This window comes from Flavivirga rizhaonensis (assembly GCF_004791695.1).
GTDB lineage: Bacteria > Bacteroidota > Bacteroidia > Flavobacteriales > Flavobacteriaceae > Flavivirga > Flavivirga rizhaonensis.
The window spans coordinates 1-115,343 of sequence record NZ_SRSO01000012.1; the positions used below are offsets into that span (position 1 = coordinate 1).

The following is a 115,343-nucleotide window of genomic DNA, read 5'->3' on the forward strand; positions in this document are numbered from 1 at the left end:
GTTGATCGTCACGCTAGCGGTACTACTGTTTGGACAGGTTCCTGCTGTGGTGTAAGTTACGGTATAGGTTCCCGGAGTACTGGTCGATACATCGATAAGTCCTGTTCCTGCTGTAAGTGATAAGCCTAATGTGCTACTAAATGTTCCGCCTGTTAAACCTGTTATGCTTGGCGTTGGATCTGTAGCATCTGCACAATATGCTGCGGCGCTATAGCTAAAGCCCGCATCGTCTAATGCGTTGATTGTTAATAAAACTTCATCTGAAGTCACATTCTTACAAACATTTGTAGTACTAGTAATAACTACTCGATATTCCCTTCCTGAATGACCAATTGGAGGTGCTGTCAACGTTAAAGTTGCAGCATCTATTCCGCTATAAATGCCAGCATTTGACAAGTTTGTCCATGCTCCTGCTCCAATTCTTTCTTGCCACTGATATACTAGATTATCACCAGTATCAACAACTGTGAATGTAGCATTACTACCTTCACAAATTGTACTTGCACTTGGCTGGGTTGTAATACTTCCCAGAGCAGAAGCTGTAGTTACAAATGCATTAGTTCCTTGTGGGCTTCCTGTATTTGTTGGAACCCCATTACTATCTACGCTACCTTCATCATCATCTGCTAAATTATTACTACTAGTTAAATCACCAGCAACAAAACTTCCTGATCCCTCAATAGCATCAGGACAACCATCCTCATCACTATCTACATCTAATAAATCTGGAATTGAATCTCCATCAGATTGTATCAATATTAATGGTATTCCTCCATTAGTTGGATCTGTAATATTAGACCAACCATCTCCATCTGTATCTACTAATGCTCCAGTACCTATGAACCCGTCACCATCTCCATCAACACCACCAGCTTCAATAACATCATATATACCATCATTATCACTATCTAAATCCAGAAAATCTGGAATACCATCACTATCATTATCGTATAAATCGTTTACACCATCACCATTGGTATCTGTAAATGTCGGGAAACCTGGTGTCGTATCACTGCTATCTATATAGTTTTCTATACCGTCTCCGTCATCATCACCACTTGGATCAAATGCAGAGCCTCCGGCCTCTTCTGTATCTAAAATACCATCCCCATCACTATCTAAATCACAAAAATCTTCAACGCCATCACCATCTCTATCTGGAGTTTCTACTATAGTATAATAGGATATAATCCCACCCATGGCACCATCTTGAGCACCATTAGTATTTGTATCTTGTGGTGCCTGATGCACTCCAGCAATACCTCCTTGTAAATCAATAATAATATTTGCTGGTGGTGTTGCTAAATTGTGAAGAAATACACCGCCACCGCCACCGCCACCAGGACCGTGTAATACTGTAGTACCTAAATCCTGACCATCTCCTCCTGAGATATCAACATTTACTGTTCCTGAATATGATTCTATATCAAAAGCAACAGAGCCTCCAGCCCCACCACCGCCTCCACCATCAATACCAGTTCCTGGTGCGGTTGAATCTGCTCCTTGTGCAAAAATAGTTCTGTTATTACCTACTATATGTCTGGCACGTATTACAACAATACCCCCTCCATTGGTAGCTATTGCTGGATTTAAATTAGTGATATATCCTGCTCCTCCTGCTCCTCCTAAAAAAACTCTTCTTTGTGCTAAATAAGTTGCCAAAGATTCACCTCCTAATCCTCCTGCATCTAATCCTCCTGGATGAGTATTACACCATCGTTTACCTCCAATACCTCCGGCACCATAGTTAGAACCGCCGCCACCGCCGGAATCACCAGCAACGCCACCACCACCACCATTAGCTCTATGCCCTCTACCTCTATTGAAGCTCGGGTTATCTACAACAATTCCTTGTCCCTTAGGAGAAGATACTGTATTTGTAGAAGGAAAAACCATTTGTGTAGCTGGATTTACTGTACAATTATCCAAAGAACCATTTGCGGTTACTGCAACCCCATTATATCCCATTTCTCCTGCATCAATATCTGCATTAAGGGTTAAAGTATCTTCTACAAAAATGGCTACGACACCTCCTGTTCCTAAAATAGGATCCCAAGGAATACCCGACACTAAACCATTAACATTTACATTGTTACTAAAATTTGGAACTCGAACTAATTGTAAAAGCCCAGGTACATCATAAGTATTAACTAATGCGCCATTTGGATAAATAACATTACCAATAATATTTGAAATAGTAAAAAATTCATAATTACCAGCATTACCTATACTTGTAATATCTCCAGCTGTAGATGTATTTGTATTATCTATTGTGGCTCCTTTCATTTGAATGATTAATACCTTATCTCCAATTGAAAAGGCAGAAGCATCTCCAACTGTAATAGCATTTAAACATGCCGGAGTAGTGTCACAAGGACCACACCCTGGAAAGGTTATACCAGAAACTGCTTGATAGTCATTTATTACTCCACTAATATTCGTTTGAGATATTGCAGAAATTGAAAATAACAAACTTGTAAATACCAACAAGCATGAATACTTAAACTGTTCTTTTTTTAATTCTAAATTTTTAAAAAACAAAACATGTTTATTTTTGAATAAAAAATGTCTAAGAGTTTTCATCTTTGAGAGTTATAATTAATAAATTTGGTTGTAGTAATTGATGTTATTTTATCTATAATTGGTTGATAATGAGAAAGCAAAAATTGATTTATAAAAAATCTGAAAGTCTAAAAAATCAACTTTCATTTTATCAGAAGGCTTAATAGAAAAATTCATAATGTTGAGAGTTTGTTAGTAGATATTCTTATAATAGCAATTGTTCTTATTTATTAAATTTTACTTTGTATCGATGAAATGCAATTTTAATCGATTAAATGCAAATATATGTTTTTTGTTCTCTTATACAAACAAAACCATTTTTTTTTTTAACATTTGTTAACGATGTAATATAAAGCCTTCAAAAATTATATGTTAATACTCTCAAAAACCCTATAATCACTAGCAAAACGAATAAATTACTTACAAATAATAAAATAGATTAATCTTCTATTTTTAAACAAAAACGGACACGAATAGACTCATAAATAGCTACTTAATAAAAAATCACATGTGTTTTACATATTAATTGAATAACACTATTTTATTGGTTCGTTTCACTTTAAAAAAACTAAAACAAATCTCAAAAAAACACATCAATATAACTTCATCGACAAAGTGTAATTAAATGTATAGTAGAATTAAAACCTTAAAAGCCTAAAGCTAACATATGGGTGAAGTTGCCATATCATAAGAGTAATTAGTAAGGTGTTATCATGATAATTATTTTTTATTAAAAAGCACCTTAATTATTTAAACATTTTATACCTAACATTAACACACATTAATCTATAAAGCATATCTAAAAAGTTATCATAATAATATAAAACAGGTAATTAGTTTATAAAAGCCCTATACAGGGATGTTTTCTGCAAATGATTTCTACAAAAAACAATTATATAAATATTATATTTGCAACCCATTTGTATAAACATTTTATGAGCTTTTTAGAGGAAATACAACGCAGACGAACCTTTGGTATTATTTCGCATCCCGATGCTGGAAAAACGACTTTAACTGAGAAGTTATTACTTTTTGGTGGTGCCATTCAAGAAGCTGGTGCTGTAAAGAGTAATAAAATAAAGAAAGGCGCTACTAGCGATTTTATGGAAATAGAACGCCAACGTGGTATTTCTGTTGCTACTTCTGTTTTAGCTTTTGAATATAATGGCATAAAAATTAATATTCTTGATACACCTGGACATAAAGATTTTGCTGAAGATACTTTTAGAACACTGACAGCGGTTGATAGCGTTATTGTAGTAATCGATGTTGCTAAAGGTGTCGAGGATCAAACTGAAAAATTAGTTGAAGTTTGTAGAATGCGAAACATTCCAATGATTGTTTTCATTAATAAAATGGATAGAGAGGGTAAAGATGCTTTCGATCTTTTAGATGAAATTGAACAAAAGTTAGGATTAAAAGTGACGCCATTGAGTTTCCCAATTGGTATGGGCTACGATTTTAAAGGTATTTACAATATTTGGGAAAAGAATATTAATTTATTTAGCGGAGATAGTAGAAAAGACATAGAAGAAACCATCGAAATTAAAGATTTAACATCTTCGGAATTAGATTCACTAATAGGTGACAAGGCTGCCCAAACGTTAAGAGATGAAATTGAACTCGTAGAAGGTATATATCCTGAATTTAAAAAAGAGGATTACCTTAATGGTGATTTACAACCTGTGTTTTTTGGTTCTGCTTTAAATAATTTTGGAGTTAGAGAGTTATTAGATTGCTTTGTTGAAATTGCTCCTAAACCAAGACCTAAGCAAAGCGAAGAACGTTTAATAGAACCTGATGAAGATAAATTCTCTGGATTTGTTTTTAAGATACATGCTAATATGGATCCTAACCATAGAGATCGTTTAGCCTTCATTAAAATTGTATCTGGTACGTTTAAAAGAAATACACCTTATTTACATGTAAGAAACAAGAAAAAGCTAAAGTTTTCTAGTCCAAATGCCTTTTTTGCTGAGAAGAAAGAAATTGTAGACGTCTCTTATCCAGGAGATATTGTTGGGTTACATGATACTGGTAACTTTAAAATTGGTGACACACTTACTGAAGGTGAAACTATCAATTATAAAGGCGTTCCTAGTTTCTCTCCCGAACATTTTAGGTATATTAATAATGCGGACCCTTTAAAATCTAAACAACTTTTTAAAGGCATAGACCAGTTAATGGACGAAGGTGTTGCGCAGTTATTTACACTGGAACTAAATGGCAGAAAAGTAATAGGAACCGTTGGCGCATTACAATATGAAGTTATTCAATATAGATTAGAGCATGAATATGGAGCAAAATGTTCTTATGAAAACTTAAATGTTCATAAGGCTTGTTGGGTTGATCCAGAAGATTCAAAAAGTGAGGAATACAAAGAATTTATTAGAGTAAAACAACGTTTTCTAGCGAAAGACAAACAAAATCAGTTAGTCTTTTTAGCAGATTCTCCTTTTTCATTACAAATGACACAGCAAAAATACCCTAGTATAACCTTTCATTTCACTTCAGAATTTAACTAATTCCAGTATGTATTTAATCGATACTTTGGTTTTTAAACGATATTTTCATACATTTAGTCGATTATTTGAATATTTAAATAAATTGCTATATACATTTAAAAATAGAATTACGGCCTTAAAATAACCTACTTATGAAAACTAAAGATAATGTTTTCAGTAATTTAGACATTACTGTAACTTTTGACCCCTGTACCTGCATACATTCTGATCATTGTGCAAAAGAACTTTCAAGTGTATTTCAGGATTCTGTTATTCCCTGGATTGATCTTGAAGGAGCGCCTACAAAAAAAATAATACAGCAAGTAAAAAAATGCCCTTCCGGTGCTTTGCAGTTTCATTACAACAAAGAAGGTAAAAAGGTCGCATAAATTTAGTTATAAAAACATAACAAAGTAAAATAAGCTTATTTAAGCTGTTTTGTGCTTGTGCCTTCTGACTATCATATAAAATTTAAAAAGAGAGCTGAAAGCTAATTTATTTAGTCCAAATTTCAAGAGGTATAGTTAAAATTAATGAAACGTTTTTTAAGTATAGTTAATTATTATAAAAATAAAGAGGCTGTCTAAAAAGTGTCATTCTGAATGGAATGAAGAATCTCTTTAAAATATATGACTCTGATTATGAGTGAAATAAGATTCTTCGCGTTGCTCTGAATGACAAGATTAACCACTTTTCAGACAGCCTCTTTATTTTTATGCTTGACCAGTTGGACCAAAATTTAAAGGTATTGGAGGTTGTTCATAATCTTTAATTTCACCGTGAGCATTTTCAAACCTAGCTACATTTTCTCCCAAAGCTTTTAATAAACGTTTAGCATGTTGAGGCGTTAATATTATTCTAGATTTCACTTTACTCTTAGGAATTCCAGGCATAATATTTACAAAATCTACAACAAACTCTGAAACTGAATGATTAATAATAGCTAAATTGGAATATGTTCCTTCAGCTACTTTTTCATCTAGTTCAATGTTAATTTGACCTTGCTTTTGATTATCTTTTTCGTTTGCCATAACATATATGTTTTTTAATTAATAAAAAAATCCTGCTATTGCAGGATTTCTCTCTTTATGAGATTCCCACCTACGTGGGAATAATTTGATTATCCAACTCTCTCTTTAAAAAAAAGAGAGCTGGAATCTCATTAATTATAATTTAATTCTTGTTTTACCTGCATCATTTCATCAAACTCTTCTTTAGAGCCTACAATGATATCTGTATAACTTCGCATACCTGTACCTGCTGGTATTCTATGTCCAACAATTACATTTTCTTTCAATCCTTCTAAATTATCTACTTTACCTGCTACAGCCGCTTCATTAAGAACCTTAGTTGTTTCCTGGAACGATGCTGCAGAAATAAATGATTTAGTTTGAAGTGAAGCCCTTGTTATACCTTGCAATATTGGAGTAGCAGTTGCTGGCTTAGCATCTCTTGCTTCTACAAGTTGCTTATCTTCTCTACGTAAAATTGAATTTTCATCTCTTAGTTCGCGAGGCGAAATAATTTGTCCTGCTTTAAGATTTGTTGAATCTCCAGCATTTTCGATCACTTTCATTCCGAAAATATCGTCATTTTCTTTAATGAAATCTGCTTTATGAGCTAATTGATCTTCTAAGAAGATTGTATCTCCAGAATCAATAATACGTACTTTACGCATCATCTGTCTTACAACAACTTCGAAGTGCTTATCATTAATCTTCACTCCTTGTAAACGATATACTTCTTGTACTTCGTTCACTAAGTATTGTTGTACCGCAGAAGGGCCTTTAATATTTAAGATATCGTTTGGCGTAATAGAACCATCAGAAAGTGGCATACCAGCTTTTACATAATCATTTTCTTGTACAAGAATTTGATTCGATAATTTAACAAGGTATTTCTTGATTTCTCCTAATTTAGATTCTACAATAATCTCACGATTACCTCTTTTTATCTTACCAAAAGAAACAACTCCATCAATCTCACTTACTACAGCTGGGTTTGAAGGATTACGCGCTTCGAATAACTCCGTTACACGAGGTAAACCTCCAGTAATATCGCCCGCTTTAGCAGATTTACGTGGTATTTTAACTAAAACTTTTCCAACCTTAATTTTATCTCCATCGTCAATCATTAAATGCGCTCCAACAGGTAAATTGTAGGAACGTATTGTTTCACCTTTTGCATCTTCAATATGAAGTGTTGGAATAAGTTTCTTATTTCTAGATTCAGAAATTACTTTTTCTTGGAAGCCTGTTTGTTCATCAATTTCAACTTGATAAGTAACACCTTGTTCTATATTTTCATATTTCACTTTACCAGCAAATTCTGAAATAATAACACCATTATATGGATCCCAAGAACAAACTACATCTCCTTTAGTTAAGCTATCTCCATTTTTAACATAAATGGTTGAACCATAAGGGATATTATTTGTACTTAAAACAATTCCTGTTTTCTTATCTGTAAGCTTAAGTTCTGATGTTCTGGAAATAACAATATCAACAATATTTCCTTCTCCATCCTCACCTTTAACTGTTTTTAAGTCTTCAATTTCAGCAAGACCATCAAATTTAACAGCTAATTTATTGTCTTCAGAAATGTTACCTGCAATACCCCCTACGTGGAATGTACGAAGTGTTAACTGTGTTCCTGGTTCTCCAATAGATTGTGCAGCAACAACACCAACAGCTTCTCCTCTTTGTACCATTTTACCTGTCGCTAAATTACGACCATAACATTTAGCACAAATTCCTTGTAACGCTTCACATGTTAACGCAGAACGTACCTCTAAACTTTCAATTGGGGAGGCTTCTATAGCTTTTGCTATATCGTCTTCAATTAATTGACCAGATGCTACTAATAACTCTTCGGTTAAAGGATTGTAAACATCGTTTAATGAAACACGTCCAACAATTCTCTCTTCAAGCTTTTCTACAACTTCATCGTTCTTTTTTAATGGCTCAACTTCTACACCTCTTAACGTACCACAATCTTCTGTATTGATAATAACATCTTGAGATACATCAACCAAACGACGTGTTAAGTAACCCGCATCCGCTGTTTTAAGAGCGGTATCTGCAAGACCTTTACGCGCACCGTGCGTAGAAATAAAGTATTCTAAAATTGAAAGTCCTTCTTTAAAGTTGGAAAGAATTGGATTCTCAATAATCTCGCCACCACCTGCATTAGATTTTTTAGGTTTCGCCATTAATCCACGCATCCCTGTAAGCTGACGAATCTGTTCTTTAGATCCACGGGCTCCAGAATCAAGCATCATAAACACCGAATTAAATCCTTGCTGATCTTCACGAATACGTTTCATTGACAACTCAGTCAATTCAGCATTTGTAGATGTCCAGATATCAATAACCTGGTTATAACGTTCGTTATTTGTTATAAGTCCCATGTTATAGTTACCCATAATACCATCAACTAAACCATTCGCTTTGTCAATCATCCCTTGTTTTTCCGGTGGAATGATAATATCACCTAAACTAAATGATAACCCACCCTGGAATGCAAATTTGAATCCTAAAGTTCTAATAGCATCTAAGAAATCTGCAGTTTCTGGAACTGAAGTAAACTTTAAAATGCTACCGATAATATCTCTTAATGATTTCTTAGTAAGTACTTCATTAATATAACCTGCTGCTTGTGGTACATGTTGGTTGAATAATACACGACCAACAGTGGTTTCTACAATTGTAGGTGCCAATTTACCATCTTCATTAATATCAATGGTTCTTACTTTAATACCAGCATTTAAATCTACTTGTTTCTCATTAAAAGCAATAACAACTTCTTCTGAAGAATAGAATGTTAAGCCTTCTCCTTTAACTTGTAGTTCTGGAGTAGACTTACGCAACTTCGTCATATAATATAGACCAAGTACCATATCTTGTGAAGGTACTGTTACTGGAGATCCATTAGCTGGATTTAAGATATTATGAGATGCCAACATTAATAATTGACATTCTAAAATAGCTTCTGGCCCTAGTGGTAAATGTACCGCCATTTGGTCACCATCAAAATCCGCATTAAATGCCGTACATACTAATGGGTGTAACTGAATTGCTTTTCCTTCAATTAATTTTGGTTGGAAAGCTTGTATACCCAGTCTATGTAAAGTAGGCGCACGGTTTAGCAATACAGGATGTCCTTTAAGAACATTTTCCAAGATATCCCAAACCACTGGCTCTCTTTTATCTATAATTTTCTTTGCTGATTTTACAGTTTTAACTATACCTCTTTCAATTAGTTTTCTAATTACGAAAGGCTTGTAAAGCTCTGCAGCCATATTTTTTGGTAAACCACATTCGAATAATTTCAATTCTGGTCCAACAACAATAACAGAACGAGCAGAATAATCAACACGTTTTCCAAGTAAGTTTTGACGGAAACGTCCTTGCTTACCTTTTAATGAATCTGATAATGATTTTAAAGGTCTGTTAGAATCTGTTTTTACAGCTGATGATTTACGTGTATTATCAAATAATGAATCTACAGACTCCTGAAGCATACGTTTTTCATTACGTAAAATCACTTCTGGTGCTTTAATCTCAACTAATCTTTTAAGACGGTTATTACGGATAATAACACGACGGTATAAATCATTTAAATCAGACGTTGCAAAACGACCTCCATCTAGTGGTACTAATGGACGTAATTCTGGCGGAATGATTGGAATCACTTTCATAATCATCCATTCTGGACGATTCTCTCTATTTAGATTAGATTCTCGTAAAGACTCTACTACTTGTAAACGTTTTAAAGCTTCTGTTTTACGTTGTTTAGACGTTTCAGTATTTGCTTTATGACGCAATTCGTATGATAATGTTTCTAAATCAATTCTTGCTAATAACTCAATAAGACATTCAGCTCCCATTTTAGCTAAGAATTTGTTAGGATCTGTATCGTCTAAATATTGATTGTCTTGAGGAAGTTCTTCAAGTATATTTAAATACTCTTCCTCCGTTAAAAAGTCCATTTTCTGTAATGGTTCCCCTTCTTCATTTTTGGCATTACCAGGTTGAATTACTACATAACGTTCGTAGTAAATAATCATATCTAATTTCTTAGATGGTAACCCTAATAAATAACCTATTTTATTTGGCAACGAACGGAAGTACCAGATATGAGCTACAGGAACTACTAAATTAATGTGTCCTACTCTATCACGACGTACTTTCTTTTCTGTTACTTCTACACCACAACGATCACAAACGATTCCTTTGTAGCGAATTCTTTTATATTTACCACAAGCACACTCATAATCCTTTACAGGACCAAAAATACGCTCACAGAACAAACCATCACGTTCTGGTTTGTGAGTTCGATAATTGATAGTTTCTGGTTTTAAAACCTCACCTCTAGACTCTGCTAAAATAGACTCTGGTGATGCTAAACCAATTGAGATTTTATTAAATCTCTTTACCGTATTCTTATCTTGTTTTCTTGCCATTTCTTTATAGTATTCAGTGTTCAGTGTTCAGTATCCAGTGCCAACTGTACACTGTTTACTGCTCACTAATTTTACTCCTCTAGTCTAATATCTAATCCTAATCCTTTCAATTCATGCATAAGTACGTTGAAAGACTCAGGTAGTCCCGGATCTGGCATTGGCTCTCCTTTAACAATACTTTCGTAAGTTTTAGCTCTACCAATAACATCATCAGATTTTACAGTTAAGATTTCCCGTAAGGTACTTGATGCTCCATAAGCCTCTAGTGCCCATACTTCCATCTCTCCGAAACGTTGACCACCAAACTGTGCTTTACCGCCTAATGGCTGTTGCGTAATTAATGAGTAAGGTCCAATAGAACGTGCGTGCATTTTATCGTCTACCATATGTCCTAGTTTCAGCATGTAAATCACACCAACTGTTGCTGGTTGATCGAAACGCTGACCAGTTCCACCATCGTAGAGGTAAGTATGTCCATATCTTGGAATTCCAGCTTCATCTGTAAATTCGTTAATTTGGTCTATTGTTGCTCCATCAAAAATAGGCGTTGCATATGTACGCCCTAAGTTTTGTCCAGCCCAACCTAATACGGTTTCGTATATCTGACCAATGTTCATACGAGAAGGTACACCAAGTGGATTTAATACAATATCAACAGGTGTTCCATCTTCTAAGAAAGGCATATCTTCTTGACGAACAATTCTTGCAACAATACCTTTGTTACCGTGGCGTCCTGCCATTTTATCACCTACTTTAAGTTTACGTTTTTTAGCAATATAAACTTTTGCAAGTTTGATAATACCTGCTGGTAATTCATCTCCCACAGAAATTGTAAACTTCTCACGTCTTAAAGACCCTTGTAAGTCGTTTTCTTTAATTTTATAGTTATGAATTAAATCGGCAACAAGTTTATTTGTATGTTCATCTGTTGTCCATTTCCCAGACACTAAGTGCGCATAATCATCAACAGCATTTAACATTTTAAGTGTGAATTTCTTTCCTTTAGGAAGTACTTCTTCACCTAAATCATTAAAGATACCTTGTGCAGTTTTACCATTTACAATAGCAAATAATTTTTCAATTAAAGTATCCTTTAATGCATCAAATTTTGAATCATAAATACCTTCTAATTGTAAGATATCATCTTTATCCTGAGCTCTCTTACGTTTATCTTTTACAGCACGTGCAAATAATTTTTTCTCAATTACAACACCATTTAAAGATGGCGAAGCTTTTAAAGAAGCATCTTTTACATCACCTGCTTTATCACCAAAGATAGCACGTAATAGTTTTTCTTCTGGAGTTGGATCAGATTCACCTTTTGGAGTAATCTTACCGATAAGAATATCACCAGGTTTTACTTCTGCTCCTACGCGAATCATTCCGTTTTCATCTAAATCTTTAGTAGCTTCTTCTGAAACATTAGGAATATCGTTAGTTAACTCTTCGTTACCTAATTTTGTATCTCTAACTTCTAAAGAATACTCATCAATATGAATAGATGTAAAGATATCTTCACGTACTACTTTTTCAGAAATTACAATAGCATCCTCAAAGTTATACCCTTTCCAAGGCATAAAGGCTACTTTCATATTTCTACCTAAAGCTAACTCTCCTTTTTGTGTGGCATACCCTTCACATAAAACCTGACCTTTTGTTACAATGTCTCCTTTGATCACAATTGGTTTTAGGTTGATCGATGTTCCTTGGTTTGTTTTTCTGAATTTTACTAATTGATACGTTTTAATATCACTATCAAAACTAACCGCAGCTTCATCCTCTGTACGATCGTATCTAATTTTTATTTCGTTAGCATCAACATATAGTACTTCTCCTCTTCCTTCTGCATTAATTAATACACGAGAATCTGAAGCTACTTGACGCTCTAATCCTGTTCCAACTATTGGTGCTTGTGGCAATAATAATGGTACTGCTTGGCGCATCATGTTAGATCCCATCAAGGCTCTATTCGCATCATCATGCTCTAAGAATGGAATTAAAGATGAAGAAATTGACGATATTTGGTTTGGTGCTACGTCTGTATAATTTACAGAAGTAGGCTCTATTACTGGGAAATCTCCCTCCATACGGGCAATTACCTTATCATGTAATATTTTACCATCATCATCAACCTTAACAGTTGCTTGTGCAATTAATTTCTCTTCTTCTTCCTCTGCACTCAAATATGTTGGTTCATTTTTAATATCAACAACACCATCTGTTACTTTTCTATAAGGTGTTTCAATGAACCCCATAGAATTCACTTTAGCATATACTGAAAGTGAAGAAATTAAACCAATGTTTGGTCCCTCTGGTGTTTCAATAGGACATAAACGCCCATAATGAGTATAGTGTACATCACGAACCTCAAAACCCGCTCTTTCACGAGATAAACCTCCTGGTCCTAGTGCAGATAAACGACGTTTGTGTGTAATTTCAGCCAATGGATTTGTTTGATCCATAAACTGAGATAATTGGTTTGTACCAAAGAATGAATTAATTACAGACGATAATGTCTTAGCATTAATTAAATCTATTGGGGTAAAAACCTCATTATCACGAACATTCATACGCTCACGAATGGTACGTGCCATACGTGCTAAACCAACACCAAACTGTTGAGATAATTGCTCACCTACTGTACGCACACGACGGTTAGATAAGTGATCAATATCATCAATCTCTGCTTTTGAGTTGATAAGTTCGATTAAGTATTTTATGATCGTAATGATATCTTCTTTGGTAAGTACTTGCTTGTCCATTCCGATATCAAGACCTAATTTTTTGTTCATTCTATAACGACCTACTTCTCCTAAAGAGTAACGTTGGTCTGAGAAGAATAATTTATCAATGATACCACGTGCTGTTTCCTCATCTGGCGGCTCAGCATTACGTAATTGTCTGTAGATATGTTCAACAGCCTCTTTTTCTGAGTTTGTTGGATCTTTTTGAAGCGTGTTGTGAATAATGGCGTAATCACCTTGCTCAGCACTTTCTTTATGTAAAAGAATTGTTTTTACCTCTGCTTCAATAATTTCTTCTACATTTTCTTTATCTAATATAGTATCGCGATCAAGCACAATTTCGTTACGCTCAATAGAAACTACCTCTCCTGTATCTTCATCAACAAAATCCTCATGCCATGTGTTTAATACACGTGCTGCTAATTTTCTTCCTAAATATTTTTTTAATCCAGATTTAGATACTTTAACTTCTTCAGCAAGATCAAAAATCTCTAAGATATCTTTATCACGTTCAAAACCAATAGCTCTGAATAACGTCGTAACAGGTAACTTTTTCTTTCTGTCAATGTAAGCATACATTACCTGATTAATATCTGTTGCAAATTCAATCCAAGATCCTTTGAAAGGAATTACTCTAGCTGAATATAATTTTGTTCCATTTGCATGGAAAGATTGACCAAAGAATACTCCTGGTGATCGGTGTAATTGAGACACTACTACACGTTCTGCACCATTAATACAGAATGTACCACTTGGTGTCATGTAAGGTATCGTACCTAAGTACACATCTTGAACAATGGTCTCGAAATCCTCATGTTCAGGGTCTGTACAATATAACTTTAACCTTGCTTTTAGCGGAACGCTGTAAGTAAGCCCTCTTTCAATACACTCATCAATAGCATATCTTGGTGGATCTACGAAGTAATCTAAAAATTCTAAAACAAATTGATTACGAGAATCTGTAATAGGGAAATTTTCCATGAAGGTGTTATAAAGACCTTCATCTCCTCTTTCTTCCGATTTTGTTTCTAATTGGAAAAAATCCTGGAAGGATTTAATCTGAATATCCAAGAAATCTGGGTATTCTGTTCTATTTACAATAGACGAGAAATTTAATCTTTCAGCTTGTGTTGATAACATCAATGGACGGAATTATGATTAAAAAATAATAGTGATAACGTATACGTAATAATTATATACGCAAAATGGTTTAGGCCTTGAAGATTACTCTTCAGACCTAAACCTTTATGTTTTTGAGTTGTTAAGCTTACTTAAGCTCAACCTCAGCTCCAGCTTCTTCTAAAGACGCTTTTAAACCTTCAGCTTCATCTTTAGAAACACCTTCTTTAATAGCGCTTGGTGCTTCATCAACTAAACCTTTAGCTTCTTTTAATCCTAAACCAGTTAATTCTTTAACTAATTTAACAACTGCTAATTTAGATCCACCAGCAGCTTTTAGTATAACATCAAATTCAGTTTTCTCTTCTGTAGCGTCTCCACCAGCAGCAGCTCCACCAGCAGCAACAGCAACAGCTGCAGCAGCAGGTTCGATACCATACTCATCTTTTAATATAGTAGCTAACTCGTTTACTTCTTTTACTGTTAAGTTAACTAATTGTTCTGCGAAATCTTTTAAATCTGCCATTTTTCTATCGTTTTAATAATTTTTTAATAATAATATAATTGTAATAAGTGCGTACTACTTAATACTATCCTTCTTTTTCGGATAGTGTTTTAATAATTCCAGCAATAGTTCCTCCACCTGATTTAAGTGCAGAAATAACATTTTTAGCTGGAGATTGTAATAATGTAATTATTTCTCCAATCAATTCTTCTTTAGACTTGATATCTACTAACATGTCTAATTGATCATCGCCAATGTAAACAGCCTCTTCAATAAAAGCTCCTTTTAATAAAGGCTTTTCTGATTTTTTTCTGAAGGCTTTAATTACTTTAGCTGGAGCATTTCCAGTTTCAGAATACATTACTGAAGTATTACCTTTTAAAACTTCTGGAAGCTCTCCAAATTCTCTATCTGAAGCTTCCATTGCTTTTTCAAGTAATGTGTTTTTAACTACTGCTAACTTAACGCCTGCTTTAAAACAAGCACGACGTAAATCTGAAGTATTACCTGCATTTAATCCTGAAATATCTGCTAAATAGATGTTAGCATTATCGGCTAATTGTACAGTTAATTCTTCGATTACTTGTGATTTTTCTTCTCTTGTCATAATAAAAGTTTTTAACTAATTAACCAATCTTAGTATCAACAGCAACACTAGGACTCATAGTAGAAGACATAAAAATGCTTTTTACATAAACTCCTTTTGCTGTAGTTGGTTTAAGTTTCATTAATGTTTGTAATAATTCATTTGCATTTCCTGCAATTTTATCAGCACTAAATGATGCTTTACCTATCGCAGCGTGTACAATACCTGTTTTATCAACTTTAAAATCGATTTTACCAGCTTTTACTTCTGTTACAGCTTTAGCAACATCCATAGTTACTGTACCTGTTTTTGGGTTAGGCATTAAACCACGAGGACCTAATACACGTCCTAATGGACCTAATTTACCCATAACACTTGGCATTGTGATAATTACATCTACATCTGTCCAACCACTCTTGATTTTATCAAGGTACTCGTCTAAACCAACGTAATCTGCGCCAGCTTCTTTAGCTTCTGCTTCTTTGTCTGGTGTTACTAATGCTAATACTTTCATATCTTTACCAGTACCATGAGGAAGTGATACAACACCTCTCACCATTTGATTTGCTTTTCTAGGATCTACTCCTAAACGCACTGCCAAATCTATTGACGCATCAAATTTTGTATTGGTAATTTCCTTTATTAATGCTGACGCTTCTTCAACAGAATAAATTCTTCCTTTTTCTATTTTTGCTGCAGCCTCTTTTTGCTTTTTTGTTAATCTTGCCATTTTTAATGTCTTTTAAAGATTAATTAGGAAATTTTCCTGTAACGGTTATTCCCATAGATCTTGCTGTACCAGCAACCATTTTCATAGCAGACTCAGTAGTAAATGCATTTAAATCTACCATTTTGTCTTCTGCAATAGTTTTAATCTGATCCCAAGAAACTTTAGCTACTTTCTTTCGGTTTGGTTCTCCTGAACCTTTCTTCACCTTGGCCGCTTCTAATAATTGTACTGCAGCTGGAGGAGTCTTAATTACAAAGTCAAATGATTTGTCTTTGTAAACAGATATAACTACTGGTAATACTTTACCAGGCTTATCTTGTGTTCTAGCATTAAATTGCTTACAGAACTCCATGATGTTAACTCCAGCAGCACCTAAAGCGGGTCCAACCGGTGGCGACGGATTCGCTGCACCTCCCCGAACTTGTAACTTAACTACTTTACCTAATTCTTTTGCCATTTTTAATAATTTAGTTAGATACGATTCTTATAGTTGGAAGCAAAAGAACGTATCTTTTATATAGTGTAACAATTATTATACTTTTTCTACTTGCATATAACTTAATTCTAATGGTGTTTTTCTTCCAAAAATCTTTACCATTACTTCAAGCTTACGCTTTTCTTCATTTATTTTTTCTATAGTTCCATCAAATCCATTGAAAGGACCATCAATAACTTTAACTGTTTCTCCTTTAGTAAAAGGAATGGCTACGTTTACGGTTTCTTCTACAGATAACTCATCAACTTTACCTAACATTCTGTTTACTTCGGATTGTCTAAGTGGCACAGGATCTCCTCCTTTTGTTTCACCTAAAAATCCAATGACGTTAGTAACCGAACGTATTATATGAGGCACTTCTCCTGTTAAATTAGCCTGAACCATTATATACCCTGGGAAAAACACTTTCTCCTTATGGATTTTTTTTCCATTTCTAATTTGGATCACTCGTTCGGTAGGAACCAATACTTGATCAACATAATCTTGAAGACCTAATCGAGCTATTTCATTCTCAATATAAGTTTTAATCTTATTTTCTTGACCACTTACGGCTCTAACAACGTACCATTTTTTTTCGCTTACTTCTGACATAAAATCAACATTAATTATTAATTAATTAATTCAAAGTAATAACTAACAACTTTACTGAATACTGTATCTACTCCCCAAATTGCCAAGGAAAATATAATTGAAAATACAGCAACTAAAACCGTTAGACTTTGTGCTTCAGCCCATGATGGCCAACTCACATTGTTTTTAAGTTCTTCAAATGATTCTTTTACGTAATTTACAATTCCAGCCATTTATTATTTTTTTGAACACTTTACTTCGACTGCCTTAAGTATACAGGCTACGTTCAGTGTAAACTTACCTAGAAACGTTTTGTCTCTTATATTTTCATGGATTAAAAGTTACTTTACTATGCTGAGCATAAAACTTTGACTAACAATCCTTCTCTTTGCACGGGTTGAGAGACTCGAACTCCCGACACCTGGTTTTGGAGACCAGTGCTCTACCAACTGAGCTAAACCCGTAAATATAAGTCAAGGTATTCCGAAAACGGAATACCTTAGCTTATTATTTATTTAAAACTGTATTAGTCTAAAATTTCAGTTACCTGACCTGCACCAACAGTTCTACCACCTTCACGGATCGCAAAACGCAAACCTACGTTCATTGCAATTGGTTGAATTAATTCAACAGTAATAGTTAAGTTATCTCCAGGCATAACCATTTCAACTCCATCAGGAAGCGCAATGTTTCCAGTTACGTCAGTTGTACGAACGTAGAACTGTGGACGGTAGTTATTATGGAATGGTGTGTGACGACCACCTTCTTCTTTTTTAAGGATATAAACTTCTGCTTTAAATTTAGCATGTGGAGTTACAGAACCTGGCTTACAGATTACCATACCTCTAGAGATTTGAGTTTTCTCAATACCTCTTAATAAAATACCAGCATTATCACCAGCTTCACCTCTATCTAATATTTGACGGAACATTTCAATACCTGTAATAGTAGATGTTAATTTCTCAGCACCCATACCAATAATTTCTACAGGATCTCCAGTGTTAGCTATACCTGTTTCGATACGACCTGTTGCTACAGTTCCACGACCAGTAATTGAAAATACATCTTCAATTGGCATTAAGAAATCTTTATCAACTTCTCTTAATGGCTCTTCGATCCAAGAATCACAAGCTGCCATTAATTCCATTACTGTATCAACCCATTTTTGCTCACCGTTAAGTGCACCTAAAGCTGAACCAGCAATTACAGGACCATTATCTCCATCGTACTCATAGAAAGATAATAAGTCTCTGATTTCCATATCTACTAATTCAAGTAATTCTTCATCATCAACCATATCCACTTTATTCATGAATACAACGATACGAGGAATACCTACTTGACGCCCTAATAAGATATGCTCACGAGTTTGTGGCATAGGACCATCTGTCGCTGCAACAACTAATATTGCTCCATCCATTTGAGCAGCACCCGTTACCATGTTCTTTACGTAATCCGCGTGACCTGGACAGTCAACGTGTGCATAGTGACGATTTTCTGTTTGATATTCTACGTGAGATGTATTAATAGTAATACCTCTTTCTTTCTCTTCCGGAGCGTTATCAATTTGATCGAAGTCTCTTGCTTCTGATAAACCTGCATCAGCTAATACTTTAGTAATAGCAGCAGTTAAAGTTGTTTTACCGTGATCTACGTGTCCAATAGTACCAATATTTAAGTGTGGTTTTGAACGATCGAAAGTTGCCTTTGCCATGTTTTTTAAATAATTTAATCTTAGTTATATAATAATATTAGTGTATTCTAATTTTTTCTTAATCTTTAAAATAGAGCCAATGACGGGAATTGAACCCGTGACCTCTTCCTTACCAAGGAAACGCTCTACCCCTGAGCTACACCGGCAGTTCATTTACGATTGCCGATTTTAGATTTACGATTTGCATTCGTACATCGTAACTCGTAAATTTTTGAGCGAGAGACCGGGTTCGAACCGGCGACATTCAGCTTGGAAGGCTGACGCTCTACCAACTGAGCTACTCTCGCAATTTTTAGATTTCTTTTGGAAATCTTTGGTTTTCAATATGTAATGAACTTTATCGAGAGATCACGTCCTAAGCGTGACGACATTCAACTTGGAAGGCTGAAGCACCAACTATCTAAGCGGCTCTCATAATTATTTACATCTCAAAGTTTAAAATTCATTTTTTCGACCACCAAAATTCCTATCGGTTATTCAAAAAAAGTGGGGAGAGCAGGATTCGAACCTGCGAAGACGTAGTCAGCAGATTTACAGTCTGCCCTCGTTGGCCGCTTGAGTATCTCCCCAATTAAACTTATTTCACTTTTTAAAGAACTTTCTCAAAACAATTGTTGTTTCCCATTTTGAGATTCCTAATTTTAATAGAAATTCAAAGACGCCGAAGAGGGACTCCCTTCGACAAACTTTGTTTGCTACTTTCAAAACAAAACATGTTTTGCTTTTCAGAAATGCTCAGGATAAACTTCTCGTCCCAATTAGCTTTTATTTTAAAAATAAAACTTAGGCTAATCACCTAATGCACTTTTCAAAATTTCAAGAGCCGATGGAGGGACTCGAACCCACGACCTGCTGATTACAAATCAGCTGCTCTAGCCAGCTGAGCTACATCGGCTTTTTTATACTTTTTACGCATAAAAAAAGCCCGCTATTTCTAACGGACTGCAAATGTATAGATTTATTTTTTTAATCAAAACATTTTTTAAGAATTTTTACTATAAATGTGATCTTAATTTCTCTTTTCTCTTTTTTAGCTGTCTTTCTAACGATGATACAGCAACATCTGCTCCTTCTTCAAAACTTTTACACTGCTTCTTCACTACAAAACTATCTCCAGGAACACTTACCCTTGCTTCAAAAATTTTATTTTCTTTTTCGCTTGTGTTTTCTACTTTTAAATAAACATCAGATTTAATAACTTTATCATAAAACATATCTAATTTATCCATTCGCTTTTGAATAAAATCTATTAACTTTTGGTCAGCATTAAAATTGACTGATTGGGTGTTTACTTTCATCCTTCTATTTTTTGGTTAATAATCTTTTACTATACTATTTTTTACTTCTAGGATGTGCATCTATGTGCACTTTTTTTAATTCAGCTATACTATTATGTGTGTAAACTTGAGTAGCAGCTAAACTTGAATGTCCTAAAAGCTCTTTAACAGCATTTAAATCAGCACCTTGGTTTAACAAATGTGTAGCAAAAGAATGACGCAAAATATGCGGACTCTTTTTCACCTTTGTTGATGCCTCACTAAAATACTCATTTATTATTCTGTAAACAAGTGTTTCATATATTTTAAATCCCTTTTTCGTTAAAAACAAGCTATCTACATCTGTAACACTCTGTAATTCAGATCTTGAAATCAAATACTTACTCAAAGTTTTAACGACTGAATCTAATAACGGGACAATTCGTTCTTTATTTCTCTTTCCTAGAACCTTTAACGTTTTATTATCAAGATCTATACTTGCCAGGCTCAATTCAACTAATTCTATTCTTCTAATTCCTGTTGAATAGAAAAGTTCTATAATTAATTTGTTGCGAATACTTTCGAAATCGTCATCAAAATTCAAGTCATCTAAAACTGTTGTTATTTCTAATTCTGAAAACGGTACTTGAATTTTTTTACTTGTTTTTAAGGCCCTATGCTTTGATAATGGATTCAAGTTTATATCTTCAGTTTTTAAAAGAAACTTATAGTAGGTATTTAGTGCGGATATTTTTCTATTAATACTTCTATTTGACATTCCTTTTTCTACCATATTAACTATCCAACTTCTTATCTGTGAATAATTCACATCCTTTATTATATCTGAGTCATATTCTTCTTTTATAAATTCTGAAAATGTTTCTAAGTCTTTTTGGTATGCATTGACTGTTAATGCAGAATACTTTTTCTCTAGTAACAAATAGTCAATGAATGGTTTTAACTGCATCTTTAAGATTCCTTATATATAGATAAAAGTACGAAGTTTTTATTGTTATTTAAATTGAGAGCAAAAAAAATCCCGCTTAAAGCGGGATTCTAATATTATATGTAAAAATTATTTCCTAATGTGTGGAAATTACATCTAAAAACAAACTCGATGACATCGAAAATTTCTTTTTAAACTTCTTCTGCATCTCTTAATCCTTGGATGTACTGAGCTTTTTGAATCTGTGCTCTACGTACTACTGAAGGCTTATTAAATTGCTTACGTGTTTGTAATTGACGTTTAGTTCCAGTTTTATCAAACTTTCTCTTAAAACGCTTTAGCGCTCTATCTATATTTTCTCCTTCTTTAATAGGTATTATTAACATAGTGTCTTAACCTCCTCTCTTTTAAATTTTCAGGCTGCAAATATATATACTATTTTGGAATTACAAAATTATGATTTACGATTTTTTTAATACATAATAAAACACATATAATAAATCGTAAATTTAAAATAGTATTTGTCCTAATTTAGGCAGCTAACTTGTTACCGGCTTGTACTCTTTCTTATCTATTACTATTTTGGCGATAATCTTTTATAATTTTCGCCAAAACACTAATAAACTAACTTGTTACTGGCTTGTACTCTTTCTTATCTATTACTATTTTGGCGATAATCTTTTATGATTTTCGCCAAAACACTAATAAACTAAATTGTTACCGGCTTGTACTCTTTCTTGTCTATTACTATTTTGGCGATAATCTCACGAAGGATTTCAGAAGTACCTCCTCCTATTGGGCCTAGTCTACTATCTCGTAAAAGTCTTGCCATTGGGTATTCTTCCATATAACCATAACCTCCTAAAAACTGAAGACATTGATAGATAACATCGTCTGCCATTTTTGTTGACTTTAATTTAGACATCGATGCTTCTTTAACGACATACTCACCCTTATTTAACCTATAAGTAACTGAATAATTAAATTCTTTACATATTTCCATTTCGGTATATAGGTCTGAAATATTATGTCTTAGTGCTTGGAATTCATCAATCGATTTACCAAAGGCTTGACGGTCTGACATATATTGTAATGCATATTCCAGTGCATATTCAGCACGTGCGTGTGCATTAACTCCCATAACCAAACGTTCTAAAGAAAAATGCTGCAGTATATAGGCAAACCCTTTATTTTCCTCTCCCATTAAATTAGTCTCTGGTATTTTAACATTATCAAATGCTATCTCTCCTGTATCTGATGCTCTCCAACCTAACTTATCTAATTTGGTTGCTGATACGCCGTCAGCTTCTCTATCTATTACGAATATACTAACCCCTTTATTACCTAGCTCTGGGTTTGTTTTTGCAGCGACTACTAAATAATCACTATATACGCCATTTGTAATAAATGTTTTAGAGCCATTAATAATATAATGATCGCCTTCTTTAACTGCTGTGGTACGCATTCCTGCCACATCACTACCACCAAAAGGCTCTGTAATACATAGGCATCCTATTTTATCTCCTGTAATACTTGGTACTAAATATTTTTGCTTAATGGCTTCATTACCTTCTGCATTTAAATGCGTCATTGCCAAATAAACATGTGCCCAAATTGCAGCTGCAAAACCACCTGAATTTATTTTTTGAAGTTCTTCAAGAAGTATCACTGTATAGAATAAATCTAAATTCAGCCCTCCATAAGCTTCAGGATAGTTAATACCAAAAAAGCCCATATCTCCAAACTTTTTCCAAATAAATCTATCTATAGTTCCTGTTTTTTCCCATTTTTCAATATTAGGAACCACTTCTTTATTTAGAAAGTCTTGAAGGCTTTTTCTAAAAAGATTATGCTCTTCTGTGAAGTACATACTATTCATCTATTAAATTTTATTATTCTTTATTGGTTAGGTGCAATTTATAATTAACTTTTTCTGTATTGTAGTTGATTTCAAGTTAATACCCATTACATAAACGCTATTTTTTTTAATCGAGGGACAAATATAATTTAATTATATCGATTTTATTTACTGGAAAGTCTTTTACTTTTTTTAATTCATCTAGAGATTTATATCCTTCTATTAATTGACGTTGCTCAATTATATTATGTGCCAAATCATAGTCTATATGCTGAACAGTTACCAAATTATCTAGAGTTGCCGTATTTATATTTAATTTTTTAATTTTCCTTGGCATCTTTACTGTAAAATGGTTTGTTATTCTTTCTATGATTTCTGGGGTTAGTCCATACACATCCTGAAGTTGCACATCATCTATGAAGCCTCCAACAAATTTATTTCTAAACCTTATAATACGTTCTGAAAAAGTGACTCCTATACCATTAACTTTTTGCAGCTGTTGCGCCGTTGCTTTGTTCAAGTCTTGTTTTTGGGCAAAGGTTTTTGGTTTATTGTTAAAGTTGCCACCACGCCATCTGGCCTGTTCGCTAAAATCATCCACTGGATAATTTTTAAACGCTCCGTCCGGGTTAGATACCCATTCTGGAAATTTAAAATATGGTGTGATTTGATTTAAAAGTGAGTCGGATATTTTTGTAACTTCCTGAAATTGCTTCGTTGAATTAATCCAATTATTCTGTTTCCTAAAAGCTAGCAGCCTATCTATTTCTTTATTAGACATTCCTAACGATGCTCCTTTAAAATCTGTTATATAATTAGGGTTGAAAGGATATATCTTAGGTTTACTTTCTTCAAGTTTAACTATTCTAAGTGAATCCATTTCTTTATTAAATTGAACTAGGGTTTCTTTATCAACCGAAATACCTTCAGATGAAAAGTCTACAAAAAAGTAAATACATTGCAACCCAATTATGAGTATTATTAATAAAAAAATCCCATTTCGTTGTTCTTTAGAAAACATGAAATGGGACTTCATAATTTATAGTTTTTATTTAATTACGACCAGGTTTAATAGCTTTTAAATACTTTGAAAGTTCTTCTCTAACTTTAGGAAATAAAATAAAGCACCCTATTATATTCGGCACAGCCATTGCAAAAATCATAGCGTCGGAAAAATCTGTTACAGCACCAAGACTTACCGCAGAACCAATTATAATAAATAAACAAAATAAGATTTTATATGAATAATCTGAAGCTTTAGACCTTCCAAATAAGAACATCCAGGATTGTAACCCATAATAAGACCATGATAACATGGTTGACAATGCAAACAACACAACTGCTAAAGTTAAAACATATGGAAACCAAGGAATAACAGAAGCAAAAGCTTTTGATGTTGCTAACACACCATCTGGTGCTTTTACGCCATACTCCATGATACTTCCATCTCCATTTGTTATAATGATTACCAAAGCCGTCATTGTACAAACCACAACAGTATCAATAAATGGTTCTAATAAAGCGACCAACCCTTCAGATGCAGGATATTTAGTTTTCACTGCAGAGTGAGCTATTGCTGCTGATCCCACACCTGCTTCATTAGAGAAAGCTGCTCTTTGAAAACCTATAATTAAGACACCTAAAACGCCTCCTGTAATTCCTTTTGCATTAAAAGCACCATCAAATATTTGCCCGAATGCAGAACCTATTAAATTAAAATTAGCCGCTAAAATAACTATAGCAGCAATGAAATAAATTCCAACCATGAAAGGCACAATTTTTTCAGTAATGCTTCCTATTCTCTTTATTCCTCCAATAATAACTATGGCAACTATTATAGCCATAACAATTCCAAAAATAACACCTGCTGCAGTTGAGTTAGCTCCAATCATTGTATTAAACTGTTGTGCTGCCTGATTTGCCTGAAACATATTCCCGCCACCAAAAGAACCGCCTATACACATGATTGCAAATAAAACGGCTAATACTTTTCCTAAACCTCCTTTACCAACATCTGCAAGACCTTTTTTAAGGTAATACATCGGACCACCAAAAACAGTACCATCTTCACCTATATCTCTATATTTTACTCCAAGTGTACACTCTACAAATTTTGAAGACATTCCTAATAAACCAGCTAATATCATCCAGAAAGTAGCTCCAGGACCTCCTAAAGAAATTGCAATAGCAACTCCTGCTATATTACCTAAGCCTACTGTTCCTGATAATGCCGCAGTCAGCGCCTGAAAATGTGAAACCTCTCCATCTTTTCCCTCAATAGCAATGGTATCAACTATATCTCCATCAACTACATTTACCATTGATTTTGGTTCAACTTCATGATGATCAATATCATCATATTTACCTCTAACGATATTTATTGAAACTGGAAATAGTCTAATATTTACAACTTTAAATAGTATTGTAAAAAGTAATCCTGCCAATAAAAGCATAATAATTACTATAGGCATACCTACTTCTTCAGTAAATTGAACTGGATAAAAAACAATTGAACCCCATGCATCTGATATTGGTTTAAAAGCTTCATTGAATCTTTCATCAATACCTTTTTCGGCAGTCTCTTGTGCAAATATTATAAATGGTAGTATTAAAGTAAATATTGAAAGAAGATATTTCTTCATAGGATATGGATATGTTGAATTAATTAATTTTATTGAAAAATTCTTATTAAAAGCTAGCAAGATGCTAAAAAAAAATGATTTTTTAAAACAATGGTTGTTAAAATCAAGGATTCACTAATTTATATTGTACTCAGAATTGAGGGCATCTATCTGTTCTGGTCGTCCCAAAACAATAAGTCTTGAATTTAATGCTAATTCCAGTTCTGCCTCTGGGTTCACCAAATATTCACCATTTTCATCTTTATAACCAATAACGGTACAACCTGTTTTTTTACGAAGATCTAAATCTTTTATTGTTCTGGCTTCTTTCGAATTACTATAAAGCTTTTCAACTGCAACTTCTTCTATATTAATATTCGATTTACCAACAATTGACAGGTTATCAATAAACTCCATTAAACCAGGAACTACTACTAAAGATGCCATATGATCGCCTCCTATTTTATCAGGTAAGATAACATTATTAGCTCCTGCCAGTTTTAATTTATCGTATGAAGTCTCTAGAGAAGCTCTGCTTATAATATTAATAGATTTATTTAATTGTCTGGTTGAAAGCACGACAAATAAATTATCGGCATCATTGGGTAAAGCAGATATTAAACAAGACGCTCTATCTATTCCTGCTTGAATAAGCGTTTCATCTTCATTAGCATTACCTATAACATAAGAAACATTATCTATTTGTAAACGTTCTTCCACTTCTTTATCCTTTTCTATAACTACAAATTCTTTTTTATAGGCTAAAAGTTTTCTAGCTGCCTGCTTACCGTTTCTGCCGTAACCGCAAATAACAATATGACCTTTAAAACTATCTATCTTTTTTTGCATCTTCTTATGTATTAATTCTTCTATATCATTTTTGCTTAAAATATACTCGGTAATTATTGAGAGTGCGTATCCTACAATAACGACACTTGCTAATATTAAAAATATAGTAAAAACTTTCGATTGATCGTCTAAAGGAACCACCTCACCAAAACCAACAGTGGTCATGGTAATAACAGTCATATAAAGCGAATCAATCCACGAATAATCGGATATCATTTTATAGCCAGTAATACCTATTAATAAAATAACTACTAATAGAAATACCGCTGTATATATTTTGGTTCTAAAAAATTTTATAAGTGGATTCATAGAAATACCTATCTGATTATAAATCAAAAACCGATGTTCGCTTGGTATAAACCAAATCTTTAATTTTTATCCAAAAAGCTAAGAATAAATATAAGGCAAAACCAAAACCAACAGTTACAAATGTTAAGTACATGAATGTTGTTCTGACTACTTTAGCTCTAATACCAAATCTATCTGCTATACGCTGACAAACATAATAGCCATGCTTTTGAAAAAACAATAATGGTTTATAGATATAGTTCATGCCGCAATTTAAATATAAAATTTAATAAATTATATGTTTTAGATTCCCACTTTTGTAAGAATGACAAATTAATTAAAAACCTTGAAGAAAACTTCAATAAAGTAAGTTATTATTATTTAACGATTAGAGTATTACCAACTGCACATTGCAAACATTTATTTTTATTACAATATTCTGTTTTAAGCTGAATAAGCCCTTGCGAACTTAGTGCCGAATTTGATACTTTTTTTAAGTTATTAAACGCATCAATAATACTGTTTTTTTCTGAAGTAATTGAAGTAGCAACTTTTACGATATCCGAGTTATCGGCTTCTCCTTTTTGTTTTTCATAACAGAATTTAAGTGGTAGAACCGTATTGATTAGTAATAAATCTATAAATGGTTTAGTAAGACTTTTTTTAGATGATTTTGATTCTTTTTGAAAGGTGTAATGTGTTTCCCAAAACTTTGATGTTGACACTTTAAATAACTTATAAAAATTACTCAAATGATTGGTTTCTAAAATCTTTGAAAACAAATTTTGATGTTCATAATATAGACTTGCTAATTGAGATAATCTAATGGTTGGAAAATTTGATGGTCGTAGTCTAAAAAAGTGACAAGGTAATACGTGACTATTTTTTAGTTTAAACTTTTGTTTCAAAAATTTGTACTCTTTAACTAGTCCCAAATGATAACTATCTTCAATATGTTGGTCTAACAAACCAGACTGTCCAAACAATAATGCTTCTATAGTTTGTTGATTTGATTGTGATTTTCTTAGCACTGAAAAATCAATAGATTTTGCCAAACTAAAAAATGAATCTCCATTTACTTTAAGTCCAAAATTTTTAGCTAACATTTTAAACAAAACTGCCTCCCAATCATTTTTTGATTCTTTTAAAAGCTGCTCTATTGTTTTAGATTTTCTTTCTAAACGTTCTAAATACAAACGTTCTAACCAATTGTATAAAACAAAATCATCACTATTTGCAAAATCGCGTTCACAATTAATCCACTTATCTTCTTTATTAAATAGTTCTTCATAATTATTTAAAACATCTTTGCTAACAAAATCTTTTAATTCTAAGGTTGGTATTGCTGTATGATTTTTTCTAAAAATATCTGTGTCGTGTTCCCAAACTACATGTAAAATAACATTGTCATATGCTTTGTCTTGTTCGTGATGATGTAAAAACCAATCGGATGATTTTACATGAATCTCTACATTACCTGCCCAAAGCTGTTCATCAATAGTGAGTTGTGCATTAAAAAAATCCGGTCCAGAATTTAAATTATGTTGTCCTATAGTATTAATTACAACACCTTCTCCAGTTGTTGTTTTGAGTTGATCTATTTGAATTTTTTTATATTTCCAGATGTAATGTAAAAAATCTTCTTGCATGCAACTAAAGTAGAACTGTTGTACGTAAATTCCAAATTATAATAAGAAATTAAATACATATTGATTTAAATTTTTTAATAAAAGGTATTATACAGCAGTAATTAAATGGCTTTTTTATTATAAGACTTACTATATGATTTTAGTAATTTGTACAATTCTTCGGGGTTAAAAGGTTTCCCCATAAACCCATTCATTTTATACTGCTGAGTTTTCTTTTTAACATCAGTTTGTGCGAAAGCAGTTAAAGCTATTATAGGAATGTTTGCTTTACTTTTATCTTCTGATTTTCTAATAATTTTTGCTGCTTGATACCCATTTGTTTTTGGCATTTGCAGGTCCATAAGTATTAAATCGTAATCATGTTTATTAAATAATTCCAATACTTCTTCTCCATTTTCTGCTATGGTAAATGTAACCCCCCATTTATTAAAAAAACGTCTAAGAATCAGCACATTCATTTTATTATCTTCGGCAACTAAAACATTTATATCAATAGGTTCATAGCTAGGTTGCATTTTAATCATATCTGGTTCATAAACACTAAGCCTATTGCTTATTTTATAAGTAATCTCGAACGAAAATGTTGAGCCTTTACCAAGTTCGCTTTCAACCTTTAAATCACTTTCCTGGAGGTTTAATAATTTTTTACTTATTGACAGGCCTAAACCTGTACCTCCATATTTTATAGATGTTTCAGAGTTTGCCTGCATAAAACTTTCAAAAATAGATTCTTGTCTACTTTTTGATATGCCTATTCCTGTATCTGTAACTTTAAAAATAAGTGTTACTTTATTTTCTTTTACACCCAAATTATTAACACTAAGATTAATGCATCCATTTTCGGTAAACTTTAAAGAATTACTTAATAAATTTTTAATTATTTGAGTCAATTTTAATTTGTCTCCTATAATATTATCTGGTACATCATTTTCTTTAATAACATTGAAAATCAAGCCTTTTTTCTCTGTTCTTAACCCGAAATGAGATTTTATACTTTCTAAAAAATAATTTAAACTAAAATCCTTCTCTATAAGTTTTAGTTTACCAGATTTTATTTTGTCAAAATCTAATAAATCATTTATTAATCCTAATAAATGCTCTCCCGAATACTTTAATGCTTTTAGGTTTTCTAATTGATCTGGGAGGTAATCTTCCATAAGTAAAATATTAGTTAATCCAGTAACAGCGTTTAGAGGTGTTCTAATTTCATGAGACATTGTAGATAAAAATTCATCTTTAGATTTACTTGCTCTCTGTAATTCTATTTCTGTCTCTTTTAAGTTTGTCACATCTATAATAGTTCCTATAAAACCAGTTGAGACTCCTTGACGGTCTTTAATGAGTTTTGATTTTACTTCAAACCACATTATTTCACCGTTCCTTTCATTTTTAAATATGAACTTAATATGTTCTTTTTCTATTGAAAACAGATCATCAAATCGTTTAAAACCTTCTATGTTTTCACCATGTAAAAAGGTTCTAAAACTTTTCCCTACAGCATTATCGATAGGAATTCCAGAATATTCTGCCCAAGCGTTATTTAAAAAGGTAAAATTTCCATCAAGATCAGTTTCAAAAAGAACACCGCCTATATTATCTACAATGTGTCCTAATTTTTTATTGATATTATCTCTTTCCTTTGTTAATCTTTGATTAGCCACAAATAATTCTCTAGAGCTTTCTTCAAGAATATTTTCAATATGTTTTACATCCTTGTCAAAACTTTTATAAGCATCATTAACCATATTAAAAAACCGAATAAACTCTGGATTCTTAGATGTGTCTAATCCTGTTTTTTTAAGCTGACGTTTTAATAGTCTATGATAGTTTTTATTTAGCATTCTGAAAGTGTTGTAATAGTCATCGTTTGATTATGCAATTCACAAGGTGAAAACTCTCCAAAAGGAGCAATTTCTCCGTATGAATAAAAACCTGTTATCCTAGGCTTTTTTCCTATTATATCTCTTACTGCTTCAACTTCTTCTTCTACCATTTGTTTTAAAACCAAACGGCGACCTACACAGCTAATAAGAATAGCTAATTCAGATTTTTCTTCTTGTTCTTTATTAGCTCCGATTGCGGAATCTGCGGCTCCATCAATTAATCTATCAATATTTGCTTTCATTAAACGAACATAGGATCCTTCCGGGATGTTTCCTGCAAATGTTAAACTTTGGTCTTCTTCATTTATTGCTAAAATAGTTCTAACTACAGGTGTAGAATCTTCATCTAACCTCATACTTAAAGGGAATAACAACCCAGAACTTGGCAAATTATTAGCTTGTTCTCCTAGAAAAGATTTATATAATTCTAATGCTGGTAAACCATCTAATTCATAAAGAATATTTTTATTTGATTTAGTAACCAATCGTTCTATACCAAAACTATCCCATCCTCCTTTTGAGCTAAAGCCTACTTTTAAATGTTCTCCATAAAAACCTAAAGCTATAATGGTTTTATCGACTATTTTATTATCGTTGATAACAAATGTTTTATTAAAATCAGATCCATCAGCAGCTAAACCTCCAGTTATACTAACATTCGGAATTTCTGATTTTAAGCCAGAAACTAAATCGGCTCCATTAACGTTAAGTCCATCACTTAAAACTAATACATGCTTCAAATCTTTATCATAAAGATCTTTTGCTAAGAATTGTCCTGACTTAAAACTGCAATCCATATCAATAATTTCTATTGATGATTTTTTACAGATAACCTTATCTAGTTTTATTGCTGTAAGAGATATTGTCTCATCTTTAACAGTAATATCCGAGATTTCTCCTGCTGTGGAACATCCTATAATAGTCGCTTCAGGGTACTTATTATTTATGAAATCCAGTACTTGCTTTTTAGAATTAAAATCTGGAGATACAAAAAGTAGAAATATATTAGCTTCAATATTTAAAACTGAAATATCTTCTAGCCAATTATCCTGTTGTAAGGATATTTGTTGAACGTTCATACCTGGTATTTATAGTTAGTAATTTGCGAAAATGCATTTCATCGTTAAATTAATACATTTTATCGAAAATATAACAAAATACGATATAAACAAAATTTTTTAAAGATTTTATTTACAGTTAGTTACATTAAAAACAAAAAATTATAGATGTAAAAACTCACTATTCTGTAAGTATAAAGCTATTTTTAGTATTAATTATAAAGCACTAATAATATCATACTTAGTAATGATTTGATACCCTCCATTATTAAGTTTCACCAATACAGCATTATTATCTCTATGAATTAATTTAGATATAGCTTCTATAGGAGTATTTTCACTTACTATAGGAAAGGGTCTATGCATGACTTCTTTAATCGGTAAATCAGAAATATCTTTGTTTTCAATATATTTACGTAACAAATCTGCTTCATCAACAGCTCCAACAAATCCTGATGAATCTTCAACTGGTATTTGGGAAATTTTATATGTCTTCATACGTTCAATCGCATGAGATACTAATTCTTCTGTTTTTACTGTTACCAGAGGTTTATCTAAATGATTATTAATAATATCTTGCGCACTCGTTAGCTTATCTTCAATAAACCCGCGATCCCGCATCCACTCATCATTAAACATTTTACCGACATAACGGCTTCCATGGTCATGAAACAAAACGACTACCACATCATCTTTCTTGAAATGACTTTTTAACTGAAGGAGCCCTTTTATGGCAGCTCCTGCTGAATTACCAAGAAACATACCTTCTTCTTTTGCTAATTTTTGTGTATAAATTGCTGCGTCTTTATCGGTTACTTTAGTGAAACCATCTATAACACTGAAATCGACATTTTTTGGTAAAATATCTTCTCCTATACCTTCGGTGATATAAGGGTAAATTTCATTTTCATCAAATATGCCCGTTTCATGATATTTTTTAAATACGGAACCATAAGTATCTACTCCCCAAATTTTTATATTAGGATTTTGTTCTTTTAAATAATTACCGACTCCTGATATGGTTCCTCCAGTTCCTACCCCTACGAGGAAATGTGTTACTTTACCTTCTGTTTGTTTCCATATTTCTGGACCTGTACTTTCGTAATGTGCTGCTGTATTACTGGGATTGTCATACTGATTTACATACCATGAATTTGGTGTTTCTTCTGCAAGTCGTTTTGATGTTGAATAATATGATTTTGGATCTTCTGGCTCTACGTTGGTTGGGCATACTACAACTTTGCTTCCTACCGCTCTTAAAATATCCATTTTTTCTTTACTCTGCTTGTCACTAATAACACAGATCATTTTATAACCTTTTACTATGGCTGCTAAGGCTAACCCCATTCCTGTATTACCAGATGTTCCTTCAATAATGGTTCCACCAGGTTTTAATCGTCCGTCTGCCTCAGCATCTTCAATCATTTTTACGGCCATTCTATCTTTAACAGAATTGCCTGGATTGAATGTTTCGTATTTTGCTAACACTAAGCATGGTAATCCTTCTACAAGTTTATTTAATTTTACTAGCGGTGTATTACCAATAGTGCCTAATATATTTTTAGCGTATTCCATAGTATAAATTTACTTTACAAATTTAAGTTAAAAAGTTAACTAACTTACGTACCCCTTTAGATTACCTGATAGAGGCTCATCTGTTTCGGTTTTATCTGAAACGAATCAACTAAATAAAAAATATAGAGAAATGTATTTATAACCTTAATATTATAAAACACTAAATGACTAGTGAAGTAATTCAAAAAAACGTAAACAACTATTGGAATCTAATAGCTTTTACTGGAGATATCTTTGTGATTATATAAGAAGGTATTAAAAGCATTAATAAGCAGAGTACAAGTGTTCCAACATTCAATGCCAAAACATAGCTAAAACTCAGGTAAACCGGTGCTTCGGCGACATAATATGTTTCTTCAGGAAGTGTGATAATTTTAAAATATTTCTGAACAAATAGAAACCCTAAGCCTATTATATTACCCCATAATAGGCCAATAAGAATTAAGTAAGAGGCATTATACAAAAACAATTTTCTAATGCTCCAATTATTACTTCCTATTGCTTTTAAAATCCCAATCATTTGTGAACGTTCTAAGATTAAAACAAGTAAAGCGGTTATCATATTAATACCTGCCACTAGTATCATGATACCAATAATACCATAAATATTTGTATCGAAAATTTGAATCCAATCAAAAATCGAAGCATATTTATGCTTAATGGTTTCAGAATTAAGTATTGAAGGTATATTTTTATATATTTCTATACCTTTTTCATCTATTTTATTGTAGTCGTTAATAAACACTTCAAAATTTCCAATTTGGTCATCTCCCCATCTATTTATTCTTTGTAAATGACGGATATCACCTATAACATAATTAGCGTCAAAATCTTGAAATCCTGAATTATATATTCCAACAATTTGGTAGGTGATTATATTTGTTAATTTTTCTGGATCATCTTTTCGAAACACCATTTGAAATGTTTCGTTAAGCTTTAATTGTAACCTATTAGCTAAATACTGAGATATTAAAACGTCTTCGTTTCTTTTTGTTGAATAATCCGGAAGTTTTCCTTCAATTAAAAAATCTTCAAAATAACTCCAATTATAATCTGCTCCTACACCTTTTAAATAAACACCTTCAAAATCAGTTTCCGTTCTAATAATACCAAACTTAGCTGCGACTCCTTGAATATGACTAACACCTTCTACGGACTTAAACTCAGGATAAAATTCTTGGTTTTTAGATATTGGGATAATACTTTCTTGTGAATTATTACTATCATATTTGGTGATAGTAACATGGCCATTGAACGCTACTACTTTATCTCTAATTTTTTGCTGTAAACCTACCCCAGTAGCTATAGCAATCATCATTACAACAATACCAATGGCAATTGCAGCAATTCCAATTTTTATTATTGGTGCCGATATACTACTTTTATACGCTTTACTACCAATAATGCGTTTAGCTATAAAAAATTCGTAATTCAAATTAATCAATGAGGTTTAATATTTTCAAAAATACAGTTTTATTATTTGTTTTTATAATGATTTCTTGTGCTTCTAAAGCAAAAAGTAAAATATCCCTTAAAAATGAGATTTCTTATACTAAAAAAAACGATAGTGTTATTATAGTTGGTGCTAATCAAACGGACAAATATTTATCGTTTTTAAATGGGAAACGTGTTGGTATTGTTGCAAATCAAACTTCTGTGATTTTTAAGAAAGAAAAAATAAAAGTTATGGATATTGATCCAGAAACTAATGAGCGATCTGTTGAGCATGTGGTCGAAAAAGATACTATGACTCATTTAGTTGATTCTTTAATGTCTTTAAAAATTGATATAAAAAAAGTATTTTCTCCAGAACATGGTTTTCGTGGTCGTGTAGATGCTGGCGAATTAGTTAAGGACGGTATTGATACTAAAACCAATCTACCTATAGTATCACTTTATGGAAAAAACAAAAAGCCTACTAAAGAGCAACTTGAAGGCTTGGATGTTGTTGTTTTTGATATTCAAGATGTTGGCGTTCGATTTTACACATATATTTCTACATTACACTATATTATGGAAGCTTGTTCTGAACAAGGAATTCCTGTTTTAGTATTAGACAGACCAAATCCAAACGGACATTATGTAGATGGTCCTACTTTAGAGATTAAGAATAAAAGTTTTCTAGGAATGCACCCGATTCCTTTGGTGCATGGTATGACAATTGGAGAATATGCACAAATGATTAATGGTGAAAAATGGTTAAAAAATGGGGAGCAATGCGGGTTAACTGTTATTACTATTAAGAATTATACGCATGATACTTTTTACAGCTTGCCTCTAAGGCCTTCTCCAAACTTGCCTAATGATCAAGCTATAAAATTATATCCTAGTCTAGGTCTTTTTGAAGGTACTAATGTGAATGCTGGTCGTGGTACTGAATTTCAATTTCAAAGATTTGGTGCTCCTTTTATAGACAAAACTGCACTTATATTTAGCTACACACCTGTTGCCAACTTTGGTGCTAAATATCCTAAACATAAAGGTGTTGTATGTTACGGTAAAGATTTAAAAAATGAAGAACTTAATGGTTTTATGACACTAAAATGGGTTATTGAAGCGTATCAAAATTCGACAGACAAATCAATGTTTTTCAATACAAATAACTTCACTAAACATGCGGGAACTGATAAATTACAAAAACAGATTGAAGCAGGTTTAAGTGAAACCGAAATTAAAGCAACTTGGCAAGATGCTTTGGAAAGTTTTAGGGAAACACGTAGTAAGTATTTAATATATGATTAGTCTTCAAGAATTTCAATTAATCTATTTGGATAATCTGTTATAATTCCATTTACTTCAAAATCAATCATTTTTTGAAGTTCTTCAACGTCATTTACCGTCCATGGAATGACTTTAAAGTTTTCTGCTTTAAGATTTTTTACTGTCTTTTTATTCAATAGTTTATAATATGGGCTAATAATTTCTGGTAAATAAGTCATGGCTGTTATTTTATTCCAGATATCTTTATCTTCTTCTACTAAAAGCGCTACTTCCATTTTTGGGGCTTGTTTTTTTATTTCTTCCAAAATACGTAAATCGAAACTTTGTAAATTCGTGTCAGCAAAAGCATTATTCTTCTTTATCACTTCCAGAACTAATTGCACAAAATCCCTTGGCCCAGGTGTATAAACGTCATCGTATTCAGGGCTGGACTTAATTTCGATATTAAATCTAATATTGGGGTTTAATAATTTTGATATTTTAATAACCTCATCTAAACTTGGTTTGTAAGTCTTAATTTTTTCTTGCTCAGGGAATCTGGAATAAAACTTTGTCCCACAATCAAACTGTTTGATACTGTCAAACGTCATTTGATATAAATTATATTTTTTATCATCCGATTCTGGTATCTCTTTTCCTTTATGATCTAAACAAATACTTCCATTCATATAAGGTTCATGAGATACCACTACAATATGGTCTTTTGAAACCGCCACATCCAATTCTAAAGTATGCACTCCTAACGCTATAGCCTTTTTAAATGCTGGTATGGTATTCTCTGGCATGAGTCCTCTACAACCTCTATGACCTTGAATATCTATAACTACTGACTCATTACAACTCATAAATAAATGAATAAAAAGTAAAAATATAATACGCCTAAGACAAATTAGCATTTTTAATCTTGTTTATTTTCTGATGCTAATTTAAGTCTATTATAAATGGGTTTAAAATCTATCATATATGTACCAACTGTTTCCCCCCAACTTGAAAAAAATAAATATTTTTTATCCTTGGTAACATAAGGCCCCCAATTCCATTTGGAAATACTATGTACTTCTTTTCCTAAATTAACTGGAGTTGTCCATGTATTATTATTTCTTTTAAAAGATATGAATAGATTCGAATTCCCATGGAAAGTATACGCGCCTCCTTTATTTAGTTCACCAAATAATAGAATCAAAAAGGACTCATCTGGCGAAACATAGAAATCAGACCAGTCTCCCTTAACATTAAATCCTAATCGTTTTATAAGGGTATCTGATTTGGTAGTAACTACATGAAAAACATCCTGAATCTTCTTATTTTCTTTAATTCCAGCTGAATAATAGTGACTATCTTCTTTAGGTGATTGCCAATAATGAGATTTCTCTATCGTTTTTTTAAATACCTTAGGTATTGCCCAACCTGTTCTTGTTTTTTTTGAGTATAACCCTTGTGGGGCTATTGTATCTTCATATTGAAAATATAATATCTTTTCGTTTCTTGATAATGCCGGCGCTCCAGAACTATCGGCAAAAATAGTTTGCGGTTTACTCCATTTACCTTTATTAAATTCAATTTTCATAATATGTGCTAAAGCATCTGGCTTAGACAATGTTGCATAACCATTTCTAACACCATAATATATTGATTTCCCATTCTTTGAAATAGCAATACGCTCTGTTGCCATATACCCTTTTTCTACATCAAAATTGACTAATACAGGTTTACCATTTGGTATGGAGTCTACTAATAAGTGTAAATACTTTGAGTCTTGTGCTAATACATTTTGAACCCCTAAAATAAGGGTTAAAATCAGTATACTATTTTTAATGTGTTTCACCGTAATTTATTTTTATCTATAATATTGGAGGTGTAACACCTTTCATACGCAAATAAGTGATCATTTGTCCACGGTGATGTGCGTTATGATTAAGTACATCAATAATTTTGTTTGTTAATTCTGTGGTTTCCTTAGCATGAGCAACAAAATTTAATAGATTATCAAATTGCTCATTAGCATATACTATTAATTCTTCTTTACTAAAACGATCTTCATTACCAGGTTCCCATTTAATAGGACTTCCTTTCATTAATTCAATATTCCATTCTATAGAGTATATGGCATGTGATGCTAGAGCCGTATATGAACGAACGTTTTCTACTGGCTTATATAAATAATCATTCTCTGGCATGGCTTCAATTACCTCTACTGTAAAAGATTTTGTTTTTTCTAAACGCTCCTTTTAATAATGATAGTGAGACTGCTGTTTATCAATATTTATAAATGCCATAAAAAAGAACATACTTATAAACTAATTACTATCGTTTTTAACTTCATATTTAAATAATTTTTATTCGTAATCAATTTTACGACTAAAAATCAAGTCTTTACATAACAAATGTGTTTTATAATAACACGCTTTAACTAAGAATAATAGTTTTATAATGAAAAATATAACAAAATGCTTTTTTATAGCAATCTCATAAAATTTAGGAGATATTTTACTCTCTTATGGAAGTCGTTGGTTTTATATATTTTTGAAATGGTTGTAATAATAAGTCCTTAATATTGCCATTTTTTGTTTCATCAGGAAACACATCAACCCCATAAATAATTTTGTCGGTATCTAATTTCATATAGGTTCCAAAAAGCCTATCCCAAACTGAAAAAATGTTACCATAATTAGAATCTGTATATGGTAGTTTGTAATGGTGATGAACTTTATGCATATCTGGTGATACTATAATATAGCTTAGTAAATGATCTACTTTTTTAGGCAGTTTTATATTGGCATGATTAAATTGTGTAGCTACAACCGATAGTGACTGATACAAAAAAACAAGTGCAATTGGTGTCCCTATTACAAATATGCCCAAAAGTGTAAAGACATAACGAATAAGGCTTTCTAAAGGATGATGCCTATTAGCCGTAGTGGTATCTACATGATGATCTGAATGGTGTACCAAATGCACCATCCATAATGGTTTTACTTTATGCTCAATTAAATGCGGTAAGTATGCACCAATACAATCAATTAAAAAGATTCCTAGAATGCCATATAACCATATTGGCATGTCTGGAAGCCAGTTTAGAATTCCAAAATTATTAGCAACTACCCAATCTGATGATTTTAAAAATACAAAAGCTAAAGGAAGATTTACAAGAATTGTTGTTAGCGTAAAAAACATGTTCGGTATGGCATGTTTCCATTTTTTGTAGCTTAATCCAAATAAGGGCATAATGCCTTCTATAATCCAAAAGAAGGTTAATCCTCCAACTATGATAATACCTCTATGTAATGGAGGTATGGTTTCAAAGTAATTTAAAATGGTTTCCAAATAGAATATTTTTACTAAATATACTATTTTATTCTTTTTTTCATGTTCTCTACAATGTTAAAAGCAGCAGGACACATAGCTACATTTTTTAAAGTTAGGTTTGATATTTGTTGAAACTTTTTTCTATCTGTATGCGGAAATTCTCTGCATGCCTTTGGTCTTACCTCATAAATAGAGCAATAATTATCTGTTCCCAAAAAAGTACAGGGAACGGTTTGTAATACATAATCATTGTCTTCATCAACTCGTAAATATTGATTTATAAACTGCTGTGGTTTTTGTTTGAAGTGTTTCGAAATCCGTTCAATATCTTTATCTGTGAATAATGGGCCAGTTGTTTTACAACAGTTCGCACATTCTAAACAGTCAGTACGTTCAAACTCGTCATCATGTAATTCTTGCATGATATAATCCAAATTCTTCGGTGGTTTCTTTTTTAACCTGGCAAAGAATTTTTTGTTTTCGTTATGCTTATCTTTGGCGAGCTTTGGAAGGTTTTTAATGATGTCTTGCATGGTGTAAAAATAAACAAACTTGTCTTTCTGAACGAAATGAAAAATCTAATTTATTACGAGATGTTTCGACCGCGCTCAACATGACACAAAACGTAACTTTTGAAAGATCTTTTCGGAAAAGCATTATTAGATTACCAAAACGGAAACTATACGGAGGATATTGTTACTTCTACAAGTATTTCTGACGAAGATAAATTACCCCTTCCTTATTTGTTTCGTGGTTTTAAAGGCATGCCTAGTTTAGAACAAAAAGCTTTAAAGTTAGCTAAAGGTTCTATTTTAGATGTGGGTTGTGGTTCTGGAAGTCATAGCTTGTATTTACAAAAAAAAGGCTTAAAAGTAAAAGCAATTGATATTTCTAAAGGCGCTATTGATGTTGCCAAACAACGAGGTATTATAAATGCTGAAAAAAAGAATGTTTTAGATGAAACCGAAACTTTTGATACTATTCTCCTGTTGATGAATGGTACAGGCATATTTCAAGAGTTATCTCAGGTTTCAAAGTACTTATCACATTTAAAAAGCCTTTTAAAAACTGGCGGACAAGTTTTAATTGATTCTTCCGATATAAAATATATGTACGAAGATGAAGATGGTGGCTTTTGGATGGATACTAATTCAAGCTATCATGGCGAACTTGATTATTTCTTAAGCTATAAGGGTGAAAGAGAATTGCCAATGAAGTGGCTTTATTTGGATTTTAACACATTGCGTTTGGCTTGTGACACTGTGGAGCTAAAATGTGAATTGATTTTAGAAGGTGAGCATTTTGATTATTTGGCGAGGTTAATTCCTGCGAAAGCAGGAATCTTATAATTTAAAAGGATATTATAATACAAACAAATTAATTTTATTAGCACAGATTAAATTTAAAATAGTAAATTTAAGTTTCTAATTAAAAAAAGAGAAAGTGCATAAATTTTTTAATAGACGAAAAACTATACTTGTTTTTTTTATTGCTGCGGTTATTTCAATTATTTATTTTTTATTTAACTACTTCAATAAAAATCTTTTAATGGAATATCTTTCAGATAATTTGTTGATTCAAACCCTCTTTCTATTTTTAGCAATTGCAGGCCTTATTAATATATTCTACCCTTTCACAATAAGAAAAGAATTAAACAAAAAAGATGTTGAACTTGAATTAAATAAATTTGAAGAAAATTTAATTGAAGATTTAGAATTCAAAAAACAGCTTGAAGATCTTTAATGACTAATTTCAACCCTATTAGGATCATTGCTGATCGATTTTTCAGCACCTTGTCTTTTTAAGGTAAATCATCAGTTTGGAACTCTTTTATTGTCAATATTTTTATCTGTAGTCTTTAAACAACCCCAAATTTTCAGATAGAAATTAAAATGAGCTTTCATATCCTTATAAACTTTTTTTGCAGATCGAGCCTCATTTTTCTATACACTCTAATGATCACATCTATACAAACACCTATTACTTGATGCATCTCCATTCGAGTAATCAATTGAGAAATAACTTGGGCGAGGTGACCTTTTTAACTCTAAAACACAATCAGAAAGCGTTAATTCTTGAACTACACTTTGAGCTATACCAAGATTGATAAAAACAAAATGATATTTAAAGTAACTTTTTCATAAATATAATAAAAGGCATTCCCGTTTTACTAAAATGAATTCAGCACAAGCACAAGAAGTCGCAGGAATGACACAAGATCCTGAAAATAAGTTAGAGGTTACATCATGAGATTTCTGCCTTATTGAAACTCGTTAATGATATGTTTCATGAGATCCCCACTTTCGTAAGGATTAGAAATCAAACTTATAAGTAGCCCCAGCTAAAAACTGAATGCTTTGTACTGGAAAACTTTGCCAGCGTTGATAAGCTTGATTATTAATATTATTAGCTTTTGCAAATACAGATAATTGATCGTTAATATGATACCCCAAATGCGCATTAGCATCAAAATAACTATCTAAAACAACAGTTTCAGATAGGGGGTCTGGAAGTAACGAACCTTCTAATACTAATTGATCTTTACGTTCTCCAACATAAAATAAATTAGCGCCTGCAAACCAATGCTCATTTATCTGATAATCTAAAAACAATGAACCTTTAATATCTGGCAAGTTCCAAGCCTCAGCTTCATCTTCTGTTGAATAACTAAAATACTCAGCTTTTAAGCCTAATTTAAAGTTTCTATTTACATCGACATTTATTTCTCCTGCAACTCCAAAAGTATCAACATCATCATATACAATTCCAAACGAGTTTCCGTAATCATAATCATTCTCTGGTATTAGATTTCTTATAATATTCGTTTTATAAAGGGCTTTACTTCTATCGGCTATATAAAGTCCACTAACATTATAACTCATGTTACTAGACAATTTTCCTTTTAAACCTATATAAGCATTGTATAATTGATCAGTAGGTGCTACAACTAAAGTTGGAGATACAAAAGGGTTCTCTGTAGCAAAATCATAATAAGAATTTTGAATTAAGTCACCTTCAATTCCTCCATAAGCAATTAAAATATCATTTACCAACCTATACGTGGCAGTGACATTAGGATAAATATAAATTTTACTTTCTCCAGACTCATTATCATTTAAATAAAACAGAGAGGCTCCAAGGTTTACGGTTAAATCATCTTGTTTCATTTCATAAGCTGATGAAATTCCTACTTGAAAATTCCCGTAATTTAATTCTGTATTCGTTAAATACGCCCTATCAAATGTTCCTCCTAAGTAGTCAAATCTAATATCAGTTGAAATCTCTACATCTCTAATTGGTAAATCAACCTTTGCTTTAGCTGTAAATCTATTTTCTCCAGAACCTTGATTATCCCCAAAACGTCTAAAAAAGAAACTTCCGGAATTAATATAAGTATCTTCAAAAGTAATGTCACCCCCAAAATGAGCACTAAAAAAAGAATGACCAACATCAATACCATCGGTTGTTGCCGCTGCAATCTGAGACTGAGGTACTCCATACCAATTATAACTTTGATGTATAAAACCTCCTTCAACATTCCATGCTAAATCTCTTAAACGAGATGAATAATTCACATTGATTTTAGAGTTAGAAAAATTATCATCAAAAGACAAATCCTCGATACCACCTTGCGATGAATGATGACTTACATAACCTCCTACACTTTCTGTTCTACTAATAGCATGATTTAAATATACTTCTCCTAAAATAGTTGTGTATGTCCCCACACCTAAGGTTGCATAATTATCAAATAGCTTTATTGGTTTTCTTTTTTCTACGATTGCAGCCTTGCCTTTTGCTGGTGTAAATGTAGATGCCACAGGAAATGAAAAAATATTGTATTTGATCGCCTTTTTAGTTTCTGTAGTTTCATCTTCTAAAGAAGGGATTTCTTTTACTTTAAATGCATCAGATATTGTTGGTGCATAAGGTTTCACAACATCAATAACTCCTGTGTTAATAGTATCATTTATTTTATCTTGTGAAAAGGAAACTGCAACACTTAATGTAATTGCTACGGTTAGTATATTTTTTATGTGCTTTCGCATATTTACTTTTTTGATTTATGATTGATGAGATGCCTAGACTATGCTCAGCATAACACTTTAACTTATAACAAAACTAATCTTCTGGTTGAATAGATGAATTGGTCTTAGCTTCTTCTGCTTTAATTTTTCTTAATTCGTCTTTAGCTTCGGAAACTACATCTTCAAACTCTGCAAAATTTTCAATAACACTTTCTAAAATATATGTGGCTTGAAACGCATCTCCCAAAGCATAAAAATTATTTGCCATAAGTACCAAACCTTTAGCGCTATAATACTTATAACCCGAAAAATCTTTAGCTAATCTCTGAACCGATTTATTAGAGGCTTCATGTTCTCCTTCTTTATTTTTGAAATAGGCATTGTAATATAAGGCTTCTGCAGCGGTTTCGCCAGTAGCTACTTTTTCTACCTTAGCATAAGCTGTTTTCGCTTTGTATTCGTCTCCTGTTTTTATAGCAGAACGTGCTATAATAATATGAGCGTCACTTTTTATTTTATTATCGATTTTTGAATTTCCTAATACTTTTTCGGCATAAGAAACTGCTTCATTATAATTTTTTAGTTGGTAATGTGCTTTCATCAAGTTTGATTGAGCAAATACTACGTTTTGCGGAAAATTTGCTTCTTCTTCAAGTCTTAACAATAATGGCATGGCCTTATTCCAACTTTTGGCTTCCAAAAAGTGTTGAGATAATCGAGATAGCGCTTCTTCTGTATATTCATTCTGCGATGTTTCTACTATATATTTATAATGAGGTGCTGCATTACCTGATAAATCCTTTTTATTATACAACTCAGCTATATAAAAATGGGCTTGTAATGCATGTAATCCGTTAGGAAATTCGTTTAAGTACCCATTAAATTGTTTAATAGCTTTATCTGTATTGCCATCTAAGTATTGTTTTTCGGCTGCTTCGTATGTGGCATTATCTAAATCTGTATCTGTAACCTCGACATAATCTAAAGATCGAACCCAAGTTGCATAATCATCAACACGTCCTAAATCTATATAAATTAATTTAGCAGTTGCCACGGATTGAACTGCTTCTGGTGTACCAGGATAGTCTCCTGCTACTTTTTTAAATTTAGTTAATGCGCGTTCGTTTTCACTCCCGTTGTAGTAAACTAATCCTTGGCGCAGTAATGATTTAGGTACAAACGAGCTCATTTTATATTCTGAATTCAAACGGTTGTAAGTCGCCATTGCTTTATCAGTTTCATTAGCTTTAACATATGAGTTACCTAACTCATACATGGCATCGTCTCTCAACTTTGACTTAGGATATTCTGAAACAAACTGTTCAAGTTCTTTTATTTTTTTTGAAGATTGTCCGCTATAACCTGCGCTGATCGCTTTTTGAAAAAATGGATAATCAGATTCTATTTCATTTAACTTAATTGCCTTATTATAAGCATTAATAGCACTTTTGTATTGACTGGAAACAAAATGGCCATCTCCCAATCTTAAATAGGCATCATTTAACCTTACTTTGTCTTCTTTTTTACTAGAAATAAATTGATTGAAATATTTAGTTGATTCACCATAATTTTTCAATTTAAAATAAGCATAAGCCAAATTATAATCTATATTTTCAATTTCTGGTGTTGATGAAGATGCTGGTTGCTGCTGAAAGTCCTTAAACCCCACTAAAGCTTCATCATAATTAGTTAAACTATAATCCACTTCTGCTTTCCAAAATGTCGATCGAGCCGTATATTTTGGGTCTCTTGGTTCTTTTAAAGATTGAGAAAAAAGCGATTCTGCCTCTAAATAATTATTATCATTATAAAGCTCTAACCCTCTATAAAATGCCACTTTTTGATAAGCTACTTTATTTTCAAAACTCTTTTTTCCTTCTAATAATTTAAGAGCCTCTTCATAGTTTTTCGATGTGATATAAGAATCTATTAACAGTGTCTCAATTTCTTCCTTATAATTTGTATCTGGATATTTATCTAAATAGCCAGCTAAAACTTGGGGTGCTGATTGATATGGATTTCCTATTTCGTAACTAATCTTTGCATAATTTAACCAAGCGTCTTCTTGAATTCTTAAATCAAAATCCATTTGGGAAGCATACCTAAAAGCATTTAATGCTTCTTGTTTTTTATCAAGATTAATATAACTTTCTCCTAAATGATAATAGGCATTCTGAGCAATTGAATTATTACCACCTATTATTTTGTTAAACTCCGAAATAGCATTCTCGTAGTTTTTCTGCTTATAATGCGCATACCCTAACTGATAAAAGTCTGTATTATTCCATTTGCCTTTTTTCCCTTTATACGCTGTTAAGTGAGGAATAGCTTCTGCGTATTTTTCTAAATTAAAGTAGCTCTCCCCTATTATTTTTGAAAGTTCTGATACTTCTGTTTCGTCACTCTCATCTAATCTATCCTCAGCAAGTTTTATTGCTTTTTCAAAATTCCCCAATTTAAAGTTTAGATCCGCTTGATAATATGATAGTTTTTCTTTGTAACGCTCTTGGTCGCTTACCTGATCGAAATACTCATTAGCCTTATCATAATCATCTCCTTCATATGCCATAAAACCTATGTAATACTTAGCTTGTGAACCAAATTCCTGAGAATTCTCCACGCGTACTAAATATTTTCTTGCTTCTTTATATTGTTTCGTAGAAAATGCCGAATATCCATTATTGAAATTGAATTTTTCCTTTTCTTTTCTAGCTAAAGCATTCTCATCTACTTTATCATACCACTTTCTTGCATGGGCATATTTAGAGTTTTCAAAATAATAATCTGCTACATCAACAAAAGCAGTGTTTCTTTTTGTGCTTGTTGGGTAGTCTTTTACATAATCTTCTACTAACTGGTCTGCGTTTTGCTGATTTAAACGCACTGCACAATTTGCAATATAATATGCGCAATCAGACTGCAAAATTTCTTCTTTAGCAGTTTTCTTTACATTAGCAAATAAAGATTTTGCTGCAAGATACTGTTGATTGTTGTAAAGGGATAATGCTTTTTGGTAATCAACTAAATTGCTGGTATAAGTAGCTGATTGTTGTGCTATAATATGTAAACTAAAACTAATAGCCACCAAAAGAGAGACAATGCTTTTTTTAGTCATTAACGGTTTGTTTTTAATTTAAAATCAAAGATAAATAAAGAATTCTTTATTTTAGATTTCCAATTTCACCCAGTGAATAAAAGGAAATAGCAAACTTAATAGAAACCCTGATGTTTTACATCAAAAAGCTCCTTTTTATTCGATATAAAGTTAATAACGTAATAATCGTGCCATAATTATAAGACGGCTAATTAAATGTTAAAAAGGTTAAAATATTGAAGGTAAAAATAATAGCACTAAACAGTTATTTAATATATAAAAACTCTGCCATAACAATAAAAATTATGCCTTATGGTTTGTTATGTTAAACATTAAACTTTAAACTTGTAACTTTAAACTCATCCTTTTATGTCAAAACCTATTTTACAATTAAAAGACGCTTCTATTTTTCAAGGTGAAAGTCTAGTACTTTCAAACGTTAATGTTGAAATTAATAAAGGCGATTTTGTGTACTTAATTGGAAAAACAGGAACTGGGAAAAGTAGTTTTATGAAAACGCTTTATGGCGATTTACCGCTAACCGAAGGTGAAGGTCATATTGTAGATTATGATTTAAAACACCTTACAGAAAAAGAAATCCCTTTTTTAAGACGAAAATTAGGTGTTGTTTTTCAAGATTTTAAATTGCTTACAGATAGAACTATTAATGATAATTTATTATTTGTTTTAAAAGCTACTGGCTGGAAAGACAAAACAGAAATGGATACACGTGTTGAAAAAGTTTTGGCAAAGGTTGATATGAAAACAAAAGGTTTTAAATATCCGCATGAGCTATCAGGTGGTGAACAGCAACGTGTTGCTATTGCCAGAGCTTTACTTAATAACCCTGAACTTATTCTTGCCGATGAGCCTACTGGGAATTTAGATCCGCAAACCAGTGTGGAGGTTATGGAGGTGCTACAAGACATTAATAAAAATGGAAATACCATTTTAATGGCGACTCATGATTATGCTTTGCTGCTTAAATATCCTAGCAAGACTCTTAAATGTGATGAGAATGCGGTTTATGAAGTGGTGCAGAGGAAAGGTTAAAACTGCCTGATTACTCAGACAGTTTTTCAAGTTATTCTTTTATGATTTTTCTATCAATAATATATCCCGTTTTGGTTCTGATTTTTATAAAATATATTCCCGAATTAAATTTTGACATATTTATCTGTAATTGATTATAATTTAAATCTTTTACATGGTAAACTGATTTACCTGTAATATCAGAAATAGTAATTTCGTTTAAACCATCTTTATTAATTATATTTAAAGCACCTGTTGTTGGATTAGGAAAAACCAATAATCTATTCTCACTACTTTCCAAAATGTTTCCTTCAATACTATTAATTTTAGTTTTTGTGTTTTTAGAAGAACTGGGCGGAGGCAGGCAGTCTAAAGCTAAGTTACTATCTATACTTAAATCTATATAACCTCCAGTACTTGGGTGATAGTCTCCGCTTAAAACCTCAATATTATTTCTTGCATTAAACTTTAGTTTTGAACCACCAGTAACATCGTTATTGGTCATTTTTATTTCATAGGGTGCAGTTTCTAATTTATAAAACCAAGGACGGTACAGGATTCTATCTTTAACCTCTACTGTTCCAAAGGCATCTGCCATATCTTTTGCCATTTTCACAGCTTCATAAGCATCTAATTTTCCAGCCCCTAATTTTCCATAATACTGTATATTCTGGGGTAAATGGTCTATTTTAACAGCAGTTAATTTTAAAATAGTTTCTACTTCTTTGGGATCGATACAATAATTTACATCAAACATTAGTGCAACAGTTCCAGATACCATAGGAGCAGCAAAAGAGGTACCATAATAATCCTGATTATATTGTCCATAAGGTCCTCCCCATTCTCGATTAGCAACCAATACACCATAAGCAGGAGCCACAATATCAATAGAATCATTATGCTGATAGCTTCCTATTTGTCCATTCTTTAAATATGCATGTGAGTCTACAAAGGTCTCCGTAGACCCAGAAATGTAATTTTTATGTCCTACAGCTGAAACTGAAATGACATCTTTATACGACGCTGGTATATAATAATTAGTGGAATTACTACCTGAGTCTAAACCATTACCTGCCGCCGCCACTACCACAACGCCTCTGTCATTAATACCTTCATAAACAATTGGAGTTATCGATGGAGGGGAAAATGAACTCAATCCCCAACTTGCATTAACTACTTTGACACCTGCCATCTGAGAAAGAGCATCTAAACCATCACTACGTGATTTGGCAGCTGCATAAATTTTAGCATAAAAACCTATAGCAGACATACCAATTCCATTATCTGTATTCGCTGATGCCATTGAAGATACATATGTACCATGATTAGCATTGTTAGTTCCAGTTGCATTAGGATTATTATTTCCATAAACCACCTCTATACGATTCAAAAGATCCTCATGATTAGTATTAAAATCATTATCTGCAATCCCTATAATTACATTATTGGAGCCACCATTCGCAATATCTAAAAGATCCCAAGTTTCAGGAGCTCTTATATAATTTAATTCTTCCTGATCTATACCCGTATACCCTCCTGTTGTACCAAAATCGTTAGGTACATATAAAGTTTGAGCAGAAGCATCCTCAACTCTTGGATAAAATTGTTTAAATCTATCATATAATTGATTCATAAGCTTCAAATCATTACATTCAATCAAATAAATATTTTGCAATGAGCTTTTGTTAGAATTATCAAATACTTTTTTACAATTATATATTTTATAAGAGTTTACAAGTTTATCTAATTCTCTATTCTGGGTTTTAGAATATGTCATTCTTGCGCCACTCGCACTATGCGTCATAACTGGAATTTTATTTACATCGGGTATCTCAACATAAAAAGAAAAATTTTCTTGCCCAAAAGCAATACTACCTATTAAAAAGAATAAGGCTAAAAAAATATTATTATTTGTTTTCATAACTTAAATTTTTTTTGAGCAACTCAACTTCCTTTTTAAGTTCAATAGTGTAAAGGGTCAACTCTTCAATTTTTTGTAGAAGTAACTTATTCATTTGCCCAAGTTCAATACCATTTTCTTCAACATCCTTAGCACTTGGAACATCTTTTAAATGTCCATTTTCATTAATGTAATTTTCGACTTCTTCTAGAGTTGGCAATTCATAATTAGATTCAAATACAAAGTCTGCCCAATTGGTATACACTTTTACTGACTCTGCTCTTACATGACCATTTACAGATAATTTATATTCTTTGTTTCCATCGGAAACGTCTATATAAGTTGTAGTGCCAATACCTATATTTCCTTTAAAATCAACATCATTATTAGCATCAATAGCTATGGCATAGCCATCATCAGAGACTTTCGCATCGTGTTCTATTTTAAACTTAGAACCATCACTATTGTCAATACCTAAGGACCAATCTAGCGTTCCTGCTCCCATAGCCAACCTTATATCACCAGAGCCAGCTTGCCCCATATACATACCTTCCCATGGGACACTTGTGTCTGTGAAAAGATATATATCACTCAGATTAAAAATAGCTGATTTTCCATTGGTATTAAATACAACATTTTTATTATTAGGGTCTGCATCATTCCCACCTATGGATGGATTCCCTATAATAATTTTTCCATTGAGATCAACACCTCCATTTCCATTGGCAAGAACACCATTTTCGTCTGTAACTTGAGAATAAGAAAACATTGTGATTAAAAAACTTAACAAAAATATTTTTTTCATGATAGATTATATTAAAAATTAATAAATCTAAAATTAAGTGATTAGTATTTTATTGTAAGATAAAAATCATTATTTTAAGAACTAATCTTACTTTTTTTCAAATCCTGCTGTGGAAAACCCATAATTTTGTATATTTTAATACTACCTTTCAGTTCAAAAAAGTAACTTACATTGTTATTCAAATAATTCCTTTAGTTTTGGGTAAAATTTTCAGTAAATGAATAATCTATTTTTCTGTATAACTAACCAAACATTAAAATGTGATGAAAATCAGGTTTATGAGGTAGTGCAGCGTAAAAATTAATCATGCTTTCAATATTAATACCAACATATAATTATAATATTACCAATCTTGTTTATACTCTTCATAAACAAGCAACTCAAGCTAAAATTGAGTTTGAGATAATTTGTTTGGATGATAAATCAAATGAAAATATTTTTAAGACCAACATAGTGGTTAATAAACTTCCTAATGTTGTATATAAAGAATCAGAGGCAAATAATGGTATTGCAATAACCAGACAGCATTTATGTGATTTTGCAAAATATGAATGGATTTTACTTATTGATGCTGATATGGAATTAAAGGACGACACATTCATTGTTAATTATTTAAATGCCTTAAATTCAGGATTCAATGTTATTTTTGGAGGTATAAATTATAAAAACAAGAAACCTCATAAAAGCAGCTTACTCAGATGGAAATATGGTAAACAATATGAAGAAGTTACCGCTAAAAGACGTAACACAAAACCCTACAAGATAACTTCTGCAGCGAACATACTGATCAAAAAAAAACTATACAAATATTTTACTCTAGATTCTATCGGAAACTCATATGGGATGGATATTTTTTTTGGACCTCAATTGAAATTAAATAACATTCCCGTATTACACATAAATAATGGCGTTTATCATTTAGGATTAGAAAATAGTATCACATATTTAAATAAAACAGAATTTGCAGTAAATACATTACTAAATCTTGATTCTGAAAACAAAATTGAAATACATGAAAATGATTTACTTGCTAAGTTTACATTGCTAAAAAACACAAAATTAAACTTTTTACTTGCTTTTATTTTTAAGATATTTAAAAAACCTATAAAGAAAAACCTCCAAAGTAACTACCCCATAATAATATTGCTTCAACTTTATAAGATTTCTTATATGTGCTATTCTGATTTAAAGAATAAATAACAGAATTGTTTTTATTTCCAAACTATATTGATTGAAATAATTCATGCCATACCCTCATAATTTCAGTTAATTTGTAGGCTTTCATACTTTCTTTCGCTGCTTTTGAAATTCTTTTCATCTCATTTTTATTTTCAATCAGCATAATTAATTTATTTGCATAGTTTTCAAAATTATCTTTTTGAATTAGAAACCCATTTTCCTTATCATGAATATAACTTTTAGGCCCTAAAGTATTTTCAAAAGCAATCACAGGTAAGCCACACGACATCGCTTCTGTTACGGCTAACCCAAACGGTTCGTATCTAGATGTATTTACTAATATAGAGGCTCCTAAATAAATACTTTTTATATCCTTTACAGGCTTAAAGAATTGTACTTTAGTTGTAATATTTAGCTTTTGGGAAAGCCTTATTAAATCGTCATGAGCCCCTTCCCCGTATATGTTTAAAACCCAATCTGGATGTTTTTTAGAAACTAGACTCCATATTTTAATTAATTTATCGTAACCTTTTTGATAAGAGAATCTTCCAACCGCAATAACCACCTTGTTTTCTAAAGAACTACTCGTATCATTTGTTTTGAAACCTATAGGATTAGGAATAACCTTAAAATTCTTAATGTTTCTATTTTTATTTGTATGTTGGTATACAATTATCCACTTATACCTACTTACTCCTAAAGAAAAAAAGAAAAATGATAGTTTGAGTTTTAAATTTCCTTTTAAGCTAGGTTCTTTTGCATTTTTACTATTATGGTTTTCATAAACTAGCGGTATTCTATTTTTTAAGAAAAAAGGCAATAGAGAACCTTTTAATCCATTATCACAATTAATAATAATATCTGGATTAATAGTTTCTATTTTTTTATTAAGCTTAGTTCTATATCCAAATAAACCTTGTAATCTTTGATCTTTTCTATCTAAATCATGAATTTGAATCTTTTTATGAAAAGGAAAAAATAAATTATTGGAATCGCCATTGGTATTAATCATATGAATTTCATAAGAAAACATTTCTACTAAATAATTTAATTTTACAGAAAGCACTCTTGCTACACCACCCGAAGTATTTAAATTAGTTGCTATATAAAGTAGTCTTAACACGTTTTATCAATATTCATTAATTCTAACCATTGTTTCCCTATTGCTTCTAATGAAAAGCTCTCAACACTAGACAAAGTTTTAGATTTGCACTGTTTATACAATTCTTTATCTTGTATAAATAAATTCATAGCATCTGTTAAACTATTAATATTCTGATCTTCAACTAACAATCCATTTTCTTTATCAATAATAATTTCACTTGGTCCAGTTTTGCAATTAAACGATACTACTGGTGTCTCACATGCCAAAGCTTCTAACATTACCATAGGCATACCTTCATGCAAACTTGATAAGACAAAAAACTTTGCTCTTTTTATATACTTATATGGGTTATTTTTAAAACCTAATAAATGAACTAAGTTGGCAACTCCATTTTGCTGAGCTATATTAATTAAAGCTTTTCTTCTAGAACCGTCTCCAAGAATAACTAAAGCAACATTTTCACTAGGAAGTATCGATTTAGAATAAGCATATATAAGCTTATCAAATTGCTTAACATTTGTGTCATATTGTCCTACACCAATCATATATTCAAACTCTAAAGAAATTTCGGTAGCTGCTTTTTCTCTTACTTCTTGAATATCTATAGGATTGTAAATAGTTATAACATTATTTAAACCATGCTTTTTTTCAATCATTCTTTGCATGTCATGTGTGATAGAGACCATTTTAAAAGAATTCGCATACATCATTTTGGTTAAAAATGTTTGATCTGGCATATAACTATTTAGTTTAGCACTATGCACCGTAAAAATAGTCTTAGCGTTATATACAAATTTAGCAACTAATAATTCTTGAATAGGCTTGATACGAAATCTAAAATCGATTATAAAATCAAATTTATGCTCTTTTAAATATTTTTTTAAAGCTACTAAACGCTTAATTTTATTAAAAACGCCATTAGTTTTATTCTTTAGTTTTCCTAAGTTTACTACAGTTCCAGAATAAGGATACCCAATATCATCAAGTACTATAATATTATGAACATCCAAACCCTTTTCATGAAAAAAAACAGATAAAATAGCGGCAACTCGTTCAGCTCCTCCTCTATTTAATCTATACCCTACTAAAGCTATCTTTTTTTTACTCAATGTACTTTCTTATAAGAATTATCAAAAATAACTGTTTATTTTTATTAACTTAAAATATTGTTTATTAAATATAAAAATTACATTTATGGCCATATAATATAACCCTGTATATGATTCTTTTATCTGTTCATATTTTAACATACAATAGTGAAAAGTATATTGAAAAAACACTACTATCTATAATAAAACAAAAAGTCGATTTTGATTATGAAATCGTTATTGGGGATGATCTTTCTACAGATAAAACCTTAGATGTTATTAATCGGTATAAATCAATTTATCCAGAACTTCTCAATATAAAACGCAATGAATCACAACTTGGCATTTTAAAAAACTTTAAAATGACACTAGATAGATGTAAAGGACAATATGTTTTTGATATTGCGGGGGACGACCTACTAAAGCATGAGTATGCGCTTCAAAAAATGGTCAATGCTTTTAAGAAAGATCCTAATTTAGGGTTTATAGATTGTGGTTTCGACAGATTAAATGATAAGAATAATAACATAAGCCCTTTTAAAAACAAAAAAATAATCAATGCTTCGAAAAAGGCATACACACAAGCTGTTTTATTAGGAAAAATAATACCCGTAGGCATTTGCTACAATAGAGAGCGTCTTAGTCAACACGTTAATTTTAATACTTATATAGACATGAATTTAACAATTGAGGATTACCCAATTCTTGTTGATATGATCATGCATACAAAATTTCATAGAATTAATGAGTCTTTAGTTATTTATCGAGTTCATGACGATTCGTATTCGCACAAAAAGACTTTTGAAAATCATTTTTTTCTAAACAACCAAATGAGGTCTCTATTTAACTATTTCTCAAATAAGTATAGCTTTCCAGAAGATATTATAGAGAAATTCCATACCAATTCTTATAAAGAGCTTCTATTTTTTGCAGCCTATTTTGAAAAAAAAGAACTAGGAAAAGATACATTCAAAAAGCTAAAATCAAAAAGTATAAAAGATTGGATACACTATTGGGCTAGTCAAAGTAAACTTTTTCGAAAGTTAGTCTCAATAGTTTAAAAATTATAATCAAGATATTCTTGAAAGTCCTCAATATAATCGTCAGCCTTATATACATCGGAAGCCACTACTAAACATACTGCTCCAGATGAAAAATTTTCCAACTCACGCCAAATGCCTGGTGTTATTAATAGACCTTTAGATGGATTATTTAGAGTTATTCTACTTTCGTTTTTACCATCTTTAACAATAACATCAAAACTCCCACTTAAGGCTATTAAGAACTGACTAAGTTCTTTATGTGCATGCCCTCCTCTATTTGAGCCACTTGGCACATCAAAGAGGTAATAAACTCTTTCCATCTTAAAGGGAATCACTTCTTTTTCTATAACAGCAAGATTACCTCTAGGGTCAGTAATTTTGGGAATATTTAAAGTCTTTAAATCTTTAATCTGTGCTTTCATCAATACTCTTATGTTTTTTAAAAATTTTTGACACTAATAATAATACAATTATTAAATATATTAAATAACGTAAAAAATGAGCAAAAACAATGCCCTCAACTCCCATTTTTTCAACAAAATATACACCTAATACATACAACAAAATATAAGAAATAACTTCGGTTACTATAAAAAGTTTCCATAATTTCTGAGCAATAAATTGATAGGCTATAACAACTGCTATAATTTTAACAATGTCGCCTAACAATTGCCATTTAAATAAGTCCCCCATCGGTAAGAATTCTTCTGAAAATAAAAGTCTGATTAAATGTTCTCTAAAACAATATAATATAATAAACATAAACCCAAATAATGGGAGTATTAATTTATATATTCTTTTTAATTCTATTAAAAAGACCTTCAAACTGTTCATTTTGGCATACTTCGGCAATATATATAAAGAGTAAACACCTGTCATAAATGACAAGTAATAGTTAGATAAACCCGACATAGAAGTCCAATAACCAGCTTCTTCGACAGATAGGTGATTAATTAAGTAGTTTCTGAGTTGAAGGTCTACAATATTACTAAAAAATACAGCTGCACAAGACATAATAATAAATGCGAAGAGTGCATTCTTATAAAATGCATAAAACCTTATTTTTAAATTGGTAAACAATAACAAACTGTTTCTTGCAAAAAACAATAGGGTTAGCAATTGAGCTATAGGTGTAAAAGTTATCGCCAATAAAACCCCAGAAATCTTATAAAACGACACTGTGAATATTATAACAATTGTAACAATGGTATATGTAGAAAAGGTGACTATGGTAGCCTTTTTATAATTTGATTTCCCGTTTATTATAGCAAGGCATAAATTATAGACCGCCGTAAAAGGCATGGTCAACGCCAGAATTACAAAAAGATAATCGTATTGTTCAGTTTTAAAAAGAAATTGACTCCAATAAGAAGCCCAAAAAAACAATATAAAACAGACAATAATACTTCCTACAATACTATATGCTAAGGAGGTAGCATATAATTTTTTAAGCTCCACATCATCATTTTTAAATTGTGATTGATATTTTAGTACTCCTTGATCAATCCCAACGGTGGAACCAAGACCGAATAATGCCAAGGCATTTCTTAAATTACCAACCAAAGCAAGTCCATTGGGTCCTAAATAAATAGCTATAAGTTTTTGAGACACTAGTCCTAAAAGTGATCTTAACAGGACACCAATAGAATTTACCGAAAAAAGTTTAAGTAAGAATATATTTTTATGTTCTTTAAGCGATCTCAATTAAAAAGAATTAATTAAAGTACTTATCTTAAAAATTTCTTCTTCTTTTAAACCAGAATGTAAGGGGAGGCTCAATATTTCTTTATGAAGCTGTTCTGTGACTGGTAATTTATAATCCATCAATTCTTTATAAGCCGATTGCTTGTGTACGGCTATCGGGTAATGAATTAACGTTTCTACGCCATTTTTGTACAAATAATCCTTAAGCTGATCTCTTTTTTTACTTCTAATAACAAAAATATGAAAAACATGCTGATTCATATTCTCAAAAAATGGCAGCAAAACATTATCCGAATCGATATTGTCAAGATAGTATTTGGCAATTTCTCTTCTTTTATTATTGTCGAAATCTAAATGTTTCAATTTTATTCTTAAAAAAGCAGCCTGTAACTCATCTAACCGACAATTAGATCCTTTTAAATCGTACTTATATGTAGATATTCTTCCATAATTTCTTAATTTAAAAATAACTTCAGCTAATGCTTTATTATTAGTAGTTATAGCTCCTGCATCTCCTAAAGCGCCTAAGTTTTTAGTAGGATAAAAACTAAAAGCTGCTGCATTAGAAAGGTTTCCAGCAAAACGACCATCAGAATACACAGCACCGTGTGCTTGAGCAGCATCTTCAACAAGCAATAAATTATATTTTCTAGAAATACGTTCTAACTCTTTAACATCATACAATTGCCCATACAAGTGCACCCCTAAAACTGCTTTTGTTTTAGTATTTATAGAAGCTTTTATTTTTGACATATCTATATTATATGTTTTAGAACATGGTTCTATCAAAACAGGTTTTAGACCTGTATTATTAATTGCTAAAATAGACGCTATATAAGTATTTGCAGGCACTAGAACCTCATCTCCAATTGATAGTAGTCCCATTTCTTTATATCCTTCAAAAATTAATTGCAATGCATCAAGACCACTACTTACCCCTATACAATATTTTGTACCACAATATGAAGAAAATTCATTTTCAAACTTAGAAACCTGTTCCCCTAAGATATAATGTCCTGAGTTTAAAAAACCTTCAAAAGCCCTTTTCAATTCGACTTCATGATTTTTATTAACTAATTTTAAATCTAAAAATTTGATCATATCAATACCTCCTTTAGCAATGTATAATTAGCTACTTCTATTTCATAAAAATCGTGAACCACAGATGAGGCCCCAAAACTTTGTTTCCATTGTAATAACCCCTCATTAACATTCATACCTTGATTTTCATTAGAAATCCCAAAATCAAAATAAACTTTATTCTTATATACGTTAGAAATCAATTGGTCTATAAGATAATCTAAAGCTCCTTTATTGTTATTTTTTGTTGAAATATATTGAGCATGAGCTACATTTTTAGTCTCAAAAACAGTACACCCAGCAAACAATTCATCTTCAAAATACACATTATATTGCTTAATATGATCTGGAAATCTTTCATGCAACTTTGTAATCTCTAATAATGTATGAACTGGCTCAACATCAAATTTTGATTTTAAATTAGGAGTTAAAATTTCATTCCAAAAAGAAGCTATATCTCCATTTGAAATAAAATTCAAATCAGAACTCTTTGCCAATTTTAATCGCCGTTTACGCAAATTTGAAATCTCTAACTTATTTGCTAATGGTATGGCCATAGAAACATCTTTTCTAAATAGCTTGGCTTTCAAAATGAACAGAAAATAATCCACTTCATCTGAAGGTCTAAGGTTATAAATTTTAGGTAATTGTTTAAAAACAAATGTATCAATATTGTTTTCTGAAAGAAATTTTAAAAGATTACAAACGCATTCTAAAACATTTTGAAAAGAAATCTTATCTGGTAAAATCAAACTTCCATAACTTAATCCTTTATGAGAATACAGGGTTTGCTCTTCTATATTAGCAGGAAGCATAGCAATCAATTTTTCATTATGAAATATCAATAATGAAAAATCTGTGAATCTATCAGAATGATATTCCATGAAGTCTCTATGGAATAAAAAAGTGGCATTTTTTGACTCTGCTACAAACTTGTTCCAAAGACTTTTATATTCTGGATTATATCTCTTTATTGTAAAAATGATATTATAATTTAAAATGATTAATAAGTACTATTATATACAAACTGAAAATTAATCGTGCTTTTTAATATTTGTTTTATCAATAATATATAAAGGTCGATCTTTTATATTATTGTTTATTCGACTAACATATTCACCAATAATACCAATTGAGAACAGTTGAATTCCCCCAATAAACATAAAGCTTACAATTAAGGATGACCATCCTGTAACGGTTTCTTTTAAAACATAATGGGCAAATAATGTGTATATGATAATCATAAAAGAGAGAAATGATATTATAAACCCTAACCTGCTTACTAATGCTAAAGGTTTATCGGAAAAACCAGTGACAGCATCAATGGCTAACCGTAACATTTTACTATATGAATATGCAGATTTACCATTTTTACGACTATCCCGATCAAACAACACATAAGTTTGCTTAAGTCCTATCCAGGCAATCTGCCCTCTCAAAAACTTATTTTGCTCTGGCATTTTATTTAAAACGTTCACTATTTTTCTATCTAAAAGCCTATAATCGCCTGTGTCTAATGGAATTTCAATTTGCGCTATTTTCTTCAAAATCCTATAAAATAACTTTGAGGTTACTTTTTTCAATATTGATTCGCCATCTCTAAATTGTCTTTTGGCGTAAACCACATCAAACCCGTTTTGATATTTTTCATAAAGTTTTGGGATAAGTTCTGGGGGGTCTTGCAAATCTCCATCAATTATTACAACACATTTCCCTTTGCAAAATTCTAATCCAGCCGATACTGCTATTTGATGACCAAAATTTCTACTAAAGTTAATATAGAATACATTTTTATCACTTTCTGAAAGCTTGAGTAATTCGATAAAAGAATTATCTGAACTTCCATCATTAACAAAGATAAATTCGTATTTTTCAGTAAAGTTTGTTACAGATAAAATTAAACGGTTATAAAGTTCAAAAATATTACCTTGCTCATTATAAATAGGAATTACAACAGAAATATCTTTCTTTTCTTCCATTATTAATTTTATTATTTAGTTAGCAAATTTAGTAGCTATACAGTGTATTATTGTTACTTTTTATTAGTTCTATACATATTAAAATAAGAATTGCTCCATATTATTTCGTATTCATTTCTTTCAAGAAATGAGTTCATTACTGTCGTCCTTTTTTTATTATACAAAAAACTTTCTTCTTTAGTTTCATCCATGTAGTCATTCATTGGTCTGGAAAATTCACCAATGGTTTCAAATTTTTGTAGAACTACTATTGGCAATACAGGGATTTCAGTTTCAGCTTTTTTTATCTTTTGCTCAAATGAATAACCATCATAAATCCAAATCCATGGATTATACATATAAGGTTTCGTTTTTGTTAAAAAATGTATCAAGGGTATTTTATCATAAGCTAATAAATAATCATTTGGCTTAACATGTTTTTCAAGATTAATCAATAAGTCATTAATAATTTCCGCCCTTCTTTCTGTTGTAAAAACACCTTTAGCTAATTCACTTTCAATAATGTGTGTTTTTTCTAAACGGCTACCAACATCAAAATAAGCTTGCCTTGAAACATTTAATGCTTTAGCCGAAAAAAATGCGATAGAAATAAACAGAATAAAAATTTTAAAACTTTTTTCTAATAAAATTATATTTTTATCTAAACCATTATACTTCCAATTAATACTCATCTCTTTTAAATTCGAAAAAAAGTGAAAGAAAAACGGCACAGACAACCAAATACACATATAACCACTACTTCTTATAGCTATCCCGCTACCCATCGGTAAAAAAGTTAGCATTAAAACGCCTAAAAAGGCTAAGGTCTTAATCTTTGCACTATGTTTTGTAAAAAGTACAAATAAAGTTCCTACATAAGCCATGGTATATACCGTAAAAACATCCTCTTCTTTAAACCATAAAAAAGCATAAAAGAAACATACAAAAAGGAGTATATTTCTAAGCCATAATATGTTTTTCAGACTATTATAAATAGCGAAAAATGAAATTATAATTATTGAAAACTGACCAACTATACCGATTAGATGCTTATAATTAAGAAGATATGTTTTTAACAATCCACTAATATTATGTGTACTATCTTCCTTCGCACCTAAATCGAACAGGCTTAAAATAGCATTTTGCATTATATTAAACTGATCTAAAATTAATAACAATGAAACTATAATCACAAACCCTATCAGTATACCCAGAGCATATTGTATCATTGGCTTAATAGCTTTTTTAAGTAATCCTTCATTAATAAAATAGTAAAAAGGAATTGCCAAAATAAATATGAACAATGTAATATTTGGTATTCTAGTAAATACGTTTATTCCCAAAATACATCCAGAAATAACTATAGAAAGCCCATGATTTTCAATAAGTCCTTTTAATAAGAAAAAAACACTCAAAACGGCCAGTAAAGCCGTTAAATGATTATGATAATAAATCAAAAAACCAAAATCGTTGACAAAAAGAGCAACAAGTAAACCTAAAACAGCAATTCGTTTAGGTAAAAATTGTTTAAAAATGTGATAGCCTGAAATAAAAATTAAGGTGTTAATAATTACTGTGAAAAATTTAAACCATATAATACCTCCATCAGGGTACAGCTCATACCAAACACCTCCGATTACTCCTGAAAACCAATACACAAAGTTATATTCTACACATGAAGGATTGTTATAAATTTGCTGATAAAAAGTAAGTACAAAACCATCATCACATACATCAACTCCTTGAAAACCTAATATTAATTGTACTAAAATCACAATGAATAAAACTAAGTGAAATTCATTTTTAATGGTTTTATTAAAGTCAATCATATACATTTTGAGTAGATGCTAAAGATATAAAATAAGATTATTTAATAAGTGCAAAATAATGTAATTTTACATTTACAACTTTTATTGTTAAGCAGCATGGCTAAAAAATTTGACCCAAGAACTTTTCTCGAAAAGTCTATTATCTATAATACTTATCAATACATTGTAGGAGGTGTTAGAGCTAGACGTTTATTTATAGAAAATGATGTATCCGTAAAAGCTAATCAAAAAATTTTAGACATAGGCTGCGGTCCTGGATATCTTATAGATTTTCTTCCAGAAGTTGACTATACAGGTATAGATATTGATTCAAATTATATTAAAACCGCTAAGGAAAGATACAAAGACAAAACTTTTTACTGTACATCCATTGAAAAATTTAATCTTGAAGCTCCACATACATTTGATATAGTCATTACTGCTGGAGTAATACATCATTTAGATGATGTGCAAGCTTCAACTTTATTTGAACTTGCTAAAAAGGCTTTAAAACCTAATGGTAGATTAGTGACTCTAGATGGTTGCTTTCTTGACAAGCAAAATCTTATTTCCAAAACTTTATTAAAATATGACAGAGGGAAGTTCGTTAGACATGAAGATGAATATTTCTATTTGGCTTCTAAACACTTTAATAATGTATCTGCGAAAATAGAAGATAAATATTTTCATATACCATATAGCTTAATCATTATGAATTGTAAAAATTAACAACAAAAAGTTGAAAAAAAGTTTCGAAAAACAATACCATTTATTTGAAAAAAACCACTTCTGGTTTAAGGCTAGAAGAAAGTATATATTACAATTATTAAATACTTACTCCAAGAACTCTAGTATTTTAGATATAGGATGTTCCTCTGGAATATTACTTAATGAGTTAATTAATATTGGATTTGATTCTAGCAATTTATTTGGAATTGATATTAGTCCTAAAGCTATTAAGAATTGTAAAAAGAATGGTATTGAAAATGCATACGTTATGGATGCTCAAAACATCTTATTAAACAAAAAATTTGATATTATTATAGCTTCCGATTGTCTTGAACATATTAAAAATGACGAAGAAGCAATAAAAAATTGGTTTAATCTTTTAAAACCCAATGGCTTTTTATATGTTTTTGTTCCAGCCTATAACATGTTATGGAGTAATCATGATGTAGCTAATATGCATTATAGACGATATACAAAAAATGAATTAACAAAAAAATTGTATGGTGCTCCTTTTAAAGTTGTTAAATCGGGTTACTGGAATTTTTTACTCTTTATCCCTGTACTGATAATACGAATTTTTAGTAAAATTAAGATCCTAAAAAGTAAGGAAGTAAATGGCAACTTATACAAACCAGGATTACTTAATAATATTCTATTTAATTTGATTAATTTAGAAAACAAAGTGTTAAAACATATAAGTTTCCCTTTTGGAATTAGCACATATTGTGTTGTACAAAAATCAGCTTCAAAAAAAGATTAATCTTTTAACTCTTTTCACTATTTACCACCCCAAAAAGCGAACTCCCAAATATCAACAAAATAATACCATAATACATAACATAACTTACAAAATGTGCCACTACTGCACCTTTAACGCCATCAAATAAATTTATAAAGTAAATACTTGTTATATATAACATTATTATTAAAAAAGCTTCAGTTAAAATATAATGCCAAAACATTTTTTTTGCTAAAAACTGGTAAGCAATAACAATAGACAAAATCTTAACAAAATCCCCCAACAGTTGCCATAAAAACAAATCTTCAACAGGTTCAAATTCGCTAGAAAAAATTACAGATACAATAATCGGTTTCATTAAATATATAATAAACAAACCAAAGGCTAAAATAGGGATAACAGTTTTGTAAAAACTAAACACCTCTTTTTTAAACTCTTTAGCATCATCAATCTCCGAAAATCTAGGTAATATATATAATGCAATTAATGAACTAACTAACATTAAATAATACTTGGATATTCTTGTCATGGCCTCCCAAAAACCTGCATCTTTGTAACCTATATTTTCTATAATATAAGACCTGATGGCAATAGCAACAAACGGTAGGAAAACTGCTGTAAAAAGAGCCATTAATGAGTAAGAACTCATCTTTCTTAAGAGGCTGAAATCAACACTATTAACACGTATAAGTGATACCAAGCTACGTCTGTTTATAATACCAACTAATGTGATTAAAAATATTAAAGCCTCTGCGATTACTACAGACACTAAAGCACCATCAAGTTTGTTCTGGTAAATTAAAAGTAAAGCAATAGAGACACTTAATATTTGCCCTATTATATTAATTATAATGAGTATTTTATACTTAGAAAAACCATTCATTATAGAAAATGAAAACATATTCAAAGCATAAAAAGGAAGTACTATGGCAAATATTTGAATAACATAGGTATAGTCATTATAAACAGGAAAAATGAGATTGTTTATTAATCCCGCATTAAAATAGCATAAAAATGATACTAATATAGTTGATACGAAAGCCGCATAAAATATTGTAGATATTGTTTTTCCAAGCTCAACGACATTCTCTTTAAATTGAGAAATATACTTAACGGCTCCTTTATAAAAACCAAGTATTGCAACTGTTTGAAAAGAACTTACAAAATTCTGTAAATTTCCAATCAACGCTAATCCTACAGGGCCGATAAAAACGGCTATAGCTTTAGAGGTTAAAATTCCTGCTATTATCCGTGTTAATACTGAAGCTGTTTGTAACGAAGTAACTTTAACTAAAACCTTGCTATTTATATAATCAATAAATTTTTTCAATTAAGTTCGATTTTTTCACTAAATAAAATTACTTTAAATTGAATACATGACTTGTAAACGCTTAAAAAAACATAATATTCTTTTATGTTTTCAAAAAGGATCAAATATACAAAATCATTTAACTTTTCTGTCTTAGCTATCTAAAATTGTAAGAAACAATCTACTACCTCGCATCAAATAAGCTTAAAGTTTTTTCTTTCCCAGCAAATAATACAAATTAATACAAAATATAGCTGTGTTGGTTATTATAATTGGTATTGAAATCGGATTTAACAAAATGCCATAAAACACGAATAGTAAACATCCAAAGGAGTTTACTATTCGTAGTTTACTAACCGATTTCATTAAGAATGAAATTAAGACAGTTGCCATAGCAGCATATCCAACCCATTCAATGCCTGAAATTCCAAAGAATTCCATCTTATATCGTTTTATTTCGTTTGCGTTCTACTTCTGTTAAATAGATTTTACGTAAACGTAAATGATTTGGAGTTACCTCAACGTATTCATCTTTTTGAATATATTCTAAAGCTTCTTCTAAGGAAAACTTAATTGCAGGAACAATTTTAGCTTTATCATCTGCTCCAGAAGAACGTACATTGCTAAGTTTTTTAGTTTTTGTCACATTTACCGTCATATCATCACCTCGAGAGTTTTCTCCAATAACTTGTCCTTCGTAAATATCTTCTCCTGGATCGACAAAAAACTTACCTCTATCTTGTAATTTATCAATTGAATAAGGAATAGCCTGCCCTTTTTCCATAGATACCAGAGATCCATTTTGACGCTCTGGAATACCTCCTTTTAATGGTTGATATTCTTTAAAGCGATGCGCCATAATGGCTTCACCAGCAGTAGCTGTTAATAATTGATTACGTAAGCCTATTATCCCCCTAGATGGCACTATAAATTCGCAAACCATACGGTCTCCTTTTGCTTCCATACTAAGCATCTCCCCTTTTCTTAAGGTAACCATCTCGATAGCTTTACCCGAAACTTCTTCTGGTAAATCAATGGTCATTTCTTCTACAGGTTCACATTTTACGCCATCAATCTCTTTAATGATAACTTGTGGCTGACCAATCTGCAATTCATACCCTTCACGACGCATCGTTTCTATTAAAACAGATAAGTGTAGTACACCACGCCCAAATACCATAAATTTATCGGCACTATCAGTTTCTTCAACTCGTAATGCCAAATTCTTTTCAAGCTCTTTTGTTAAACGTTCTTTTATATGGCGAGAGGTTACAAACTTTCCATCTTTACCAAAGAAAGGAGAATCGTTAATGGTAAATAACATACTCATTGTTGGTTCATCAATTGCAATGGTTTTTAAACCTTCTGGTGTTTCCCAGTCTGCAACTGTATCTCCAATCTCAAAACCTTCTAATCCGACAATAGCACAAATATCGCCAGCTTGTACTTCTTCTACCTTTTTACGTCCTAAACCTTCAAAAACATGTAATTCTTTAATTTTAGATTTAACAATGCTTCTATCACGCTTAACCAAAGATATATTTTGTCCTGCTTTTAATTCTCCACGAGTTAAACGACCTATAGCTATCCTTCCTGTAAAAGAAGAAAAATCTAAAGATGTAATTAACATCTGTGTTGTACCGTCTTGAATTTTTGGCTCAGGAATATGACTTATAACCATATCTAACAATGGTTCTATATTTTCTGTTTCTTTTTGCCAATCATCACTCATCCAATTATTCTTTGCAGAACCATATACTGTAGGAAAATCTAATTGCCATTCTTCTGCACCTAGTTCAAACATTAAATCAAAAACTTTTTCATGTACTTCATCTGGCGTACAGTTTTCTTTATCAACTTTATTGACAACCACACAAGGTTTCAATCCTAAATCAATCGCTTTTTGTAATACAAAACGTGTTTGTGGCATAGGTCCTTCAAAAGCATCTACTAATAGTAAAACACCATCAGCCATATTTAATACACGTTCAACTTCGCCTCCAAAATCGGCGTGACCAGGTGTATCAATAATATTAATCTTTGTGTCTTTATAAATTACAGAAACGTTTTTAGAAGTAATGGTAATACCTCTTTCACGCTCTAAATCATTATTATCAAGAATTAAATCGCCTGTATTTTCGTTTTCACGGAACAACTGACAGTGATACATAATTTTATCAACCAAAGTAGTTTTACCATGATCTACGTGAGCAATAATTGCAATGTTTTTAATCTTAGCCATAATAGTGCCTTATTTTAAGCGTGCAAATGTAACTATAAATAACATATAAATTGTGTAATAATATTTTTTTGGATATTCCTTCTTTGTAAAATACAAAAAAAAGAGCACTATTTATCATATCTTTCTAGTTTTTAATCCGTTAAAACCTAGAAATAACAAAGCCTTAAAAGATAATACAAGTACTTCAAAATGTTTTTAATTCAATTTAAAAGATTCATTTGTTAATTCATCATTAATAGTATATTTGCATCATAATTTTGTTGAAACAAAAGCTTTTATGACGCTTACAGATATTCCAAAAATAAAACATACAAATTCTAACAATTTTTTCTTGCTCTGTGGTCCGTGTGCTATAGAAGGAGAAGATATGGCACTTCGCATTGCCGAAAAAGTAGTTACAATTACTAACAAACTAGAAATCCCTTATGTTTTCAAAGGGAGCTTTAAAAAAGCAAATCGTAGTAGAATTGACAGTTTTACAGGAATTGGTGATGAAAAAGCTTTAAAAATTCTAAAGAAAGTTTCAGATACTTTTGATGTACCTACGGTCACCGATATTCATGAAATTTCTGATGCTAAATTAGCTGCACAGTATGTTGATGTATTACAAATTCCTGCATTTTTAGTTCGTCAAACAGATTTGGTAGTTACCGCTGCAAAAACTGGTAAGGTAGTTAACTTAAAAAAAGGACAGTTTATGAGTCCAGAAGCCATGAAACATGCTGTACAAAAAGTTAAAGATGCTGGTAGTGATAAAGCTTGGATAACTGATAGAGGCACCATGTTTGGCTATCAGGATATGATAGTAGATTTTCGTGGTATTCCAACAATGCGCCAATATGCTCCTACTGTTTTAGATGTCACACATTCTTTACAACAACCTAACCAAACTGCAGGAGTAACAGGAGGTAGACCAGACATGATTGAAACTATAGCTAGGGCTGGTATTGTTAATAATGTAGATGGTATATTTATTGAAACTCATTTCGATCCTGCAAATGCAAAAAGCGATGGCGCCAATATGTTACACTTAGATAATTTAGAAAAGTTACTCACAAATTTAGTTGCTATTAGAAAAACGATCCAGTCTCTCTAGATTTTATACAATCAAAAAAAAATTCAAAACCTTTTAAGGAATAGGTATTTATTTCGTCAAAAGGCTCTTATTTACAATCAAATCAAAAAACATAAATGACTATTACACCAATTAAACTTATAGTAGCTAATATTATAAGTTCTTTCTCTCGGAAAAATTTCACTCAAAAAAATATTATAAAAACTGTTCTACCTCTCTAGTTTTTACAATCAATCAGAAAAAATAAAAAACCTTATTGGAGAATAGATATTTATTCTGCCAAAAGGCTATTTACAATCAATCAAAAAGCATTAATGACTATTAAACCCATTAAGCTTATAGTAATTTTTATTATAAGTACTTTATCTCAGAACAGTTTCGCTCAAAAAAATAATATTGACAACACTCAAAAATATACAGCATCCAATAAAGGCAAATTTTTTATTAGTTGGGGTGGTAATAGAGAGTCTTTTTCAAAATCGGATATCAGATTTAAAGGTGACGATTATGACTTTACCATAAAGGATGTTTCTGCCCAAGATAAACCCAAAGGTTGGCATATAGACTATATTAACCCAACAAGAATTACAATTCCGCAAACCAATGTAAAAGTTGGTTATTTTATCTCTGACAAATACATTGTTTCACTTGGTGTTGACCATATGAAGTATGTTATGAAAAACAATAGAATTAAAACTATTGACGGATATATTAATTTACCGGACTCTGAAGCAGGAAGTCTATACAATGGAAATTATGAAAATGAAGCGTTTTTTGTGTCGGAAGATTTCTTATTGTTTGAGCACACCAATGGTTTAAACTATGTTTATGCAGAGTTTTCGAGATTTGATGATATTTCTTCTATATTCAATATTCAAAATACTGATAAGTTTCAGCTAAACATTACAGAAGGCATTGGAACAGGTGTCTTATATCCAAAAACAAATACAACAATACTTCAAAAAGATAGGTATGATGAATTTCATATATCCGGTTATGGTCTATCACTTAACGCAGGATTAAATTTTACCTTTTTTAAGCACTTTTTCATGGAATTAGATTTAAGAGGTGGCTACATTAACATGCCTGATATTAGAACGACTAGTAATACCGCAGAAAGTGCATCTCAACACTTCTATTATTTACAACGTGTTATTTCTTTTGGTGGCATTTTTAGAATTTAAATACGGTTAAATAAACCAAGCCTTTTTACTTTTGCTTAATGAGTTTGAAGCTTCATGCAGCAACTCAACAAAATTTTCATGATCTAAATCTTCTATGGTTCTTAACTGAATAGATCGCACTTGTTTGCGTTTATTATCGTTCTTTAAAACAGGAAATTGCTTTTCTAATAGAATACCTTGTACAAAAGCAACGTCCACATAATTTTTGCCTTTTAAAATGTTTAAATAGATCATAGGTTTTTTCCCAATATTATAGAACGGTATTCTATAACTATACTTCTCCTCTACTTCTGGAAGTGTATTTAGTATAACGCTTCTAACGTATAACATTATGGATTGATATGGTTCCTTTTGATTAAAAAAATACTCGTCTACAGGTTTCAATATTCTAATAGATTTAAATTACAAATTCAAACTTAACAAAATTTTATGATGCTTGATTGAAAATATTTTATTTACTTTGTATTTCAAAGTACTTTTATATGGAATCAAAAGATTATTTAAAAGACATAAGCGAAATAAAGGATTTAATGAATAAATCTTCTCGTTTTATCTCTCTTAGTGGGTTATCAGGAATATTAGCAGGAATTTATGCTCTTATTGGAGCTGCTGTTGCCTATTGGTTGGTTGTAGAATATAGTGAAGGCATATTAATATTAGATGGCAAAATATTTAAATTAGTGATGTTAGACTTATTCTTAATTGCATTTTTAAGTGTCGTTACTGGAATCATCTTGACCACAAGAAAAGCAAAAAAGAATGGCGCTACAATGTGGGATACTTCATCGCGTCGTTTAGTACTAAATTTTTTAATTCCATTAATAGCTGGTGGTATTTATATATTAATCATACTAAATCAACAAAAATATGGGCAAACTGGTGCTTTAATGCTTTTATTTTATGGGCTAGCTTTAGTAAATGCTTCTAAATATAGTATTGGAGATATTCGCTATTTAGGTTTTATACAAATTATATTAGGCTTAATTTGCGCTTGGTTACCGGGATATGGATTTTGGCTTTGGGTTCTAGGTTTTGGGGTTATGCATATTATTTACGGTACATGGATGCATTTTAAGTATGATAGCAAATGAAACATATTTTAGCAATAGTATCGCCTTTTTACTTTTATATTCTTGTTGTACTGATAATGGTAAATTTTTAATAAAAAATAATAGTGATTTTGATATTGAATCACTTTCAATAATACCAGACTCAAAAACACAATATTTTAAAATAAAAAAAGGCGACCATATTTATATAAACACGTGTATGAATGAAGTTAAATCTGATGGTGGCTATAGTATAACCTATAAAAATATAAGTTCAGGGAAAACAATAAGTAATAGTTTTGGATATTACACAAATGGAAGTCAAATAGAAAAGAGAATTTTAATATTAATAAGTAATGATGGAATAAGCTATGACAGTAAGTTTTATCTTGATTATAAAAATCAATAAAGATTCCTGCCTTCGCAGGAAATAAGATGAGTATAATAACCAACATAAATAAAGTATTTGACCATAGAATTAGATTAGGTATTATGTCTATTCTAATGGTAAATGAATATGCAGATTTTAATATGTTGAAAGAATTGCTCGGTGCTACTGATGGTAATTTAGCTAGCCATACAAAAGCTCTTGAAAAAGCTGAATATATTAAAGTTGAAAAACAATTTATTGGCAGAAAACCTAACACACGCTATAGCACTACTAAATTAGGGCAAGCTGAATTTAAAAAACACATTAATGCACTTGAAAAATTAATTAACAAAAAATAAATATTTTTTTAATCTTTTACTTTGAATTTCAAAGTACTTTAAATAAACATCATCATGGAAAACACAAACAAACAACAGAACAAATTTGGGCATTGGATTAAGACTTCAATCACAGCAAGAATGCTTATGGTAGGTTTTTTAACATTAGTTTTATTAATTCCTCTAGTTTTTATTGAAGACCTAATTAGAGAACGATCATCTAGGCAAACAGAAGTAATTAATGAAATTAATCAGCAATGGGGTAACGAAGTTCTTATTTATGGTCCTATATTAAAAGTACCTTATAAAATCTATAAAGAAAAAACGGTAACTGATAAAAAGACAAAAAAAGTATATACAGAAAATATAGAAGAAATTCGCTATGCTTATTTCTTCCCTGAAAGCCTTAATATCAATTCAAGCGTAAATCCCGAAGAAAAAAAACGAGGTATTTATACTACTGCTGTTTATAATAGTAAAATGTCTATAACTGGATCATTTATTAAACCTAATTTTAGCGATATTGAAATTAATGATAAGGATATTCTTTGGAACAAATCAAAAATTATCATTCAATCTTCTAATGTAAAAGGTGTCAATGAAGCTAATTTAAAATTAAATCAAACTGACTACGAACTCTCTTCTAAATACAACGATAAAAAAAACTACAATTACAATGAAGTGCCGCTACACACTCTTGAAACCAAAAATATTAATAGGGAACAATTACTTTTCCAAAAACCACTAACCTTCAATATAAAATTTAATATAAAAGGTAGTGAACAAATACGGTTTATACCTACTGGAAAGCAAACTGAAGCTCAGATTACTTCAAACTGGAAAACTGCAAACTTTTTTGGAGAGTTTTTACCTTATAATGATGACAAAATTAACGATGAAGGGTTTAATGCAAAATGGAAAATTCTTGACCTAAACAGACCATTTTCTCAAGAACATTTTTATGGTATTCCCGATTTAAAAGAGTTTGTTTTTGGAGTAAACTTTATGATACCTATTGATGAATACCAAAAAAGTGAAAGGTCTGCAAAATATGGATTCCTTGTTATTGGCCTAACATTCCTAATTTTCTTTTTAATTCAAACTTTAAGCAAAATAGATATTCATCCGTTTCAATATTTAATGATTGGGTTAGCACTTACCATGTTTTATACACTCCTAGTTTCTATTTCAGAACATAGCAACTTTTTAAAAGCATATTTAATAGCAGGTATTTCTGTAATAACTCTTATAACCTTGTATTCAAAATCTATATTAAAAACATTAAAATTCCCATTCTTTATAGGACTTTCGTTAACAGCTCTATATACTTTCATTTATGTTATTATACAATTAGAAAACTATGCGCTTCTGGTAGGTAGTATTGGTCTTTTCTTAATATTAGCTATAGTCATGTTTGTATCTAGAAAAATAGATTGGAATAACGGTTAATTTATTAGTTGGTGATGTGTTTAGTGTTTCCTCGTCTATAAAATTATTACAGGCGAGGTCACGCTTTACATTATATCTTTTTCGTGTTGAACTATTTCAGCATCTCAAAAGGATGTCTTTTCAATCACTAACGCAAAAAAGCATTATGAATAATTTAATAACAACCAGTAAATCAATAGCCATTCTAAGCTTTGTTATTGGTACTATACTATTTGCACTTCAATTGTATCTTAACGGTAATAATTTCTACATATTAACTAAAACTTATGACACTGAAATTCAACAAAAAGTATTTAATAATTGCATTAATCATATTCACAATTGAAGTCTTAATAGCTATCTATTTAAAATACGGTTTTATACGCCATACTTTTGGTGATTATTTAGTTGTTATACTACTTTACTGCTTTATTAAAAGTTTCTTCAAAGCCGCACCAATTATAGTCGCTATTCCTGTTTTAATATTCTCATACATAATAGAGCTATTACAGTTAATAAACATTTTAGATATGTTGAATTTAAATAACAACCATTTATTAAAGCTTATTCTTGGTAGCACATTTCATGTTTCTGACTTAGTCGCTTATACTCTAGGAATTATTACGGTTTTAATTATTGAATATAGTATAACCAAATTCAGTCTTAAAAAAACAAATAACCTATGAACACTATAAAAACACTTCTATTCAACCGATTTAAAATCTTTTCTTTATTAAGTATTTCTATAATGTTAAGCATTGTATTACTAATGGTTAGAATGAAATTAACACATTCTTTTTTCTACTTATTTTTAGTCTGGAATCTGTTTTTAGCAGTCATTCCTTTTTCCATCACAACTTATTTAGTAACCGTCTCAAAACGTAATAAAGTGGGTTTTGTTATTTGGTTTAGTATATGGTTAACCTTTTTACCTAACGCTCCTTATATTATTACAGATTTACTGCATTTAAAAATTAGTTCAAATCATTTATTGTGGTTAGATGTACTTGTTGTTAGCTCTTTTGCTTTAAATGGTTTATTACTATTTTCATTGTCTCTGGTGGATATGGAAACACTATTAAATAAATATTTGAAAAAGAAAAAAACAAACCTTTTAATGATACTTATTCTTTTCCTTAGTGGATTTGGTGTTTATTTAGGGCGTTTTTTACGCTATAACTCTTGGGAAATTCTCCAGCACCCTTTAGATTTACTTAGTGATATTTTCAATATCATCGTAAGTCCAAATCAACATTTAGAAGCTTGGCTGTTCACCTTTTTGTTTGGAGTTTTTTTAAGTATTGGCTTTTGGATATTTAAAGTATTACACAAGCCTTAAACAAACAAACTACTCCGCACGATTCTTTTCTTGAATATTCCTAACAATTCTTGTTGCCATATTTCTTGAAATAAAACGTGGTATTGTAGATAGTAACTTATTAAAAGCTCCAGGAATAGCCACTGTTTTTCCTTTTTTCATAGCATTATAACCATACAATGCAACATCAGTCGCACAAGCCATGTTAAAGCTAATTTTGTTTTCAGAACAATCGCTAGAAACAGTTTCTTGAAATAGTGTTTTAGTTGGTCCTGGGCACAATGCCGTAACAGTAACTCCTGTCCCTTTTAACTCGTTAGCTATAGCTTCTGAAAAAGATAAAATATAAGATTTTGATGCATAGTACATAGACATTAATGGCCCTGGTTGAAATGCAGCTAAAGATGAGATGTTTAAAATCTTACCAGATTTTCTAGAAATCATTTCTGGTAAAATCAATTTTGTCAAATGCGTAGTCGTTAAAACATGAAGGTGGAGCATATCAGACTCGCGTTTCCAATCTGTATTTGCAAATGTACCGAACAACCCAAAACCTGCATTATTTACCAATACATCTATTGTTCCCAAATGTTTAACTTCATCATAAATATCTTGGGCAGCTCCTGGCTTACTCAAGTCTTTTACCAATAAATTGACTTCGTTTTTAAACTCTTTATTAAAAAGCTTCTTAACCTCTTTAAGCTTAGACTCGTCAATATCAACTAAAACAAGATCATAGTCATCTTTTATTAGTAATAACGCTAATTCATATCCTAAGCCCGAAGCCGCTCCTGTTACTAATGCTATTTTAGTCATCATATCTTTTTCGAGGTTCAAAATTACTCTTTACCATTTACAAAATCTTGTAAGTATGAGAACCGTTCTGTTAGTTTTCCGTTTTTTGTTATTCTAGCTCGTTCTAAGACACCGTTTACATCATTGTTAAAAAACGCAGGAATAACGTGTTGGAGAAATTGTTCTCCAAAGCCTTCGCTGGCGTCTTTTGGAAGTTCACATGGCAAATTATCGACCGCCATCACTGTTATTGCTCCTTTTGCATTAAAAGCAACTTCACTTTCAGATTGTGGATCATAACCATAAAATGGTTCTGCTATGGTTGATGCTCTTAATGTAGAAGCTACAGGACCATCTACATCACAACTAATGTCTGCTACTAAGTTTATATTAAAGTCTGGGGATTTAGCATCTTCCCTTGTGAATAAATAAGGCGCTCCCGTACCATAAAAATGTCCTGCTATAAAAAAATCGGTTTCTTTTGCATAGGGCATAAAGTTACTTTCATAACCTGTCGCATCTTTATAAAACTCACCCGTATTTCCAACTTTACCATCTTTACGTTTACTATACTCCATAACGTCCACTAAACAGTAAACAGGCTCAGTGAATTTAGATGTTAAATATAAAGCATCACTAACTTGTTTTATTTTCAAATGGTCTAGAATTTCTTTAGCACCTCGCGCCACCTTTCCTGTACCAGAAAGTAATATTTTAATACTGGGTAGTTTAATTTTATCTAACGCTGCTTTAACGGCATTTAAATCTTCAAGACTTTCTACTTTTGGCAAATTAAATAATCCATCTCGTAATCCTAATGCTCGAAAACCATTGTAAGCACCAACTAACCCTGCATAATAGCCAAAACCGATTAAACGAAACCCATTACTACCTATTATAGTTTCGTGATCATACAATTCTATATTTTTCTCCAAAATGGCCTTTAATAGCTTTCTATTATAAGGTTGTTTTTTTATAGTATGAGAAAAGAAAAAGTATTTTTTATTTGGTATTAAATTTTCAATTGGTACTTCTTTTACACCAATCATCACATCACAATCATCTATATGGTTTGTAACTTCAAACCCTTCCTCTTTATATTGTTCATCTGAAAATACACGACCATCACTAGATTCTACTTTAAAAGTTGCCTCCGTAAATTCTTTTTGTGCTTCAGCTAACTTTAATGGCGCAAATACCACACGCCTGTCTGGTGGATTTTTGCGTTCTTTTATAATAGCAAACTGAATGCTCATTGGGTTAATTGGTTTAGTTAGTAAACTGTTCCTTAAGCACTAACAACTATTACCGATAGCAGCTAATTAAATGTATGGAACAATTTTTGCACGAAAATAAGAGGATTTGTATGGTTATACAAACTTTTTGATATCTTTGCTGTACGCGTTAAGGATTGAGGCATTAGTTAAAGCTCTTTTTTATTTTCTTAAAGAAAAGCGACTGCCACAAACCTGACTTACTTTTGCAGTTAAAAGCAAAAGTGATTAAGGCCCACTTTTCGATACTTTTTTCTTTTATCTCGGCTATGCTCAATTTAACAGAAAAATATCTAGAAGTAATACAAATTAATTAAGGGGTCGACTGGTTTTGACAGCGAGATTAATTGAACGGTAAGCACGTCGTGTAATGACATTGAAACACGTTAAAGGCTAGATCAAATTTTAAACGGCGAGAATAACTACGCTTTAGCTGCATAATCCGAATTATAGTAGGATTAGCCTAGGTACACAAGGTGTACAAGCTTTATGTCTCCGGAAAGCCTTTGTTAACGGCGTTCCATTTTGAGGCATCGTAAATGTTAACATAGATTGGGTAGTGCTTTGATGCCCTTTTGAAACTAAAAAAGATAAGTTATAAGTGGGTTGTCTTTAACCAGCTTATAATCGAAAACCCAAGAAAAGAATAAACGTGTAGAAAGCTCTTTGATTACTTGTTTGGACGAGAGTTCGATTCTCTCCGACTCCACTTACTGAGTATCAAAACGCATCAAAAAAAACCCTGTAAATTTATGATTTACAGGGTTTTGATTTTTATATAACATCGTTTGATATCGTATAAAACTATCTCAATCGAGACCAATTAGGTAACCCTTTTAAATTTTAGAAACAGGTATCTCTAAGCATAATATTTTACTGATTATCAATATTTTGTAATATTTAAGCTTTAAATTATTAGTTAACGTGAATCTTGTTTAAGCCGCCCATAAACAAGATTCACGTTAAATTAATATCTTGTAAAAGCATTCCATATACAGGTGATACTTGACATTCTTTTTGGTAATCGTCTTATAACAAACTTGCCATTGCCTAAGTTTTCCAAAATACTACTGGTAAGAATCTTGGCATCTAATGATTTTTCATTTTCCCTCTCACCCTTTCTTAATATTTCATTAAACGTGGCTTTAGAAAAAGAATCATAATCTCTAAAACTTTTTTATACGCCACAATCTGCGAAATCAAAGCATCTCTAGTATGAACTAAAATTCCTGTAAATAAGGCTTATAGAAACAATGCCCTACAAGCCTTATACAAACTAAATTAAACTAACTTCAATTAACGACTCTTAATACCCAGGGTTTTGCTCCAGATTTGGATTTGCCAAAATTTCTTTTTGTGGAATTGGGAAAGTATAAAAATAGTCTTCAAAAGTGGTTATTGCAGGATAATTGTTTCGCATTTTTTGAGTACCATCCCAAAAATTTTCCATTAATCCTTTCAACGTTCCATATCTTTTAGTATCAAAATATACATGACCACCGGCTTCCATAATTAATTCCCTAATTCTATCGTCTAAAATATCTTCCAATGTTAAAGAAGTATCAACGTGTAGCATACCTACACGATCGCGCACTGTATTGATATTCGCAACTGCGGCATCTATATCATTAAGTTGGAATTTAGCCTCCGCAAGCATTAATAATACATCAGAATATCTTAAATAGTGTAGGTTTTTTGGACTGTCATTCCCGCTTACGGCATAATCACTACCAACAATATATTTAACGGCATTATAATTTGTTCTTCTCCAGAAATTATCACCAAAAGGGATATAATATCCTGGTTTCGAGGCTCTGGTTTCAAACTTATCATGCACATATTTTGAACCAATATACATTACCGTATAATCAAATCTTGGATCTCTATTTTCAAATGGCATATTTGAATCAAAACCAGGGTCATCTGAGGTGAAATTATAAATATCGAAAACTGTATTATGTTCTTTACCATTTATTACGGTATTACCAAGATAATCGGTAACCAAATAATTAGTATTGGTACTTTCATACGTGCTTTGTACATCGTAACCATCAAGTGTCTGGAATTTATCAACTAACAATGGCGTTGGTTGGTTCTTGAACCATGCAGAATTTGAGATACCACCGGATCCAATGGGACTAATCGCCTGATTATAAATGCTTCCTAATCCTACACCTGACTGATATTGTATTTCAAAAATAGACTCAATAGAATTATCATGTTCCGGCCAGAAATTATCATTAAAATTGGACAATAAGTCATAGTCGTTAGAGGCAACTACTTTTTCCAGTTCCGTAGCTGCTTCACTCCACTTACCTTGAAATAAATACGCTTTTCCAAGCATTGTTTGAGCAGCTCCTTTAGAAGCTTTTCCTAAAAGGGCAGTACCCCTATAATCTTGAACAGATGGAAGTAAGGCTTGCGCACTTATTAAATCCTCCTCTATTTGAGCATATACAACATCTACAGAAGACTTTGGTGTAAAAGCATCATCAAATTCCTGTGGTTCTAATATAAGTGGCACGCCACCTGTTGCCGTACCATCATAGGGTTTATTACCATATAAATTAATTAGATAAAAATATGAAAAACCTCTTAAAAATAGCGCTTCTCCTTTGACCCTGTCTTTAAAACTTTGCGATAAATCAAGATCAGGATTGTCAATATTTGCCAATATTAAATTTGCCCTTGAGATAATTTGATAATAGAATTTCCAAAAATCTTCTGTTGCGTTCCATAAAGCATCAACATTTAAATTACCAAAATCCCAATGTTCACTACCAACATTATTACCAAAAACAATATAGGGAGTAATGGCATCTAGCAGCATTGGACGGAATTGCAATTTGGGTAGAGGTGCATACATTGCATTTGATAACAATTCAAAATCCTCAGTGGATTTATAGAATGCTAATTCACTTATAGAGTCCTGAGGTTCTTTTTCAAGATAGTCTTCACAACTTATTGAAAGAAAAACCAACAAAATTATATATATTTTTTTCATTTTAATATGTTTTTATTGTTATTATTGTTTAAATTAGAATGAAAGATTCAAACCAACTGCATAAGTTCGACTTTGTGGATAGATAGCTCCTCCGTTAGACGAAAGATTAGCCGTTTCAGGATCAAATCCACGGTAATTAGTAAACGTATATAAATTGGTCGCATTAAAATAAAGACGCAAACTATTTATACCTAATTTATCTGAAAGGTTGCCTGGAAAGGTATATCCAAACTGCAAGTTTTTAATTCTTAAATAACTGGCGTCTTCCAGCCAAAGATCAGCTGCTATATCACTGTTAGTTGTTCCAGCGGCAGGGTATTTTCCGGCCTGGGCTACTGCAGAAAAATCATCATTAAGAATGGTTCTTCCATCCCATAGATCTTTCAAAATATTTTCAAACCCTCTTCCTCTCAAATCATTTGCAAAATTACCTCTCATATACGTCTGTTTATCTGCTTCTCCTTGGAAGAATATATTAAAATCAAATCCTTTCCAATTAAGACTGGCGTTAAAACCATAATAAAATTCAGGAATTGAATTTCCTAATATGGTCATATCTGCTGTAGTTATTTGACCATCCGGAACTCCTTTTATAACATTACCATTTTCGTCCGTACTGTTAATATCTGCAACACGAATATCGCCGGGTTGCACATTGTTTCGAGAAGGGTTATTAGCAATTTCTTCATTAGATTGCCAAATTCCAAGAGTTCTGAATCCAAAATAGGAGTTGATAGCTTCTCCTTGTTCTGTTCTATAAAAGTCAGATGTTATAGGTGGTTGCCCGCCCATGTCAGTTACCTTGTTTTTATTCTGTGATATGTTAAAGCCTAAACCATAAGATAATCCAGAAGCAGTAACGTCATCAAAGTTAACAGCCAATTCCCATCCCTTGTTTTCAACTACTCCAAGGTTAACAAACGGATATTCATTTCCCCGAGAAAATCCAGTTGATAAAGGAACAGGTAAACGCAATAACATATCGGTGGTTTTACGATTATATACATCAAATACAATATCTAATTTATTATCAAATAAGCCCATATCAACACCAATATTAGATGTTGATGTTTTCTCCCATTTTATATTGGTGTTCGAAAATCCTGCTAAATAAGCTATTGGAACAACAGATTGAGAGCTTCCAATAATAGTATTGTCCGTTACATTTAAAGTAGACACCCATTGAAATGGGGGTATTTGAGAATTACCTAATGTTCCATATCCTCCACGGATTTTAAGACTTCTGATCAATTCATTATCCTTAAGGAAATTTTCTTCAGAAAGTTTCCAACCAGCAGAAAAAGATGGGAACCAACCCCAACGGTTTTCCGATGCAAAAACATAAGAGCCATCTCGTCGAACATTGGCCTGAAATAGATATTTATTATCATAACTATAATTAATACGTGCAAACTGAGATGAAATGGCTGTTTCACCAGCTGTACCACCTACTCTCCAGTTTTCTTGAGCTACATTAAGAATTCGCAATTCATCATTGGGGAAATTCTCTCCTGAACCATTAAATCTCTTGGTATTAGTTTCTATAAGCTCAATACCAACTAAAGCATCAATAGAATGCAGTCCTATATTTTTTGAATAATTTAAGATACTGTTAAATTGCAACCTATAAAATGACTCATCATAATTAGCTAAACTTGCATTTGGAACCTGAATATTAGGAGATAATTTATCTACATCATCAACATGATAAAATTGTAATTTCCTTCTATAGTCCTGACGCCAACCATCAGAAATCATTCCGCTAAACGTAGATTTCCATTTAAAATCCTTCAAAAAACCTAATTCTGCAAATAAATCTATCTGAGTCCTGTTTGTAATATTTATATTATCTCGTGCATTTGCTGCAATTGCTGGAGTAAAATCGTTAAGATTTAAAGTATAAGCAGTTCCTGCTGGTTCTCCTGCGGAATTATATATGGGCATTACAGGAGGAATTCGTGATGCTCCAAGAAGTAGGTTTCCATATTCAGATGTTTGATTATTTTGGGATCTTACAAATGAAAAGTTTGCACCAACTTTAAATGAATCAGATATTTTAGAGTCAAGGTTTAATCGTGCATTAATTCTAGAGAAATTATTATCTCCATCCGTTTGCCCCAGGATGCCTTCTTGCTCAAAATACCCTAAAAGTAAAGAAAATGTTGATTTTTCACTTCCTCCCGAAATAGATAAGTCGTAAGATTGAACTGGGGAAGTATTAAATGAATAGTCCAACCAATCTGTGTTTGGAAGATTTTCAGGTGCTAAGTCTCCAACCCAGATAGGATTGGTGCCATTTCGGGCGGCCACAGCATTCTGATAGTCAACCCAGTCAAATTTATCTAAATATTCAACATTATTATTAGTAGCCTGCTGGACACCGTTTTCAACCTTAAGATTAACAACAATTTTTCCGGCTTTACCTCGTTTGGTTTTTATTAAGATAACCCCGTTTGCTGCTCTGTTACCATATATAGCCGCTGCTGATGCATCCTTAAGCACCGTAAGGGATTCTATTTCGTTAGCGTTTATAAGATTCATATTACCCGGAATTCCGTCCACTAATACCAAGGGAGAATTGTTCGAGTTAATAGAGCCAACTCCCCTAATTTTTATTGAGGAAGAGGCTCCTGGAGCTCCAGAAGATTGGGTAATCTGAACACCCGACATACGACCTTGTATCGCCTGACCAATGTTATTTGATGTAGTTTTTGTAATGTCTTCACTTCTTACGGTGGCTACAGACCCCGTCAAATCAGCTTTTTTCATGGTACCATAACCAACTATAACAACTTCATCTAACCCTGCAGCGTCTTCTAAAAGTGATATTGTTAGCTCTGTTCTATTTCCAACAGTAACTTCTTGAGCCTTGAAACCTAAAAAGGATATAACCAGTATTGATTTTTCACTAGCAACTTGTAATGAAAACTCTCCGTCAAAATCGGTTTGGGTACCATTATTAGTATTCTTTTCAATAATATTTGCTCCTGGTAGTGGTTGTCCATTTGAATCGGTTACTATGCCTGTTATATCTATAGAAACCTGTTTGTCTTTTACATCTTCGCTAAGTTTCCCTATGGGTTTTGCTAATTTGTTTCGCTTCAAAACAATTTGTTTCCCTATAATTTTATATTTAATATAGCCATTTGAAAAAAGCCTTTTAAGCACACTATGAATTTTCTCATTTTTTGCGTAAATATCTATTTTTGGACTTGACTCTAGCTCTTCCTTGCTATAAAAGAATTTTAACTCTGTCTTAGATTCAATTTCTTGAATAATATCAAAGACAGATACGTTTTCCATGTCTAAATTGATTTTTATATTTTGTCCATAGCCCGTTTTGGCTTGTAATTGAAACAAGGTTACGATAAAGAACAAAATAAAAAATCTCATTTTTAGTTTAGTTTTTGGACGGATATCACAGCATCCATGCAGTCCATTCATTAATTTTTTCATATATTTGAATTGGTTTTAGTTGACTCATTTAACTTAAATCTTTTAAATATTTCGGGAAGTGTTGACGCACTTTCCGTTTTTTGTTTTCATGTGTTTTTATTTCATAGATTATTGGTTTTTTTGGTTTGTTTTTATTTTGGTGAACTCAATTAATTTCATTGATACATGCAAATTTTAGAACTCAATTTTACTTTTTTCTACTATCGTTAACGTATTACCTTCTGTATAAAAGTCAAAAGGTGTGTGTGCTTGACAAATTTTCAAAATATCATACAAGGATTCTTTTTGAAAAGTTCCTGTATATTTTTTCTTGTTCAATTCCAAAAACTTATTATCTATAATTACATCATAGTGCCTTTCCAATTCCTTTAAAATCAGTTCAAACGGATGGTCTATAAAAAGCAGCTTCCCTTCTATCCAAGCAACGTATTTACTGATATCAACTTGATTAACAGAAATATAGTTATCCTCAAAAACCGCACGTTGCCCAGGCTCTATAATAATAGATTTTTGCTCTTTTTCGTTATTCGATTTATAAACACTTACACTTCCTTCTACCAATACTGCAGAAGTGTTATTTTCATTCTTGTAACTAGATACATTAAACTTGGTACCATAAACTCTAATATTCATATCATCCGTCCTAACCGTAAATAATCTATCTTCATCTTTCTCGACTGAAAAATAAGCCTCACCGTCTAGAAATACATCTCTTGGTTTGCCCTCTAAAAAGGTTACCGGATATCTCAGTTTTGATCCTGAGTTCAAAAAAACATGGGAACCATCTGACAGTACTAATTCAAATTTTTTACCATACGGAACTGATAGCACATTATAAACTAAATCATTTGTGACCGTTTTATTGTCATGGTTATAAAACAATATATTTTGATTCTGTTTGACAATTGATTGCCCTTTAGAGTTGGTTATAACTTCAGAAGAACTATCGTTTAACAACTTTACAGTACCATCCTCTAATTCTAAAGTAACACCTGAATCTAATACAACCGCAGGATTTCCTATAACATCTTTTGTAGCAAATTGGTATACACCAACAGTAATTGTAATACCTAAGACAAAAACCGCAGCTATTTTTGATATGAAAAAGAGTTTTGACTTAGAAAAAATGGAACTATTCTTTGATAGCGTTCTTTTTTGAACAATATTTTGCCACATATCATCAAAATCATTTGAAGACAACTCTTCAGGTGTAGCGTTTAATAGTTTGATTAATTGGAAGGCCTTCTTAATAATTTCTTTCTTATCTGGGTTTGAAGCCATCCAATTTCTCCAGAAATTATCAGTCATTGAATTAGAATCCAAAACCCAGCTTTGAAAATAATCATCTTCAACAAAATCTTCAACTTTGTAATTATTGTATTTCATTATATGTTTTAGGTAGAACTAAATTGTTAATAACAACAATCTAGCTTTTAATAATAAGAGAAGATAATTAATTTTTTACCCCATAAAAACTTCATTATTTTAAATAAACCGCTAAAAACTATTACTTATTAAGACTTTAGAGTGTTTTTTGTGAATGAGAAGATTAAAAAAACAATAAAAATTTTAACTCATATTGCTCCTAAGAAATTCTATAGACCTACCCATTAATTTATAAGCTCCTTTCTTACTTATCGACATTATCTCGGAAATTTCAATATAACTTAGGCGAGCATAATATCTTAAGTGTATAATCTCTTTCTGTTTATCTGTTAATTTTTGTAAAGATTCTTTTAGCTTTTGCTGCTGCAAATCGAAGTTTTGTTTCTCTATCAAACTATGTTCGAATGAAAAAGATTTCAGTGAGTGTTCATTCGGATATTCTGATATTTTGTAATCAATTCTTTGTTTAACTGATGCGGCTATTAATTTTCTCCTAAAAGATTTATGCAAATAGGCCTTAATGTATCTTACATTGCCTAATCTTTGTTTCGAATCCCATATTTCAATAAAAAGATCCTGAATACAATCTTTAATTAAAGCTTTATTATTTACCAATTTGAATCCATAACTATATAATAATGAAACATTGTTTTTGTATATAGTTGCAAAAGCTACTTCACTACCTACTTGAAAATTTTTCCATAGCTCCAAATCATCAACTATTATCCTCTCGCTTGTACTAGCAAGATTATTCACTTCAGCCTTTTTTATGACTGTATTTTGATGATATAACATTTTCAAGCTCAAATATTATTAAATTTACATAAATTAACTATAATTATTGCTACAATGATAGTTTTGTAAACGTACAAAAATTAATTATTTGGGATAAAATATTTTTGGGTAAAATTTGGTCAAACTTTAAACCATTCTAATCGTTCTTGACTATTTTAACCATTTTTGGCGAATTCTCCGACGTTTGCGTCGAAATAAAAAGGGGGTTCTTATTTAATACCTCGTACACTTAGGTCGAGGTCAATGTCATTAAGTTAAGGTTGAAATGCCAGTCTGAGTACTTCAGCTATGCTCAGTATAAACTAAAGTCGAAGACATCATTAAACTATAGTTTTTAATAGCATTCGACTGCGCTCCTTATAAACTAAAGTAGAAAGGCTCATATTTCGCTCTGTTGAAATAACAAACACTTAAAAATCATTTCTTTAATATTATTTTTCTAAAAAATTAAATAGAACTGACGTTAAAGTAAATAATTCATTCACTTAAAATGGAATTAATAAAAACTTTACATTTTATCTTCTATGATATTTTTTAGCGGTTTATTCGAATAACGAGAAGGTGCTTCTCTAAATACTTTTCGAAAACATTTACTAAAATAATTAGGATCCTTAAAACCTACCTTATAACTTATCTGTGCAATTGTCAATTGATTTTCTTGTAACAATTGGGTCGCACGTTTTAATCGTATCAATCTTATAAAGTCATTTGGGGATTGCCCTGTTAATTTTTTTAGTTTTCTAAAAAAGGTTGAACGACTAGTATTCATATCAAAAGCCAATTCGTCTACCCAATACACCTGATTAGACATATTTTTTTCCATAAGACTCATTATTTTTTTTAAAAACGCTTCATCTACAGAACCAAGACTTACTTTCTCAGGAGTAAACTCTTTTTCCGTGAGGAAACTTCTTCTCATTAATTCAACAGATTTAATGAGATTTTCGACCCTAGCTATCAAAAGTTTCATTTTAAAAGGTTTTGGAATATATGCATCTGCACCAGACTTTAAACCTTCTATCCTATGTTCTACAGAATTTAATGCCGTGAGTAAAATAACTGGAATATGACTTGTTCTAATATTATTTTTTATTTCATCACAAAATTCAATACCATCCATTCCAGGCATTAGAACATCACTAATTATTAAGTCTGGTATTTGCTTTAAAGCTATATTTAAAGCTTCTTTTCCATTGTCTGCTTCAAAAATTTGATAATTTTGTTCAAATTTATTTCTTATTAATTCCCTTATATCATTATTATCATCAACAACTAATATTGAATCTTTGGACTTTGAACTATTGATGTTCTCTATGTTTTCATTAAAGTTAAAACCTTCGTCCATTTGGGTCTCTGTTAATAGCTCTGGAGCTGACACTTCCATTAATTCCTCTGGTAATAAATGCTCGTTACCCAATGGAAATTTTAATATAAAACAGCTTCCTTTTCCTATTTCAGATTGAACCTCTATCTCTCCATGATGTAAATCAACTAAATCTTTAGTAATTGCCAACCCAATACCAGAACCTGATTTTTGTGATTCATAGGAACTATTCACTTGATAAAAACGTTGAAAAACATATGGTAATTCGCTTTCTTCAATACCAATACCATTATCTTCAATCTCAATTTTTATATAATCTGATACGATGTTATTCTCCTTAATTCTTATTTTTAATTTATCTTTTGGTTTACTAACTCGTACGATAACATATCCTTCTTTATTACTAAATTTTATGGCATTAAAAATTAAGTTATTTAATATTTTTTCCAACTTGTCCCAATCAAACCAAACATCAGTTGCGTATAATTGGCTTTCAAAGGAAAGGGCGATATTCTTTTCTTTAGCCAAAGCTCTAAAAGAAAATGTTATTTCTCTAACAAAATTTATAATGTTAGTTTTTGTCGCACCTAATTTTGTTTCCCCTACCTCAATTTTCCTAAATTCCATTAATTGATTAACCAAACGCAATAATGAATTCGCATTACGCTCAATAATTTTTAATTTGGGTTTTAATGAGTCATTAATATTTTTAGATTCCAAAATTTCTTCGATAGGATTTAAAATAAGCGTAATGGGTGTTTTAAAATCATGCGAAATGTTTGTGAAAAACTGTAATTTTAATTTATTTACGGCTTCTAATTCTTTCTGCCCTTTAACCGCTATTCTTTCTTTAGATTGTAATTGATAATAAGACTTGATGCTAAATATTATACCTATTAATAACAACCCATAAATTAATAATGCCCAGCCAGATAACCAAAAAGGTGGTGTTATTACAAACTCTATAGTTGACGGTGTTTCATTCCATACACCATCATTATTTGATGCTATGACTTTAAAACTATAACTTCCGTACGAAAGGTTGGTATAATGTGCAAAAGGAAGCCCTTTAGATTCTACCCAACTTTTATCAAATCCTTCCAACTTATATTTAAATCTATTTTTTTCTGGAGATGCAAAATGTAGTGCAGTGAATTCAAAAGTTAAAGTATTTTCATGATACTTTAATTTTAATGGTTTAGTTAAAAACGGCATAGATTTTTCTAATAATATTCTACCATTATAGTCTTGACCTACATTAACGTCTTCATTCTTAATTTTAAAACCTGTAATTTTTGCTGTAGCAGGGAAAGTGTTTTCTTTTAAATTATCTGGATGAAAAATATTTAAGCCCTTTAAACCTCCAAAAAACAAATACCCTTCTTTATTTTTAAAAAAAGCATTTTTCCGAAAGTTATTACTTTGGAGACCATCTTCCTTATTATAGTTTTTAAACGTTTTAGTATTAATATTAAAACAAGAAATACCATTATCTGTGCTCATCCAAAGTTGCCCGTCATCACTTTCCAAAATACCATATACAGCATTGTTGGCTAAACCGTCTTGCTCTGTATAATTAATAAATTCTGGAGTTGCATCTGACGAAGGTGGCAAAATCATTTGATTTAGACCACCTCCAAAAGTGCCTATCCAATAAACTCCATTTTTACCTTCGTGAATTGAGAATACTGAATTATGACTTAAACTGTTTGAGTTTTTAGGGTCGTTTTTAAACGAAATAAATGTGTCTTCTTCTCCTGATTTACCGGGTACAACTAAGTTTATACCACCTTGTAAAGTACCAACCCAAATATTATTTTTTCTGTCTTTATAAAGACAACTTACTAAATTGTCACTGATACTATTTTTATCGTTTATATCTGGCTTATAATACGTAAGATTAGAAAAATCAAATGTTTTACCATCTGGGTTTTTCTTTTTTTTCCACTTAATCAACCCTTGAGCAAAAGAACCAAACCAAATATTACCTAAAGTATCTTCAACTATAGAAAACACTTCAGATAAATTTATATCTGTTGGTTTAAATGTCACTTGTCCATTAATTGGATTAAAGCGCATATGAGTTATTCCATCACCACCTAACCAATAATCATTATCGCTATCTTTAAGTATAGACCTTATTGGTTGTTGAATAACCAATTCTGAAACCTCTTCGTTTCCCTTAAAAAAGTAGTGCTTTATTAATAGTGATTTGTAATCTTCTTCATCAAACTTTATTTGGTTAAAACCATTTTCTGTACCTACCCAAACTAGATTGTTTTCATCTTCTAAAATGGCGTTAATAGAGGCGTTAGTTAGACTATTTTCAATAAGTACATCTTTTGTAAAAAAAAGAATATCCTTTCTTTCTAAATCACATTTATTAAGCCCTCCAACTTTAGTTCCCACCCATAATACATTTGTTTTGTCCAACAAGATGGACATTATCCGACTATTGCTCAGACTCGTATTACTCATATCATTCGGAGCATACAACTTAGAGCTTCCGTTATCTGGATTGAAACAATATAACCCGTAGCCATAAACTCCTATCCATAGTTTGCCACTGGCATCTTCTTTTATTGCATTTACGTTCCCCAAATGTTGATAGTTATTCTCAAAACCAAGCGAAAACTTCTTAATATTCTCAAACTTAAGTGTTCTAATGTTTTTAGGTTGCTCAATATATAATAGCCCAGTACCGCTTTCTCCAATCCAAAGATTTCCTTTCTTATCAATGAGCAATGAATTAACTGCTTTCTTAACGGTTTCTACATTGATAAATCCTTTAGTGGATTCATTAGATTTATAAAGTATATTAAGTCCTTTTCCGGTACCTATCCATAAACTACTATTCCTATCTTCAACAATGGAAAGGATTTCATTATCATTAATAGCATCTAGTTGATTGGGTTGATAGAAATAATGCTCAATTTTTTCATTTGCCGTGTTAGGTTCTATTAAATGATATAATCCCGATTTTCGAGTACCTACCCATATAGTCCCGTTTATATCATTATAAATTGCCGTAATTTCCTTATCGCTTAAACTATTATGAGTATTGGAAAATGTTTGTGTTTTAATATTGAATTTACAAAGCCCCCTTCCTGTACCAATCCATAAGTTATCATGATTATCAAACTTTAGCTTGTTTATTACATTATTAATGACACTATTTGGCTCTTTGGGAATATTTCTGTAAATAGTAAATCGCTTACCATCATACTTATAAAGTCCGTTTGCTGTACCTATCCACACATAACCGTCACTATCTTGTAAAAGATCTAAGATTGTATTCTGAGTTAATCCTTTATCATCTATGAAATGTTCGAATTTAAGATTGTCTACTTGGCTAATACTAAGCCATGGTAGCAACAACCCAAAAATCAGAGTGAGTATAACTTTTTTTATAGTATAGTATAATTGCTTCATTTAAAAAATTCACTTATAAGAACTCTCAATAAAAGTACAAACTAATAATTAAAGAAATGATAATAAAAACGACACACGATAAAATCTTAGGCCATTTTTTTGACTAAAAAACATATAATATGAAGTCTGGATTTGCCTTTTTCATTGATTTAAGTCACACTATCTAGCAAACGGTTTTAAGTTTACTCTTAATAGATAATTTTGAGCTGTAATAAACAGGTATTTACCATCGTCTGTAAACTCACAATTTCCAGTTAATATCCCCAAATTTATAGTTCCTACATGGTTTCCCTTTGGAGTGATAATTAATATTCCGTCTCCAGCTGCTACAAAAATATTCCCATTTTTATCTAACTTTATACCATCAGGATTTTGTTTTGCTGCACTAGATTGAATAACTTCTTTAGCATCAAAAAACATTCTTTTATTTCTTACTTTGCCTGGCTTAATGATATCATAAGCCCATATTATGGGCTTAGGTATATTAGATTCTGCCACATAAAGTATTTTACCATCATTAGAAACTACTAGACCATTAGGATAATCTAATTCATCGTCCAACAGTATCAACTCACTAGATTCACTGTAGAAATAAACTCCATTAAACCCCAAGTCGCTTTTCTCTTTTCCTAAACCATAAGGTGGATCAGTAAAATACATATTACCCTTTTTGTCAAACATCAAATCATTAGGGGAATTGAACCTTTTGCCTTTATAATTTGTTACTAAAGGTTCATATTTTGGTCCTAAAGAGTCCGATAGGCTTATTAGCCTGCTTATGGCTCTATCTCCATGTTGGCACAAAATTAAATCACCATTTCCATCTAAAGCTAAACCGTTAGATCCAACATGCCCTTCTTTAGGTTTTGTGCCTGTATAGCCTGATGGTGTTAAATAAACACTCAATCCATCTAAATCATTCCACTGATACACTTTGTTTTCGGGTACATCAGAAAATAACAATTTTTGTTCTTTAGCTAGCCACACTGGACCTTCGGACCAATTGAAACCTTTGGCAACTAAATCAATTCTAGAATATATTGATAGAATTGAGTCTATTTCAGGATGCAAACGCTCAATACTACCATAAGATGGATACTTATTTAATGAATCAATAACAACTTTAGATTTTTCTTTTAGACGTTTTTCTTCATGCGAATCTGCTTCAATACTTGATTGCTTCTTCTCATCATGGGAAGATTTACAACCATTTAAAATAGTAGTAAATGTAAAAAAAACTAACAGTAATGCTTTGTTAATCGATATATTCATACTCTTTTTTGGTTCAAACTTTATGTTTTGTTTTTACTTTAAATTTACTGATAAAACATAATCATCAACTGTTAAAAAACTACCATATTCTATTTTAGTAGTATTCAATTTATTAAATGAAATATATTTATTTTCTAATTTCAGTTTACATTACCAATTAGTAAGCGATCCATCTTTTCTCCATAATCTAGGGATATCTACTGGCACAAATTCGCGCTCTATTGCTAATGCTTCATTAAACTCAACACCTAGCCCAGGTCCATCTGGCACACGATATCTTGGCCCTTCTAATTTAGGTTGCACAGGATAAAACTCTGGTGCATTTGTTCCCATATACTGCGCTGGTGTATTTACTTCTTCTAACCAACTAAAATTTGGAGTAGCAGCTGCTAAATGTATAGTAGCAGCTGTACAAATTGGACCTAATGGATTATGTGGCATTAAATCTATATAATGCGTTTCTGCCATTGAAGCAACTTTTTTTGATTCCGTAAATCCTCCAACATTACAAACATCAATTCTTGCATATTGCGTTAGATTACTTTCAATAAAAGGCGCAAATTGCCACTTACTTGAAAATTCTTCACCTATAGCGAATGGAGTATCTATCATTCTCCTTAAACTCTTGTATGCTATAGGACTTTCATCTCTAATAGGTTCCTCTATAAAATCTAAGGTTCCTTTTGGCATGCGTTGAATAAAAGCATACGTTTCTGCAGCTGTAAGCCTGGTATGATAGTCTATACCAATAGTAATTTCTTTACCCACTTCTTTTCTAAGTTCTGTAACCCATTCTGCCATAATTGCTATGGAATGTCTAGCATCGAATACACTTTTATTCTCTTGACTTTCAAATTCCGCTGGTGCCAATCGCAACATATTCCAACCTTCTTTAACACAGGTTTTTGAATAGGATAGCAACTCATCCCGAGTCGTAAATCTTATAGAAGCAAAGCACTCTATAAAATCACGTTGCTTACCTCCTAGTAACTCATAAACAGGTACTCCAAGTGCTTTACCCTTAATATCATATAGCGCAATATCTATTGCAGAAATAGCTGCTGTTAATACACGACCACCTTCAAAATATTGACCCCGATACATTTCTTGCCATAATGATTCTATCTGTCTAGCATCCCTACCTATAAGAAATGTTTTAAAATGCTTTATAGCTCCTACTACGGCTAATTCACGACCAGAAAGTCCAGAGGCTCCCCAACCATAAATACCGCCTTCTGTTTCTACTTTTACAACAAGCTGAACACCAGAACCTACATTTATGGGATATGCTTTTATGTCTTCAATCTTCATTATAGTCTTATGTTTTAATTATTTTTCGGAACAATACGTTCTACTTTACCGACTAAAAAAGTATAAGAGAAAAATCCTAAAAATGCTATGGCCGCTATAAATATTAGCGCCGGACTAAAATCTCCATCTTTTACAAGATAACCAATAACGATAGGTATTACAATACCCGATAGGCCTCCTATGAAGTTAAAAGCACCACCAACTAAGCCTAAGTTTTCTTTAGGTGCTATTAAAGACACAAATATCCAGGCGATACTCGCTAGCCCAGTACCAAAAAAGGCAATGGCTAAAAACAAAATAATAAAAAATGTATCATCAGTATAATTTGCACCAATAATACTAATAGATAGTAACATGCCTATAATTATTGGAGCTTTCCTAGAAATTTCGGTTGAAACCCCTCTTTTTATTAAAAAATCAGATGTAAAGCCAGAAAGCAATACCCCAATAAAAGCAGCTAAAAATGGTAAAGAAGCCAGATACCCAGATTTAATAAACTCCAAACCTCTGAATTCCACCAAATAAGTTGGAAACCATGTTAAAAAAAACATTGTAGTTGCTCCTAGACAAAATTGACCTATATATATACCCCAAAGCTTTCGGTAAATAAATGCTTGCTTAAAATCATTCCAAGAAAAAGCTTTTTTTTCTTCATTCTTAAATTTAGAACCTACTAAACCTCCTCCTTTCTCAATATAGTCCAATTCAGATTCACTAACACTTTTATGATCGCGAGGATCTCTATAAAATATATACCAAATTCCGGCCCAAACCAAACCTATAATACCAGAAATAATAAATAATCCGCGCCATCCAAATGCATCTTGAATTAAAGTTAAAATTGGCATTAAAAATGCCAACCCTAAGAATTGGCCTGATGTATAAATTGCTATTGCAGAAGCTCTTTCGCTTTCGGGAAACCATCTGCTTACCACTAAATTATTAATGGGGTAAGATGGGGCCTCAAAAATGCCGATACTAGCTCTTAAACCCAGTAACATAGCAAATGAATTTATTAATCCTTGAAACAATGTTGCAATAGACCAAAATGCTAATATAAATGCATACAGAATTCTTGACTTTATTTTATCTGCAATTATACCTCCTGGAATCTGTAAACATGCATAAAACCACCCAAATGCTGAAAACACATATCCCATCTGTATCGTATCTATCTCTAAATCTTTTCGTAATGCAAAAGCTGCTACTGATATATTCGTTCTATCCAAATAGTTTATTACAACCGTAATAAATATCATAGTAAGAATATTATATCTTTTACGTGTACTAGGACTCTTTTTCATAATTTAAATAGTTGATTGTTTAACAAACATTAATCGAAATCAAGCTATATCAAAAAATGTTACAATCAAATATATAGTTTCCTTTTTGAGAAAATTACACGCTTAGAGACTTTGACTAGATATTACCTTTAAATAATCTAATTTTCCCTTTGTTCTAATTTAGAAATAAACCCTTTAACGTTTTTTATTTATCATAAACATGGCGATAGATGGGTTCAAACACTTATTTAACATATTCGTTATTATATCAAGTCATGTTACTTTAGCTTCTAAAGTATTTCCTAATTCTCAAAATCTATAAGTGTCACTTATAACGTATATGCTTCCAGACAAATTGATCACACCAGAACTTCACTTAAGAAAGATATTAAAAATTGGATTCCAAATTCTACAATTTTAAACGAATCAAAATAATTAAACTTTTTATTTCTATAGAAATAAATAAAAGGGAGGCTGTCTAAAAAGTGTCATTCTGAATGGAATGAAGAATCTCTTTAAAATATACGACTCTGATTATGAGTGAAATAAGATTATTCGCGTTGCTCTGAATGACAAGATTAACCACTTTTTAGACAGTCTCTCTTTTTAGATATGATTGATATTATTTAAAAGGTACTTAAATTGGAATTTCTAACTACTCAGGTATAAAGCTTTTATCTTTAGTCAGTATCCATTTATCAAACTCAAAACCATCTTCACGCATTGAGAATGAAACAACATAATCGCCTACTTTTTCAAAATTAAGGGTTATAGTTTGCGGGGTACCACAATGATTTTCCGGAACACGTTGGGCTGAAGACCAAGTCCATCTGTCTTTACCTTCACACCATTGAATACGAGCTCCACTTTCTGGCCATTCGTCATTAACACCAACGTGTAAACCATTATCTTCTGTCCCTGTAGAATAAGCCAATGCCCAAACATAATATATTCCTGGGTTTGTAATTTTAACTTTATAAGAAACAATCCCTCCTGTACCTGGAACTGGAAAGAAATTTTCTCCAGCTATAAGTGCATCATCATGCGTCACTCTGGTATCCGGTAATGCTTCAATATAGGCACCCTTACTAGCTGTTGTTGAATGATTCTCTATAGTATCTCCAGAAAAAGGAATATCATCATTGTTAGATCTAATATACCATTCACATTTTACCCCATTATTAGTCTTATCGTGGAAATTCTCTGCTTCTACTTGTAAGAACCCATTTTTTTCCAAAAATGGTTTTACTTCTTTAAGCTTATTAACCACTTCTAGACCAGCAGGCGTTAAAATTAAAGAACTCCACCTACCCCTAGACCATGCTGTTTCATCATTTTCTGGTATTTTACCGTTAGTTACTGCTTTAGATAATATTTCTATAACATCATTCTTATGAAGATATAAATCTAACTTATGCTTTACTGTTGAAAAAGAAGATTTTGTAGAAGGATTTACTAATGTGCTTACATTGTTTCCATTTATTTTTATTTTGTAAACAGATTCGCCATCGTTTTCTGCCATCGCAGTTAGAACGCCTTTATAAAGCCCACTTTTACCTTTAAATATAGTTCTTGCTCCTGCAAATTTGTTCCTTAATGATTTGTTAGATGCATCTATTGACAATACGTCATTGCCTTGATCTACATAATAAACTGCTTCGCTAGCTTTGTTGATTTCAAAATTGGATAATGCTTTTAAAGTTATAACACTGTCTTCATCATACTTTGTAGTAGAAGCTATTTTTTTTGTTGCAGTGATTAAAGCTACCCAATCTTTATCTTTACTTGGAGGTAATCCAATAGAAACAACGCCACCTCCTTTTATCGTTTTTACGCTTCCTTTTTGCAAGTTTCCTCCAGTTCTTGGGTTATACCATTTCACATTGAATTTATAATTAAAGCCGTATAAATTGATTTTTGTGTCGGCAACTTTTGGCAAGTAAACAACATAAGTACTTCCATTTTCTGCAAACACATAATCATTAGGATTATCGGTAAGATTATCTGCGGAACGCATTTTCGTAAAAGGCACGTGCCTTTGAAAAAAGTCTAAAGCATGTTTTGTCTGATCCCATAAGAGGTCTCTTGAACGCCAGTCTTCACATTTTAAATCGTTATGGGCATACTTATATCCAAAATACCATTCAACTCCTGCTCCACCAGCCATTAAATTACCCCATAAAACCTGAGCTCTTATCTCGTTATGCTCAGGATCATCTGCATCTGGTTTTGCTCCAGTATCAGCTGGGCCTATTTCATCTTGACAAACAATCCATCGTCTTTCTGCTTTTTTAGAAGCATCTACAAATCTAATAATTCGGTTATGCACCTTTTTTGGATCATGTGTTTGCATGGATGGCCCATCTAAATACTCATAGCCTAATAATGGCTCAAGAAATAAATCTTGCGCATCACTATCAGCATGAGAATGCAAAACAACTATATTTTTATATGGATCGTGAGTTTTTATATACTTTGCCATTGCCTTTCTGTCTTTATCGTCCTGACCTTTAGGTGTCCAGTGCAATGGCCCATTCTCTTCCCCTAAATTCCAAGTTATTCCTAAATGATGAGAAAAGCGTGCAATAAGTTCTCTGTAATAAAGTTTTCGTTGCACTCCTAATTGTCCTATGTCTAATAACAATTCATTTTCTGTTTCCTGAGTTACAATATGAAGCATTAAACCTAGGACATCCATATGGTCGAAAACAATCTCCCATTGATCCAATTTACTACAATCGAACCTATAACGCTCGTTAATATCATTCCATGGCCAAACATCTTTGCCATCTCCCTGAACATTCATAGTAAGGAAGTAAACAGCATTCATCTCTTTTGAACTCAAATAATTCAAGGCTCCTATTATGTTTTTACCTTTTCCATTTTTCCAGGTTGGATCACCAACTTTCCAGTCTCTGGCATGTGGTTCATATTTATGTGATGCTGGCGTTTGATCAAATTCATAATATGCTAAAAAACTTTCGGGGCTATCGGCACCACCTTTAAGGAAATAATCTTTTGTCTCTTGAAATTGAAGATATCCCGTATCGGTATAAACTAAACGGCCTTTACCTCTAAAATCACGACCAGATTTATCTGATTCTTCGATTGAAAAATCGCCGCTTATATTATCAAATTGAACTGCTTTTCCTGCTTTAGGGTCGTCACTTATCGCAATAGCTTTTCCTTTTCTAAAAGACACATGATACGTCCATTTCCCAATGGCATCTGGTGTAAACCTTACTTGCCAGACATTACCTTTGTCTGCACTTGTTTCACCAGCGTTACCATCTGCGGCATAAAACCCAGGAACCACGTAGGTCTTATTCTTATTTTTAAACGTGACATTTAAACGGTAATCTAAAAATGGGTTTTCTGCACCATATTCAGCCAATTCTTTACCTGTAAAATTAAATGTCACTTTATGCCATTTTTTCAATTCGCCTTCAATGGACACCTTTGATTCTTGCGAAAAAACAGGTTTAAAAAATAAAAATGATAAACCTACTAAAACAAATATTCTTTTCATTTTATAATGAATTTAATGTATGCTTGATAGCATTACTTATTATTAAAATTATGCAGGTTTAAACAAATACGGGTTTATTTATTTTAGCCGATTCATACACTGCATCTTGTGCTTTTAATGTTTTTAAATAATCTACACCACTCGTTTCAAAAACACCTGTTGAAAGAAAACTATCTACAAAATCTCTTTGAAAAATATAACAACAATCTCCAGCAAAACCTACATTGTTATGTACGTATGGATGATTTTTCTCTGCTTCTCCTAATTTTTGAATGGTGATTTTTCCATCGGGATATAATCTAACACTACCCTTAGAAGCATCAATTAAATACTCTCCAAAAGTATATCTTGCATTTTTAAAATGACTCTCATTATATCTATTTGCATCCCAAATGGCATGCGCATTATTTTTAAAATTAAGAATCATTAACCCTAAATCTTCTCCTTTTATAACCGGATTCAACCGTTTAAGTATTGTATAAACACTTTCAATCTCTCCAACATGATATCGAAAAGTATCTATATAATGTACTCCTGTTTCATAGATAAGTAATCTCTCATAATCTCTAAAATAAGGTTGTCTTGATAAATAAGCATCTTCTCCCCATCCGTCACCCATACGTGATCTAAAATTTAAGCTGAATAGATCTCCAATCTCACCGTGATCAATGATTTTTTTTATTTCTCTGTGCCATGGTTGGTATCTAAAATTTTCATGAACCACAAAGTGCACTCCCTTTTTTAGTGCATAATTTACTATTTGCTTAGCCTCAGCAAAAGTTGGGGCAAGTGGTTTTTGACAAATAATATGTACCCCATGATCTGCAGCAAACCTACACATTTCAAGATGTGTCTCTGGTGGTGTAATAATGTCTATAAAATCAGGTCTTTCTTTTATGATCATTTCTTTATAATCGGCATAATGTTTTTTAATGCCATAGGCGTTCATAATACCTACTGCTCTTTCTAAATTAGAATTACAAAGTGCCACCATTTCAACCTCAGGAATACGGGTCCAAGCTTCATATTGAAACTTACTAAAATATCCCGCGCCAATGGCAACGCCTTTTAATTTATTTTTCATAACGTATTTCTTTAGCAGAATCCATAAATAACCAACAAACGATAGCTATCACTCCTAAAAATGCAGCGATAAAGAAGAATGGCTCGTTAGAGCCTGTCCAAGCCATTAAATAAGGAAATGCCAATGCTGTAGAAAAAGATCCTAGGTTACCAGCCATATTCATCATTCCAGAAACTTTTCCGGAATTTTCTTTTCCAATGTCCATGCAAAACGACCAAGAGGGGCTCAATGTCATATCAGCTCCAAAAATGGCAACCGATAAACATAAAACGGCACCTAAGGCAGTTTTCATATATAAACTTGTAAGAATTCCTATAACAACTAAAGAAAAACCTATTATAGCTGGTATTTGTCTGGATAATTTCCATTTTCCCTTTTTATAAATAGCATCAACAGTGTAACCAGACACCCAATTACCTACCGCACCAGCGAGTAAAGGTAACATAGCATAAAATCCAGTTGTAACAAGGTTTAGGTTATATTTTGCTTTGATATAAGGAAACAACCAGGTTAGCATAAAAAAGAAAATAAAATTACTTCCTATATATTGAATCATTGCCAGAATCACATTTTTAGAGCCTAGAATACGACTTAATGGGAGTACTTTTTTTGTTGTTTTATTCTCTTGTTGCCGATTTTCTAAGATATATGCTTTCTCTTCATCTGATATTGCTTTATGTTCTTCCGGTTTATTTCTAAATAAAAAATAGAATACTACTGAACATATAATTCCTATAGCTCCGAAAAAATAAAAAATGACTCGCCACCCCCAAGCATCTATCAAATAAGCAACCAAGGGCAGTGCAAAAGCAGCTCCTAATCTTGATCCTGAAAAGTTTATCCCTTGAAAAATACCACGCTCTTTTAATGGCACCCATGAAAATGCTGCTCTTGAAATATTAGGAAATGCACCTGCTTCCCCTGCTCCAAAAATAAATCTAAATGCAAGTATCGATATATAGTTCCAGGCTGCTCCGGTTAACGCTGTAAATATAGACCACAATACCATAATAGATGTCATAACTCTACGCACTCCGTATTTATCTCCTAATGCGCCTCCAGGCACTTGAAACAAAGCATATCCTAGTGCAAAAGCACTTAAAACCCATCCCATTTGGATATCGGTAAGATTTAAATCCCCACTAATAGAATCTTTGGCTGATGAAATACAGACACGATCTATATACAATAACAGGGTAATTAAAAAAGAACCTGCGAAAAATCCATATCTTCTGGATGGTATTGACTTGCTCATATCAAGATAGTTTTTGAGTTATTGTTAAAAGTGATTTCTTGTTACCTACATTACCAGGAAATACGATATATAATAATTTTGGAAATTTTGTTTCTTTGCCCATTTCCCAAACGGGAACCCCTGGTTCTATTTGCCCTAAAACCTTTGAGCGTTTCATTCCTAAACCTTTTAATGCCAAATCATGTGATGTAATACCCCCTTTAGCTAATATATATTTTGGGTATACGCCAATACCTTTAACCAAAGCAACTAAAGCATCAGATACTTTGGATGCAATATCTATGTTGGAATCAGCATTTTTTCCTGTAATTAATTTTCTACTTGTATAAACAATAACATCATTCCCTCTAGCTATACTTTCATCTATTTTTGTAATAATAGATGCTAAATATAAATCTGCATCTTCTTTTAATATGGTTTCAACATTGACTTCAATAATGTCATTTTCATTGTAATAATTTAGAGTATAATTAAGTTGTTCAGAAGATTTAGAAACATAAGATCCCACTATGGTTAAACCTCCTGTTTGACCATCTGAATTAATAATTTTTTCTGAAGTTAATAATGGCTTTGGCTCTAATCCTATATAAGAAGGCACAAACGAACTTGAAGTACGATATACAATTCTTTTATTAGATTTTTCAGCTAATAATAAAGCTTGTGTTATTTTATCTAGATCATAATAATTTAATGCATTTGATATACAAAAGGTTCCAGATTTCAAAGCCTTGATTTGCTCACTAAGCCATGCTGTATTTTTACTTCTAACAGTTTTTATTGGTAATGAAAAAACATCTGAAGCACTTATTTTTCCAGAGGTCTTCTCTTCAATCCATTCTTTTAAGTTTGCTTTAGAGTATGCAAAGGTATGATCTTGGGAAAACGGTGTTTCGTTAACCGGAAGTAGATCATCTCCATCAGAAATGTAATGCACATCATTTACCGTGACACGATTCCCTTCAAACATCACAGGAATAAAAACGGTAATAGCATCATTAAAATTCAAAGTATTTTTTATGACATCAATTTCCGAAAAATGGCCTCTCAATGTAGAATCACTTCTACTAATAATGGTAAACGCCCTATTTATAAGCTTTGATGCTTCTAAAATGTTTCTTGAAATTTCTTGATAAACCTCAGATGATTTTTTTTGCGATAAACTTCTTGAATTAGTTAGTAAAAAGAATACTGGTGTTTCTTTTTTAAATTCATCAATCAAAGTTTCCAAATCCCACGATGTTAAAAGTGGTATATCATATACTGTTTGATTTCCTGTTGGGTCATCATCAATAACAATACATGTTCTGTTCAATTCTTTAAAAAGAACTTTATTTAAACGTCTGTAATTAGAAGTATCTTCTAATGGTAGTTGTTTTAATATGTGCGATAATGAAAAGCTCATAAATATTTCTCAATGGCTATCACTCGCGCTGGTGCGCCATCCCCATCTCCTATTTTTAAAGGTAAGGCTATCAACTCAACACAATTGGTTTGTAAGGCATCTATATTTGTAAGCCCTTCTATAATGACTACTCCCTGTAATAAGATTTGATGAATTTTAGTAACCTCATCTAAATTATTCACATCTGCTACCGAAGGCGGCTCCACACCAATCATTTTCACCTTTTTACTAACACACCACAGGGCAAGATCTTTACTTATTCTAGGCAACTCGTCTCTATATTTCGGAGTATTTGCATATTGAGACCAATCTGTCCAAAAAATAAGGCTATCACCAGCCACAAATTCATCTTTTATTTTCTGAGGAATATGTTCTGGATTTATTAAGCCTTTAGAACCTATATGTCTTACATCTACAACCCAAGCTCTTCCAACAAAGTCTGTTACCGGAATGTGGTCTATAGTTTGTTTACTTACATTAAAATGAATGGGAGCATCCATATGAGTACCGCAATGTGAATAAAATGTAAGTGTACTGGCATTCCATCCATCTGCATCAATAGTTTTACTTATTTCTTTTGAAAACCCGATAAAATCATTGGTGTACGTTAATGTAAGATCAACAATAGGACGCATTATTTTATAAATTTTTAATTACGGCATCTGCTACATTCGTAGTACTTGCTTCTCCTCCCAAGTCTTTAGTAAGGACTCCTTCTGAAGTACTTTTATCTATGGCTTGCATGATATTATTGGCTGCTTCGACTTCTCCTAAATGCTCTAACATAATTGCTGCAGACCATATTTGTCCATATGGGTTTGCTATATTCTGACCAGCAATATCAGGTGCCGAGCCATGAATAGGTTCAAACATAGACGGAAAGTCTTTTTCTGGATTAATATTACCACTACCACCAAGGCCTAAACTCCCCATAACGGCTCCACCCAAATCACTTAAGATATCTCCAAAAAGGTTGGTAGTTAATACCACATCAAATATTTCTGGTTTTAAAACAAAACTTGCCGTAGAATTATCAATATACATCTGGTCATGTTCCACATCTGGATATTGAGTTGCAACCTCTTTTATAACACGGTCCCAATATGACAAACTATTAATTAGTGTATTGGATTTTGTTATGTGAGTTACTTTATTTCTCCGCTTTCTGGCCAATTTAAACGCATAATGTGCTATACGCTCAATACCTTTTCTTGTAAAAATACTGGTGTCTATTCCCATACCATTTTCAGAATCCGGAAGGTATTGACTACCTACCTGTACAAATTCACCTTCTGTATTTTCCCTAACGATTACAAAATCTATATGCTTATCTGTTCTTAATGGGCGTTGTACACCAGTATATGTTCTTACTGGCCTGTAATTTACATACTGGTCAAAATGTGTACGTACTTTAAATGTATAATCTTTAGCAGGAAGGGTATCATCAACCTCTGGTAAACCAACAGATCCAAAATAAACAGCATCAAACGCTTTAAGCGTATTTAAACCGTCTTCTGGCAAAAATGTTCCATGTTTTAAATAATAACCTGCTCCCCAATCAAATATTTCCGAAGTAATATTAAAATTATGTTTCTTAGCTACTGCCTCCAAAACTCTATACCCTTCCGGTACTATTTCATTTCCTATACCATCTCCTGGCACTACTGCAATATTGTAATTTTTCACTTTTTTAATTTTTATTGATCAAATAATAGTTCTCTAGATTTTTTAATATGTTCTCTGGCAAATTGTTCAGCCGCATCAGCATCACCTTTTTCTATAGCTTTAATAATTTTAAAGTGTTCATTCAATGTTTCTTCAGGTGGCCTTATTAACCCATGACCAATCACTTTTTCATGGATATTTCCAAAAAAATATATTTTATCTAATGGCGCGTTTCCAGTAAGCTTAATTAGTAATGAATGAAATACTTCATCTGCTTCTGTATAAGCATCAAGGTTAATCTCTTTACTATTTAAAAAAGGACTAAAACAATCCCTAAGTTGTTTTATAATGTTCTCATCCTTTGATTGGGCTAGTAAACGTGCAGCCATCCCCTCAATTGCTTCCCTGCATATATAAATATCGATAATCTCTTTTTTATCCCATGAGCGTATGTACATACCTCTTCTTGGTATGCTCTCTACTAGGTATTCATTCTCTAATGCTAATAAAGCCTTCATTAACGGTGTTCTACTCACACCAAGCATGTCTGCTATTTTTTCTTGTACTATTTTTTCGCCTTGTTTGAGCTCTCCGTTAAGAATCATCTCCTTAAGTCTTAAGTATATTGGCTCACTGATATTCGCATGTTGAATCATAACATTGTATTTTGTATACAAAATACAATGTTACAATATTAATTAATAAAAACAAACTTCTTTATCATATTTAAGCGTATTTTTAAGAATAGTGCTTTCTAGTTACGTGGGAAGAAGGAAATAGAAATCGCCTCTTTATTTGGCAACGCAATTGATGTTTCGACCTGCTAGATGGTGCACAACCTAATACAAATCCTAAGCAGATTAAAAAATGAACGCCTTTTTATTGAAAATTAGGAAAACTTCAACCTTTGGTGGAAATCCTCCCTTTTGGTTTTACCGATTTTTATAACTTTGGTTTATGCCAAAATACAGGAAATTAACACATTGCCTTTATAGTTGTACCTACCATATAGTTTGGATCCCTAAGTATAGGTTTCGTATTTTAGAGGGAAAAATTAGGGAAATATAGTTGAATCAAGAATAGAACAGGTATGCAGCTGGTATGATGTAGTGATCGAAGAAATATCAGTTCAACCGGATCACATCCGCTTAGTTTGTTCAATACCTCCTAAGTATTCAGTTTCTAAGATCGTAAGTATTGTTAAAGGAAATACAGCAGTTCAAATATTTTCAAAGCAGAATTATTTAAAAGAGAAGCCATAGAAGACGATAGTCAAAACTATAAACTCTTTTGGAGTTTAATCAAGAAGCTGTCTAAAAAGTGTCATTCTGAATGGAATGAAGAATCTCTTTAAAATATATGACTCTGATTATGAGTGAAATAAGATTCTTCGCGTTGCTCTGAATGACAAGATTAACCACTTTTCAGACAGCCTCATTTACTTTTAAATGTGTCCCGTCCTGAAGAAGACATTGTTTTTTAATGCTACTTCTAAACTATAGGCATTATTCCTTCTTTGTTAGAGTATGACCTTAAAAATAAAAATTCAAGCTTCAAACTCTTTTTTTTTAGCTAACAGAATATGGTCGCAAACTAAAACTAACTCATCTCGTTGATTAAATATTTCAACATGCTCGTTGACATGTCCCAATTCAGGGCGTTTAGATTTTTTCTTTTCACTAATAGTCACTACCACTCGAATGGTATCTCCAATATATACAGGTTTTATAAAACGTAATCTATCATAACCTTTAGAAAAAGCCTCTGGGTTAATCTCTGTTGCTGTCATACCTATACCTACGCTAAATGTTAATGTACCATGAGCAATACGTTGTTTAAAAGGTTGCGTTTTGCACCATTCGGCATCCATATGATGTGGAAAATAATCACCTGTATGACCAGCATGAACAACAAAATCAGTTTCTGTTATTGTCCTTCCTAAAGTTTCTCTTTTACTACCTAATTCGTAGTCCTCATAAAATCTTGATAAAATATGCATGGTTAATATTTTTTATGATGTAAATTATCTACCCATCCATCCACCGTCAACAAGTACAACAGATCCATTCATGTAAGCCGCAGCTTCTGAAGCTAAAAATACTGTTGGTCCAGCAAAATCTGTGGCTTCTCCCCACCTTCCTGCTGGAATACGAGATAAAATAGATTCTGCTCTTACTGGGTCATTTCTTAATGCTTCTGTATTATCTGTTGAAATATAGCCTGGTGCAATTGCATTTACATTAACACCTTTGCCAGCCCATTCGTTAGAAAAAGCCATGGTTAACTGACCAATAGCACCTTTACTTGCAGCATATCCTGGAACTGTAATTCCTCCTTGGAACGTAAGTAACGACGCTGTAAATATAACTTTCCCAGAACCTCTAGCGACCATGTCTTTACCAAACTCTCTGGTTAAAATGAACTGAGCATTTTGGTTTACCTCAATGACTTTATCCCACAATTCATCTGAATGTTCTGCTGCTGGGGCTCTTAAAATGGTTCCTGCATTATTAACTAAAATATCTATGGTTGGATTATCTTTTTTAGCCTCTGCAATAAAAACATATAAGGCTTTCCTATCTGAAAAGTCACATTGGTAGGCTTTAAAACTTTTTCCTATTGCTTGCACTGCTTTTTCAACATCACTACCTTCTAATTCTAATGAAGCTGACACTCCAATGATATTAGCGCCTGCTTCTGCCAAACCTATAGCCATCGCTTTACCTATACCTCTTTTGCAGCCTGTTACTAAGGCCGTTTTCCCTTCTAAACTAAATTTATTCAAAATACTCATTATATAATTTTTTACTAGTTATTTTAATGTTTTTGCTATTGAACTCATCTTGACTTTTTCTATTTCCTAAAAAATGGCTAAAATTCGCCCATATTTTGTTACTTTTTTTATGCTTAGCACTGCTATGCCATGCAAAAAATGCCTCATCTGAACAAATTTTATCTCATTTTCGGTTAAAAACAAAAAGTCAAGATGAGTTCATTATTATATCTTCCTCTACCAAACGAATATGTTTCCTAAATGAAAATTCATTGTCAAACTTATAAGCATTGTCATTACATTGTATTTTTCCATAGCATTTATATAAAATTACTCCTAAATATAAATCACGAATTCAATGCTTTATTTTAATTATAATTGGCAATCCATCAGCACCTTCATGCCATCAGGGTTGTTATCTATATTTTCAAAAACTTGTTGAACCTTACTTAATGGTTGTACATCGGTAATCATATCTTCAAATGGTAACTCATTTGCTGTGATTAAGGCTATTGATTTTTCATAATCTTCTTTTTCATAAACACGAGCACCGATTAATTTTAATTCTTTCCAAAAGAACTTAAACAGGTCAACTTCTTTCTTTTGCCCATGAATAGCTACCATTAAAATTCGACCTCTAATACCTGCTATTTCTGTCATAATATCTAAAGCAGGTTGTACACCGGCAACTTCAAAAACAACATCTGCCAATCTGCCCTCTGTTTGTTCTCTTACATATTGAACCAAATCAATATGCATTGGGTTTACAGCATTTAATCCCATTTCTTTTGCTTTGGCAATGCGCGTTTCATTTACCTCAGAAATAATAACATTAGCACCAACTTCTTTAGCAACCATCGCTACTAATAAACCAATTGGTCCTCCACCTAAAACAACAGCTGTTTCTCCAGCCACCAATCCGCTTAAGCGAACATCGTGTGTAGCTACTGAAAGCGGCTCAATTAAAGCGGCTAATTTTAAATCGGTGTTGTCATTTAGTTTATGTAATGTAAACGCGGGAACGTTCCAATATTCTTGCATGGCTCCCGGACTATCAATTCCTATAAACTTTAACTCTTCACAAATGTGGTTAAATCCTTTATCTGAAGGTTTCACTTTTCTATCATCTAAAGGACGAACAACTACTTTATCTCCAACTTTATAGCCCGTTACACCTTCTCCAAGTGCATCAATAATACCTGACATTTCATGACCAATAGTTTCAGGAATATTGACGCGCTTATCCATCATACCATGGTAAATATGTACATCTGTTCCACAAACACCTACATATGCCACTTTAATTCTAACTTCGCCTACTGCTGGTTGTTCGATTTCTTTTTCGATTACATTGAAGGTTTTACTTCCTTCATAAACTGTTGCTTTCATTTTATTCTTCTATATTTTTTTGTTGTTCTCGATGATACCATTTTCTCCTTTGTCGAAAATCACTCGAACACACAAAATGTTTAAATATTGTAGTTTGGAGTAACACCTCCATCATTATTAGATTCATATGCAGACTCAACTATTGCCATAGAATGCACCACGTCTTCAACACTGGTTAGAAGCTCGTTGGTAGATCCTTCAACATAACGCATTAAAGACGCCATCGTTCCAACAAAAGCATCTGGAAACCAAGATCCTTCTAGCGGAACCTCTACCCATTTTGGATCTTCTCCTTCTTTAACTATACAATATTGAAATAAATCTGGTTTTCCATTGGGATAATCCAATAGCAATCCTATTCTAGCTTTAATAGCACCTTTTGTTCCTTCCCATTTCACAAAACTTTCCTGATTTTTCTCTCCGAAATTGTGATCATGATTGGTATTAATGATAGCCCGCATGGCATCATTATAATCCATAATGGTTGTAGTTCGTGTTGAGGACATAGGTTTTCCTGGGTTTCTCAACGTTTTTGAATACACCTTTTTTGGATTTCCTAAAAACGAACGAATCAAATCGATATAATGAATACTATGTTGTTGAATTTCTAAACGTGGATGATTCACTACATTTGGAAAATATTCCCATGGGGTGTAAGTTGTTAGACGAACTTCAAAATCGTATAATTCTCCTATTAACCCTTGCTCTATTAAATATTTTGCTGCCATAACATATGGAGCAAAACGCATTTGGCAATTAATAGCTGCTTTCAATTTTTTTCTTCTGCAAACTTCTAAAATCTCTAAAGTCTGCTTATAATTATCACCCATTGGCTTTTGAATCAATACTGCCGATTCATCTGGCAATGATTCTAAAGTAGCTATAAATTGATTTGGCATTAATGTCAGGTCGAAAACGGCATTTTCTGGTGCTGCGGCTACCATGTCCTCTACACTATTATAAACATTAGGAATGTTAAATGCTTCAGCTAAATCATCAGCTCTTTGTTTTGTTCTGTTTGTAATGCCTTCAACCACAAAACCCACATTTCTATATGCTGGTAAATGTGCATCACGCACAATCCCTCCTGCTCCAATAATATAAATTGGGCGCTTTTCTTTTGGTAATTCTGGTTTGTAAACTAATTTCATATGTATGTCTTTATTTTTTCAATGGTCAAATCATAGTACTTAAACATCGATTTTTAGTTATGGATGTTTTATAATTAATTATTTTTCCATACTATCTACTTCTTTTTGAGCATTGTCTAAAATTAACTTAATATCTTTTGAAGTATTTATAACATCTAACACCAACTGATCGATAATATTGGCTATTTCAGACCAATTGCTTTTTCTTGGAAGCGATCGCGTTTTTTTATGTAATGCTTCTAATTTATGATAATAAGGTACTTCTTTATTCACATCTGCATCATACCAGGTAGATTTGCGACAACCAATAGCACCTTCTAAAGTTAGTAATTTATCATTTTCTTCGTTTACCGCATACTTAATAAACTGGTATGCTAAATCTTTGTGTTGGCTACCACTTCCAATAACATACATCCAATATGCGTTTAAAGATGTTCCTTTTCCGTTTGGTCCAGCAGGAACATTTGTAATATCTACTTTTCCTTTAACTTTTGAATCTTTTAAAAACTCACACATGGAAGCAAAACCAAACCAGTTCACCATCATTGCTAAATTACCATTAGCAAAAGCCATCCCCGATTTTACAGAGTCAAAATCTCTTGATTCCGGGTGTATGGCATTTAAATTTTGAAGTGCCTTTCTATAAAACACCATACCTTCAATAGCTTCTTCTGAATTTAATTTGATTTTTTTGTTAGTATCAAATAATTCCCCATTACGAGTCCATAATTGTAAGCAAAAATCGAAAACCGTATTGTGTCCGTCTGGAAACGCAGCAAAAGTAGTCCCATATAAATTATCTTCCGGTCTGTTAAAGAACTCTGCTACTTGCATTAAATCATCCCATGTTTTTGGAATCTCTAATGGTTTACCATAAGCTTTGTAAAAATTAACACCTTCTTCATCAGATTCGAACAAATCTTTTCTATAAATCAAACATTCTGGTCCGTCGTGAAATGGAAGTCCAACTATTTTATTATCAAATTCTTGTTTATATAACAGAGATCTTGACCAGCCATTAGGAAAACCACTAGGAGCATTTTCATTAATATGTGGTGTTAAATCCTCAATGGCATTGGTAGCATACGCTTCAGCAATCCAATCTGTGTTTATTAAAGATACGTCCCATGTACCATTAGCCAATCCATTTTCTTTTAAAATAGTATCATATAACGGATGTAAATCTAATGGCACTGCTTCTAACTCTAGATTACAACCTGTTTCTTTGCAAAAAGAAGCCCAGATTTTATCTATAGCAGATTCAAATGCATCAAATTTTCGGACAGCGATTCTAAATTTATTTTGCGCCATTAGTTAGTAATTAATTCGTTTATAATGGCATTTGTATGTTCTCCTAAAGACGGAGATCCTAATGATGATTTCAATAATTGTCCATCAATTTTAATCGGACAACGTGTCGTTTCATACTCAAAACCATCTCCCATCGTAACTTTTTGAATCATATCCAACACTTTAAATCCATCGTGATCAAAAAGTGTATCCCAATCCATAACACTAGCACACCAAATATCTGCTGGTTCTAAAATTGATAACCATTTTTCAGTGGTATCGGTTTTTAAATGTGTTGCTAAAATTTCTTTTATTTCGTCTCGTTGTGTAAACCAACTAGCTACTTCCGGATAATTCTTAAGTGTGTCACAGCCTAATAATTCTCCTAAAAAAGGAATTGCTCCCATAGCTAAAGCCAAATACCCATTACTAGTTTCATAAACACCGTATGGTGCTCCTAAATAGGCATGTGCATTATTACTTACTGTACGCTCTGTTGGTTGTCCGCCATCGTGGTAATAGGTCGTAATCGTTTCAAATTGAAAATCTAAAATAGACTCCAACATACTCACAGAAACTTTTGTTCCTTTACCTGTTTTAGCCTTTTTAACCAGTGCTGCTAAAATACCCTGTGCTAAATGCGATCCAGATAAAATATCAACAATAGCTAACCCCATTGGTACTGGCCCATTTCCTGCATTGCCACTTAACCAGGTTAAACCTGATAAAGACTGGACTAATAAATCCTGACCTGGTTTCAATTTCCAAGGACCTTCATTTCCATATCCAGAAATACTACCATAAACAATGGATGGATTTATTTTCTGAATCGTTTCATAATCAAACCCTAAACGCTCTATAACACCTGGTCTAAAATTATGTACCAATACATCGGCTTTTTCAATTAATTTTAAAACACGCTGCTTATCAACATCATTTTTTAAATCGGCTTGAAAACTTTCTTTATTTCTATTAATAGCTCTAAAAACAGATGACTCCCCATTTAAAATAACGTTAGAAACATATAACTGTCTACAAATATCTCCTGTTTCCGGGCGTTCAACTTTTATCACTCTAGCTCCTAAATCCGCTAATCTTAATGTAGCTGATGGAGCCGATAAAAACTGACTTAAATCTACAATCAATATATCTTCTAATGGTTTCATTTTAATAACTACTTTTTAAAATTTTCAGGATTCCGATATTTGACTGTTTGCAAATGCTCGCAATACAACACTAATTCCCCAGGATGCTTATAGACTTCGTAACTCACCGTTATTAGCCCCATTTCATTATATTTCGGAATTTTATTTAAATGGGTTCGCACAGTATAAATTGTATCATCTATAAACACGGGTTTAATGAATCGAAGCTTATCATAACCATAGCTGAAAGTATTGACATTGTTATTGGCCATAAGTCCCAATCCTAAACTAAAAACCATGGCTCCCGCGACCAAACGTTTTCCGAACAGCCCATCTTCTTCGGCAAAAACCTGATCACCAACATAGGGATGCATATCAAGTACCAAACCATTGAAAAGCATAGCTTCTCCTTCTGAAATTGTTCTTCTAATGGAACGGTCTTTTTGTCCAATTTTAAAGTCTTCATACATCCATTCTTCTGTATTGTAAACAGGAATGTCTTTATGTTGTTCTATAGGTGTATTTTCTGACATAGCTTTAAATTTTACAGGTTGAATTCATTTATAATAGCTTCAGTATTCTCGCCTACCCCAGGCGCAGGTTTAGAAGCATAGATACGTTCGTTATCTAAACGAATAGGACATCGTGTTGTATGCACTTCTTCGCCCGAATTTAATTGTAACTTTTGATCCATTCCCAAAACCTTATAAGCTTCATGATTGAGCAATGTTTTATAATCGTAAACATCTGAACACCAAATACCACTAGCATCTAAAATTTCCAACCATTCATTTGTATTCTTTTTAATAAGAACATCTCTAAGGATATTCATAATGTCATCACGCTGTTCAAACCATGATTTTGAATCTGTATAAGATTCTAGTTCTGTACACTCCAAAAGCTTAGCAAGGTTTATTAAAGACCCCATTGCTAATGAGATATAGCCATCTTTGGTTTTATAAACACCATAAGGTGCTCCTAGGTAAGCATGTGCAGATCCTTGTTCTGCCTTTTTTGGTAATTGATTTCCATCGTTTAAATACGTAGTAATAACTTCAAACTGAAAATCTAACATAGATTCCAACAAACTAACTTCTACTAAAGATCCTTTGTTTGTTTTTCCTCTTTTTATAATTGCTGCTAAGATCCCATGAACCAAATGTGTTCCTGTAATAAGGTCGGCAGTAGCCAAGCCCATAGGAACGGGTTCGTCATTTTTATTTCCAGTTAAATTAACTAAACCGGACATGCACTGTACTAATAAATCCTGACCTGGTTTTTTAGCCCAAGGTCCTTCTGTTCCATATCCTGTAACGGTTGCATAAACGAGTTGGGGGTTAATTTCCTGTACCGTTTTATAGTCTAACCCTATTTTTTCCATCACACCAGGACGGAAATTGTGGGTCATCACATCCGCTTGCTCAATTAACTTTTTCACACGATTTAAATCATCTGCATCTTTTAAATTGGCTGCATAAGATTCTTTATTTCTATTTACGGTATGAAAAACCAAACTACTATCATCAACAAATAAATTCTTAATAGCTATTTGTCTACCACCTTCACCATGAACAGGTCTTTCAATCTTTATCACTCTGGCTCCTAAATCTGCTAGTCTTAATCCAGCGGATGGTCCTGCCATAAACTGACAAAACTCAAGTACCAAAATACCTTCTAATGGCTTCATATTAAATCTCTAATGATTTTTTATATAATTCATTCAATCCTACAAGAAGGCTTTTCTCATCACCTCCATTCATTAAATAACCTCTAATCGGGACGCCTGCTCTATCTTGAAAATACATATGTCCGTTATAACGTGGGCGTAAAAAAGCGCGATCTAAAGCTGGTAAGGTATTCTTAAAGAAATTAGCCGTTAGACTATTAGTATATTCATCTGTCCAAGCTTTTCTGTGTCCAGGTTGACCACCGCCGTCGAAAAACACTGTTTTTTGACAAGCTTCAGAACCCACATACTCCACATACTTCATTATCGTTTCTAATTCTTTTGCTTTAGCAGAAACAGCTAATCCTGTACCTCCCAAAGTAGAAATAGCTTTACCAAAACCTTCTATATCTACCATATCATGAAAATGCAGTAACTTTCGTGCATAGCCATTTCTACTATAGTTTGTGTATCCGTAAGCCCAAGGGCAATACGCGTATTTATCGGTAAGTGTCATGGCTTCATATATTTGAATTGGATTCCAATCGTAAATTTGCGGATCCATTTCTACTGCCAATGCGCGTAATAACTGCAATGCTTTTACTCCAATTTCTTCACTTACTACATGATTTTTGGAAGTACAAACCTCTTCACCTAAATTACAACACATCATATAAAAATTCATTAATGTGTCTTGTGGAATTCCTGGCATGATAACTAAACCTGCTTTAGCTAAAGCTAATAAATCGTCATATGTTTCTGGAAGTTTAAATCCTTTTTCTGCAAGAATATCTGGTCTGCTTGCTGCAACAGGTGTGGCGGCATCAACAGCTAATGCCCACTGATGACCGTTTGATGAGTAACTTTCATGAGAACGCCCTACTGTGTTTTCTGCTAAATCGTCCATAAATGCTTTAGGTAAATACTTATCTAAAGGTAAAATCACATTATTTTTACCTGCAAAGCCAGCCCAAGGATGATCAATAATAAGCAGATCATATCGTTTTGCCAGCTCGTTTATAGGCTCATCTGCAAAAGCTTGTAACGACCTCTTTTCCCATGTAATATCTACATTTGGGTTTAATTCTGAAAAACGCTGTGCTGTGGCTACCATAGATGTAAAACCTCTACTATGGTTCCATGTTATTCCTTTTAATTGTATTCTTTTTGTACTCATTCTTATATTTTAATGTACTACTAGTTGCTCTCCTAAGACTGTTCCGTATGCCATTATTACAAATGAAATAATCAACACTCCTAAGGCTATTAATAATATCATATTTGTTTTTTTAGTCACTTGAACCCATTCTTTCATAATAATACCAACAATGTAGCTAAAGAAGATCAACATAGACATGTGGATTACCCAACTTGCATAGCCATAATCTCCCATTTGAACATGTCCTATTCCGTAAAAGAAAAACTGTCCGTACCATAAAGCACCACTTAAAATGGACATTCCAAGGTTAAGAGTAAAATACTTTTTACCTACCCCTTTAACATCAACAATTTCTTTTAATGTACCATTTCTTAAACCCGCTATTGTAAACCAAATAAAGTTCGTAATAAATGCACCTCCTGTAGACAATATTAAATTAGCATTTCCTTCAAAATTACCAGCACCATACTCTCCTGCTATTTCTGCTACAGGCGCTCCTACTGTAAGTGATATACCAAAAACTGCAGACAAAATACCAGCAATTAAAGTTAGTGTCAATCCTTTTTTCATATTAAAGGTTATAGCGTCTCCTTTATTGGCATTATTTGCTTTTAAATCTTTTTCTTTTCTATAACCTGCTAAACCGCAAATAACAATCCCGATAAGTGCCACAAACATTCCTAAAAAGATAATAGCCCCACCCGGTTCATTAAACTTTTTAAATAAAGCACCTTCCAATGTTAAAGGCACAATAGTTCCTAATATTGCTGAAATACCAATAGATATGGTATAAGTCAACGAATATCCTATATGCCTAATAGCAAAACCAAAACACATCCCTCCAAAGCCATAAATAGCTCCCAATAAAGTGGCATTTACCAAAACATCTGTTGGTGATTCACTAAAAACATCCAATAAATTAGGAACTGTTAAAAACCCTATTAAAAAAGGAAAAATAAACCATGCAAAAGATGCTTGGACAATCCAATAGGAATCCCATGACCATTTTTTTACTTTTTGAAAAGGAACGTAACACGTAGAAGCTGCAACACCTCCAACTGCATGGATTAAGGTACCTAATATCGGATTTGCCATAATTGTTTAGTTTTAAATATTTTCACATATTTTATATGCGAAAATATATTTTATATATGAAAAAAACAAGAATCAAATAGTTTTTATTAATATTGCATTCAATATAGTTTTAAATGACCAAAACAACCTCAACAAAATATAACGCGCCTGCATTAGACAAGGGTCTTGATATCATTGAATATTTATCTCAAGAGGGTATCCCTTTAACTCAGGTTGAAATTGCTCAGGGTATTGACAGGACTCCCAGTGAAATATACAGAATGCTTATATGTCTGGAGGAAAGAGGTTATTTAATAAGAGGGTCTAACGCAGGCAAATACAGGTTATCTTTAAAAATGTATAATCTGTCTCATACGCACACCCCTTTTGATGAATTGAAACGTGTCGCCAGTCTCCCCATGCAACACTTATCTGAAACCACAAGACAATCTTGTCATTTAAGTATCATTAATAATGATCAATTACTGGTTATTTATCAAATGAGAAGTCCTAGTCCTGTATCGTTATCGATTGAAGAAGGAACGCATTTCCCTCTATCTATGACAACATCTGGAGGAACGCTACTGTCTATGTTTTCAAAAGAAAAAAGACTTGCTATTTTATCGAGAGATAACCATTTTAAAACCTGGAACAATGAGCAAAAAGAGAACCTTCTTTCTATTATTGAAAACATAGAAAAAGATGGTTACAGATCTTCGAAAAGTAAGCTAACTGGTGGTGTTACAGATATCGCCGTTCCTCTTGGATCTAAAAACTCTAGCATAAAAGCTGTTTTAGCTATTTCAATTTTTTCTTCTAGCCTAGAAGAAGACACCAATATTGATACCATCATCAATGCTCTTAAAAAAACACAGCTTGAGATAAATCAATTAATAGGGAGTTAATCATCCTTCTTTTATATTCTTTAAAAACCATATGCTCCTTCATTTTAATCAAATGATGTTTTTATAATGCCAGTTTTTTCTTAATTTTATTTTTAGATATCTAACATATTTAATGCTTTAATAGCAGTTATTTTATTGTTACACCTCAAATCAAAATTAAAAAAATGAAAACATTAAAAACAGTATCGGCATTAACTATTTTATCTGTACTTTTTATATTTATATCATGTTCGAGTAGTGATGATTCTGAATCTGATCCAAAAACAGAAGTTTGCACCAAAACTTGTGATAAAGGCTTTGTGCTTAATACTGATTCCTGTGAATGTGAAAAGGAAGTTTGTACTAAAACATGTGATGGTAATTTTATTTTAAATGCGGACACATGTGAGTGTGAAGAATTCATTGCAAAAGTCATTGAAGTGGATGCTTCTGTTGTGACCTTAACAGAAGATTGGAAAAAACGCACCACTATTGCTGATTATACAGGAGAAGGATATATTGTTTGGGAAGGACCTGGACAAACCTGGAAAGGCAACATAGGTGAAGTTGGTAAATTAACTTATACTATCGATGTCCCAAAAGCAGGTACTTATCTTTTTCAATGGCGATCTTATATAGCAAAAAAAGCAGATGTAGATCCTTGGGCAGAGCATAATGACAGCTGGTTAAAATTCCCAGATGCAGATGACTTCTTCGCAGAACGAGTCGGAGGTAGTATTCTATACCCTAAAGGTTCTGGAAAGTCACCAAATCCAGCTGGTGAAAACGGTAACGGTTTCTTTAAAATATATATGAATGATGTTGATAAATGGTCTATAACGACTAGCACATCAGACAGTAACGCACATCAAATCTATGTTACTTTTAATGAAGCAAAAGCATATACTGTTGAAATTGCAGCAAGATCAGATTTTCATGCTATAGATTCTTTTAGGCTTACAGAACAGAAACCTTGATGCCTTAATTGGCTGTATTAAAAAAGAATTCATTTTTGATTGATTTTGTGCGGACTTCGGAAGTTTATTCGTTTTTATATTGATGAGATACTATTTGGAGTTTGACAAGAAAACAATATACAAAATGCTATTTACTTTAAATCTTAGAATAATAAAACTATTACTAGTTATGTTTCTAATTATTGGTTGTAATAAAACCAGTAATTATAGTTATAAAAATGATTTAGAGCTAATAAAAACCCATACCGATTATATAGAATTAACAGAAAATAAAGGCAAGGCCAGACTTATAATTTGTCCGCAATATCAAGGTAAAATTATTACAAGTACGCACAGTGGTATAAATGGCTCCAGTAATGGATGGCTTAACAGGGGTGCCATAAATAAACAAAATCTGAATGGAAAAGGTATTGGAGGTGAAGACAGAATCTGGATAGGTCCTTTAGGCGGCCAGTTTTCTTTTTACTTTCAACAAATCAAACCATTAAATGAAGAAAATTGGCAAGTTCCCAGTGCTTTAGAAAACAAAACTTTTAATGAAATATCTAAAACAGATACACAAGTGTGGTTAGAAAACACTATGGAGCTTACTAATTTTCAAGGGACTACTTTAAAGTTAAACCTTAAACGACATATCTCCATTTTAGACAAAAAAAGGATTGAAGAAAACTTAAAATTTAAATTAAACGCTTCTATTGATTTTGTTGCTTACAATAGTTCTCATACCCTTAAAAATATAGATTCTATTGGCTGGAAAAAAGAAACAGGGTTAGCATCTATATGGAGTGCTGGTATGTTTGAAGGTAGTGATAACACGTCTGTTATTATCCCTCTTAAAAATAATGGTTCCATGACCAACATATATAAATACTTGGGGCCTTTAAACACTAATCGATTATATACAAAAGGAAAAACCCTTCTTTACAAAACAGATGGTAAATACAGGAGCAAGATTGGAG

Annotated in this window: 93 protein-coding genes, 5 tRNA genes, 1 other RNA gene and 3 pseudogenes (1 of these 102 running past the window's edge); 24 read left to right on the forward strand and 78 right to left on the reverse strand. The window is 32.0% G+C overall.

Features of this window, described 5'->3' with window-relative positions; genetic code table 11:
• Nucleotides 1-2,583, reverse strand: a pseudogene (locus tag EM932_RS10075) (hypothetical protein); the annotation flags it as partial.
• Nucleotides 2,584-3,497: 914 nt separating this feature from the next.
• Between EM932_RS10075 and EM932_RS10080 the strand changes: the two are divergent.
• Both EM932_RS10080 and EM932_RS10085 read left to right on the forward strand, forming a co-directional pair.
• Entirely contained in the window at nucleotides 3,498-5,087 is a 1,590-nt protein-coding gene (locus EM932_RS10080; RefSeq protein ID WP_135877067.1) for a peptide chain release factor 3, read from the forward strand.
• Nucleotides 5,088-5,218: 131 nt separating this feature from the next.
• On the forward strand, nucleotides 5,219-5,455 hold the full coding sequence (locus tag EM932_RS10085; protein ID WP_135877068.1) for a (4Fe-4S)-binding protein: 237 nt from the start codon (nucleotides 5,219-5,221) through the stop codon (nucleotides 5,453-5,455).
• 324 nt (nucleotides 5,456-5,779) lie between these two features.
• On the opposite strand, the gene EM932_RS10090 is transcribed toward EM932_RS10085, so the two are convergent.
• The 28 genes from EM932_RS10090 to EM932_RS10225 all read right to left on the reverse strand — a co-directional run bounded on the left by EM932_RS10090 (nucleotide 5,780) and on the right by EM932_RS10225 (nucleotide 34,412).
• Nucleotides 5,780-6,097: a DUF3467 domain-containing protein gene (locus EM932_RS10090; RefSeq protein ID WP_135877069.1), complete on the reverse strand. Its 318-nt coding sequence runs from the start codon at nucleotides 6,095-6,097 to the stop codon at nucleotides 5,780-5,782.
• Nucleotides 6,098-6,228: 131 nt separating this feature from the next.
• Nucleotides 6,229-10,530: a DNA-directed RNA polymerase subunit beta' gene (rpoC, locus tag EM932_RS10095; protein ID WP_135877070.1), complete on the reverse strand. Its 4,302-nt coding sequence runs from the start codon at nucleotides 10,528-10,530 to the stop codon at nucleotides 6,229-6,231.
• A 71-nt stretch (nucleotides 10,531-10,601) separates the two neighbouring features.
• The gene (gene rpoB, locus EM932_RS10100) at nucleotides 10,602-14,414 is read right to left on the reverse strand and encodes a DNA-directed RNA polymerase subunit beta (RefSeq protein ID WP_135877071.1); all 3,813 of its coding nucleotides are present in this window, start codon (nucleotides 14,412-14,414) and stop codon (nucleotides 10,602-10,604) included.
• Between the two features lie 127 nt (nucleotides 14,415-14,541).
• The gene (rplL, locus tag EM932_RS10105; protein ID WP_135877072.1) at nucleotides 14,542-14,919 is read right to left on the reverse strand and encodes a 50S ribosomal protein L7/L12; all 378 of its coding nucleotides are present in this window, start codon (nucleotides 14,917-14,919) and stop codon (nucleotides 14,542-14,544) included.
• Between the two features lie 64 nt (nucleotides 14,920-14,983).
• Nucleotides 14,984-15,505: a 50S ribosomal protein L10 gene (gene rplJ / locus EM932_RS10110; protein ID WP_135877073.1), complete on the reverse strand. Its 522-nt coding sequence runs from the start codon at nucleotides 15,503-15,505 to the stop codon at nucleotides 14,984-14,986.
• A gap of 19 nt (nucleotides 15,506-15,524) precedes the next feature.
• Entirely contained in the window at nucleotides 15,525-16,214 is a 690-nt protein-coding gene (gene rplA / locus EM932_RS10115; protein ID WP_135877074.1) for a 50S ribosomal protein L1, read from the reverse strand.
• Nucleotides 16,215-16,233: 19 nt separating this feature from the next.
• A complete protein-coding gene (rplK, locus tag EM932_RS10120; RefSeq protein WP_135877075.1) occupies nucleotides 16,234-16,671 on the reverse strand; it encodes a 50S ribosomal protein L11 in 438 nt (145 codons plus the stop codon).
• 75 nt (nucleotides 16,672-16,746) lie between these two features.
• Nucleotides 16,747-17,301 (reverse strand): transcription termination/antitermination protein NusG, encoded by a 555-nt coding sequence (nusG, locus tag EM932_RS10125; protein ID WP_135877076.1) that lies wholly within the window; start codon nucleotides 17,299-17,301, stop codon nucleotides 16,747-16,749.
• A gap of 17 nt (nucleotides 17,302-17,318) precedes the next feature.
• Nucleotides 17,319-17,513, reverse strand: coding sequence for a preprotein translocase subunit SecE (gene secE / locus EM932_RS10130; RefSeq protein WP_135877077.1), 195 nt, complete (start codon nucleotides 17,511-17,513; stop codon nucleotides 17,319-17,321).
• 158 nt (nucleotides 17,514-17,671) lie between these two features.
• Nucleotides 17,672-17,744 (reverse strand) — tRNA-Trp (locus tag EM932_RS10135).
• Nucleotides 17,745-17,806: 62 nt separating this feature from the next.
• Nucleotides 17,807-18,994 carry an elongation factor Tu gene (tuf, locus tag EM932_RS10140; protein WP_135877078.1) on the reverse strand — a complete coding sequence of 396 codons (1,188 nt, stop codon included), beginning with the start codon at nucleotides 18,992-18,994 and terminating at the stop codon, nucleotides 17,807-17,809.
• Between the two features lie 74 nt (nucleotides 18,995-19,068).
• Nucleotides 19,069-19,140 (reverse strand) — tRNA-Thr (locus tag EM932_RS10145).
• 68 nt (nucleotides 19,141-19,208) lie between these two features.
• A tRNA-Gly gene (locus EM932_RS10150) sits at nucleotides 19,209-19,281 on the reverse strand.
• A gap of 200 nt (nucleotides 19,282-19,481) precedes the next feature.
• Nucleotides 19,482-19,563 (reverse strand) — tRNA-Tyr (locus tag EM932_RS10155).
• Nucleotides 19,564-19,815: 252 nt separating this feature from the next.
• Nucleotides 19,816-19,889 (reverse strand) — tRNA-Thr (locus EM932_RS10160).
• A gap of 100 nt (nucleotides 19,890-19,989) precedes the next feature.
• Nucleotides 19,990-20,292, reverse strand: a complete 303-nt coding sequence (gene hpf / locus EM932_RS10165; protein ID WP_135877079.1) for a ribosome hibernation-promoting factor, HPF/YfiA family — start codon at nucleotides 20,290-20,292, stop codon at nucleotides 19,990-19,992.
• A 34-nt stretch (nucleotides 20,293-20,326) separates the two neighbouring features.
• Complete coding sequence (locus EM932_RS10170) at nucleotides 20,327-21,217, reverse strand: tyrosine-type recombinase/integrase (protein WP_135877080.1); 891 nt, start codon at nucleotides 21,215-21,217, stop codon at nucleotides 20,327-20,329.
• 170 nt (nucleotides 21,218-21,387) lie between these two features.
• Nucleotides 21,388-21,582: a 30S ribosomal protein S21 gene (gene rpsU / locus EM932_RS10175; protein ID WP_135877081.1), complete on the reverse strand. Its 195-nt coding sequence runs from the start codon at nucleotides 21,580-21,582 to the stop codon at nucleotides 21,388-21,390.
• A 323-nt stretch (nucleotides 21,583-21,905) separates the two neighbouring features.
• A complete protein-coding gene (locus EM932_RS10180) occupies nucleotides 21,906-23,075 on the reverse strand; it encodes an acyl-CoA dehydrogenase family protein (protein ID WP_135877082.1) in 1,170 nt (389 codons plus the stop codon).
• 106 nt (nucleotides 23,076-23,181) lie between these two features.
• Entirely contained in the window at nucleotides 23,182-24,090 is a 909-nt protein-coding gene (locus tag EM932_RS10185) for a ComEA family DNA-binding protein (protein ID WP_135877083.1), read from the reverse strand.
• Nucleotides 24,091-24,106: 16 nt separating this feature from the next.
• The gene (locus EM932_RS10190) at nucleotides 24,107-25,696 is read right to left on the reverse strand and encodes an alanine/glycine:cation symporter family protein (protein ID WP_135877084.1); all 1,590 of its coding nucleotides are present in this window, start codon (nucleotides 25,694-25,696) and stop codon (nucleotides 24,107-24,109) included.
• A gap of 114 nt (nucleotides 25,697-25,810) precedes the next feature.
• Complete coding sequence (locus EM932_RS10195) at nucleotides 25,811-26,833, reverse strand: potassium channel family protein (protein WP_135877085.1); 1,023 nt, start codon at nucleotides 26,831-26,833, stop codon at nucleotides 25,811-25,813.
• Between the two features lie 16 nt (nucleotides 26,834-26,849).
• Nucleotides 26,850-27,077, reverse strand: a complete 228-nt coding sequence (locus EM932_RS10200; protein WP_135877086.1) for a PspC domain-containing protein — start codon at nucleotides 27,075-27,077, stop codon at nucleotides 26,850-26,852.
• 112 nt (nucleotides 27,078-27,189) lie between these two features.
• On the reverse strand, nucleotides 27,190-28,461 hold the full coding sequence (locus EM932_RS10205; RefSeq protein ID WP_135877087.1) for a DUF2851 family protein: 1,272 nt from the start codon (nucleotides 28,459-28,461) through the stop codon (nucleotides 27,190-27,192).
• 101 nt (nucleotides 28,462-28,562) lie between these two features.
• Nucleotides 28,563-30,302: a PAS domain-containing sensor histidine kinase gene (locus tag EM932_RS10210; RefSeq protein ID WP_135877088.1), complete on the reverse strand. Its 1,740-nt coding sequence runs from the start codon at nucleotides 30,300-30,302 to the stop codon at nucleotides 28,563-28,565.
• Nucleotides 30,296-31,423, reverse strand: a complete 1,128-nt coding sequence (locus tag EM932_RS10215) for an FIST signal transduction protein (protein WP_135877089.1) — start codon at nucleotides 31,421-31,423, stop codon at nucleotides 30,296-30,298. Before EM932_RS10215 ends, EM932_RS10210 begins: the two co-directional genes overlap by 7 nt.
• 195 nt (nucleotides 31,424-31,618) lie before the next feature.
• A complete protein-coding gene (locus tag EM932_RS10220) occupies nucleotides 31,619-32,977 on the reverse strand; it encodes a pyridoxal-phosphate dependent enzyme (RefSeq protein WP_135877090.1) in 1,359 nt (452 codons plus the stop codon).
• Nucleotides 32,978-33,176: 199 nt separating this feature from the next.
• Complete coding sequence (locus tag EM932_RS10225) at nucleotides 33,177-34,412, reverse strand: ABC transporter permease (RefSeq protein ID WP_135877091.1); 1,236 nt, start codon at nucleotides 34,410-34,412, stop codon at nucleotides 33,177-33,179.
• A gap of 8 nt (nucleotides 34,413-34,420) precedes the next feature.
• Between EM932_RS10225 and EM932_RS10230 the strand changes: the two genes are divergently transcribed.
• Nucleotides 34,421-35,719 (forward strand): exo-beta-N-acetylmuramidase NamZ family protein, encoded by a 1,299-nt coding sequence (locus EM932_RS10230; RefSeq protein ID WP_135877092.1) that lies wholly within the window; start codon nucleotides 34,421-34,423, stop codon nucleotides 35,717-35,719.
• On the opposite strand, the gene EM932_RS10235 is transcribed toward EM932_RS10230, so the two are convergent.
• The 5 genes and pseudogenes from EM932_RS10235 to EM932_RS10255 all read right to left on the reverse strand — a co-directional run bounded on the left by EM932_RS10235 (nucleotide 35,716) and on the right by EM932_RS10255 (nucleotide 39,537).
• Nucleotides 35,716-36,543, reverse strand: coding sequence for a glycerophosphodiester phosphodiesterase family protein (locus tag EM932_RS10235; protein ID WP_135877093.1), 828 nt, complete (start codon nucleotides 36,541-36,543; stop codon nucleotides 35,716-35,718). The genes EM932_RS10230 and EM932_RS10235 overlap by 4 nt on opposite strands.
• A 53-nt stretch (nucleotides 36,544-36,596) precedes the next feature.
• Nucleotides 36,597-37,523: a hypothetical protein gene (locus tag EM932_RS10240; protein WP_135877094.1), complete on the reverse strand. Its 927-nt coding sequence runs from the start codon at nucleotides 37,521-37,523 to the stop codon at nucleotides 36,597-36,599.
• A gap of 16 nt (nucleotides 37,524-37,539) precedes the next feature.
• Nucleotides 37,540-37,905: pseudogene (locus EM932_RS10245) on the reverse strand (DinB family protein); the annotation flags it as partial.
• A gap of 280 nt (nucleotides 37,906-38,185) precedes the next feature.
• A complete protein-coding gene (locus EM932_RS10250; protein ID WP_135877096.1) occupies nucleotides 38,186-39,022 on the reverse strand; it encodes a sterol desaturase family protein in 837 nt (278 codons plus the stop codon).
• 23 nt (nucleotides 39,023-39,045) lie between these two features.
• A complete protein-coding gene (locus EM932_RS10255; protein WP_135877097.1) occupies nucleotides 39,046-39,537 on the reverse strand; it encodes a YkgJ family cysteine cluster protein in 492 nt (163 codons plus the stop codon).
• A 99-nt stretch (nucleotides 39,538-39,636) separates the two neighbouring features.
• On the opposite strand from EM932_RS10255, the gene EM932_RS10260 reads away from it, so the two are divergent.
• Nucleotides 39,637-40,353: a class I SAM-dependent methyltransferase gene (locus tag EM932_RS10260; RefSeq protein WP_135877098.1), complete on the forward strand. Its 717-nt coding sequence runs from the start codon at nucleotides 39,637-39,639 to the stop codon at nucleotides 40,351-40,353.
• Between the two features lie 199 nt (nucleotides 40,354-40,552).
• Nucleotides 40,553-40,747: a hypothetical protein gene (locus tag EM932_RS10265; protein ID WP_135877099.1), complete on the forward strand. Its 195-nt coding sequence runs from the start codon at nucleotides 40,553-40,555 to the stop codon at nucleotides 40,745-40,747.
• 71 nt (nucleotides 40,748-40,818) lie between these two features.
• On the opposite strand, the pseudogene EM932_RS21220 reads toward EM932_RS10265, so the two are convergent.
• The 3 genes and pseudogenes from EM932_RS21220 to EM932_RS10280 all read right to left on the reverse strand — a co-directional run.
• Nucleotides 40,819-40,914 (reverse strand): annotated as a pseudogene (locus EM932_RS21220) (DUF1287 domain-containing protein); the annotation flags it as partial.
• A 402-nt stretch (nucleotides 40,915-41,316) separates the two neighbouring features.
• Nucleotides 41,317-43,053 carry a porin family protein gene (locus EM932_RS10275; RefSeq protein ID WP_135877100.1) on the reverse strand — a complete coding sequence of 579 codons (1,737 nt, stop codon included), beginning with the start codon at nucleotides 43,051-43,053 and terminating at the stop codon, nucleotides 41,317-41,319.
• Between the two features lie 73 nt (nucleotides 43,054-43,126).
• Nucleotides 43,127-46,147 (reverse strand): tetratricopeptide repeat protein, encoded by a 3,021-nt coding sequence (locus tag EM932_RS10280; RefSeq protein WP_135877101.1) that lies wholly within the window; start codon nucleotides 46,145-46,147, stop codon nucleotides 43,127-43,129.
• A 348-nt stretch (nucleotides 46,148-46,495) separates the two neighbouring features.
• On the opposite strand from EM932_RS10280, the gene EM932_RS10285 reads away from it, so the two are divergent.
• Entirely contained in the window at nucleotides 46,496-47,179 is a 684-nt protein-coding gene (locus EM932_RS10285) for a cell division ATP-binding protein FtsE (RefSeq protein ID WP_135877102.1), read from the forward strand.
• A 31-nt stretch (nucleotides 47,180-47,210) separates the two neighbouring features.
• Here the strand turns inward: EM932_RS10285 and EM932_RS10290 are convergent, their stop codons facing one another.
• Entirely contained in the window at nucleotides 47,211-49,079 is a 1,869-nt protein-coding gene (locus EM932_RS10290) for a S8 family serine peptidase (protein ID WP_135877103.1), read from the reverse strand.
• Nucleotides 49,066-49,863 carry a hypothetical protein gene (locus EM932_RS10295; protein WP_135877104.1) on the reverse strand — a complete coding sequence of 266 codons (798 nt, stop codon included), beginning with the start codon at nucleotides 49,861-49,863 and terminating at the stop codon, nucleotides 49,066-49,068. Before EM932_RS10295 ends, EM932_RS10290 begins: the two co-directional genes overlap by 14 nt.
• 306 nt (nucleotides 49,864-50,169) lie before the next feature.
• Here EM932_RS10295 and EM932_RS10300 point away from each other — a divergent pair, with 306 nt between their 5' ends.
• Nucleotides 50,170-51,063 (forward strand): glycosyltransferase family 2 protein, encoded by an 894-nt coding sequence (locus EM932_RS10300; protein ID WP_135877105.1) that lies wholly within the window; start codon nucleotides 50,170-50,172, stop codon nucleotides 51,061-51,063.
• 22 nt (nucleotides 51,064-51,085) lie between these two features.
• On the opposite strand, the gene EM932_RS10305 is transcribed toward EM932_RS10300, so the two are convergent.
• Complete coding sequence (locus EM932_RS10305; protein ID WP_135877106.1) at nucleotides 51,086-52,165, reverse strand: glycosyltransferase; 1,080 nt, start codon at nucleotides 52,163-52,165, stop codon at nucleotides 51,086-51,088.
• Nucleotides 52,159-53,256, reverse strand: coding sequence for a glycosyltransferase (locus EM932_RS10310; RefSeq protein ID WP_135877107.1), 1,098 nt, complete (start codon nucleotides 53,254-53,256; stop codon nucleotides 52,159-52,161). Before EM932_RS10310 ends, EM932_RS10305 begins: the two co-directional genes overlap by 7 nt.
• Before the next feature lie 110 nt (nucleotides 53,257-53,366).
• On the opposite strand from EM932_RS10310, the gene EM932_RS10315 reads away from it, so the two are divergent.
• Entirely contained in the window at nucleotides 53,367-54,296 is a 930-nt protein-coding gene (locus tag EM932_RS10315) for a glycosyltransferase family 2 protein (protein WP_135877108.1), read from the forward strand.
• Here EM932_RS10315 and EM932_RS10320 read toward each other — a convergent pair.
• The 6 genes from EM932_RS10320 to EM932_RS10345 form a co-directional block, all read right to left on the reverse strand.
• The gene (locus EM932_RS10320) at nucleotides 54,293-54,700 is read right to left on the reverse strand and encodes a sugar 3,4-ketoisomerase (RefSeq protein WP_135877109.1); all 408 of its coding nucleotides are present in this window, start codon (nucleotides 54,698-54,700) and stop codon (nucleotides 54,293-54,295) included. The two genes, EM932_RS10315 and EM932_RS10320, sit on opposite strands and share 4 nt — an antisense overlap.
• Entirely contained in the window at nucleotides 54,684-55,982 is a 1,299-nt protein-coding gene (locus tag EM932_RS10325; RefSeq protein WP_135877110.1) for an O-antigen translocase, read from the reverse strand. Before EM932_RS10325 ends, EM932_RS10320 begins: the two co-directional genes overlap by 17 nt.
• On the reverse strand, nucleotides 55,983-57,083 hold the full coding sequence (locus EM932_RS10330; RefSeq protein ID WP_135877111.1) for a DegT/DnrJ/EryC1/StrS family aminotransferase: 1,101 nt from the start codon (nucleotides 57,081-57,083) through the stop codon (nucleotides 55,983-55,985).
• Complete coding sequence (locus EM932_RS10335) at nucleotides 57,080-57,946, reverse strand: GNAT family N-acetyltransferase (protein WP_246041017.1); 867 nt, start codon at nucleotides 57,944-57,946, stop codon at nucleotides 57,080-57,082. The genes EM932_RS10330 and EM932_RS10335 overlap by 4 nt, the downstream gene beginning before the upstream one ends.
• Before the next feature lie 150 nt (nucleotides 57,947-58,096).
• Nucleotides 58,097-59,041 carry a glycosyltransferase family 2 protein gene (locus EM932_RS10340; protein WP_135877113.1) on the reverse strand — a complete coding sequence of 315 codons (945 nt, stop codon included), beginning with the start codon at nucleotides 59,039-59,041 and terminating at the stop codon, nucleotides 58,097-58,099.
• A gap of 53 nt (nucleotides 59,042-59,094) precedes the next feature.
• Nucleotides 59,095-60,849, reverse strand: a complete 1,755-nt coding sequence (locus tag EM932_RS10345) for a hypothetical protein (protein ID WP_135877114.1) — start codon at nucleotides 60,847-60,849, stop codon at nucleotides 59,095-59,097.
• A gap of 96 nt (nucleotides 60,850-60,945) precedes the next feature.
• Here EM932_RS10345 and EM932_RS10350 point away from each other — a divergent pair, with 96 nt between their 5' ends.
• Complete coding sequence (locus tag EM932_RS10350) at nucleotides 60,946-61,557, forward strand: class I SAM-dependent methyltransferase (RefSeq protein ID WP_135877115.1); 612 nt, start codon at nucleotides 60,946-60,948, stop codon at nucleotides 61,555-61,557.
• Between the two features lie 10 nt (nucleotides 61,558-61,567).
• Entirely contained in the window at nucleotides 61,568-62,317 is a 750-nt protein-coding gene (locus EM932_RS10355) for a class I SAM-dependent methyltransferase (RefSeq protein WP_135877116.1), read from the forward strand.
• Between the two features lie 4 nt (nucleotides 62,318-62,321).
• Here the strand turns inward: EM932_RS10355 and EM932_RS10360 are convergent, their stop codons facing one another.
• The 3 genes from EM932_RS10360 to typA all read right to left on the reverse strand — a co-directional run bounded on the left by EM932_RS10360 (nucleotide 62,322) and on the right by typA (nucleotide 65,847).
• Nucleotides 62,322-63,626 (reverse strand): O-antigen translocase, encoded by a 1,305-nt coding sequence (locus EM932_RS10360; protein ID WP_135877117.1) that lies wholly within the window; start codon nucleotides 63,624-63,626, stop codon nucleotides 62,322-62,324.
• Between the two features lie 183 nt (nucleotides 63,627-63,809).
• Complete coding sequence (locus tag EM932_RS10365) at nucleotides 63,810-64,046, reverse strand: uroporphyrinogen decarboxylase (RefSeq protein WP_135877118.1); 237 nt, start codon at nucleotides 64,044-64,046, stop codon at nucleotides 63,810-63,812.
• 1 nt (nucleotide 64,047) lies between these two features.
• Nucleotides 64,048-65,847 (reverse strand): translational GTPase TypA, encoded by a 1,800-nt coding sequence (gene typA / locus EM932_RS10370; RefSeq protein ID WP_211344278.1) that lies wholly within the window; start codon nucleotides 65,845-65,847, stop codon nucleotides 64,048-64,050.
• A gap of 277 nt (nucleotides 65,848-66,124) precedes the next feature.
• Between typA and kdsA the strand changes: the two genes are divergently transcribed.
• Both kdsA and EM932_RS10380 read left to right on the forward strand, forming a co-directional pair.
• Nucleotides 66,125-66,943, forward strand: coding sequence for a 3-deoxy-8-phosphooctulonate synthase (kdsA, locus tag EM932_RS10375; protein WP_135877120.1), 819 nt, complete (start codon nucleotides 66,125-66,127; stop codon nucleotides 66,941-66,943).
• Between the two features lie 293 nt (nucleotides 66,944-67,236).
• Nucleotides 67,237-68,106, forward strand: a complete 870-nt coding sequence (locus tag EM932_RS10380) for a hypothetical protein (protein WP_135877121.1) — start codon at nucleotides 67,237-67,239, stop codon at nucleotides 68,104-68,106.
• 6 nt (nucleotides 68,107-68,112) lie between these two features.
• On the opposite strand, the gene EM932_RS10385 is transcribed toward EM932_RS10380, so the two are convergent.
• Complete coding sequence (locus EM932_RS10385) at nucleotides 68,113-68,490, reverse strand: DUF1801 domain-containing protein (protein WP_135877122.1); 378 nt, start codon at nucleotides 68,488-68,490, stop codon at nucleotides 68,113-68,115.
• A 98-nt stretch (nucleotides 68,491-68,588) separates the two neighbouring features.
• On the opposite strand from EM932_RS10385, the gene EM932_RS10390 reads away from it, so the two are divergent.
• From EM932_RS10390 to EM932_RS10415, 6 genes are all read left to right on the forward strand, one after another.
• Nucleotides 68,589-69,197 carry a hypothetical protein gene (locus tag EM932_RS10390; RefSeq protein WP_135877123.1) on the forward strand — a complete coding sequence of 203 codons (609 nt, stop codon included), beginning with the start codon at nucleotides 68,589-68,591 and terminating at the stop codon, nucleotides 69,195-69,197.
• Nucleotides 69,184-69,564 (forward strand): hypothetical protein, encoded by a 381-nt coding sequence (locus EM932_RS10395; RefSeq protein ID WP_135877124.1) that lies wholly within the window; start codon nucleotides 69,184-69,186, stop codon nucleotides 69,562-69,564. Before EM932_RS10390 ends, EM932_RS10395 begins: the two co-directional genes overlap by 14 nt.
• A 26-nt stretch (nucleotides 69,565-69,590) precedes the next feature.
• Nucleotides 69,591-69,884 (forward strand): winged helix-turn-helix domain-containing protein, encoded by a 294-nt coding sequence (locus tag EM932_RS10400; protein ID WP_135877125.1) that lies wholly within the window; start codon nucleotides 69,591-69,593, stop codon nucleotides 69,882-69,884.
• 54 nt (nucleotides 69,885-69,938) lie between these two features.
• The gene (gene creD / locus EM932_RS10405) at nucleotides 69,939-71,312 is read left to right on the forward strand and encodes a cell envelope integrity protein CreD (RefSeq protein ID WP_135877126.1); all 1,374 of its coding nucleotides are present in this window, start codon (nucleotides 69,939-69,941) and stop codon (nucleotides 71,310-71,312) included.
• Nucleotides 71,313-71,578: 266 nt separating this feature from the next.
• On the forward strand, nucleotides 71,579-71,977 hold the full coding sequence (locus tag EM932_RS10410; RefSeq protein ID WP_135877127.1) for a ribosomal maturation YjgA family protein: 399 nt from the start codon (nucleotides 71,579-71,581) through the stop codon (nucleotides 71,975-71,977).
• The gene (locus tag EM932_RS10415) at nucleotides 71,974-72,630 is read left to right on the forward strand and encodes a DUF1361 domain-containing protein (protein WP_135877128.1); all 657 of its coding nucleotides are present in this window, start codon (nucleotides 71,974-71,976) and stop codon (nucleotides 72,628-72,630) included. Before EM932_RS10410 ends, EM932_RS10415 begins: the two co-directional genes overlap by 4 nt.
• A 9-nt stretch (nucleotides 72,631-72,639) precedes the next feature.
• Here the strand turns inward: EM932_RS10415 and EM932_RS10420 are convergent, their stop codons facing one another.
• Both EM932_RS10420 and EM932_RS10425 read right to left on the reverse strand, forming a co-directional pair.
• Nucleotides 72,640-73,446, reverse strand: coding sequence for an SDR family NAD(P)-dependent oxidoreductase (locus tag EM932_RS10420; RefSeq protein WP_246041019.1), 807 nt, complete (start codon nucleotides 73,444-73,446; stop codon nucleotides 72,640-72,642).
• 2 nt (nucleotides 73,447-73,448) lie between these two features.
• Nucleotides 73,449-74,654 carry an NAD(P)-dependent oxidoreductase gene (locus EM932_RS10425; protein WP_135877174.1) on the reverse strand — a complete coding sequence of 402 codons (1,206 nt, stop codon included), beginning with the start codon at nucleotides 74,652-74,654 and terminating at the stop codon, nucleotides 73,449-73,451.
• A gap of 341 nt (nucleotides 74,655-74,995) precedes the next feature.
• Here EM932_RS10425 and ssrA point away from each other — a divergent pair.
• Nucleotides 74,996-75,390, forward strand: a transfer-messenger RNA (tmRNA) gene (gene ssrA, locus EM932_RS10430).
• A 594-nt stretch (nucleotides 75,391-75,984) separates the two neighbouring features.
• On the opposite strand, the gene EM932_RS10435 is transcribed toward ssrA, so the two are convergent.
• The 15 genes from EM932_RS10435 to EM932_RS10505 all read right to left on the reverse strand — a co-directional run bounded on the left by EM932_RS10435 (nucleotide 75,985) and on the right by EM932_RS10505 (nucleotide 101,532).
• Complete coding sequence (locus EM932_RS10435) at nucleotides 75,985-77,682, reverse strand: RagB/SusD family nutrient uptake outer membrane protein (RefSeq protein WP_135877129.1); 1,698 nt, start codon at nucleotides 77,680-77,682, stop codon at nucleotides 75,985-75,987.
• A gap of 33 nt (nucleotides 77,683-77,715) precedes the next feature.
• On the reverse strand, nucleotides 77,716-81,138 hold the full coding sequence (locus EM932_RS10440) for a SusC/RagA family TonB-linked outer membrane protein (protein WP_135877130.1): 3,423 nt from the start codon (nucleotides 81,136-81,138) through the stop codon (nucleotides 77,716-77,718).
• 174 nt (nucleotides 81,139-81,312) lie between these two features.
• A complete protein-coding gene (locus tag EM932_RS10445; protein WP_135877131.1) occupies nucleotides 81,313-82,524 on the reverse strand; it encodes a FecR family protein in 1,212 nt (403 codons plus the stop codon).
• Nucleotides 82,525-82,707: 183 nt separating this feature from the next.
• On the reverse strand, nucleotides 82,708-83,319 hold the full coding sequence (locus tag EM932_RS10450; RefSeq protein WP_135877132.1) for an RNA polymerase sigma factor: 612 nt from the start codon (nucleotides 83,317-83,319) through the stop codon (nucleotides 82,708-82,710).
• A 508-nt stretch (nucleotides 83,320-83,827) separates the two neighbouring features.
• Nucleotides 83,828-88,075, reverse strand: a complete 4,248-nt coding sequence (locus tag EM932_RS10455; RefSeq protein WP_135877133.1) for a hybrid sensor histidine kinase/response regulator transcription factor — start codon at nucleotides 88,073-88,075, stop codon at nucleotides 83,828-83,830.
• A 159-nt stretch (nucleotides 88,076-88,234) separates the two neighbouring features.
• Nucleotides 88,235-89,347 carry an SMP-30/gluconolactonase/LRE family protein gene (locus tag EM932_RS10460; protein WP_135877134.1) on the reverse strand — a complete coding sequence of 371 codons (1,113 nt, stop codon included), beginning with the start codon at nucleotides 89,345-89,347 and terminating at the stop codon, nucleotides 88,235-88,237.
• A gap of 150 nt (nucleotides 89,348-89,497) precedes the next feature.
• Nucleotides 89,498-90,658 carry a mandelate racemase/muconate lactonizing enzyme family protein gene (locus EM932_RS10465; protein ID WP_135877135.1) on the reverse strand — a complete coding sequence of 387 codons (1,161 nt, stop codon included), beginning with the start codon at nucleotides 90,656-90,658 and terminating at the stop codon, nucleotides 89,498-89,500.
• Between the two features lie 14 nt (nucleotides 90,659-90,672).
• Complete coding sequence (locus tag EM932_RS10470; protein ID WP_135877136.1) at nucleotides 90,673-91,962, reverse strand: MFS transporter; 1,290 nt, start codon at nucleotides 91,960-91,962, stop codon at nucleotides 90,673-90,675.
• 634 nt (nucleotides 91,963-92,596) lie between these two features.
• Complete coding sequence (locus tag EM932_RS10475) at nucleotides 92,597-95,470, reverse strand: DUF5060 domain-containing protein (protein ID WP_135877137.1); 2,874 nt, start codon at nucleotides 95,468-95,470, stop codon at nucleotides 92,597-92,599.
• Between the two features lie 58 nt (nucleotides 95,471-95,528).
• Nucleotides 95,529-96,554, reverse strand: a complete 1,026-nt coding sequence (locus EM932_RS10480) for a Gfo/Idh/MocA family protein (protein WP_135877138.1) — start codon at nucleotides 96,552-96,554, stop codon at nucleotides 95,529-95,531.
• Complete coding sequence (locus tag EM932_RS10485) at nucleotides 96,544-97,809, reverse strand: MFS transporter (protein WP_135877139.1); 1,266 nt, start codon at nucleotides 97,807-97,809, stop codon at nucleotides 96,544-96,546. The genes EM932_RS10480 and EM932_RS10485 overlap by 11 nt, the downstream gene beginning before the upstream one ends.
• 1 nt (nucleotide 97,810) lies before the next feature.
• Nucleotides 97,811-99,211, reverse strand: coding sequence for a four-carbon acid sugar kinase family protein (locus EM932_RS10490; RefSeq protein WP_135877140.1), 1,401 nt, complete (start codon nucleotides 99,209-99,211; stop codon nucleotides 97,811-97,813).
• Nucleotides 99,208-99,846, reverse strand: coding sequence for a cyclase family protein (locus EM932_RS10495; RefSeq protein WP_135877141.1), 639 nt, complete (start codon nucleotides 99,844-99,846; stop codon nucleotides 99,208-99,210). Before EM932_RS10495 ends, EM932_RS10490 begins: the two co-directional genes overlap by 4 nt.
• A gap of 4 nt (nucleotides 99,847-99,850) precedes the next feature.
• On the reverse strand, nucleotides 99,851-100,897 hold the full coding sequence (locus EM932_RS10500) for a tartrate dehydrogenase (RefSeq protein ID WP_135877142.1): 1,047 nt from the start codon (nucleotides 100,895-100,897) through the stop codon (nucleotides 99,851-99,853).
• Between the two features lie 11 nt (nucleotides 100,898-100,908).
• Nucleotides 100,909-101,532 (reverse strand): GntR family transcriptional regulator, encoded by a 624-nt coding sequence (locus EM932_RS10505; protein WP_135877143.1) that lies wholly within the window; start codon nucleotides 101,530-101,532, stop codon nucleotides 100,909-100,911.
• Between the two features lie 301 nt (nucleotides 101,533-101,833).
• On the opposite strand from EM932_RS10505, the gene EM932_RS21420 reads away from it, so the two are divergent.
• Together EM932_RS21420 and EM932_RS21425 are read left to right on the forward strand one after the other, a co-directional pair.
• Nucleotides 101,834-101,944 carry a transposase gene (locus EM932_RS21420; RefSeq protein ID WP_135877144.1) on the forward strand — a complete coding sequence of 37 codons (111 nt, stop codon included), beginning with the start codon at nucleotides 101,834-101,836 and terminating at the stop codon, nucleotides 101,942-101,944.
• A gap of 11 nt (nucleotides 101,945-101,955) precedes the next feature.
• Nucleotides 101,956-102,138 (forward strand): transposase, encoded by a 183-nt coding sequence (locus tag EM932_RS21425; RefSeq protein WP_369074045.1) that lies wholly within the window; start codon nucleotides 101,956-101,958, stop codon nucleotides 102,136-102,138.
• Nucleotides 102,139-102,422: 284 nt separating this feature from the next.
• Here the strand turns inward: EM932_RS21425 and EM932_RS10520 are convergent, their stop codons facing one another.
• The 10 genes from EM932_RS10520 to EM932_RS10565 all read right to left on the reverse strand — a co-directional run bounded on the left by EM932_RS10520 (nucleotide 102,423) and on the right by EM932_RS10565 (nucleotide 112,544).
• Nucleotides 102,423-102,875: a MaoC family dehydratase gene (locus EM932_RS10520; RefSeq protein WP_135877145.1), complete on the reverse strand. Its 453-nt coding sequence runs from the start codon at nucleotides 102,873-102,875 to the stop codon at nucleotides 102,423-102,425.
• Nucleotides 102,876-102,899: 24 nt separating this feature from the next.
• The gene (locus EM932_RS10525) at nucleotides 102,900-103,664 is read right to left on the reverse strand and encodes an SDR family NAD(P)-dependent oxidoreductase (protein ID WP_211344279.1); all 765 of its coding nucleotides are present in this window, start codon (nucleotides 103,662-103,664) and stop codon (nucleotides 102,900-102,902) included.
• A 357-nt stretch (nucleotides 103,665-104,021) separates the two neighbouring features.
• Nucleotides 104,022-105,038, reverse strand: coding sequence for a zinc-dependent alcohol dehydrogenase (locus EM932_RS10530; RefSeq protein WP_135877147.1), 1,017 nt, complete (start codon nucleotides 105,036-105,038; stop codon nucleotides 104,022-104,024).
• Between the two features lie 80 nt (nucleotides 105,039-105,118).
• The gene (locus tag EM932_RS10535) at nucleotides 105,119-106,189 is read right to left on the reverse strand and encodes a Gfo/Idh/MocA family protein (protein ID WP_135877148.1); all 1,071 of its coding nucleotides are present in this window, start codon (nucleotides 106,187-106,189) and stop codon (nucleotides 105,119-105,121) included.
• Between the two features lie 78 nt (nucleotides 106,190-106,267).
• Nucleotides 106,268-107,500: an ABC transporter substrate-binding protein gene (locus tag EM932_RS10540; protein ID WP_135877149.1), complete on the reverse strand. Its 1,233-nt coding sequence runs from the start codon at nucleotides 107,498-107,500 to the stop codon at nucleotides 106,268-106,270.
• Nucleotides 107,500-108,645, reverse strand: coding sequence for a CaiB/BaiF CoA transferase family protein (locus EM932_RS10545; protein ID WP_135877150.1), 1,146 nt, complete (start codon nucleotides 108,643-108,645; stop codon nucleotides 107,500-107,502). The genes EM932_RS10540 and EM932_RS10545 overlap by 1 nt, the downstream gene beginning before the upstream one ends.
• A gap of 8 nt (nucleotides 108,646-108,653) precedes the next feature.
• Nucleotides 108,654-109,157 (reverse strand): MaoC family dehydratase, encoded by a 504-nt coding sequence (locus tag EM932_RS10550; protein ID WP_135877151.1) that lies wholly within the window; start codon nucleotides 109,155-109,157, stop codon nucleotides 108,654-108,656.
• Between the two features lie 11 nt (nucleotides 109,158-109,168).
• Entirely contained in the window at nucleotides 109,169-110,311 is a 1,143-nt protein-coding gene (locus EM932_RS10555; protein WP_135877152.1) for a CaiB/BaiF CoA transferase family protein, read from the reverse strand.
• Nucleotide 110,312: 1 nt separating this feature from the next.
• On the reverse strand, nucleotides 110,313-111,467 hold the full coding sequence (locus tag EM932_RS10560) for an ABC transporter substrate-binding protein (protein WP_135877153.1): 1,155 nt from the start codon (nucleotides 111,465-111,467) through the stop codon (nucleotides 110,313-110,315).
• Between the two features lie 9 nt (nucleotides 111,468-111,476).
• Nucleotides 111,477-112,544, reverse strand: coding sequence for an L-rhamnose/proton symporter RhaT (locus EM932_RS10565; RefSeq protein ID WP_135877154.1), 1,068 nt, complete (start codon nucleotides 112,542-112,544; stop codon nucleotides 111,477-111,479).
• 113 nt (nucleotides 112,545-112,657) lie between these two features.
• On the opposite strand from EM932_RS10565, the gene EM932_RS10570 reads away from it, so the two are divergent.
• The 3 genes from EM932_RS10570 to EM932_RS10580 form a co-directional block, all read left to right on the forward strand.
• On the forward strand, nucleotides 112,658-113,428 hold the full coding sequence (locus EM932_RS10570) for an IclR family transcriptional regulator (protein ID WP_135877155.1): 771 nt from the start codon (nucleotides 112,658-112,660) through the stop codon (nucleotides 113,426-113,428).
• Nucleotides 113,429-113,592: 164 nt separating this feature from the next.
• The gene (locus tag EM932_RS10575) at nucleotides 113,593-114,384 is read left to right on the forward strand and encodes a hypothetical protein (RefSeq protein WP_135877156.1); all 792 of its coding nucleotides are present in this window, start codon (nucleotides 113,593-113,595) and stop codon (nucleotides 114,382-114,384) included.
• Between the two features lie 169 nt (nucleotides 114,385-114,553).
• A protein-coding gene (locus EM932_RS10580; RefSeq protein WP_135877157.1) for a DUF6786 family protein crosses the window boundary here: on the forward strand, nucleotides 114,554-115,343 show its 5' portion. 356 nt of this gene lie beyond the right edge of the window; the window shows 790 of its 1,146 coding nt (coding positions 1-790); it begins with the start codon at nucleotides 114,554-114,556; its stop codon lies beyond the right edge, outside the window.

Coding starts and splice junctions, on each gene's coding strand:
- EM932_RS10080 (WP_135877067.1), top strand. CDS start 3,498: ATGAGCTTTTTAGAGGAAATACAACGCAGACGAACCTTTGGTATTATT.
- EM932_RS10085 (WP_135877068.1), top strand. CDS start 5,219: ATGAAAACTAAAGATAATGTTTTCAGTAATTTAGACATTACTGTAACT.
- EM932_RS10090 (WP_135877069.1), bottom strand. CDS start 6,097: ATGGCAAACGAAAAAGATAATCAAAAGCAAGGTCAAATTAACATTGAA.
- rpoC (WP_135877070.1), bottom strand. CDS start 10,530: ATGGCAAGAAAACAAGATAAGAATACGGTAAAGAGATTTAATAAAATC.
- rpoB (WP_135877071.1), bottom strand. CDS start 14,414: ATGTTATCAACACAAGCTGAAAGATTAAATTTCTCGTCTATTGTAAAT.
- rplL (WP_135877072.1), bottom strand. CDS start 14,919: ATGGCAGATTTAAAAGATTTCGCAGAACAATTAGTTAACTTAACAGTA.
- rplJ (WP_135877073.1), bottom strand. CDS start 15,505: ATGACAAGAGAAGAAAAATCACAAGTAATCGAAGAATTAACTGTACAA.
- rplA (WP_135877074.1), bottom strand. CDS start 16,214: ATGGCAAGATTAACAAAAAAGCAAAAAGAGGCTGCAGCAAAAATAGAA.
- rplK (WP_135877075.1), bottom strand. CDS start 16,671: ATGGCAAAAGAATTAGGTAAAGTAGTTAAGTTACAAGTTCGGGGAGGT.
- nusG (WP_135877076.1), bottom strand. CDS start 17,301: ATGTCAGAAGTAAGCGAAAAAAAATGGTACGTTGTTAGAGCCGTAAGT.
- secE (WP_135877077.1), bottom strand. CDS start 17,513: ATGGCTGGAATTGTAAATTACGTAAAAGAATCATTTGAAGAACTTAAA.
- tuf (WP_135877078.1), bottom strand. CDS start 18,994: ATGGCAAAGGCAACTTTCGATCGTTCAAAACCACACTTAAATATTGGT.
- hpf (WP_135877079.1), bottom strand. CDS start 20,292: ATGAAAGTAAACACCCAATCAGTCAATTTTAATGCTGACCAAAAGTTA.
- EM932_RS10170 (WP_135877080.1), bottom strand. CDS start 21,217: ATGCAGTTAAAACCATTCATTGACTATTTGTTACTAGAGAAAAAGTAT.
- rpsU (WP_135877081.1), bottom strand. CDS start 21,582: ATGTTAATAATACCTATTAAAGAAGGAGAAAATATAGATAGAGCGCTA.
- EM932_RS10180 (WP_135877082.1), bottom strand. CDS start 23,075: ATGAATAGTATGTACTTCACAGAAGAGCATAATCTTTTTAGAAAAAGC.
- EM932_RS10185 (WP_135877083.1), bottom strand. CDS start 24,090: ATGAAGTCCCATTTCATGTTTTCTAAAGAACAACGAAATGGGATTTTT.
- EM932_RS10190 (WP_135877084.1), bottom strand. CDS start 25,696: ATGAAGAAATATCTTCTTTCAATATTTACTTTAATACTACCATTTATA.
- EM932_RS10195 (WP_135877085.1), bottom strand. CDS start 26,833: ATGAATCCACTTATAAAATTTTTTAGAACCAAAATATATACAGCGGTA.
- EM932_RS10200 (WP_135877086.1), bottom strand. CDS start 27,077: ATGAACTATATCTATAAACCATTATTGTTTTTTCAAAAGCATGGCTAT.
- EM932_RS10205 (WP_135877087.1), bottom strand. CDS start 28,461: ATGCAAGAAGATTTTTTACATTACATCTGGAAATATAAAAAAATTCAA.
- EM932_RS10210 (WP_135877088.1), bottom strand. CDS start 30,302: ATGCTAAATAAAAACTATCATAGACTATTAAAACGTCAGCTTAAAAAA.
- EM932_RS10215 (WP_135877089.1), bottom strand. CDS start 31,423: ATGAACGTTCAACAAATATCCTTACAACAGGATAATTGGCTAGAAGAT.
- EM932_RS10220 (WP_135877090.1), bottom strand. CDS start 32,977: ATGGAATACGCTAAAAATATATTAGGCACTATTGGTAATACACCGCTA.
- EM932_RS10230 (WP_135877092.1), top strand. CDS start 34,421: ATGAGGTTTAATATTTTCAAAAATACAGTTTTATTATTTGTTTTTATA.
- EM932_RS10235 (WP_135877093.1), bottom strand. CDS start 36,543: ATGAGTTGTAATGAGTCAGTAGTTATAGATATTCAAGGTCATAGAGGT.
- EM932_RS10255 (WP_135877097.1), bottom strand. CDS start 39,537: ATGCAAGACATCATTAAAAACCTTCCAAAGCTCGCCAAAGATAAGCAT.
- EM932_RS10265 (WP_135877099.1), top strand. CDS start 40,553: ATGGAATATCTTTCAGATAATTTGTTGATTCAAACCCTCTTTCTATTT.
- EM932_RS10275 (WP_135877100.1), bottom strand. CDS start 43,053: ATGCGAAAGCACATAAAAAATATACTAACCGTAGCAATTACATTAAGT.
- EM932_RS10280 (WP_135877101.1), bottom strand. CDS start 46,147: ATGACTAAAAAAAGCATTGTCTCTCTTTTGGTGGCTATTAGTTTTAGT.
- EM932_RS10285 (WP_135877102.1), top strand. CDS start 46,496: ATGTCAAAACCTATTTTACAATTAAAAGACGCTTCTATTTTTCAAGGT.
- EM932_RS10290 (WP_135877103.1), bottom strand. CDS start 49,079: ATGAAAACAAATAATAATATTTTTTTAGCCTTATTCTTTTTAATAGGT.
- EM932_RS10295 (WP_135877104.1), bottom strand. CDS start 49,863: ATGAAAAAAATATTTTTGTTAAGTTTTTTAATCACAATGTTTTCTTAT.
- EM932_RS10300 (WP_135877105.1), top strand. CDS start 50,170: ATGCTTTCAATATTAATACCAACATATAATTATAATATTACCAATCTT.
- EM932_RS10315 (WP_135877108.1), top strand. CDS start 53,367: ATGATTCTTTTATCTGTTCATATTTTAACATACAATAGTGAAAAGTAT.
- EM932_RS10320 (WP_135877109.1), bottom strand. CDS start 54,700: ATGAAAGCACAGATTAAAGATTTAAAGACTTTAAATATTCCCAAAATT.
- EM932_RS10330 (WP_135877111.1), bottom strand. CDS start 57,083: ATGATCAAATTTTTAGATTTAAAATTAGTTAATAAAAATCATGAAGTC.
- EM932_RS10335 (WP_246041017.1), bottom strand. CDS start 57,946: ATGGAATATCATTCTGATAGATTCACAGATTTTTCATTATTGATATTT.
- EM932_RS10340 (WP_135877113.1), bottom strand. CDS start 59,041: ATGGAAGAAAAGAAAGATATTTCTGTTGTAATTCCTATTTATAATGAG.
- EM932_RS10345 (WP_135877114.1), bottom strand. CDS start 60,849: ATGATTGACTTTAATAAAACCATTAAAAATGAATTTCACTTAGTTTTA.
- EM932_RS10350 (WP_135877115.1), top strand. CDS start 60,946: ATGGCTAAAAAATTTGACCCAAGAACTTTTCTCGAAAAGTCTATTATC.
- EM932_RS10365 (WP_135877118.1), bottom strand. CDS start 64,046: ATGGAATTCTTTGGAATTTCAGGCATTGAATGGGTTGGATATGCTGCT.
- typA (WP_211344278.1), bottom strand. CDS start 65,847: ATGGCTAAGATTAAAAACATTGCAATTATTGCTCACGTAGATCATGGT.
- kdsA (WP_135877120.1), top strand. CDS start 66,125: ATGACGCTTACAGATATTCCAAAAATAAAACATACAAATTCTAACAAT.
- EM932_RS10380 (WP_135877121.1), top strand. CDS start 67,237: ATGACTATTAAACCCATTAAGCTTATAGTAATTTTTATTATAAGTACT.
- EM932_RS10390 (WP_135877123.1), top strand. CDS start 68,589: ATGGAATCAAAAGATTATTTAAAAGACATAAGCGAAATAAAGGATTTA.
- EM932_RS10395 (WP_135877124.1), top strand. CDS start 69,184: ATGATAGCAAATGAAACATATTTTAGCAATAGTATCGCCTTTTTACTT.
- EM932_RS10400 (WP_135877125.1), top strand. CDS start 69,591: ATGAGTATAATAACCAACATAAATAAAGTATTTGACCATAGAATTAGA.
- creD (WP_135877126.1), top strand. CDS start 69,939: ATGGAAAACACAAACAAACAACAGAACAAATTTGGGCATTGGATTAAG.
- EM932_RS10410 (WP_135877127.1), top strand. CDS start 71,579: ATGACACTGAAATTCAACAAAAAGTATTTAATAATTGCATTAATCATA.
- EM932_RS10415 (WP_135877128.1), top strand. CDS start 71,974: ATGAACACTATAAAAACACTTCTATTCAACCGATTTAAAATCTTTTCT.
- EM932_RS10435 (WP_135877129.1), bottom strand. CDS start 77,682: ATGAAAAAAATATATATAATTTTGTTGGTTTTTCTTTCAATAAGTTGT.
- EM932_RS10440 (WP_135877130.1), bottom strand. CDS start 81,138: ATGAAAAAATTAATGAATGGACTGCATGGATGCTGTGATATCCGTCCA.
- EM932_RS10445 (WP_135877131.1), bottom strand. CDS start 82,524: ATGAAATACAATAATTACAAAGTTGAAGATTTTGTTGAAGATGATTAT.
- EM932_RS10450 (WP_135877132.1), bottom strand. CDS start 83,319: ATGTTATATCATCAAAATACAGTCATAAAAAAGGCTGAAGTGAATAAT.
- EM932_RS10455 (WP_135877133.1), bottom strand. CDS start 88,075: ATGAAGCAATTATACTATACTATAAAAAAAGTTATACTCACTCTGATT.
- EM932_RS10460 (WP_135877134.1), bottom strand. CDS start 89,347: ATGAATATATCGATTAACAAAGCATTACTGTTAGTTTTTTTTACATTT.
- EM932_RS10465 (WP_135877135.1), bottom strand. CDS start 90,658: ATGAAGATTGAAGACATAAAAGCATATCCCATAAATGTAGGTTCTGGT.
- EM932_RS10470 (WP_135877136.1), bottom strand. CDS start 91,962: ATGAAAAAGAGTCCTAGTACACGTAAAAGATATAATATTCTTACTATG.
- EM932_RS10475 (WP_135877137.1), bottom strand. CDS start 95,470: ATGAAAAGAATATTTGTTTTAGTAGGTTTATCATTTTTATTTTTTAAA.
- EM932_RS10480 (WP_135877138.1), bottom strand. CDS start 96,554: ATGAAAAATAAATTAAAAGGCGTTGCCATTGGCGCGGGATATTTTAGT.
- EM932_RS10485 (WP_135877139.1), bottom strand. CDS start 97,809: ATGAGCAAGTCAATACCATCCAGAAGATATGGATTTTTCGCAGGTTCT.
- EM932_RS10490 (WP_135877140.1), bottom strand. CDS start 99,211: ATGAGCTTTTCATTATCGCACATATTAAAACAACTACCATTAGAAGAT.
- EM932_RS10495 (WP_135877141.1), bottom strand. CDS start 99,846: ATGCGTCCTATTGTTGATCTTACATTAACGTACACCAATGATTTTATC.
- EM932_RS10505 (WP_135877143.1), bottom strand. CDS start 101,532: ATGATTCAACATGCGAATATCAGTGAGCCAATATACTTAAGACTTAAG.
- EM932_RS21420 (WP_135877144.1), top strand. CDS start 101,834: ATGCCAAAATACAGGAAATTAACACATTGCCTTTATAGTTGTACCTAC.
- EM932_RS10520 (WP_135877145.1), bottom strand. CDS start 102,875: ATGCATATTTTATCAAGATTTTATGAGGACTACGAATTAGGTAGTAAA.
- EM932_RS10530 (WP_135877147.1), bottom strand. CDS start 105,038: ATGAAAGCAACAGTTTATGAAGGAAGTAAAACCTTCAATGTAATCGAA.
- EM932_RS10535 (WP_135877148.1), bottom strand. CDS start 106,189: ATGAAATTAGTTTACAAACCAGAATTACCAAAAGAAAAGCGCCCAATT.
- EM932_RS10540 (WP_135877149.1), bottom strand. CDS start 107,500: ATGGCGCAAAATAAATTTAGAATCGCTGTCCGAAAATTTGATGCATTT.
- EM932_RS10545 (WP_135877150.1), bottom strand. CDS start 108,645: ATGAAACCATTAGAAGATATATTGATTGTAGATTTAAGTCAGTTTTTA.
- EM932_RS10550 (WP_135877151.1), bottom strand. CDS start 109,157: ATGTCAGAAAATACACCTATAGAACAACATAAAGACATTCCTGTTTAC.
- EM932_RS10555 (WP_135877152.1), bottom strand. CDS start 110,311: ATGAAGCCATTAGAAGGTATTTTGGTACTTGAGTTTTGTCAGTTTATG.
- EM932_RS10560 (WP_135877153.1), bottom strand. CDS start 111,467: ATGAGTACAAAAAGAATACAATTAAAAGGAATAACATGGAACCATAGT.
- EM932_RS10565 (WP_135877154.1), bottom strand. CDS start 112,544: ATGGCAAATCCGATATTAGGTACCTTAATCCATGCAGTTGGAGGTGTT.
- EM932_RS10570 (WP_135877155.1), top strand. CDS start 112,658: ATGACCAAAACAACCTCAACAAAATATAACGCGCCTGCATTAGACAAG.
- EM932_RS10575 (WP_135877156.1), top strand. CDS start 113,593: ATGAAAACATTAAAAACAGTATCGGCATTAACTATTTTATCTGTACTT.